The 115,343-nt window shown below is 53.4% G+C and carries 105 protein-coding genes, 1 pseudogene and 1 other annotated feature (2 of these 107 only partly in view); of the genes and pseudogenes, 39 read left to right on the forward strand and 67 right to left on the reverse strand.

Features of this window, described 5'->3' with window-relative positions; all coding sequences use genetic code 11:
* A protein-coding gene (gene ompC, locus KW829_RS01250) for a porin OmpC (RefSeq protein WP_089600128.1) crosses the window boundary here: on the forward strand, positions 1-288 show its 3' end. The gene continues 822 nt to the left of window position 1, outside the view; 288 of the gene's 1,110 nt are visible here — the last part of the coding sequence; its start codon lies beyond the left edge, outside the window; the stop codon is at positions 286-288.
* 39 nt (positions 289-327) lie between these two features.
* Here the strand turns inward: ompC and KW829_RS01255 are convergent, their stop codons facing one another.
* Positions 328-525, reverse strand: coding sequence for a hypothetical protein (locus KW829_RS01255; protein WP_010431559.1), 198 nt, complete (start codon positions 523-525; stop codon positions 328-330).
* Positions 526-598: 73 nt separating this feature from the next.
* Positions 599-934: a DUF1294 domain-containing protein gene (locus KW829_RS01260; protein WP_218307440.1), complete on the reverse strand. Its 336-nt coding sequence runs from the start codon at positions 932-934 to the stop codon at positions 599-601.
* An 82-nt stretch (positions 935-1,016) separates the two neighbouring features.
* Here KW829_RS01260 and KW829_RS22890 point away from each other — a divergent pair.
* Together KW829_RS22890 and ttcA are read left to right on the forward strand one after the other, a co-directional pair.
* Positions 1,017-1,130: pseudogene (locus KW829_RS22890) on the forward strand (hypothetical protein); the annotation flags it as partial.
* A 74-nt stretch (positions 1,131-1,204) separates the two neighbouring features.
* Complete coding sequence (gene ttcA / locus KW829_RS01265) at positions 1,205-2,140, forward strand: tRNA 2-thiocytidine(32) synthetase TtcA (RefSeq protein WP_010431562.1); 936 nt, start codon at positions 1,205-1,207, stop codon at positions 2,138-2,140.
* Positions 2,141-2,180: 40 nt separating this feature from the next.
* Here the strand turns inward: ttcA and dbpA are convergent, their stop codons facing one another.
* The 4 genes from dbpA to KW829_RS01285 all read right to left on the reverse strand — a co-directional run bounded on the left by dbpA (position 2,181) and on the right by KW829_RS01285 (position 6,303).
* The gene (dbpA, locus tag KW829_RS01270; protein ID WP_108417754.1) at positions 2,181-3,554 is read right to left on the reverse strand and encodes an ATP-dependent RNA helicase DbpA; all 1,374 of its coding nucleotides are present in this window, start codon (positions 3,552-3,554) and stop codon (positions 2,181-2,183) included.
* Positions 3,555-3,581: 27 nt separating this feature from the next.
* Positions 3,582-3,737, reverse strand: a complete 156-nt coding sequence (locus tag KW829_RS01275; RefSeq protein ID WP_269475491.1) for a hypothetical protein — start codon at positions 3,735-3,737, stop codon at positions 3,582-3,584.
* Between the two features lie 302 nt (positions 3,738-4,039).
* Positions 4,040-5,023, reverse strand: a complete 984-nt coding sequence (gene zntB / locus KW829_RS01280; protein ID WP_108417755.1) for a zinc transporter ZntB — start codon at positions 5,021-5,023, stop codon at positions 4,040-4,042.
* A 143-nt stretch (positions 5,024-5,166) separates the two neighbouring features.
* Complete coding sequence (locus KW829_RS01285) at positions 5,167-6,303, reverse strand: methyl-accepting chemotaxis protein (RefSeq protein ID WP_218307441.1); 1,137 nt, start codon at positions 6,301-6,303, stop codon at positions 5,167-5,169.
* A gap of 361 nt (positions 6,304-6,664) precedes the next feature.
* On the opposite strand from KW829_RS01285, the gene KW829_RS01290 reads away from it, so the two are divergent.
* The 3 genes from KW829_RS01290 to KW829_RS01300 all read left to right on the forward strand — a co-directional run bounded on the left by KW829_RS01290 (position 6,665) and on the right by KW829_RS01300 (position 10,335).
* Complete coding sequence (locus tag KW829_RS01290) at positions 6,665-8,794, forward strand: bifunctional diguanylate cyclase/phosphodiesterase (protein WP_218307442.1); 2,130 nt, start codon at positions 6,665-6,667, stop codon at positions 8,792-8,794.
* A 92-nt stretch (positions 8,795-8,886) separates the two neighbouring features.
* Positions 8,887-10,119, forward strand: coding sequence for a sensor domain-containing diguanylate cyclase (locus tag KW829_RS01295; RefSeq protein WP_218307443.1), 1,233 nt, complete (start codon positions 8,887-8,889; stop codon positions 10,117-10,119).
* A 75-nt stretch (positions 10,120-10,194) separates the two neighbouring features.
* Complete coding sequence (locus tag KW829_RS01300) at positions 10,195-10,335, forward strand: Ecr family regulatory small membrane protein (protein WP_010431575.1); 141 nt, start codon at positions 10,195-10,197, stop codon at positions 10,333-10,335.
* Positions 10,336-10,409: 74 nt separating this feature from the next.
* On the opposite strand, the gene KW829_RS01305 is transcribed toward KW829_RS01300, so the two are convergent.
* From KW829_RS01305 to KW829_RS01420, 24 genes are all read right to left on the reverse strand, one after another.
* Positions 10,410-10,889, reverse strand: coding sequence for a hypothetical protein (locus KW829_RS01305; protein ID WP_218307444.1), 480 nt, complete (start codon positions 10,887-10,889; stop codon positions 10,410-10,412).
* A gap of 117 nt (positions 10,890-11,006) precedes the next feature.
* Positions 11,007-12,320: a VasL domain-containing protein gene (locus KW829_RS01310; RefSeq protein ID WP_218307445.1), complete on the reverse strand. Its 1,314-nt coding sequence runs from the start codon at positions 12,318-12,320 to the stop codon at positions 11,007-11,009.
* 23 nt (positions 12,321-12,343) lie between these two features.
* Positions 12,344-12,796 (reverse strand): type VI secretion system baseplate subunit TssE, encoded by a 453-nt coding sequence (tssE, locus tag KW829_RS01315; RefSeq protein WP_218307798.1) that lies wholly within the window; start codon positions 12,794-12,796, stop codon positions 12,344-12,346.
* Complete coding sequence (gene tssJ, locus KW829_RS01320; protein WP_010431586.1) at positions 12,789-13,325, reverse strand: type VI secretion system lipoprotein TssJ; 537 nt, start codon at positions 13,323-13,325, stop codon at positions 12,789-12,791. The genes tssE and tssJ overlap by 8 nt, the downstream gene beginning before the upstream one ends.
* The gene (tssG, locus tag KW829_RS01325; protein ID WP_218307446.1) at positions 13,306-14,409 is read right to left on the reverse strand and encodes a type VI secretion system baseplate subunit TssG; all 1,104 of its coding nucleotides are present in this window, start codon (positions 14,407-14,409) and stop codon (positions 13,306-13,308) included. Before tssG ends, tssJ begins: the two co-directional genes overlap by 20 nt.
* Complete coding sequence (tssF, locus tag KW829_RS01330) at positions 14,364-16,127, reverse strand: type VI secretion system baseplate subunit TssF (RefSeq protein ID WP_218307447.1); 1,764 nt, start codon at positions 16,125-16,127, stop codon at positions 14,364-14,366. The genes tssG and tssF overlap by 46 nt, the downstream gene beginning before the upstream one ends.
* A 15-nt stretch (positions 16,128-16,142) precedes the next feature.
* A complete protein-coding gene (locus KW829_RS01335) occupies positions 16,143-16,886 on the reverse strand; it encodes a hypothetical protein (protein WP_218307448.1) in 744 nt (247 codons plus the stop codon).
* 50 nt (positions 16,887-16,936) lie between these two features.
* The gene (gene tssA, locus KW829_RS01340) at positions 16,937-18,532 is read right to left on the reverse strand and encodes a type VI secretion system protein TssA (protein ID WP_218307449.1); all 1,596 of its coding nucleotides are present in this window, start codon (positions 18,530-18,532) and stop codon (positions 16,937-16,939) included.
* Positions 18,532-21,978, reverse strand: coding sequence for an ImcF-related family protein (locus KW829_RS01345; protein WP_218307450.1), 3,447 nt, complete (start codon positions 21,976-21,978; stop codon positions 18,532-18,534). Before KW829_RS01345 ends, tssA begins: the two co-directional genes overlap by 1 nt.
* A 2-nt stretch (positions 21,979-21,980) precedes the next feature.
* On the reverse strand, positions 21,981-23,087 hold the full coding sequence (locus tag KW829_RS01350) for a hypothetical protein (RefSeq protein ID WP_218307451.1): 1,107 nt from the start codon (positions 23,085-23,087) through the stop codon (positions 21,981-21,983).
* 2 nt (positions 23,088-23,089) lie between these two features.
* Positions 23,090-23,356, reverse strand: a complete 267-nt coding sequence (locus KW829_RS01355) for a PAAR domain-containing protein (RefSeq protein WP_218307452.1) — start codon at positions 23,354-23,356, stop codon at positions 23,090-23,092.
* 624 nt (positions 23,357-23,980) lie between these two features.
* Positions 23,981-25,072 carry a T6SS immunity protein Tli4 family protein gene (locus KW829_RS01360; protein ID WP_218307453.1) on the reverse strand — a complete coding sequence of 364 codons (1,092 nt, stop codon included), beginning with the start codon at positions 25,070-25,072 and terminating at the stop codon, positions 23,981-23,983.
* The gene (locus tag KW829_RS01365) at positions 25,069-26,679 is read right to left on the reverse strand and encodes a triacylglycerol lipase (protein WP_218307454.1); all 1,611 of its coding nucleotides are present in this window, start codon (positions 26,677-26,679) and stop codon (positions 25,069-25,071) included. The genes KW829_RS01360 and KW829_RS01365 overlap by 4 nt, the downstream gene beginning before the upstream one ends.
* Positions 26,680-26,681: 2 nt before the next feature.
* Complete coding sequence (locus KW829_RS01370; protein ID WP_218307455.1) at positions 26,682-29,204, reverse strand: type VI secretion system Vgr family protein; 2,523 nt, start codon at positions 29,202-29,204, stop codon at positions 26,682-26,684.
* Positions 29,205-29,264: 60 nt separating this feature from the next.
* Entirely contained in the window at positions 29,265-29,492 is a 228-nt protein-coding gene (locus KW829_RS01375) for a hypothetical protein (RefSeq protein WP_089600806.1), read from the reverse strand.
* On the reverse strand, positions 29,489-30,094 hold the full coding sequence (locus KW829_RS01380) for a DUF2778 domain-containing protein (protein WP_218307456.1): 606 nt from the start codon (positions 30,092-30,094) through the stop codon (positions 29,489-29,491). Before KW829_RS01380 ends, KW829_RS01375 begins: the two co-directional genes overlap by 4 nt.
* Before the next feature lies 1 nt (position 30,095).
* Positions 30,096-32,744, reverse strand: coding sequence for a type VI secretion system ATPase TssH (gene tssH / locus KW829_RS01385; protein WP_218307457.1), 2,649 nt, complete (start codon positions 32,742-32,744; stop codon positions 30,096-30,098).
* A 174-nt stretch (positions 32,745-32,918) separates the two neighbouring features.
* Positions 32,919-33,410: a type VI secretion system effector Hcp gene (gene hcp, locus KW829_RS01390; protein ID WP_218307458.1), complete on the reverse strand. Its 492-nt coding sequence runs from the start codon at positions 33,408-33,410 to the stop codon at positions 32,919-32,921.
* Positions 33,411-33,414: 4 nt separating this feature from the next.
* Positions 33,415-35,139: an OmpA family protein gene (locus tag KW829_RS01395; RefSeq protein ID WP_218307459.1), complete on the reverse strand. Its 1,725-nt coding sequence runs from the start codon at positions 35,137-35,139 to the stop codon at positions 33,415-33,417.
* Positions 35,140-35,142: 3 nt separating this feature from the next.
* Complete coding sequence (gene tssL, locus KW829_RS01400) at positions 35,143-35,796, reverse strand: type VI secretion system protein TssL, short form (protein ID WP_218307460.1); 654 nt, start codon at positions 35,794-35,796, stop codon at positions 35,143-35,145.
* Entirely contained in the window at positions 35,793-37,130 is a 1,338-nt protein-coding gene (gene tssK / locus KW829_RS01405; RefSeq protein ID WP_010431638.1) for a type VI secretion system baseplate subunit TssK, read from the reverse strand. The genes tssL and tssK overlap by 4 nt, the downstream gene beginning before the upstream one ends.
* Positions 37,131-37,148: 18 nt before the next feature.
* On the reverse strand, positions 37,149-38,690 hold the full coding sequence (tssC, locus tag KW829_RS01410; RefSeq protein ID WP_371317562.1) for a type VI secretion system contractile sheath large subunit: 1,542 nt from the start codon (positions 38,688-38,690) through the stop codon (positions 37,149-37,151).
* A gap of 34 nt (positions 38,691-38,724) precedes the next feature.
* A complete protein-coding gene (gene tssB, locus KW829_RS01415; protein WP_010431643.1) occupies positions 38,725-39,216 on the reverse strand; it encodes a type VI secretion system contractile sheath small subunit in 492 nt (163 codons plus the stop codon).
* A gap of 712 nt (positions 39,217-39,928) precedes the next feature.
* Positions 39,929-41,545, reverse strand: a complete 1,617-nt coding sequence (locus KW829_RS01420; RefSeq protein WP_010431646.1) for an ABC transporter substrate-binding protein — start codon at positions 41,543-41,545, stop codon at positions 39,929-39,931.
* A 185-nt stretch (positions 41,546-41,730) separates the two neighbouring features.
* On the opposite strand from KW829_RS01420, the gene mpaA reads away from it, so the two are divergent.
* Positions 41,731-42,444 (forward strand): murein tripeptide amidase MpaA, encoded by a 714-nt coding sequence (gene mpaA, locus KW829_RS01425; RefSeq protein WP_010431649.1) that lies wholly within the window; start codon positions 41,731-41,733, stop codon positions 42,442-42,444.
* On the opposite strand, the gene ycjG is transcribed toward mpaA, so the two are convergent.
* Positions 42,435-43,400, reverse strand: coding sequence for an L-Ala-D/L-Glu epimerase (gene ycjG / locus KW829_RS01430; protein WP_010431653.1), 966 nt, complete (start codon positions 43,398-43,400; stop codon positions 42,435-42,437). The two genes, mpaA and ycjG, sit on opposite strands and share 10 nt — an antisense overlap.
* 107 nt (positions 43,401-43,507) lie before the next feature.
* Between ycjG and tpx the strand changes: the two genes are divergently transcribed.
* Positions 43,508-44,014, forward strand: coding sequence for a thiol peroxidase (gene tpx, locus KW829_RS01435; RefSeq protein WP_089600823.1), 507 nt, complete (start codon positions 43,508-43,510; stop codon positions 44,012-44,014).
* A gap of 283 nt (positions 44,015-44,297) precedes the next feature.
* Entirely contained in the window at positions 44,298-45,506 is a 1,209-nt protein-coding gene (locus tag KW829_RS01440; protein WP_218307462.1) for an aldose 1-epimerase family protein, read from the forward strand.
* 37 nt (positions 45,507-45,543) lie between these two features.
* Here KW829_RS01440 and tyrR read toward each other — a convergent pair whose 3' ends face one another.
* The 3 genes from tyrR to KW829_RS01455 form a co-directional block, all read right to left on the reverse strand.
* Positions 45,544-47,085, reverse strand: coding sequence for a transcriptional regulator TyrR (tyrR, locus tag KW829_RS01445; protein WP_218307463.1), 1,542 nt, complete (start codon positions 47,083-47,085; stop codon positions 45,544-45,546).
* A 113-nt stretch (positions 47,086-47,198) separates the two neighbouring features.
* On the reverse strand, positions 47,199-48,251 hold the full coding sequence (locus tag KW829_RS01450; protein ID WP_218307464.1) for a YcjF family protein: 1,053 nt from the start codon (positions 48,249-48,251) through the stop codon (positions 47,199-47,201).
* Complete coding sequence (locus tag KW829_RS01455) at positions 48,248-49,645, reverse strand: YcjX family protein (protein WP_218307465.1); 1,398 nt, start codon at positions 49,643-49,645, stop codon at positions 48,248-48,250. The genes KW829_RS01450 and KW829_RS01455 overlap by 4 nt, the downstream gene beginning before the upstream one ends.
* 153 nt (positions 49,646-49,798) lie before the next feature.
* On the opposite strand from KW829_RS01455, the gene KW829_RS01460 reads away from it, so the two are divergent.
* Entirely contained in the window at positions 49,799-50,809 is a 1,011-nt protein-coding gene (locus tag KW829_RS01460; RefSeq protein ID WP_218307466.1) for a LacI family DNA-binding transcriptional regulator, read from the forward strand.
* A 34-nt stretch (positions 50,810-50,843) separates the two neighbouring features.
* On the opposite strand, the gene KW829_RS01465 is transcribed toward KW829_RS01460, so the two are convergent.
* The 15 genes from KW829_RS01465 to pspA form a co-directional block, all read right to left on the reverse strand.
* Complete coding sequence (locus KW829_RS01465; RefSeq protein WP_218307467.1) at positions 50,844-51,758, reverse strand: OmpG family monomeric porin; 915 nt, start codon at positions 51,756-51,758, stop codon at positions 50,844-50,846.
* A 66-nt stretch (positions 51,759-51,824) separates the two neighbouring features.
* Entirely contained in the window at positions 51,825-52,907 is a 1,083-nt protein-coding gene (locus tag KW829_RS01470) for an ABC transporter ATP-binding protein (RefSeq protein WP_218307468.1), read from the reverse strand.
* A gap of 2 nt (positions 52,908-52,909) precedes the next feature.
* Positions 52,910-53,587 (reverse strand): beta-phosphoglucomutase, encoded by a 678-nt coding sequence (gene pgmB, locus KW829_RS01475; protein ID WP_218307469.1) that lies wholly within the window; start codon positions 53,585-53,587, stop codon positions 52,910-52,912.
* Complete coding sequence (locus KW829_RS01480) at positions 53,577-55,859, reverse strand: glycoside hydrolase family 65 protein (RefSeq protein WP_010431681.1); 2,283 nt, start codon at positions 55,857-55,859, stop codon at positions 53,577-53,579. The genes pgmB and KW829_RS01480 overlap by 11 nt, the downstream gene beginning before the upstream one ends.
* Positions 55,853-56,911, reverse strand: coding sequence for a Gfo/Idh/MocA family protein (locus KW829_RS01485; protein ID WP_029485095.1), 1,059 nt, complete (start codon positions 56,909-56,911; stop codon positions 55,853-55,855). The genes KW829_RS01480 and KW829_RS01485 overlap by 7 nt, the downstream gene beginning before the upstream one ends.
* An 11-nt stretch (positions 56,912-56,922) precedes the next feature.
* Positions 56,923-57,711 (reverse strand): sugar phosphate isomerase/epimerase, encoded by a 789-nt coding sequence (locus KW829_RS01490; RefSeq protein ID WP_010431684.1) that lies wholly within the window; start codon positions 57,709-57,711, stop codon positions 56,923-56,925.
* A gap of 17 nt (positions 57,712-57,728) precedes the next feature.
* Positions 57,729-58,781, reverse strand: a complete 1,053-nt coding sequence (locus KW829_RS01495) for a zinc-binding alcohol dehydrogenase (protein ID WP_010431686.1) — start codon at positions 58,779-58,781, stop codon at positions 57,729-57,731.
* A gap of 28 nt (positions 58,782-58,809) precedes the next feature.
* Entirely contained in the window at positions 58,810-59,652 is an 843-nt protein-coding gene (locus KW829_RS01500) for a carbohydrate ABC transporter permease (protein WP_010431688.1), read from the reverse strand.
* Complete coding sequence (locus KW829_RS01505; protein WP_089600651.1) at positions 59,639-60,520, reverse strand: carbohydrate ABC transporter permease; 882 nt, start codon at positions 60,518-60,520, stop codon at positions 59,639-59,641. Before KW829_RS01505 ends, KW829_RS01500 begins: the two co-directional genes overlap by 14 nt.
* A 21-nt stretch (positions 60,521-60,541) precedes the next feature.
* The gene (locus KW829_RS01510; RefSeq protein WP_100166160.1) at positions 60,542-61,834 is read right to left on the reverse strand and encodes an ABC transporter substrate-binding protein; all 1,293 of its coding nucleotides are present in this window, start codon (positions 61,832-61,834) and stop codon (positions 60,542-60,544) included.
* Positions 61,835-61,848: 14 nt separating this feature from the next.
* Complete coding sequence (locus KW829_RS01515) at positions 61,849-63,546, reverse strand: sugar phosphorylase (protein ID WP_029485096.1); 1,698 nt, start codon at positions 63,544-63,546, stop codon at positions 61,849-61,851.
* Positions 63,547-63,745: 199 nt separating this feature from the next.
* Positions 63,746-63,967 carry a phage shock protein PspD gene (gene pspD, locus KW829_RS01520; RefSeq protein WP_010431696.1) on the reverse strand — a complete coding sequence of 74 codons (222 nt, stop codon included), beginning with the start codon at positions 63,965-63,967 and terminating at the stop codon, positions 63,746-63,748.
* A 12-nt stretch (positions 63,968-63,979) separates the two neighbouring features.
* Complete coding sequence (pspC, locus tag KW829_RS01525) at positions 63,980-64,339, reverse strand: envelope stress response membrane protein PspC (RefSeq protein ID WP_010431697.1); 360 nt, start codon at positions 64,337-64,339, stop codon at positions 63,980-63,982.
* Positions 64,339-64,563: an envelope stress response membrane protein PspB gene (pspB, locus tag KW829_RS01530; protein ID WP_010431698.1), complete on the reverse strand. Its 225-nt coding sequence runs from the start codon at positions 64,561-64,563 to the stop codon at positions 64,339-64,341. The genes pspC and pspB overlap by 1 nt, the downstream gene beginning before the upstream one ends.
* 49 nt (positions 64,564-64,612) lie before the next feature.
* The gene (gene pspA / locus KW829_RS01535) at positions 64,613-65,281 is read right to left on the reverse strand and encodes a phage shock protein PspA (protein ID WP_010431699.1); all 669 of its coding nucleotides are present in this window, start codon (positions 65,279-65,281) and stop codon (positions 64,613-64,615) included.
* A gap of 166 nt (positions 65,282-65,447) precedes the next feature.
* Here pspA and pspF point away from each other — a divergent pair, with 166 nt between their 5' ends.
* From pspF to KW829_RS01570, 7 genes are all read left to right on the forward strand, one after another.
* Positions 65,448-66,425: a phage shock protein operon transcriptional activator gene (pspF, locus tag KW829_RS01540; RefSeq protein ID WP_010431700.1), complete on the forward strand. Its 978-nt coding sequence runs from the start codon at positions 65,448-65,450 to the stop codon at positions 66,423-66,425.
* A gap of 88 nt (positions 66,426-66,513) precedes the next feature.
* Complete coding sequence (gene sapA, locus KW829_RS01545; RefSeq protein WP_218307470.1) at positions 66,514-68,154, forward strand: ABC transporter substrate-binding protein SapA; 1,641 nt, start codon at positions 66,514-66,516, stop codon at positions 68,152-68,154.
* Complete coding sequence (gene sapB / locus KW829_RS01550) at positions 68,151-69,116, forward strand: putrescine export ABC transporter permease SapB (RefSeq protein WP_010431704.1); 966 nt, start codon at positions 68,151-68,153, stop codon at positions 69,114-69,116. The genes sapA and sapB overlap by 4 nt, the downstream gene beginning before the upstream one ends.
* Positions 69,103-69,993, forward strand: a complete 891-nt coding sequence (gene sapC, locus KW829_RS01555; protein WP_089600639.1) for a putrescine export ABC transporter permease SapC — start codon at positions 69,103-69,105, stop codon at positions 69,991-69,993. The genes sapB and sapC overlap by 14 nt, the downstream gene beginning before the upstream one ends.
* Positions 69,993-70,985 (forward strand): putrescine export ABC transporter ATP-binding protein SapD, encoded by a 993-nt coding sequence (gene sapD / locus KW829_RS01560; RefSeq protein WP_089600637.1) that lies wholly within the window; start codon positions 69,993-69,995, stop codon positions 70,983-70,985. Before sapC ends, sapD begins: the two co-directional genes overlap by 1 nt.
* A gap of 1 nt (position 70,986) precedes the next feature.
* Positions 70,987-71,793, forward strand: a complete 807-nt coding sequence (sapF, locus tag KW829_RS01565; RefSeq protein ID WP_089600634.1) for a putrescine export ABC transporter ATP-binding protein SapF — start codon at positions 70,987-70,989, stop codon at positions 71,791-71,793.
* 180 nt (positions 71,794-71,973) lie between these two features.
* The gene (locus tag KW829_RS01570) at positions 71,974-72,915 is read left to right on the forward strand and encodes an ATP-grasp fold amidoligase family protein (protein WP_089600632.1); all 942 of its coding nucleotides are present in this window, start codon (positions 71,974-71,976) and stop codon (positions 72,913-72,915) included.
* Here the strand turns inward: KW829_RS01570 and KW829_RS01575 are convergent.
* The gene (locus KW829_RS01575; RefSeq protein WP_010431712.1) at positions 72,896-73,960 is read right to left on the reverse strand and encodes an ATP-binding protein; all 1,065 of its coding nucleotides are present in this window, start codon (positions 73,958-73,960) and stop codon (positions 72,896-72,898) included. The two genes, KW829_RS01570 and KW829_RS01575, sit on opposite strands and share 20 nt — an antisense overlap.
* Positions 73,957-74,661 carry a response regulator gene (locus KW829_RS01580; protein WP_218307471.1) on the reverse strand — a complete coding sequence of 235 codons (705 nt, stop codon included), beginning with the start codon at positions 74,659-74,661 and terminating at the stop codon, positions 73,957-73,959. Before KW829_RS01580 ends, KW829_RS01575 begins: the two co-directional genes overlap by 4 nt.
* A gap of 273 nt (positions 74,662-74,934) precedes the next feature.
* Between KW829_RS01580 and KW829_RS01585 the strand changes: the two genes are divergently transcribed.
* The 7 genes from KW829_RS01585 to pdeR all read left to right on the forward strand — a co-directional run bounded on the left by KW829_RS01585 (position 74,935) and on the right by pdeR (position 85,989).
* Entirely contained in the window at positions 74,935-75,321 is a 387-nt protein-coding gene (locus tag KW829_RS01585) for a hypothetical protein (RefSeq protein WP_010431716.1), read from the forward strand.
* Between the two features lie 123 nt (positions 75,322-75,444).
* Positions 75,445-76,356, forward strand: coding sequence for an ABC transporter six-transmembrane domain-containing protein (locus KW829_RS01590; RefSeq protein WP_010431717.1), 912 nt, complete (start codon positions 75,445-75,447; stop codon positions 76,354-76,356).
* 4 nt (positions 76,357-76,360) lie between these two features.
* Positions 76,361-79,456: a multidrug efflux RND transporter permease subunit gene (locus KW829_RS01595; protein ID WP_010431720.1), complete on the forward strand. Its 3,096-nt coding sequence runs from the start codon at positions 76,361-76,363 to the stop codon at positions 79,454-79,456.
* 270 nt (positions 79,457-79,726) lie between these two features.
* The gene (gene fabI, locus KW829_RS01600) at positions 79,727-80,515 is read left to right on the forward strand and encodes an enoyl-ACP reductase FabI (protein ID WP_010431723.1); all 789 of its coding nucleotides are present in this window, start codon (positions 79,727-79,729) and stop codon (positions 80,513-80,515) included.
* A gap of 156 nt (positions 80,516-80,671) precedes the next feature.
* Entirely contained in the window at positions 80,672-81,658 is a 987-nt protein-coding gene (locus KW829_RS01605; protein WP_010431725.1) for a CMD domain-containing protein, read from the forward strand.
* A gap of 88 nt (positions 81,659-81,746) precedes the next feature.
* Positions 81,747-83,684 carry an exoribonuclease II gene (locus KW829_RS01610; protein WP_218307472.1) on the forward strand — a complete coding sequence of 646 codons (1,938 nt, stop codon included), beginning with the start codon at positions 81,747-81,749 and terminating at the stop codon, positions 83,682-83,684.
* 316 nt (positions 83,685-84,000) lie between these two features.
* Positions 84,001-85,989 carry a cyclic di-GMP phosphodiesterase gene (gene pdeR, locus KW829_RS01615; RefSeq protein ID WP_010431729.1) on the forward strand — a complete coding sequence of 663 codons (1,989 nt, stop codon included), beginning with the start codon at positions 84,001-84,003 and terminating at the stop codon, positions 85,987-85,989.
* Here the strand turns inward: pdeR and KW829_RS01620 are convergent.
* Positions 85,986-86,855, reverse strand: a complete 870-nt coding sequence (locus KW829_RS01620; RefSeq protein WP_010431731.1) for a crotonase/enoyl-CoA hydratase family protein — start codon at positions 86,853-86,855, stop codon at positions 85,986-85,988. The two genes, pdeR and KW829_RS01620, sit on opposite strands and share 4 nt — an antisense overlap.
* A gap of 193 nt (positions 86,856-87,048) precedes the next feature.
* Between KW829_RS01620 and KW829_RS01625 the strand changes: the two genes are divergently transcribed.
* The 3 genes from KW829_RS01625 to osmB all read left to right on the forward strand — a co-directional run bounded on the left by KW829_RS01625 (position 87,049) and on the right by osmB (position 88,509).
* On the forward strand, positions 87,049-87,231 hold the full coding sequence (locus KW829_RS01625) for a hypothetical protein (protein ID WP_010431733.1): 183 nt from the start codon (positions 87,049-87,051) through the stop codon (positions 87,229-87,231).
* A gap of 42 nt (positions 87,232-87,273) precedes the next feature.
* The gene (locus KW829_RS01630; RefSeq protein ID WP_010431736.1) at positions 87,274-88,026 is read left to right on the forward strand and encodes a DNA-binding transcriptional regulator YciT; all 753 of its coding nucleotides are present in this window, start codon (positions 87,274-87,276) and stop codon (positions 88,024-88,026) included.
* A 264-nt stretch (positions 88,027-88,290) separates the two neighbouring features.
* Positions 88,291-88,509, forward strand: coding sequence for an osmotically-inducible lipoprotein OsmB (gene osmB / locus KW829_RS01635; RefSeq protein ID WP_010431738.1), 219 nt, complete (start codon positions 88,291-88,293; stop codon positions 88,507-88,509).
* 102 nt (positions 88,510-88,611) lie between these two features.
* Here osmB and yciH read toward each other — a convergent pair whose 3' ends face one another.
* The 5 genes from yciH to pgpB all read right to left on the reverse strand — a co-directional run bounded on the left by yciH (position 88,612) and on the right by pgpB (position 92,262).
* Positions 88,612-88,938, reverse strand: coding sequence for a stress response translation initiation inhibitor YciH (gene yciH, locus KW829_RS01640; RefSeq protein ID WP_010431741.1), 327 nt, complete (start codon positions 88,936-88,938; stop codon positions 88,612-88,614).
* On the reverse strand, positions 88,938-89,675 hold the full coding sequence (pyrF, locus tag KW829_RS01645; RefSeq protein WP_089600668.1) for an orotidine-5'-phosphate decarboxylase: 738 nt from the start codon (positions 89,673-89,675) through the stop codon (positions 88,938-88,940). Before pyrF ends, yciH begins: the two co-directional genes overlap by 1 nt.
* A gap of 186 nt (positions 89,676-89,861) precedes the next feature.
* Positions 89,862-91,031 (reverse strand): lipopolysaccharide assembly protein LapB, encoded by a 1,170-nt coding sequence (gene lapB / locus KW829_RS01650; RefSeq protein WP_120158299.1) that lies wholly within the window; start codon positions 91,029-91,031, stop codon positions 89,862-89,864.
* Positions 91,032-91,037: 6 nt separating this feature from the next.
* A complete protein-coding gene (locus KW829_RS01655; RefSeq protein ID WP_010431755.1) occupies positions 91,038-91,346 on the reverse strand; it encodes a LapA family protein in 309 nt (102 codons plus the stop codon).
* Between the two features lie 148 nt (positions 91,347-91,494).
* Positions 91,495-92,262: a phosphatidylglycerophosphatase B gene (gene pgpB / locus KW829_RS01660; RefSeq protein ID WP_029485098.1), complete on the reverse strand. Its 768-nt coding sequence runs from the start codon at positions 92,260-92,262 to the stop codon at positions 91,495-91,497.
* A 197-nt stretch (positions 92,263-92,459) separates the two neighbouring features.
* Here pgpB and ribA point away from each other — a divergent pair, with 197 nt between their 5' ends.
* Positions 92,460-93,050: a GTP cyclohydrolase II gene (gene ribA, locus KW829_RS01665; protein ID WP_010431761.1), complete on the forward strand. Its 591-nt coding sequence runs from the start codon at positions 92,460-92,462 to the stop codon at positions 93,048-93,050.
* A gap of 36 nt (positions 93,051-93,086) precedes the next feature.
* Here ribA and acnA read toward each other — a convergent pair whose 3' ends face one another.
* The 5 genes from acnA to topA all read right to left on the reverse strand — a co-directional run bounded on the left by acnA (position 93,087) and on the right by topA (position 100,576).
* Complete coding sequence (gene acnA, locus KW829_RS01670) at positions 93,087-95,762, reverse strand: aconitate hydratase AcnA (protein ID WP_010431764.1); 2,676 nt, start codon at positions 95,760-95,762, stop codon at positions 93,087-93,089.
* Positions 95,763-95,926: 164 nt separating this feature from the next.
* Positions 95,927-96,025, reverse strand: coding sequence for a small membrane protein YmiC (gene ymiC / locus KW829_RS22895; protein WP_042713577.1), 99 nt, complete (start codon positions 96,023-96,025; stop codon positions 95,927-95,929).
* Positions 96,026-96,337: 312 nt separating this feature from the next.
* Complete coding sequence (locus KW829_RS01675) at positions 96,338-96,478, reverse strand: YmiA family putative membrane protein (protein ID WP_218307473.1); 141 nt, start codon at positions 96,476-96,478, stop codon at positions 96,338-96,340.
* 337 nt (positions 96,479-96,815) lie between these two features.
* The gene (gene cysB, locus KW829_RS01680) at positions 96,816-97,790 is read right to left on the reverse strand and encodes an HTH-type transcriptional regulator CysB (protein ID WP_010431770.1); all 975 of its coding nucleotides are present in this window, start codon (positions 97,788-97,790) and stop codon (positions 96,816-96,818) included.
* A 188-nt stretch (positions 97,791-97,978) separates the two neighbouring features.
* Complete coding sequence (gene topA, locus KW829_RS01685; RefSeq protein ID WP_218307474.1) at positions 97,979-100,576, reverse strand: type I DNA topoisomerase; 2,598 nt, start codon at positions 100,574-100,576, stop codon at positions 97,979-97,981.
* Positions 100,577-100,975: 399 nt separating this feature from the next.
* Here topA and KW829_RS01690 point away from each other — a divergent pair, with 399 nt between their 5' ends.
* Entirely contained in the window at positions 100,976-101,227 is a 252-nt protein-coding gene (locus KW829_RS01690; RefSeq protein ID WP_010431772.1) for a YciN family protein, read from the forward strand.
* A 34-nt stretch (positions 101,228-101,261) separates the two neighbouring features.
* Here KW829_RS01690 and sohB read toward each other — a convergent pair whose 3' ends face one another.
* Positions 101,262-102,308 carry a protease SohB gene (sohB, locus tag KW829_RS01695; RefSeq protein WP_218307475.1) on the reverse strand — a complete coding sequence of 349 codons (1,047 nt, stop codon included), beginning with the start codon at positions 102,306-102,308 and terminating at the stop codon, positions 101,262-101,264.
* 252 nt (positions 102,309-102,560) lie between these two features.
* On the opposite strand from sohB, the gene KW829_RS01700 reads away from it, so the two are divergent.
* Positions 102,561-103,322 (forward strand): YciK family oxidoreductase, encoded by a 762-nt coding sequence (locus tag KW829_RS01700; RefSeq protein WP_218307476.1) that lies wholly within the window; start codon positions 102,561-102,563, stop codon positions 103,320-103,322.
* Positions 103,319-103,909, forward strand: coding sequence for a cob(I)yrinic acid a,c-diamide adenosyltransferase (gene cobO / locus KW829_RS01705; RefSeq protein ID WP_010431775.1), 591 nt, complete (start codon positions 103,319-103,321; stop codon positions 103,907-103,909). Before KW829_RS01700 ends, cobO begins: the two co-directional genes overlap by 4 nt.
* Before the next feature lie 35 nt (positions 103,910-103,944).
* Here the strand turns inward: cobO and rluB are convergent, their stop codons facing one another.
* The 3 genes from rluB to rnm form a co-directional block, all read right to left on the reverse strand.
* Complete coding sequence (gene rluB, locus KW829_RS01710; RefSeq protein WP_008502809.1) at positions 103,945-104,820, reverse strand: 23S rRNA pseudouridine(2605) synthase RluB; 876 nt, start codon at positions 104,818-104,820, stop codon at positions 103,945-103,947.
* A 96-nt stretch (positions 104,821-104,916) separates the two neighbouring features.
* Positions 104,917-105,537, reverse strand: a complete 621-nt coding sequence (locus KW829_RS01715) for an L-threonylcarbamoyladenylate synthase (RefSeq protein WP_003856793.1) — start codon at positions 105,535-105,537, stop codon at positions 104,917-104,919.
* Positions 105,534-106,415, reverse strand: a complete 882-nt coding sequence (rnm, locus tag KW829_RS01720; RefSeq protein WP_218307477.1) for an RNase AM — start codon at positions 106,413-106,415, stop codon at positions 105,534-105,536. The genes KW829_RS01715 and rnm overlap by 4 nt, the downstream gene beginning before the upstream one ends.
* A 139-nt stretch (positions 106,416-106,554) precedes the next feature.
* On the opposite strand from rnm, the gene trpL reads away from it, so the two are divergent.
* From trpL to yedF, 8 genes are all read left to right on the forward strand, one after another.
* A complete protein-coding gene (gene trpL, locus KW829_RS22985) occupies positions 106,555-106,599 on the forward strand; it encodes a trp operon leader peptide (RefSeq protein ID WP_106993556.1) in 45 nt (14 codons plus the stop codon).
* Positions 106,576-106,670 (forward strand) — a sequence feature (Trp leader region). It overlaps the preceding gene by 24 nt.
* Positions 106,671-106,693: 23 nt before the next feature.
* A complete protein-coding gene (locus KW829_RS01730) occupies positions 106,694-108,256 on the forward strand; it encodes an anthranilate synthase component 1 (RefSeq protein ID WP_010431799.1) in 1,563 nt (520 codons plus the stop codon).
* Entirely contained in the window at positions 108,256-109,851 is a 1,596-nt protein-coding gene (trpD, locus tag KW829_RS01735) for a bifunctional anthranilate synthase glutamate amidotransferase component TrpG/anthranilate phosphoribosyltransferase TrpD (RefSeq protein WP_218307478.1), read from the forward strand. The genes KW829_RS01730 and trpD overlap by 1 nt, the downstream gene beginning before the upstream one ends.
* 3 nt (positions 109,852-109,854) lie before the next feature.
* Complete coding sequence (trpCF, locus tag KW829_RS01740; protein ID WP_218307479.1) at positions 109,855-111,213, forward strand: bifunctional indole-3-glycerol-phosphate synthase TrpC/phosphoribosylanthranilate isomerase TrpF; 1,359 nt, start codon at positions 109,855-109,857, stop codon at positions 111,211-111,213.
* A gap of 10 nt (positions 111,214-111,223) precedes the next feature.
* Entirely contained in the window at positions 111,224-112,417 is a 1,194-nt protein-coding gene (gene trpB, locus KW829_RS01745) for a tryptophan synthase subunit beta (protein WP_010431806.1), read from the forward strand.
* Positions 112,417-113,226, forward strand: a complete 810-nt coding sequence (gene trpA / locus KW829_RS01750) for a tryptophan synthase subunit alpha (protein WP_042719119.1) — start codon at positions 112,417-112,419, stop codon at positions 113,224-113,226. The genes trpB and trpA overlap by 1 nt, the downstream gene beginning before the upstream one ends.
* Before the next feature lie 169 nt (positions 113,227-113,395).
* Positions 113,396-114,607, forward strand: coding sequence for a selenium metabolism membrane protein YedE/FdhT (gene yedE, locus KW829_RS01755; protein ID WP_218307480.1), 1,212 nt, complete (start codon positions 113,396-113,398; stop codon positions 114,605-114,607).
* Positions 114,604-114,837 (forward strand): sulfurtransferase-like selenium metabolism protein YedF, encoded by a 234-nt coding sequence (gene yedF, locus KW829_RS01760; RefSeq protein WP_003856774.1) that lies wholly within the window; start codon positions 114,604-114,606, stop codon positions 114,835-114,837. The genes yedE and yedF overlap by 4 nt, the downstream gene beginning before the upstream one ends.
* Positions 114,838-114,880: 43 nt before the next feature.
* On the opposite strand, the gene ompW is transcribed toward yedF, so the two are convergent.
* Positions 114,881-115,343, reverse strand: partial view of an outer membrane protein OmpW gene (gene ompW, locus KW829_RS01765; protein WP_010433029.1) — the 3' portion only. Its footprint extends 170 nt past the window's final position; 463 of the gene's 633 nt are visible here — the last part of the coding sequence; the start codon falls outside the window, past its right edge; it ends in the stop codon at positions 114,881-114,883.

Here is a 115,343-nt window from a genome sequence, read left to right on the forward strand (position 1 = left end):
GCTAACAAAACTCAGAACTTTGAAGTCACCGCGCAATATCAGTTCGACTTTGGTCTGCGTCCGGCGATTTCTTACCTGCAGTCCAAAGGTAAAGATCTGGGCAACGGTCAGGGCGATCAGGACCTGGTTAAATATGCTGACGTAGGTGCCACCTACTATTTCAACAAAAACATGTCCACCTATGTTGATTATAAAATCAACCTGCTGGACGAAGACGACAGCTTCTACAAAAATAACGGCATCAGCACTGACGATGTTGTTGCATTAGGCCTGGTTTACCAGTTCTGATCCTACGAGCCCGCAGCTTTCTGCGGGCTCAAAACATCGCTATAAGCCTTTTCTGACCAGCTCAGCTGCTTTGACGAACACCTCGTCTTCAACGCCATCGCCCTTCTGTCTGCCGAGTCTGACCAGTTCATCAACGATACTTTCACGATTGATTGGCTTCTGCGCTGAAACCAGCCCAATAACGGCGGCCCCAATCGCCAGCCCAACCAATCCTGTTTGTTCTTCTTTGTTCTTCATGATCGCGCTCCCGTGTCCAACAGAAAAGCGTAGCAGGAATACAGTAAAGAGTGTTTGTTACGCCAACCGATGCTCATAACGCAGAGAAGTGATAAAGCGCCGCCATCGCTACGATGCTCAGGATGACACTTAGCATAAAGTAGATTTTAAAAGGCTGCTTTTGCGTTTTATGGCGAAAAAGTTGTTGACCCAGAATGGCGCCAGGCCAACCGCCTGTCACCCCAAACGCCAGCAAAGTGGCTTCCGGGACTCTGCGCATGCCCTTTCGCGCCGCCATTTTATCCGCGCCATATATCGCCATCGTCAGCACATTGATGAGCACGAACCACATGACAACAGGATTCGAAGTAAAAAGGCTGCCAGTCGCAGCGGAAAACAGAAGCAGATAACAAAAACGATTGAGCGTCATAGCAGTGACCACGGGAATGTTGAGCGTATTCAGATGCCGCATTATACGCGATAACGTGAATGTATCAGGTTGATGCTATTATTCCGTAAAACATGCTGGCATTCGTCGCAACAATCCGTACCATACACGGCACACTTTCGCATGCTGGTTTTTTACTGCAGGCACTAACCCGTCTTTTTTACCCGTCAGACGAGGCACAAAATTGCGCAAAGGGTAATCGTCATCGTTATACCCTACCGGTGTCCGACTTAAGATTCGAGTAACAGATAAATGCAACAAAATCAAGAAGTTAACAAAAAAGAACAATACAACCTGAACAAGCTGCAAAAGCGTTTGCGCCGTAACGTGGGCGAAGCCATTGCGGACTTCAACATGATTGAAGAAGGCGACCGCATCATGGTTTGTCTGTCAGGGGGTAAAGACAGCTACACCATGCTGGAGATCTTGCGTAATCTTCAGCAAAGCGCACCGGTGAATTTTTCCCTGGTGGCGGTGAATCTCGACCAGAAACAGCCAGGCTTCCCTGAGCACATTCTGCCAGAGTATCTGGAGAATCTGGGCGTTGAGTACAAAATCGTCGAAGAAAACACCTACGGTATTGTTAAAGAGAAGATCCCGGAAGGGAAAACGACCTGCTCGCTGTGCTCTCGCTTACGCCGCGGGATCCTCTACCGTACCGCGACGGAGCTGGGCGCGACCAAAATTGCGCTTGGACATCACCGCGACGATATCCTGCAAACGCTGTTCCTGAACATGTTCTACGGCGGCAAGATGAAAGGCATGCCACCTAAGCTAATGAGCGATGACGGCAAACACATTGTGATCCGTCCCCTCGCCTACTGCCGTGAAAAAGACATTGAGCGTTTTTCTCAGGCTAAAGGTTTCCCGATCATTCCATGTAATCTCTGCGGCTCGCAGCCGAACCTGCAGCGTCAGGTGATTGGTGACATGCTGCGCGACTGGGACAAACGTTATCCGGGTCGGATCGAAACCATGTTCAGCGCGATGCAGAACGTCGTCCCTTCCCATCTCGCGGATGTAGAGTTATTCGACTTCAAAGGGATAAACCACGAATCAGAAGTGGTTAACGGTGGCGATCTGGCGTTTGACCGGGAAGAGATCCCAATGCAGCCTGCGGGCTGGCAGCCGGAAGAAGATGACAGTCAGTTAGAAGAACTGCGTCTGAATGTGCTGGAAGTGAAATAAAACGAAGCGTCTCAGAGAGATATCTGAGACGCTTTTTTCATTACTTCAGCAGACGAACGCGGCAGGCTTTGCCTTTAATTTTACCGTTTTGCAGCTGCTTCCAGGCTTTATGCGCCACCGACTGGCGAACCGCCACGTAAACGTGCGCCGGATGAACCGCAATCTTTCCGATATCCGCCCCGTCCAGGCCGATATCTCCGGTCAGCGCCCCTAACACATCACCCGGACGCATCTTGGCTTTTTTGCCGCCGTCGATACACAGCGTCGCCATTTCAGCCTCCAGCGGGACAATGCTGATATTGCCCGGGGCATTCACCCAGTTCAGTTTAATCTGCAGCATTTCAGAAAGGATATTGGCGCGCTGCGCCTCTTCCGGCGCGCAGAAGCTGATCGCGAGACCGCTGTTGCCCGCGCGCGCGGTACGACCAATACGATGGACGTGTACCTCGGGATCCCAGGCCAGTTCGAAGTTAACCACCAGCTCGAGCGATTTAATATCCAGACCGCGGGCGGCAACATCGGTCGCGACCAAAACGCGCGCACTTCCGTTAGCAAAACGCACCAGCGTCTGATCGCGGTCGCGCTGCTCCAAATCCCCATGCAGCGACAGTGCGCTTTGACCAGCGGCGTTCAGGGCATCGCAGACCGACTGACAATCCTTTTTAGTGTTGCAAAACACCACGCAGGAAGCAGGCTGATGCTGGCTCAGCAGCTTTTGCAGCAGCGAGATTTTGCCGTGCTGCGACGTTTCAAAGAACTGCTGTTCGATGGCGGGCAGAGCATCAACGCTATCAATTTCAATGGTCAACGGATTCTTCTGCACACGACCACTGATTGCCGCGATGGCTTCAGGCCAGGTCGCGGAGAACAACAGCGTCTGACGATCCTGCGGCGCAAAGCGGATCACCTCATCAATAGCATCGCTAAAGCCCATGTCGAGCATACGATCGGCTTCATCCATCACCAGCGTCTGAAGGGCATCAAGCGAAACCGTCCCCTTTTGTAGGTGATCGAGCAGGCGTCCCGGCGTGGCAACAATAATGTGCGGCGCATGCTGCAGCGAATCACGCTGTGCGCCAAAAGGTTGCCCGCCACAGAGGGTTAAAATTTTGGTGTTCGGCAGAAAACGTGCCAGACGGCGCAACTCTCCGGCGACCTGGTCCGCCAGTTCGCGGGTCGGACACAGAATCAGCGACTGCGTCTGGAATAACGCCGCATCAATATGCTGCAACAGCCCGAGACCAAATGCAGCCGTTTTCCCACTGCCGGTTTTTGCCTGCACGCGTACGTCACGGCCTTCCAGGATGGCCGGCAGCGCAGCCGCCTGTACAGGGGTCATAGTGAGGTATCCCAACTCGTTAAGGTTATCAAGTTGGGCAGCAGGCAGAACGTTCAGGGTAGAAAAAGCGGTCACAGTATTCTCTCGTGGTCATCTTCGCAGTCAGATGGCGCGTATCCTCGCAGATATCAGGGTTGGATGCGACATTTTAATCGGTTCTTCATCTGGCGGCGGGTCCGGCATTGGCTGAGGACGCGGGATGGGATCGGGCATCGGCGTTGGGTCGGTAGGTACCGGGTCGGACTGGCGTGTATTCATGAATTGCAGCGCGAGTAGCATGCTCATCTCTTCCTCCAGGTTTTTTTTGTTGACCCTTTTAGGGTAGTCGCTGGGGAACGGCAGGCAAAAAAAAGCCGACTATTAAGTCGGCGTCGTACGAATCAATTGTGCTATGCAGTAATTCAAAAAAAGGAAGTAAGACAATATGGAGCGCAACGCCCATCGCTTGACGTTGCATTCACCTGCGGGAGTAATATTGCACCTTGCGGTGCCGATGTTTATTGACTTCGCTCAATTAAAATGTCGTTTTGAAGCAATCTACTGACCGAAAAAGTGCAAATTTACAACCATTTACTACGATGCAACCACCATGCAACACCGCCAATCAAAACCACTAACATGACGCAAAAGGTCGTAAAACCATAGTGGTATTCTCCGCCGGGTATTCCGCCAAGATTGACGCCAAACAGCCCCGTCAGAAAAGTGCTGGGCAAAAAGACCATCGCCATGAGCGACATCGTATAAGTTCGTCTCGAGAGTGACTCCTGCATCACCTGGGCAATTTCGTCCGCCATCACCGCCGTTCGGGCAATACAGGAGTCGATCTCGTCCAGTCCTCGTCCGAGCCTGTCAGCAATGTCTTGCATTCGTCTACGCTGGTCATCGTTCATCCAGCTCAGCCGCTCGCTGGCCAGTCGCGCGTACACATCGCGCTGTGGCGTCATGTAGCGACGCATTACGATCAGCTGTTTGCGCAAAAGCGCCAGAAAACCGCGTGGGGGGATCTGCTGATCGAGCAGATTGTCCTCCAGATCGATAATTTTATCGTGCAGCTCTTCGATAAACTCGCTGGCATGATCGGTCAGGGCATCGCAGACGTCCACCAGCCAGCTGCCGCAATCCGTCGGGCCCGTGCCCTCTTTCAGATCATTAACCACGTCATCCAGCGCCAGCACCTTACGCTGCCTGGTGGAGACAATCATCCGCTCATCCATATAGAGGCGCATGGCAACCAGTTGGTCGGGACGTTCATCCGTGCTGCCGTTAATGCAGCGCAGCGTAATTAATGTCCCCTCGCCCATTCTGCTGACGCGTGGCCTGAGACTCTCTCCGGCGAGCGCATCACGCACGTTATTGGGTAAGAGCGGCGTCGATGCCAGCCACTGGGCACTGTCTGGATGGGTGTAGTTCAAATGCAGCCAGCAGGGATGTTCACTATCAATATCATCGCTGTCTTCCAGCGGCCTCGCACCACCACGGCCATCGAACACCCACGCAAAAACTGCGTCAGGCACGTTAATTTCGGACCCTTTAATGCTCTCCACAGCGCCTCCCGCTTTTCATCTTTACGGTGTCAGTCTAGCTTTCGTCCAGGCTTAAGCAATAGATATGTTCAGCATCGCGCTGAATGCGCTCAGGAATTGTACTTTTCGCATTAAAGAAAAAGCCTGGCAAGCCAGGCTTTTTATCAGAGAGAGGGGATCGGGGAATGTTGACGCCGCGGTGAAGGCTCATCCGCGAGATGTCGCTGGTCAAGTCGGAAATTACGCGTACGGGTTTGCAGTTCAATCACCTGGTTACGCAGCACATCGGAGGATCCGTTGAGTTCCTCCACCATGGCGACATTGCTCTGCGTCACGCGTTCCAGTTCAGACAGCGCCTGCGTTATCTGCGAAATTCCCTTTTCCTGTTCTGACGTGGAGGCAGAAATATCGTCCATTAACCGGCTGACGTTGTTCGACCCCGCCACGATATCCTGCATATTTCTCTCCGCTTGCGAGACAACGTTAACGCCCTGCGTCACGTTATTGCTGGTCACGTCAATCAGCGACTTGATGTTTTTCGCCGCTTCTGCGCTTCGGTGAGCGAGATTACGAACTTCACCCGCCACAACGGAAAATCCTTTGCCATGATCGCCAGCGCGTGCCGCCTCTACCGCCGCGTTTAGCGCCAGAATATTGGTCTGGAAAGCGATACCATCGATAAGGGAAATAATTTCCGTCATTTGCAGGGCACATTCGGTTATCGACTGCATGTTGTTAGCAACCTGCCCCATTAATTGTCCGCCTTTTTGTGCCTGTAACGTCGCGGCATTCGCTTGCTCACTGGCTAAACGGGTATTGTCTGCATTGTTTCGGGTACTCGCAGCCATTTGTTCCATGCTGGCCGCCGTCTGGATCAATGACGCTGACTGCTGTTCGGTCTTTACCGACAGCTCTGCACTGCGGGACGAGAGTTGCTCCGCAAGCGTCATGGCCGTTTGTGAAGAGGATCTGATCTCGCTGACCAGCGTTGCGATGTTACTGGACAAGCTATTAATCCCTGGAATCAAACGCCCTGCGCAGTTGTTGCCAAATTCAGGGATAGAGACGCCAAGATTGCCCGACGTCACTTCTTCAATACTTTTCTTCACAGTATTGATCGGCGTCACAAGATATTTTGTCATGTACGCCCAAAGTAAAATCAGAGCGATGAGTTGTGTAGTATTCACGGCAATAAAAAGTGACACGCCATTAGCAAACAATGCAATCACTCCGTTATTAACCAAAAAGAGACACAAAAGGAAATAGACAATAAAAGTTCTGACACTAATATTTCTTAGCATACATTTTCCTGGGGCTTTATATTTTTATCGGCATTAAAATTTATAGCATTGCACGATAACTTTGTCCTCACGATCTGCGCGAGTTTGTTGTTTCGCAGTTTGATTAGCGTGATTTCACTTAAGAGAGAATAAAAGCGGGTTTTACAGGAAATGCAATGCTCGACATGCTGCCACTCTGGTTTATGCCACCCGGACGCGATACTCTGTTCTTACGCCACGCGATAGATATTCATACGTATTTAAGAGGCATTGCATTAAAAACGGGATGCTGTTTAGTCGCACTTAAAAGAGTAATTTGCTTAATATATTTTATATTCTTTATTAATTGATAACTCCGTAACTTTTGGCGTGGGATGACATAATGCTCAACGTATCGTGGGACCCTGTTTTAATAGCCATTTCTTATTTGGTGGCGTTTATCGCCTCATTTGTGGCTTTAGACAGCGCGGGTAAAATCCCCCTTGCCCCCCGTAAGGCAGCACTATTCTGGCGTATGGCCGGTGGCGTGACCTTAGGTATCGGGATCTGGTCCATGCATTTCATCGGCATGCTGTCGATGAAAATGCCGATGATCATGAGCTACCACCTCTGGCTCACCGTCGGCTCGCTGGGTATTGCCGTCGTTGCTTCTACGCTTGCCATTAATATCGCCGTTCCCGGGAAATCGCTCTCCCCTTATCGGCTGATCCTCGCCACGCTGATCCTCAGCGCGGGTGTCGTTTCCATGCACTATGTCGGCATGGCCGCATTAATGCTGAAGGGCAGCATTATCTGGGATCGACGCATTGTCCTCTTATCGGTGCTGATTGCCGTCATCGCATCCGGCGCGGCGCTGTGGTTAGCCTTCCATTTACGGGAAAAGCGTAAAGGCGTGTACATCAACCGCCTTGCGGCTGCGCTAGTGATGGCTGCAGCCATTTGCGCCATGCATTACACCGGAATGAACGCCGCGCATTTCCATGAAATGGAAAACACATTACCGGGCGGTATCAGTGAACTGGGATTATCAATTTGGGTATCCGTTACCACATTATGTTTGCTCGGTGTGATGTTGATTATCTCGCTGATGGATTCACACTGGCGGACTAACCGGCTGACGGATAATTTGCGCCAACTCAACCGACAACTGGAGTTGCAGGCACGTTTTGATGTGCTTACCGGACTTGCCAATCGTCACCAGATGGACGTGCGGATGCAGGACTGCCTGCACAGCGCACTGCTGAGCAAAAAGCCGTTTGCGGTGATATTTTTCGATATTGACCATTTCAAACGGATTAATGATATCTGGGGTCATCACGTTGGCGATGAACTGCTGATAAACGTGGCTCATCGCGTGACTGCACGGTTAACACGTGAAATGACGCTGGCACGCCTGGGTGGTGATGCTTTCATTTTGCTGGTCCCAGAATGCGATGGCGACAAGCTGAACGCGCTGCTTTCACCCCTGCTGAACGATATCCGCCGTCCACTTTCCCTTTGCGGGCATACGTTAACCATCACGCTCAGCGCAGGAGTAAGCCTCTATCCTCAACACGGTGAAACCCTGCATGAGCTAAAGCTTAAAGCCGATGCTGCGATGCATGACGTGAAAAAGCAAGGTCGTAACGGCTGGGCCATTTATCGCGCAGAGATGTCCACGACGGTTCCGGCTGAACCTGCCTTTTTGCAGGAGTTATCCCTGGCGCTGGAACGCGATCAGTTTGAAATGTGGTATCAGCCAACCTGGCTGGCAGAAGAGAACACCATTCACGGGTTTGAGGCACTGCTACGCTGGCGTCACCCGGAACAAGGTGTTTTACTGCCCAGTCTCTTTTTACCGTCGCTGGAACAAACCGGGTTGATCATTCCCGTTGGTAACTGGGCGATTGAAGCGGCCTGTAAACAGCTGAGTTTCTGGACTGAACAGGGGTTCAGCCAATGGACATTGTCATTCAACCTGTCGCCGATGCAATTTGAACAGCAGGATATCTTTCAGGTTATCTCGTCCATGCTGCAAAAATATAACCTGGCCCCCTCCCGGTTGATCCTTGAAGTGACGGAAAGCACGGCGCTAAATAACCTCGATCGCAGCATTGAATTGCTCACCGCGTTCAACCAGGCAGGGATTACCGTTTCGATAGATGATTTTGGTACGGGTTATTCGAATCTTCTCATGCTCAGCGTCTTACCGGCGAAAGAGCTGAAAATCGATAAAAGCTTCGTCAGTTCAATGCTTGAAAATGAGAAAAGCAGAAAGCTTGTAGAAACGATAATTACCATCGCCCGGACTCTGGAGATGAATGTCGTTGCAGAAGGAATTGAAACCGAAGCGCAGAGGACAATGCTGGCGAGTCTGGGTTGTGATTATCTCCAGGGGTTCCTGTACTCCCGCCCTTTACCTGCAGAACAGGTTCCGTGGCTGCTTCTGCAAAAAACATCTGAAAGACAGATTATACCAATCGGTAAAATTCAGGCGGAATCCCCTTTTATTTCACAAAAAAACCACGCCTGATGTGATTAAGTAAGGTATGTTTCAAAGGAGCCCACGCGAGTCAATTCCGGCGTGATCGTCAGGTATACCGTGCCGATGTACAGGAATTCCCTATGTCGCAATATTGCTTCGATGCGCTGAATGTTATTAAAAACCCGGTGTGGCTGATTTCACCCGTCGCAGAAAACATTCTATTTGCCAATACTGCGGCGACTAAACTTATGGGTGATAAAACGTTGACCGAGATGCGCACTGGGATCTATTCCGCTAATGCGCAAACCGCTCTCTCAATGTATGTACCCGAACTTAAAAGCGAACTGGATATCGTCGAAATACTCACCGTCTGGCGAGACAATCAAGAGAGTACGCTGAGCTGTCGTCTGACGCTGACGCATCTGGCACCATATGGTGATGTGATTGTGTTTGAGGGGCTTTCGCAGCAGGCGCCTTCCGGGCTTAAAGCCAGCCGTTCAGCAACCTATCAGCGAAAAAAACAGGGATTCTACGCGCGCTTTTTTCTTACTAACAGCGCACCAATGTTGTTAATCGATACGGCGCGTGATGGTCACATTGTTGACGCCAACCTGGCTGCGCTTAATTTTTATGGCTACACCCATGAGGAAATGTGCCGTAAACATACCTGGGAAATCAACACGCTTGGGCGCGACATCTTGCCTATTATGACGGAGATCGCCAGCCTGCCCGGAGGACATAAACCGCTAAATTTTGTCCACCGACTGGCGGATGGTTCGACCCGACACGTACAGACCTACGCCGGACCCATTGAGATCTACGGCGATAAGCTGATGTTGTGCATTATTCACGATATCACTGAACAAAAGCGGCTCGAGCAGGAGCTGGAACATGCAGCCCTGCGAGATTCAATGACCGGCCTGCTTAATCGCCGACAGTTTTACAACATCACAGAGCAAACCACGCTTTCTCACCTCCCGGCACAGCAGCAGTTTAGCCTGATGCTGGTAGATACTGACCATTTCAAAAACATCAATGACCTCTTCGGGCATCTTAAGGGTGACGAGGTACTCATTTCGCTTTCGCGCATGCTGGAAGCCTGCAGCCGTCCCGATGACTACGTTTTCCGCTGGGGTGGCGAGGAGTTCGTGCTCCTGCTGCCGCGAACATCACTTGAAACCGCGATGCAGATAGCGGAAACCATTCGTGCCGCAGTAGCACACATTACGATTCCTGGATTGCCCCGCTTCACCGTCAGCATCGGCGTTGCGCGACACAACCAGGGCGAAAGCATTGATGACCTCTTCAAACGTGTCGATGATGCGCTCTACCGCGCCAAGAATGACGGTCGCAACAAAGTGCTGGCCGCATGAAGCTGGAGTTGTGAAGAAAGCCCCGTTAGAATCCCAGCCAGGGCTGAAACAGACTTCAGGTGGGTAATCGCTTAGATGGGAAAAACAGAAATACTCCTCACCTTAATTATTCTCTGCCTTATTATATTGGGTTTGTGGTTTATTTTTAGTGGTGAGATTTGGGTGCTGGTCGCCTATTTTGAAAATAGCCTTTATCCCACCATTGAAGCGCCGTAAGTCTCGTTTAACGCCTTGCGCCAGTGAGGTCTTACATTATAGTGCTCAATGTGCCGGGTATCCGGCTGAGATATTCAGGCCAGACAGTCCACTGCCAGGAAAAAATGATTTTCCGTCATAATGGCATTCTCTTTTACGCCCTGCTGTTCACGCCGGATAAACCAGCCTTCCTCCGGTGCCATGCTCAGGTAAAACACCTGGTTGATGCCGGGCGCATCAACCCGCATTGTCACACAACCCCTCTCCGCGCTACGACAGAGTTGCTCCGGCATAATACTCACGCTGCGATCTCCGTTTACCAGCCGGATGGTGGTGATGTCATACCGGCATATGCCGCTGCTAAGGCTGTAACCAAGAGTACTCAGGTCATGAATATGCTTTGTCGACACAATGACCTCAATTCCACTTCCCTCAAACCACACACAAATCTGCTGTGCCAGCGCATTCATCCGCTGACGGAATGCCCTGATTTCACCCTCCGCTGATTCGTGATCGGTCGGGATACTGTCATTTTTCTGCTGCACTCTTTTGAAAAATCGGTCTCTGGCTGACACGTTGCCGCCCCTGTTAACATTTCGCACACTGTTGAGCCAGATTCAGCGTGATATACGCCGACCGGCCATTTTCTTTTTTTCTCAACCGCACCCTCACTTTCTTTACCGATAATCGGCTCATTCCTCCGTTTTTTGTTTCAGCATTGCATAGCGTGTAATCAGCTGTTGAAGATGCTGTTCCGTCTGGCTATGCAGCGCTGCAGGCCAGGACTGATTTTGCGGTAACACGGATAGCTGACGCAGTTGCTCCTCGACCGGCACAGCGCTGTTGAACGACTGCGACATGGCAAACACGGCCGATTTCAGCTCGCTGACCGTCATGTACTTCCCCTTCTGTTCATCAAGGGCATTCAGCCGCTTCGCCAGCTGCTCTAGCTGCGTCATTCCCTGATGCCAACCATTAAGATTGTCCTCAGCAAGAGCCGCGAGCGTGATCTGTTGCTGCCACTGCTGCACCAGCGGTTTCGCCTGTTCTGGCCACAGCGTCAGCGCCTGCTTCAGAAGTTCATCACCATAACTAATGGCCCAGTCCGGTTTTAACTGCACAAACCGCGTGAGCTGCTGCTGTGTCTGCCTGATGCCCGTATCAGGCGAAAGAGAGGATTTACGGAAAAACCGGATTTGTTCATCCGAAAGCACTGCGGGTAACGGGGCAAGCGTTGCCGCAAACTGCATCTGCGCTGGGTCAGGCTTATGTATTTTCTGCCATCCCAGGACCGTCGTGCCGGACAGTACCAGCATGCTCAGCATTCCGGCAATAAACGGCTTCCAGGGTTTTACGGGCGCTGGAGATTCCGTCTTCATTTGCACATGCGGCTGAGGGTCAGGTTCAATAACGTACACCCGCTTCACGCGATCTGCCTGCACAAGGGACACGGCCTCACCCGAGAGGCTCACGCCAGCGTTTTCTCTGTTTTCCAGCCGGACCGCTGCGTTATGGATCAGTATGCGCAGGTCATCAAGCTGGCTGGTATGCTTTAATTCCAAACGCTGTAACACGTTACCCAGCGCATTCAAATAAGCCTCTGCCTGGTACAGTTGGTTAAGGTCGGCATAGCTCAGCGTCAGGGTACGCATCACCTGCTGTAACCGCTTACTGAGGGAACTGAGAATTTCCATCCGGGCATGCACCGGCTGAGGCCACATGTTCCCCCACTGACGTGAGAGAAGCGCATCCAGAATCGCCAGTCCTTCATTCATGCCGTACAAACCGGACAAATGCGTGCGCGCAAGCGTATACCAGGCAGTGGTTTGCAGTTCCACCCCGTTGTGCTCAAACAGCGATAGGCAGAGCGTTTCCGCGTGCGGCCAGTTTACGTCCGGACGTGCCGGATGCGTCAGCTTGCTCATTTCATCGCGCAGGGATACATAATCGGCAAGCGTGCGCGAGTCACCGCCGGTTTTAAGGTGACGTTCAGGGTATATTGTCATGTTGGTTTCAGCCAAAATAAAAACTAGATTGCAGAGCGGGCATCCAGATACTGCTGCTGTTTGAGGTGGCGAATGAGCACGCGCCCTTCGGGCATAAACTCGGTGCCGTACCGTACCAGGCCGATGCCTTTGAGTTCGGCGTCAATGGCATAGCGCAGCTCGCCGGGGACGTTCTGCTCCAGCAGTACAACGTCTATCTTTTTCAGGCGTGGCTCATACTTGAGCAGGACAGCAGACAATGTGCCCATAAGCTCATGGGCCGTGCCCGGCATGCCCTGCAGGATTTTCGTCATATCGGGCAGCCCGTAATCAGGCAGATGTGCCAGCGTACCGGCGCGACAGTTTAGGACACGCTGCATGTTATCAAGTACCGAAAGGATGACCTGATTCTTCTCACTAACCTGATGCAGATCGTGGTCGCCCGTAAAGTTGCCATAGAGTATTTCATACAGTGAAGGATGGGATAACTCATTCATCATTCACCGCCAGCAGGGTCAACCAGTTATTGCCCGCTTCGATGACGCGTGCCTTATCTGGATCAAGGTCATCACGACTGAGCACCACGCGCCAGGTGTTGTTTGCCTGGTCCGGCGAAATAAACATCCCAGCCACCGCCACATACTGCGCATCTTTCTCCATTGGCATATCGACCATCACCGTTCCCCCCGGCTGCAGGCGGATATCTTTCTCAGCCACCAGATCTGATTTAATGGCCTGACTGTCAGCCTTAAACAGTGACGGATAGTCTGTACTGTCAAAGGTCTTGCGGTCCTTCAACTGGTAAATACGCACCACAGTGGACAATGCCACCCCACCGGCGTTGTGGTTCACCGCCTCGCGGGCGCGAATGTCGAGGTGCAGGGTTTTCACCTGTTTATAAAAGATTGATTTGGTGACGGCCACGGTGCCGTCTGTCACTTTTTGCGTCAGCCCGCAGCCCACCAGTATCAGTGTGATACCTGCGACCAGCGCAGCCAGAGGAAATTTACCAGCGGTACTCGCCATCTTCATCGGTCTCCCTGCGGTGAATATTTTCCTGTACCCGCTTATAGCGGCCAAGATTGATGGTTATGATTTTGGGGTGCGTGAAGGTATTCGCACTATTCAGCGGCCGCATTACGGCAGTGCGCCCCAGCTGCACAGCACCTGTTTTGGGTTTCGTGCTCATCGTCGCGTCCGGCAGCAGGCTGCGATCGACACACAGCTGCAGACGAACATCGAGGCGCGAGCCGAGCCAGACATGCAGCAGCGCCATTAAATCCGTGTGAAGCTCCCCGCCCGGCAACCAGCCCTGCACTTCTGCCGGGTCGGTGGTGGTGAGGCGCATCAGCACCTGGCTGTTCACGTCAGTGGCGTAGCTGCCCATCACCGGACGGTTTGTCAGGGTGACAGGCTGGCTGACGCTCATCGTCAGCGGCTTCTTCAGCGGAACCCGGCGTTTATCGTGGTGCCAGATTTTCGCCTGTGTGTTGGGTGCCAGCAGACGCACCAGCGAGTCCATGCCTTCAGAAGTGCGCCCAGGCAGCAACATCACCGGCAGCAGCGCCAGAAAACGTGAAGCAGGGGCCGAGATACTGTCCGTGCAGCCGTCAATCCCGAGCCCCACAAGTCCCAGCAGATACTGCGATATATTGTCCTTGCCGCCCTCTTCGAAGCTCGCCGGGTACGAGTATTTACGCCAGATGCGGTAGTACTGGGTAATAAGCCGATGGTTGAAGATATCGAGAAAATCCGCGGTGGCTTCGTACCCTTCCCGGCGCTGGGTGATGTCATCGATATAGTGCGTCGGCAGCGGAGACTCCACGCCATAGAGCCCCATAAAGGTGGTACGCACTGTCGGCGGAAGATGCGGGTGCTCCGCAGCTTCGAATGATTTGATTTCTGAAGCCGGGAAGCCCATTCCAGGGTGTGGCCGAAAACGTACCGGTTCATGACGTACCTGCCAGGTGCTTCCCGTAACCGGTTTATCCGGCTGGCTCTGTTCCAACAACTGGCAGAAGCGGTAAAAGTTGATATATGGCAGTCGGTCGCCCAGACGCTCCATCAGCCTGGCAGGCGCGGACTGTGATTCTCTTTCCACCGGATGCATTTTCCTTCTGGCTGAACGATGAGGGTAAGCTGGTTGAACTGGTTCATGTCGGCATAGAGCGCGAAGAAACGGTTGAGCATTTCGCCGAACAGATGAATATCGCCCTCCCCCGTAAATCCGTTACTGTCGAGTGTCACTTCGATATCCAGCCCGCGCAGCAGGAAGCCCTGCTCAAAACGCTGCAGGCGGTGATGCGCCACATGCTGTATCGCCTCCAGACGCCGGGTGTTCAGTTCATCTTCCTGCCAGTTGTAGAGTGCCAGCGTCCCGCGCAGCACTTCAGCGGTGCTCATCATGTTCAGGAACCCGGAGCCCAGGTGGCTCAGCACCCGCCAGTGGAAACGGTCTTCCGCAGGCGGATAGACAGGCAACGTGGGCTTGCAGAGGTTGCGTACCGTCAGTGGTGTACTGACCACCTGCTCACAGCGGTCAAGCAGCGTGCTCTGCAGCGCCCGGCGCGGTAACTGACCATTGGTACCGGTGATTTGCAGCGACACGGCCTCACGCTCAAACAAACGGTCTTCTTCCCACTGGTGACCACCGAGGATAAGCCAGGTGTCATACAGCCCGGTGACGCCCCGCTTAACGCGGGTGTGGTAATAGCGAGGCGGTGCGTGACGGCGCATCATCCCCCCCTTGTGGCGGAAGCTGCTGAACGGCACGTATTCGGCATCACTGGTGCGGTTTGAACCGGTGACCGAATCCACGGCATAAATCTCGGTGTGTCCGTCCTGCAGTCGCTTAGGCCGCAGCAGGTACTCACTTTCAAGGCCGGTGATGGTGAGCGGGTCCGCTTCCAGGGTGAACAGGTTAATCACCGGCACACAGTGCAGGCGAACCGCGTCATCGGTGACCGGCAAATCAGACGGCCACGACGTACTAAAGACCACTTCAATGTCGAAGTATTCGGTACCCGCTGGCGGTGTGATGCCGTCCAGGCCGTTGAGGTGGACAAACATAAACTTGTCGCGGAAGGTGAAGTACTCCAGCAGCAGCTGATAGCCGCTGAAGGCGGCATCACCCTTCGGCCACAGCCCGTCTTCCTCCGCAAATCCTCCCGGCGAGAACCAGCCGTCAAGCCGGATACGGTCGGTCTGACCGGGCAGGCGCATGTACAGCGCCGCCTGGCGTTTCGTCAGCATCAGGTGCAGCTGACTGCTGACCGGCGCATCCGCCCCGAGACAGAGGCTCAGACGGCTGAGGTCAGCATGCGACCAGTCGGCCTGGCTGCTGCAGGCCAGACGTATCCGTAGCAGCGAACGTCCGTCAGGCTCGGTGGTCATGGTTACCCCTGAGACACTCAGGGGATTGAGCATCACATCCTGGGTCGTACGGTAACGACAGAACGTATTCTTTGGCCCGATGGGGCGGGAGTACACCTCCAGCCCCGCAGGGACGACTTCGGCCATTTTCATGGCATGCAGCGCCGGGGTAAGAGCCACCACTGACAGCGACGGGATGGTGCGCAGATAGTGGGGCCAGAGCATGCTGACCAGCCCCTCGGTGAGTTCCGGCAGGTCGTCATCAATCTTTTCGCGCAGTCGCCCCATCGAGAAAGCAAAGCCTTCAAATAGGCGTTCGACGTACGGATCGGGAGTCCCGGCCTTATCCAGGTCTAGCATCGCTGCACGATCGGGATGGGTTTGCGCGAACTCTTTCGCGGCTTCACGCAGGTAGCGCATTTCTGCATCAAAATAGCGCAGGGTTAAATCTTCCATAAAACACCTGTTTGATTAATGTCCGAATGGTGAAGGGCCATTAATGAGCTGGAGCAGACTTAATGATATCGGGGAAAAAACAATATCAGCAGTGAGTGCTAACGGGGTAACGACAATATTGGTCGCCAGATTTACGGGGTGAAAATCGGTTCCAGACTCCAGCGAATAAAACTGAACGCTATACGTTCTCCCCAAAGATTCAGTCTTATCAAAAGTATAATTAAGGCTCACTTTGGGAATAATCACTCCCGTGATATATACGTCCCTGACATACCGGACACCGTTGCTCCGGAAGCCTGCATGCTGAATAGTCTTTAACTCTTCTGTTGAAAGCATCCTGGAGGATTTATTGACTTCGACAGGAAGAGCATCGCTGAACTGAAGCACGCTGTCGCTGCCTGATGGTTTGTTTATCCGAAACTTAAGGGTATTCTCTTCCCGACCTGATATCAGAGGAATTTGGGTTGCAAGTTTATTAAGGGACAGAAGTTCATCAGCCCCCCGGGTCAGAATGTATATATTTTTTTCACCGACAAAGGCAACACCTTCAGAAGGGATTTTAACAGGCGTTTTTTTCTTTTCCTGAACAACAGAAACAGCAAGGTTTTTATACTGAAATACACCGGTTACACTATCCTGGATCTGAATATGACTCTCTGTTTTTGGCTCGGCGACCTTATTCCCTCCCCACAGCAGTGCTGTACAACCTGAAAGCAAGAACATCACACCTAAACAAGTAAATATTCTAAGACGTTTCATTTTTTAATTTCCCTTGATTCTGATTTCTTTCCTGAAGGTATGACTAATTATCATCCGCAAAGCACGGCGGCACGGGCAGGATCAACTGCGATCAGCCCGGCAAGTAACTGGTCCATTACCGGTGTAAGGCGGGCCTTATCAGCCTCACTGCGACCAGCTTTCAGCCGCAGGAGTTTCAGATGACGGGCCTGTACTTCAAACAACAATTCAGGCTCCCAGTTCGTAAGGGTGAGCTCACCGGCCCGCTCGCCCAGTTGCGCAAAAAGATGCACCGCCAGGTCATTTTTGCCGTACTGCTCCGCGATACGCCCCATCAGCAGGCGCAGCAGCCACTGCTGTCGCGTAGTGGTAACACCCGGGCGATTCTGTAACCAGCCCAGCGCGACCTCCGGTCCGTCGCTGTCCGCCAGCGCCACCGCTTCCGGCTCCAGCGCCAGAATGTCATCGTTGCCAGGGGACATCTGTGCGGAAGGCGTGTCATTGCCCCACCCGCCTGTCGAATCCAGCACGCTCTGCTGGATCCAGTTCAGCGTCACGTCATCCGCAAATGGCGTGCCGTCGCTGAATGCCAGCGTTTCTAGGCCAGAAAGGCGTGTCAGCAGCCCTTTCAGGTCAGCGGCGACAATACCGGCCAGCGTATCCTGACCGGATTTCGTCAGCGCCTGATGGATATACCACTGCAAATCCAGCCACAGGTGATTAGCACCACGGGAAAACGTGCTGTCCGCCGTTTCCAGCATTTCAGCCCAGTTCTGCTGCAGGTACAGGCGTTTGAGCAGTGCCCGCTGGTCTGCCCTTGGCGGCTCAATGCGGGTACGCCCCTGCGCATCCGGGGCCGGTATAGCCCGCAGGGTGTCGTGACGCAGGCTTTTCATCAGATGGTGTGCTGACAGCCAGCCATCCGGCTGCTCGCGCAGGTATTCGGTCAGGGTGCGGGCCTGCGCCAGCAAATCCTGACCGGAGGTGATCCGCCCGATGGCCGGGGCGTCGCTGTGGCTGGTCATGGCAGGTGTGTCGCTGGTACTGGCGTTCTGCGGTACCACCGCATCCACGCCCCCCGCTTTCTGCAGACGGCTTTCCAGCGCACCGTACAGCGCGTTAAGTTCCGGACGGGTTTCATCCGACTCATTTTCGGTCAGTTGTGCTATCAGCAGCAGCGCGCCTGTGGTGCGCATCGCATCGTTCCTGACCACTTCCGGGTACAGGGAGAGTGAATCCGTCATACGCGACCCCGCCAGCCATTCCAGCGCCGCCTTACGGCTGCGGTCGCGCTGCGGGTGCAGCTGTGGTCCAAAGCGCTCCAGCAGACCGGCCAGCAGTTCAAGTCCTTCAGCCAGTCCCTGCTCGCCTTCGCGGTGTAGCTTCGCCCAGCAGTAGTACGTCGCGACGCGAATGTCTTTCGCGGTGGTGGTCAGCAGTTTCTCCGCCAGCCGGCAGATGAGTTCGGTATCCGCGCCGGAGAGTTTGTTGACCTCTTCGCGCATCTGCTGGAAGTCATCATCATAGCCCGGGTCTTCGCCAGCTGGCGATGAAACGGACAGCGGCTGCAGCCAGTTGTCCCACTGCGCCACGCGTTCACGGGTTGCCGCAAGCAGTGGCTCCTGCTCAGTCTGGCAGGCGCTGAGTAAGGCATTGAGCGTGCTCATCAGTATACATCCTCTGTATCATTGCCTGCACTGGCAACCTGGTCTGGTGATGTTGCACCGGAGGTGCTGAAGATGGTTTCCGGCAGACGGAAGTTGCGCAGTTTCAGCAGCGCCAGTGGCCCCTCGCCCGCCTCGGTACGCAGGGTGTAATTGAGCGTACGTCCGTCCTCTGCTTTCCAGCTCAGACTGTAACTGCTGTCAACGCCCGGGTAAGCACTGACCACAGCTTTATCGAGCAGACGTATCCAGCCCCAGGCGCCAGGGATATCGGCGTACTGACGGGTACCGGCCTGCGTGCTTATCCAGCTTAAGGCTGCACCGGGTGCTTCGGTATCCGCAGGCCAGGCGAAGCGCTTCCATGCCGGCAACTGGTTCACATAATTCAGCTTGTGGCTGTCGATAACCATGTCCGTCTGCATCACGCCATCAGCGGTGCCCGGACGCAGTTCGAAGTTCATTCCGGCATTGCCTTCGGTGAAGGCCACATCCGAGATATGGCTCAGGGTATTGATAGCATTAAGGAATGCCGGGTTAAAGACCAGCCCCTGCGAGTTGATGCTGTCCGGCACCCAGTGATTGCCCTCTTTGTGCAGCACACCTTTGAGGCGGGTCTGCAGGAACTGCACGATACGCCCGGAATCGGCATTGAGGTATTTAGCGAGCAATGGCAGAGACACATCACTGCTGGAGTTGTTAAACGGCCAGCGTCCACCGAAGGCACTGTTCCACTCAGCGACCACCGCCTGCTGCCACTGGACATTAAGGCTTTCCGCCGCCGGGGTGAGTACCTGCTGCCAGGCCTGCTCCATCGGCTGAACAAACACGGTACGGCCAAAGCCGCTCCACTCCTGTCCCAGACCTGCGGCAATCAGGCTGCCGTAGTCACGGGTTTCGGTCAGGTCCACGGCTTTGCCCTGGAATACGGTCTGGGCAATGGTCTGGGTCATTGCCTGCGGGTCGGCAGCATTTGTCACCTGCTGCAGGCGCAGACGCACCTGCGTCACACGGGTCAGGAACGACTGCAGGCTTTGCTCCTGTGCCCCCGTGCGGCTCTTATCCATCAGCGCCAGCACCGGGCCAAAGGTCGCATCCAGCGGGCCGTGAACACCTGCACTCTGGTCAATGGCATCCTGGCTATCACCGCCCAGCAGATTTTTCGCTGATTTCACCAGGGAGTCAGAAATCGCTTCGCCGGTCTGCCCGGTACGTCCCTGCATATTCAGGGTGTTCATCAGCGCCACCAGTGGTGACTGCCGTACGTCGGCCATCAGGGTCAACTGGTCAATGGAGTCCGACAGCGTGGTGGCCTGGTTCCAGCGCAGGCTGTTGAGAAACTCAAGCCAGGCACCACCGAAATCGGCGAAGTAACGCTCCGTCAGACGCTTTTTCAGGGCTTCCGGAGATGTCTCATCCTGCTTATTGACCGGACGCTTACTGTCAGTCAGTACCCAGTCGAGCTCGTCCCGGCGCGCCTTCACCACCTTCTCGATGGCAGGCTGCACGGCCTGCTCCCAGGCCTGACGGGTAAACATCCCGGGTACAATTTCGGTGGCGCTGAACAGACGGGCGGCGTCAGTATCGCCGGTCATGTCTTCGAGGCGCATATCGACATACAGGTGCGCCACCTGAGAGAGCATGTTTTGGTACAGGGTCGATTCGCTGTTACGTACCCCCATCAGCCGAACCAGCAGGGAGCGTGCCTGGCTGACCAGGTTCTCATCAGCGCGGAGTTTCCACTGCGGATGCGTCACCAGTTGCGCACCATAAAACGACAGCAGCGACGGCCCCATCCCCTGCCAGGCGCCATCTTTCACACCATCACGCTTTGGCCAGTCGCGCAACAGCGCAGCGCTGAACCAGGCGGCGTCCATATGTTCGGGACGGGCCAGCATCAGATAAAGTTTGAGCTGGTCATAAGTGTTTTTTGCCATCTGCTCACGCAGCGGGCTGCCCGGTGGCAACGCATTAAAGGCACTCAGTTGTGTCTGCAGATGCTCTGCGGCGGCATCCCGCAACAGCGGCAGTGCACTGTCCTGATAGCGCGGCCAGAGTGCGGCCAGCAGCGCATTGTTCTGGCTTAGTCCGGCCTGTTCGTACCACGGCACGCCATGCTCAGAACCGTACTGCAGGCGGGTCAGCGTTTTCTGCAGTTCAGACAGCGCGTGCAGTCGCTGAGCCAGGGGCTGATTCTGTCGGGCGGCAAGTGCAGCCTGGACATTAGCGCCGTCGATCTGGCTGCGGTTTGTTATATACGCAAGCCCCATCCACGCAGCCCAGCCCACCATCGACAGGGCGACAACCGACGCAAACACTTTGCGCCAGGGAATGCCGGGCTTGCACGGACGTAGTCCGGCAGGGAGTGTCCTGACAGACTCAGGCAGGACATCCCAGCGTTTATCCATGCCCCAGTGGTGCGGCACAGCTCGTTCGGCACCGGCTGAAGGCTGACTGAACACCACGCCGGCCAGTGGAAGCGGGCGGTACGGATTGAGCATCACCGCCAGCGGTGCGGTCACGCTCTCCGGCTCACGAATGAGCTGGTCGGCAAGCGTCAGCAGAAAGTTATGTTTCACTTCACCGCAGGTCTGCTGAAGACCCTGTGAAGTCAAATCTGGCGTCAGAGCGGACAGTTGCTCTGCCAGCCCTTCGGTACGGCAACCGGCAGGTAACAGACAACCGACAGCCTGAATAATGCGCCCTTCCGGTTTACCGGCTCGCGGGTGCAGGGACCAGATATACAGCGGGAGCTTCCAGCCAAGCGCTTCTATACGAGCGCTGATGGCATGAGACAGGGAGTCCATGCTGCTTTCAGACGGTACCGGCAGCGGCTGATCCAGCCCTGGTGCTGAGAGCTGGTCAAAAGCCGAGGTGACCCACACCAGCCCGTCCACCGGGCGGCGGCGCAGTTTGCGCAGCGCGGTCAGCCAGGCACTGTCCGCTGGCGTATTGAGGTCACCGCCCCACAGCAACAGTGTGCCGCGGTCTTCCTGCCAGAGCTGGCCTGTCAGGCCAGGGGTCAGTTGTTCCACCTCAGCGGCGGTGCCGGTTATCAGCAGGATGCGTGTTTTACGAAACCACAAAAATCCGTAAGTGGATCTAAGCTGCTGTCGCAAATCCCTGAGTGACAGAAAGCTGGAGGAAACAGCCTCTTTCTTGATAGACTGATTATCTTTACGAGCATTAATATTCTCAGGGCTGTAAATGATCTGTGCCTTCCTCTGTTTTCTCTGTAGCCAGAATGGTGAAACAATGGCACATAGCAATAACGCTGAAAATACGCTTCCCCAAATAAACCAGGCTTTGCGTATCGTGATGTCATTAGCAACAACTCGGTCCTGATTCAGAAACAACAACAATGCACATATCCCGGCAATACCAATAATCAATATGACATACCCAGTGATGCTGTAACGCGCTTCAACTCCCTGCGTGGGTTTTCCTTCCATAATTAAAATAGCTCCCGGGTAATGAGACAAAGTGAATATGCACCTTCCTTCTGTCGAAAAATAAGCAGTTGCATTTCACCTGTATGGACTGCTGCATCTACCATCAATGCGATATAGACGGAAAACGACAATGGCCCGTTAGGACCAAATGTATGATCGAGTGAATAAAATGGATTTTTTGGTGGCAGCTTCCACTGTTGCACGTCGGCATATTGGGCGATTTTAGCCCGACTTTCACCATCCATCCCTGCCAGCCATACATAATGAAACTCATTGTAATCTAACGAGTTATATTCAAACAAAACATCCAAAGCTTTAATTAAATTATTCGAAGGTAAGACCCTTCCAAGCCCGGAAAGTACCGTCAACTTATTTTTCTCAACCAATGAAGGAGAGGCAATCAATTGTCCGGAAATGAACTCACTATATTTACCTCCCTCCCCCTCCTGCCAATCCTGTAGACAAAGCAAAAGAATTATGCCGTCCGGTTGAGAACCAGATTGTATTTCCTCAATTGAGTCTGCATATTCGGGACACAGATCCCATTGTTCATAAACAGCCAGACTTATCTGTTCCGCAAGGTGTCGGTCTGTAAACAATATTTTCACTGAATACAGACTATTCCTGTAACCAGAACATTGTTTCTCTAGCTGATCGTCTACATATTGTAATCGGTTGGGTAAATCAGAGAACGCACTAGACAGCGGACGTGCTTTTTTTGGAAATGCGGGTATATCAGCATAACTTCCCAGGAAAACTCTCACCCCTTGTTCTTCGGGCGCCATCACAATATTACCCACAATGAGCCATTGTTTCATGCACCAACGCTTCCAGAGTGATTTTGTTCGTTCAGTTTCATTATTCCATAATAGAGCATTGTTAAGAGATTGTTCATAACGATGCCAAGCGACCCCAAAAAGACATAACCACAGAAAAAATGCAGGTAGCGCACCATAAAGAAAGACATGCACGTAACGGGTTTCTCTGCCAACAAACAGATTTAAGGCTATACCTGTCACCAGCATCATTAAAAATACCGCCCCCCATTTTTTTAAATCCGGGCGAGGAAGAGATTGTTTTTTTGGGATATCAGGAATAGGCCATGACATGATTATGACTCGATACTGTTTTCGATGTGAGAACTGATAACCCGACAACCACATTCACAAAGACAACCATCTACAACAATAGATATTCCTTCTTCGGTCGCCGTGGGATCGCCTTCAATAATACGGTTTAAGCCATGGCCCGGTATTGGGCAGGATATGAGATCATCGACAAGAGCCACCTGTACCCCATTGATAAACATCGTCGAAGAAGCCGAGATGACTTTACCGCCATGCGTGGTGGCATCTCCGAGGCAAACTAACGCTGGCATACTACACCTCTTGTATTTATTTTCAATTTCAGCCTCAAGATAGTAAAATGGACATTTCCGTGCAGGTCTGAATTACTGAATCTGATACGTTCTATTTTTACTATATTCAGCCAATCAAAAACACCCAGTTAATAGACAGAATACAGCAATCACAAAAACCAGAAATGCGGCAAAAAGTAAACAGAAACGAGCGGGTTTATAAGATACCCAACAATAGATTAAACACACAGATAAAAAAGAAAGAAAAAAAGCGATCCAGCCAATAGTCCTTAACAACTCAGCCATGCCAGCTTGCAATAAATAAACACTAGCCACACATATCCTCCATATAAAAAGACACCTTCATCAGAATCCCTCATAACCCGCAAGGATTGAAGCGAGATCTGTACTCACAAGGCATACAGTAGAACACTAGACTCCAGTGCTATTAGTTTTATTTTTGGTAGACACCGCCGAATAAGCAATAGCCAGGCAAGTCTATGTCTACCATAAATCTCACTACGATTTTTTTCGTTTTATGAACAAGCCAGAATCAGATTTGCATTTCGATTATCTCTATCAAGAAAATCACACCTAAGATAACCAGTTCTGGTAGATGTACTGTGATTATATCGAATGATGCTGTTAACTCCCGAATGCCCCGGGACGCAACCTCAGCGTACCTATAATTTTCCCCCAAGAGCTTATCGCTTCATTTTCTGACAACTGGTTATTACCCGACACCCCACGTTGTAGAAAACTGATATACATCCATGGTGAATTAGGCTTAGTCACATTCTCATTGGCATGAAATATAAAACGAAGCCCTTTTTCATCATTATCCATATCCCCGGTAACCAGCCACTCCTGCGTATAAAGGCTATTTATTTCACGCTTGCCTTTATGGATTGTTCGACCTACCGCTGCTGTTATGTTTTCATTCATTTCAGCACTTCTGTCCAGCATAGTGTCATTTGCCTTATTGAAATTGTCCGTCGAGAAGTCAAAATCAGCCTGAGGATATTGGTTTGCGGTGTATGTTATATCAAGCTCTTCTTTATTTATATCTTGCCCATCTGCAATAAAAACCTCCGGAAGGCAAAAACCCGCCTGCTGCGGTATTTCAGTATCTTTCTTACCTGAGATCCTTTTCAACAACTGTGTCAGCTCTGCCAGTTTATTAGGAACAGAGTTTCTATAAACATCTGGAGTTTGCTTTCGGAATTCATCATATCTTGACGACAAACCATTTTCGGCTTCCATAGCCACTTCTACAGCAACACCATTTGTATACAAATGGGCTTCCAATATGCGTCCAGCATCAGGTACTGAAACACTTTGGTTTCTTTCAAAAATGATCCCTTCCATCCCTACTGGTAATGAGTATACCTGTTTTAGATAAGGCATATCCTGTGGGTTAATGGTTTTTTCTTTCCTTAAGGCTTCTTCTCTGAGCCGGATTTTCTGCTCAAATGCAGGACGGTATTGCCTTTTCGTTTTTACTGGGGCCTCATTGATAAACGCCAGAATATTATCACTCGTTACCGAATATGCTTGCGGCATATCAATCAAATAGCGGCCTATACAGCGGGTCGTCATACCATCCAGAAAATTATTTACCACACCAGCCTCCAGTGCTGTTAATTTTAATTTTGGCGGATACCCACCGTATAAGTAATAGCCAGTTAAACCTACAGCCACCACAAATATTGCCACGAAGTGTTTTTTTAATTTCATGAATAAGCCAGCGTCGTTTGCTTCACATCCTGGATAATCTTCACCAACGCCCGCAGTGTGAACTGCTGAGCCAACGCGTTCTGGTAAGCGGGTTCGTGTTGCACGGAAACCGGAAAACGGGCCTGCAAATACTGCCCGGCAATTCTTCCGGAACGTTCCGGTACTGTACCATCGCCCGCCTCTTGCGGGGGTAACAGTTTCCAGGTCTGATAAATACCCTGCGCCCATCCCTTTCCGTCCAGCGGGGTTGAGACACTTCGACTGGTTGAGTTTTCGGTTTTATCCAGCGCCCTTCCCTCTTCCGGTCTTCTGCTGCGCCCCCGGTTCATCCACTGTTCTATCGTCGGCGTTTTTGACTGCCAGACAATATCACCGTATGACGGAAATAATTGCGCTGCACTGTAAAAGGCATACGTATTCGCATGGTATTTACCTGAAAGCCCTTCGATAAAGGGTCTTATGTCTCCCTGAATAATTTTCGTATAACTGAACCATTCCTTGTCATATCCCATATTCGATGATTTATATCCCGGATTAATAAACTGCTCTTCGCACAACCCCCACCACTTATCTCTCTGCAGATAAATTTCGCCATAAGGATCTTCCTTTGGATAGAAATGCACATCCCTCCCATCCATTATCTTCAGCCACCGCATACCATAATCACGGCCCGGCAGTAGCTGCATCGGACCGGGAGCCTGAGATAACACGGCAGTCATGGCTTCCGCATCGCCTCCCAGAACCTGCGAAGCAGCCCATCCCTCGAGGCTTCCTTCCGGATATTCCGTCCCTGCTTTCATCCTGCGGTAGGTTGCTGCGGCACCCAGCGCGGGCATGACTCCGTGCACTACGCCCAGCACTTTTGTTTCACCTATCAGGTTTTGGGTATAATGGCGGGCAACCAGCCCCCCCATTGAATGCGTAATCAGGATCACTTTTTCACATTTTCGCCCTTTCCCCTGGTAAAACGGAATTATCTCTTTGTCTATTTTGGTTGCAAGGTCTGTAGCTGAATCCGCATTCGACTGAAGCCAGTTATATCCCACCGCAAAAACCGGATAAAGATATCGATAGGTTAAATCAATTTCTTCTTGTTGCAGAGAAATATTTCCGGCATCCATAGATTGTATGCTGGTTAGAAGTTTGCTGCGTTCCCCCTGCGCTGAGGCCTCGAAATCATTTAATTCATCCTGCAGCCAGGAAAGAAAAGGGGCATAGCTGGTGTATGCCACACTCCCCCAACCTCGCTCCTGCCGATTTTTCAGCAGGAAGGTTTCCTCTTTTTCATCAACCTTACCGCTATCATCTACTTTGGTCATTGATGGATCGAGTTTCTTTTTCCGAATATCAGCATTTGCGCCAAACCAAGCGCCAGCAATACCGGCCATACTATCAAGATTCCAGATTTTCTTGCCATTTTTGCGATTGCTTTTAAGGTTACTCCCCATTACCCCAGGAATAAAAATAATCGGTATAACCCGTTCTGGATATACAACACACTGCGGAACAAGCTCACTTCCTTTCGGCTGGCTATGCAGATCGTAATGTGCATTTCCGGATTTATCATACGTTGGGTAAATTTTTACTATATTGTCAGCGTTCTTCATGGTTAACTCTCCTTATTCACGGTGAGACGAACTTTACTGACAGTATTAAAATTCTGAGTGGATGTATTACCAGCAGAAGTCGTATTTTCAGCCGTAGCCCCCATGTCACTGTTCAATACTGTCTGGCGATTAGCGACTGGCTCCCCAGAACCACTCCATACCAGAGTTGGCTGTAATTCATAATTACCCTGTTGATATTTATTCAACATTTTACTGGTGCTTTGCCCCGTAAATTTTTGCCACACGGCCGCTCGCTCAATAATCTTATCTGGTGCCCCACTTTCGACTACCCCATCACCAATCCTGATATAGGCTCCACCGCTACCACTCAAAACTATCTCCTGTTTTGCACTAATGAAAATTTTCCCTTCACTGCTGCTGATATGGATATCTTTCAGCGCATCCAGTGTCATTTCATCACCCTGAGCCTGAATTTCTACTTTACCTTTACTGGCTAATAATTTAATACCCAACTTTTGAGCATACATACTGATACGTTCCCCCGCAGCTACCGTCAGTTTCTTCAGGATACTAAAATCGGTATTACCACCACTGGTCGCAGTGATATTTTCTCCTGCAGATAATTGCAAGGTTTTCGGTGTTACCTGTGCAATACCTTCTGGGGCAGATAGTAGTAAAGCTGATTTTTTGAGATCCCTCAGCGATTCACTTAGCAAGGCTTTCTGCGTTTGTAAATCCGCCAGTTCTGCCTTTGCCGTCTCAGCTGCGCTATTTAATGACTCTGCCAGACTCTGAGCCCGTTCCAGCTGGCTCAGCGCTGCGGCCATATCCAGCATCATTCCATTAGCTGAAGACTGCGTATCCGCCGTAATAAACACCCCAGCCCCACCGCGAATGGAAACGTGTCGGTCAGTACGAAGCTCAGCACCTTTGCCGCGAAGTTTCCTGAAAGCGTCTACATTGTGACCTAAATTAAGCTGGGTTTTACCGCCATACTCAGTACTGAGCTTGACATGCTCTTCGCCGCGCTTGTCCTCCATCCGCAGTTTGTTCAGGCCTGCAGTCCTGACAACATTTCGGGTGCTGTTGGCTTCCGTGACGTGATCAACATGACGGGAATCGTGCAGTGCATGGGCAATATACGGACGATCCGGATCGCCCTCATGGAACGCAATGGCGACTTCAGTACCCTGTATCAGCGGGAAGTGGAAGCCGTACTTGTCGCCACCGTAAGGTTTGGCAAAACGCACCGGCATACTTTCCATGCCCTGACGCTTATCGTCGCGGTCAGCATCAAATTTCACCCGGTACATACCCGACGCATCCTGCCAGGCGTAGATATCGTTATCTTTGGCGCTGGTCACGCGCGCCATCAGCGTGCCGCTGACCACCGGGCGTTTTTTAGGCGCCGGTCGCCAGCACCGATTCTCGTAGTACGGCATGGCCGCCCATTCCACCTTCAGCGCGCTCTGACGACTGGCAGAGTAACCGGCACTGATAATCACGACGCCATTTTCCGTTTCCCGGGGCAGCGTAGGTGGTATGGCCGTTTCAGTAATCGTCAGCACCTGTGCCGGGCCGAGGGTATGGTCGGTACTGCTGCCGGTCACCGTGGTCTGGTTGGACAGAAAACGCTCATGCTCCAGACGTGCCCAGAAATTACCGGTTTCCGCTGTCGGATTAATTTTGTCGCCACGTTCAAGGTGACGCGGGCGGTAGTGATACACATCACCATAGGTAATCCCCTCACCATCGCCGCGGGTCATATCCGCCGGAACGGACGTCAGGATATTCTGGGCTTCGCGGTGGTTGTAATCACCGGCAGTGACCGAGCGTTCCACCACGTTATGCCAGACGTGCACGTCCCACACCGAGTCGGCCGCATTGTCATTCATCCCTGACGGGCTGTTCAGCGGCAGTTTCTTACCAAACGTCCAGGCACTCTGCTTGTCCGCAAAGTGCACCACTTCGGTCTGGGTATCAGGCTGCAGGGTGAAAAAGTAAAAAATCCCCACCTCCGCCAGCAGGCGTTCAATGAAGGCGAGGTCGTTTTCCTGATACTGGTTAATCTGCTCACGCTTTGGATAGACAGCTTTGAGGGTAAACTCATATTCCCAGCCTTTCAGGCCATGTTCCTGCAGCACCTCTGCAACCACTTCCGGCACTGACTTGTTGACGAAAAAGCGGTGAGTACGGAACTGATTACCCAACAGCGCCAGAAACGGCTCCAGTACAATGCAGTATTGCGCTTCATCAGCGGAGCCACCGGTACGCTCGAAACGGGTCACCACCCCGTGAACCACCTTGCGATCCGTCAGGGAAAGCAGGTTGCCCGCGCCCATGGTCAGGGTCGCCGGCTTGCTCAGCATCTGCCGGGCATCAATGTTCTTGTCGGCACTGGTGAAGTTGATGGTGTAGCAGTAAAGCTCGCTCATCGCTTCTGAGCCACTGAAGTCCTCCACGTCGATATCGGCCGTGCAGGAAGGGATATCGAGGCGGTAGCGGTTCAGGGCTTTTCCGGTGACGGTGGCCACCACCGTGTTCAGGGTATCCGTCAGGCTCATGGCGTTGACTCCATTATGTAATCGGTTATTCCATCAGGGCCGGTACGACCGGCGGTGGGCTTAATGTTTAGGGCTGTTTTGCCAACAGGAGAAGAGCTTCACCAGGAGATAAGCCCCAATAGCGCATAGTGTTGCTTTGATCACGATGACGTGCATTTCGAAGCTGTCCATCGCTTCTTCGCCATCACCGTTGATCGGGATATAGGCCTTTATAAAGTCGGCAACCCAGGCATCGGGAATGAAGTGAATCCCCGCCCAGAACAACGCAACAAACAGCAGGATTTTCATTCGGCATTCTCCGCTCGATTCTTCAGAGCCTGCTGCGTCCGGCGTTTCTCCGCCTCTTCCTTTTCCTTAATGTCCTTCTCACACTGGCTGAAATCGGGTGTCCCGCGCACATCTATGCGTGCATAGGCCATCAGGCCATTGCCGCCAGGCACCGGAAAGGTCCCCCGCTTCAACAACAGGCGGCGCAGATGCTGAAAATCACTGTAACGACGCAGGGTGATACATCCCCATGAAACACCGGTTCCGTCGCTGTTCAGAGGATGAAGACGAAAGCCCGTGCGGTTGAGACCGTTCACATTCAGGCTGTCTTTTTTGGTTTTATCGCTAAATAGCGCAAACCATTCAGAATGATGATTCCGGTAACCATGCCAGGCATCAATCGCTTCTGCACGCACCCGGTTGTAGAGACTGCCGGCAGGCCTGTCAGTGACCCAGTAGGTCCCGACAGGAATAGCGGCTTTTTCATGGTCGCCGCAGTCAGGGTTATTGATATAGCGCTCAATGCCCGACAGCACTTCAAACGTCCCGATGCCATAGCATTTCAGGTACGCCGTTTTGCCGTCCGCTGACAGGTTGCCGTAATCCATCATGCAAATCTGCATTTCAGCCTCCGTACGCCTCATTAAACGCCAGTACAATCCCCTCTTCATCATTCCAGCCGAGCGTCAGGGAGTGTGGTTTCTGCTTCGCAGCCATGTGGGTCAGCAGCTGCTGGCTCAGTACCGGCAGTATCTGCTGGTTCAGCAGGCTGTCGATATTGCGCGCGCCGGTGTCCGGCAGCAGGCAGGCGGCGGTCAGGGCGTCATACAGGCTTTCTTCAATATGCGTGGTCAGGCCGTAGTGACGGTGCAGACGCTGGCTGACCTGTGACAGCTTCATCTCCACGATGGTGCGCATGGCCGCTTCGGCCAGCGGGCGATAAATCACGGTCTGGAAGCGCGCCAGCAGCGCCGGCTGGAAGTGGTCACGCAGGATCGGACGCAGCAGCTCGTGCAGGTCGCCTTCGGTGGCGTCCGGCTGTTCATCCAGCAGTTGCATCAGATGGTCGCTGCCGAGATTGGAGGTCATCAGGATGACAGTATTGCGGAAGTCGATTTCGCGCCCTTCGCCGTCGCGCATAAAGCCGCGGTCGAAGACCTGATAGAACAGGTTCATGACGTCGCGGTGCGCCTTTTCCACTTCATCGAGCAGTACCACGCTGTACGGGCGCTTGCGCACGGCTTCGGTGAGGATGCCACCCTGACCGTAACCCACGTAACCCGGAGGCGAACCTTTTAACTGGGAAACGGTGTGCGGCTCCTGGTACTCGGACAGGTTGATGGTAATCAGCGATTTTTCACCGCCGTACAGCACGTCCGCCAGCGCCAGCGCGGTTTCGGTTTTCCCGACGCCACTCGGGCCGATCAGCAGGAACACGCCCTGCGGACCGTTTTCTGACGTCAGCCCGGTTTTGGCTGCCCGCAGGCGCCGGGCGATGGCGGTCAGCGCCACGTCCTGCCCAACCACACGCTTGCCGATTTCGTTTTCCAGGGTCAGCAGTTCGGTTTGCTCGTCTTTCATCAGGGAGGACAGCGGTACGCCGGTCCAGTCGGCAATCACGTTGGCGACGGTGCGTACGTCCACATCCACACAAAGCAGCGGGTTGCTGTGCTGAATGCCATTAAGCGCCTGCTGTAACTCAAGTGTCTCACTCTGACGGGAGATATCCTGGCGGCTTCCCAGCAGTTGTCCGGTGAGTTTCAGTTCCTGCCCGTACTGAGTTTCAAGCTCGTCGAGTGCAACGATAAGGTCGTTCTCTTCCTGCTCAATGACGGTCAGGCGTTCACCATGGTTCTGATTGCCGACAGCAATATCTTCCAGCAGCGCCTGCTTTTCCATTTCCAGCGAAGTGATATCCGAGCGGATGCGGGTCAGCTGTTCCGGCACTGTGTCGAGGCTCATACGCACACGCGCAGCGGCGGTGTCGAGCAAGTCAACCGCCTTATCAGGCAACTGGCGGCCAGTCAGGTAACGACGGGAGAGCGTGACTGCAGCGCGAACCGCATCGTCAGTAATATGCACATTGTGGTGCTCAGCGTAGCGGGATTTCAGACCACGCAGCATCAGACACGCCGTATTATCGTCCGGCTCGTCCACTTTGACCATCTGGAAGCGGCGCTCCAGAGCAGCATCGCGCTCAAAATATTGTTTGTACTCGGACCAGGTTGTCGCGGCGATGGTACGCAGTTCACCGCGGGCCAGCGCCGGTTTCAGTAGATTTGCTGCATCGGCACCGCCCGCCTGATTACCGGCACCAATAATGGTGTGGGCTTCATCGATAAACAACAATATCGGCACCGGTGACTGCTGCACCGCGTCAATCACGTTTTTCAGGCGCTGTTCGAACTCGCCTTTCACGCCCGCTCCCGCCTGCAACAGGCCGAGGTCGAGGGTGCGCAGCACCACTTGCTTGAGCGATTCCGGTACGTTGCCCCCGGCGATACGCAGCGCCAGGCCTTCGACCAGCGCCGTTTTGCCGACGCCAGGTTCGCCGACCAGGATCGGATTGTTTTTCCGGCGACGGGAGAGAATGTCCACCATCTGGCGAATTTCGGTGTCACGGCCAAACACCGGGTCGATTTTGCCCACTTTCGCTCTGGCGGTGACGTCGAGGGTAAATTTATCCAGTGCATTCTGTAGCGCCGGGTTCAGTTCACCGTCTTTTATCTCTGCGCCGATCGGACGTCCGACAAATTCCACTTCACCACCGTGATTTTGTGCCAGTTCTGCTTCTTGCTGTACATCTGGACGCTCATCAGACTGCGCGTCCAGAAGCCCGCGAAGACGATCAAGCTGGCTCTGGCCGAGCGTAAGCAAAGGCCACATACCGTCGCAGCGCGCCAGTTTAGGCTTACCAACCAGCACCATCAGCAGATGGACACTGCGGATGTGCTCTTCGCCGTTAAGGGAGGCAATCAGCCAGGCTTCCTGTATCAGTATCTGGATATCAGCGGACAACTGCGGGCGACTGCGTACCGAACGCGGTTGATTATCCAGCCAGCCGAGCAAATCCTGCCATAGCGCATCCATATCCCACTCGTAGCGACGCGCCAGCACCGTCAGGTCACCTTCCCCTTGCTCCAGCAGCTTCAGAAGCCAGTGCTCCGGCAAAATTTCCGCATGCGCGCGGGTCTGGCAGAGCGAGGCTGCCCCTTCCATCGCACGGGCACAGTAAGGGTTCAGACGTCGCAGCAGGATGGCTGGATTTTCCATGACTTTCTCTCTATATCGGTTCCTGGACACGCTACCGCCCATCGCTGTTTCCCGTGAAGGGGACCAAAGCGCATGAGGTCGGGCTGGCAGATTGTGGGTTTCTTTGCTCAACGCCCGTTTGAGACAGGCACTCAGCAAAAAACTGCGGACAGGAAAACCCTGCCCGCATCAGGATTACGCGGTGGCGCGTTCATTCCATGAGTCGGAATGAATGATGTTGCCGTCTTTGTAGGTCCAGGTGATTTTTTCGTAACGCAGTTCTACGCGCTCAAGATGGTTGTGCTTCTCTTTGGAAGGCTCCTTGATGTCGTACATTTCAGGATTCACTTTCACCACTTTTACGTTCTCGAGTTTGGTGTTGAAGTACTCAACTTCCTGGCCCGCGTCGTTGATTTTGTACCATTTGAATTCCGCAGACTTCAGGGTCTGACCGGTGGTCACGGCTTTGTACAGGTACGGGCTGGACGAATCGATTTCCTTGGTGAACAGGAACGGCGTGTGGATACGGGTACCGGTCAGCTTGCCGGTGTTGTTATCGGTCGGGATGTACAGGTTATGCTCCTGCGCCACCACTTCGATGCTGCCTTCACGGTCCTGAACGTCAACAGATCCTTTGATGTCCGCGCCGCCGTCGTCTTTCAGCCAAAGATAAACAGGAATTGCCATGAAATTACTCTCCATTGTGTAGTGAAGCGCCATCATCCTGCGATGACGCTGAGGTTTTGCCGGGTATCTGACAGGCATTCGCCTGCGGTACCAGACTGATTTCGACACGGCGGTTAAGCGCACGGCCTTCCGGGGTGTCATTGGTTGCGACAGGGCGGCTTTCGCCATAGCCCTGTACCGCAAAACAGCTTTCGGGCACGTCGCCGGTGTCACGCATCCAGTTGCGCACGGACTCCGCGCGCTTAAGCGACAGCACCTGGTTGGATTTGTCATCCCCCGTACTGTCGGTATGGCCCGCCACCACAATCAGCCAGCCTGGTTTCGCCTTAGCGCCTACCAGGGAGTTCACCAGCATTCTGGAGGAGCCAGACTTGAGGTCGTACTTGCCCGAGTCGAACAGCGACATGCTGTCGAGGCGAATGGTTTTCGGACCCCGAATAATTTTCTTAATGACCGGAGGAGGTGGTGACGGAGGTGCCCAGTCGCTGACGGCGGCCTCAACGGGCGGAACCAGACGCAACCCCTGATACAGTCCCAGACGATAACGCAGTGGCTCCCCGCGGCGCTGCCAGTCGTCCAACAATGCGCCATCGGCTCTCAGGCGCTGTTGCGCCCGCAGTTTCGGTGCAACCGGCGTGCCGGTGAGATGGTGGTATAACGCAAGATGATCGCCAACATTACGGATAAGACGCTGGTTGTTCACCCATGACGCCACCATCGCCAGCGCGAGAAAAATCCCGCCCAGTAATCCTGCGTAACGCCAGAACAGCATCCGGCGACTCACACCACGTCGTCGCGGTAACCCTGGCAGCAGCTGTTCAGGCAATGGCAGTGGCTCTGTAGTCAGGACGACATCCGGTGGCAGCTCGGTCACAGCGGTGATGTGCTGTTGCCAGAGATTGCACTTGGTACCGCTCACCGGAACCATGCACATGCCCTGCACGCAGGGTTTCATCGCCGGTAATTCCCCCCTCCTTACCGACAGCAGCTCATTGACCGCGCTGTTCTGCCAGGCAAGCAGACCGTCCAGCCACAGACCCTGACTCAGACGCGAAAGACGCCCGTCTGCACCGGTCTCTCGGATCCATTCAGTCAGTGACACATTGCCCTGACCAGGCTGATACACCTGAATACCGATCCGCTGGCTTACCGTGCTAAACCAGACGGGCTCAGCCTCCGCACAGGCCGCAGGTGGAGATACCCAAGTCACGGTCCACAGCGGAGGGATCATGCCGAATGCCGCACGGCACTGGACGACAGCCCGCTGCCATCCCCGCAGGGACTGGGTAAAATCATCATCGGATGTGTGCAGCTCGGGTACCACCGCCAGCATGACCGAGATTTGCGATACCAGGGCCGGGCGAGCAAGGCTCAGGTGCTGCGCAAAGAGTGGCAGCTGTTCCGCATCCTTTACCCACAGATACCAGCCCTGCCGGGTTTCCCGGAAACGGGCTCCGGACACAAACAGAGGAGTGTTGTCGCCAGAAACAAGGATCACCGCCCCCTGAAAATCTTCCGGCGGTAGGTTTTCATCCGCAATCTCGCGTAGTGCGCTCGCCCGCGCCTGAGAAGCCCGGCGCTGATGCCAGAACATCACCCCGGACACCAGAGCAACAAGCAGGGTGAGTGCCACACGGCTCACCGTTGACAGTGGCCAGAATCCGAGGATGAGCCACAGCGCCAGTACGGCACCCAAGGCAGTTAACAGACTTCGGTACACATCCCGCATCGCTTACCCCGGCCTGACAGTCTGGCTTACCAGCTCGGTAAGCGAGGACGAGAGGAAGAACCAGAGTGCCGCCAGAGCGACAGCAGCCACAGCCCAGGTCAGCCAGTACCCGCGTCGGCCGCTGCGCAAGCTTGATGCGCGGGCAATAATGGGGGCGTCCTGTGCCAGTGTGAAAGCCGGAACCCGTTCAGCGAGTGCGAGAACAACATCTTCCCGTCGCTCATCATCCTGGGCACGATACTGACCAACGAACCCCAGTTGCAGGGTCCGGTACATGCAGGTCAGGACGGAGGAATCAGGGGCGGTTTCTTTCAACAGATTGCGGATCCGTTCCCATAACTCCTCACCGGCATTGAGGGTGCCAAAGAAATGCGCCTGCAGCGGATCACGATGCCAGGCCAGGTAGCCATCATCGGTGGTTCCCCGGTTCATCACGCTCTCATCAAGCAGTGCACACAGGGCATACACCATATGGTCACGGCTGATGTTGCTGTAACCTGCCTCCGTGAGTGCAACCTTCGCATCCTGCACCAGACGACGGGCCCGACGATAGAGCCCTTCTCCGTCACGGACTTCCTGACCGCCCCGCAGCTGGCTAACCATAAGCCAGCCCGGGTAGAAGATACGTTCTGTCTGAATGAGTTCAGATTTTTTCATGTGCGCAGCACCGCAAAGAGTTCAAGTTTCACATCCCCCAGTGAGCGCGGGGTATAGAAGGTGCAACTACCCATTTCAAGCATCGTACGTGCCGCCTCAGTACTCAGATCCAGCGAGAAATACTGGTTCTCAAGACGTAACGGGATAGCAGCTGGAACATGCGTCAGAGGTTTGATAAGCATCCCGCTCAGTGCCACATTCACCACATCCGAAACATCATCAAAGCTGCCCGCTTTACACAGCTGCGGGAATTTCGTCTGAAGCTCATGGTTCGGCATGGATGAGCGTACGGAGAGGTAGAAGTCCGCCCCTTCGCGCAGGCGCGCATCGTGCAGGGCACCTTTCCAGATCTGGTCCTGATGCTCCAGGTGGATACTCACGACCCGCGACGGCAGGCTGGCTTCCAGCAGTTTATCGAGCAGCGTCAGCAACGGCGGGAATACCCGTTCCGGTTCATCGTGCAGATAGGCAGGAATGTCACTGACGTCATGCTCCAGTGAGAAGGTCAGCAGGCTGCCAGCCAGACGGGTCAGTTCGCGGTACAGCAGTTCCGGGTGACGATCCGGTGTCTGCAGTAGTTCCGCCAGCACCGGCTCGGCACTGTTCAGGGCATTGAGAAGCCAGAACAGGGAGACATCCGCGACAGCAAAGTCGGCCATCCTCTCATTGCTTTCGCGTCGCATGGCCATCAGGCGACGGCGACGAACCTGCAGGCGGATCAGCAGGTCACCCAGTTCTACGGTCAGCAACGGGCTTGCAGAAATGGAAAGCATCGGCGGAATGAAATCCGGGTCTCTGCTCCACTGTCCCTGTGCATTACGCACCAGACGGGCTACCGGACAGGTCAGGTAAGCCGTATTTTCCTGACTGGACAGACGCAAGGTCAGAGCATGACGCAGAATGGCGAGTTCTCCACTTTCATGGCCCGCAAGCTCCTGCACCACCACACGTTCGGCTTTCCAGCGACGCGGGCGTTCACTGTCCTGCCCGTTATCGAGATTGCCACCACTGGCGCTCATCAACGGCAGCGCGACAACCACGTCAACAGCCTCACTGCTGGCTGCAATAGACACATCGCAAACCGGAGGAAGATTGTCTGCCAGGTTCGTATCAACAAGAGTACCGTCCTGAAATCGCACCACCAGACGCGTGGCATTCAGGCGCGAGAGCGCCAGTGCAGCATCATCAAATTCCGCCGCAATCACGCCCCATGGATGAGAAATACCCATCCGGGCGACCATACTGGCTACGTGCTCACTCCATCGGGCCTGCTGCTGGAACTGTTGCGGGGCCAGAGCGGCCCCATCCTCCCAAAGCGGGCGGTAAATTTTCATCCCTGATTTCTCCCCGCCTTACGCTTTCGCTTTCGGCATCTGGCTCACCAGCGACAGGTTCACGTCCATGCCTTCCACCTGGAAGTGCGGCACCGCGAACAGCTTCACACAGAAGAAGCCCGGGTTGTCCTCAATGTCTTCCACCACCACCTTCGCGTCGCGCAGCGGGTGGGAGGCCTGCAGCTCGTCGCCCGGATCGGTCATTTCGGTCACCAGACTGCGTACCCACGTATTGAGTTCCAGCTCCAGCAGACGTCTGTCTTTGGTGGTGCCGATGTTTTCGCGCTGAATCAGCTTCAGGTAGTGCGCAATGCGCGACAACAGGAAGATGTACGGCAGGCGGGCATTGATGCGGCTGTTGGCGGTGGCGTCCGCAGTGTCGTACAGCGCCGGTTTCTGGGCGGAGTTCGCTGAGAAGAAACAGGCATAATCGCGGTTTTTGTAGTACGACAGCGGGATAAAGCCCAGGTTGGCGAATTCAAACTCGCGCGTTTCCGGGATCATCACCTCCGACGGGATTTTCACCTGGTTACCGGTGCCAAGGTCATACAGGTGGATCGGCAGATCTTTCACCGCGCCACCGGCCTGCGGGCCACGGATCTGCACGCACCAGCCATTATTGATGAAGCTCTTCACCATGTTCGAGGCGAAGGAGAATGACGCGCTGGTCCACAAATACTTATCGTGATCCGGGCCCTTCACCTGCTCGACATAGTTGAAGCTACGCACCGGCACGGTGTCCGGACCGTACGGCAGACGCCCCAGCACGCGCGGCATCACCAGGCCGATATAGCGTGAGTCGTCGGTGTCACGGAAGGATTTCCACTTAATATACTCAGCGCGATCGAAGTAGTTGCCGATATCTTTAATCGCTGCAACTTCTTCCATGGAGTCTTTCAGGAAGAATTTCGGACCGACGGCACCGATAAACGGCATATGTGCAGCAGCAGACACTTTAGAGATGTTGCGCAGCAGTGCCACGTCCTGCGGACTGGCATCGAACTCATAGGAGGAGATCACCGAGCCAATTGGCTCTCCGCCAGGGGTGTCATATTCGGCGGTATAAGTGTGCCAGTAGAGTCCGCTCTGGATCAGTTCCGGCGCATCTTCGAAGTCCTGACGCAGATCGTCTTTCGAGACGTTCAGAATTTCAGTCTTCACGTTCTGGCGGTAGTCAGTGCTGTCCACCAGCTGCTTCAGGCCGCGCCACAGTGATTCCACCTTCTGGAACTCTTGATGGTGCATTACTGCGTCCAACTGGCGACTGATCTGGAAATCCAGCTCAGCGATGTGGTGGTCAATCAGCGTCTTGTCGAGCTTTTCCACCTGTTGTCCGGACTTGCGGATGCAGTCCATAAACACCTGCATCGCGGCCGTCAGGCGCTCACCTGCCGGAGCGTCAGACAAAGCGGCATCGTCGAGGAAGTCGTTAATATCACCCAGGCTGGATGCCGGGGTCAGATGAATTTTTTCAAACAGGGAGGCGTAAACGCTCTCTTTTTCCAGTACGGTGGTCTGCCCCTGCGCGGAGGCGGTTTCAGAATTTACAGACATCAGCATATTCCCGGTTAATCCATTAAATAACGCACGCCGCTTATTTCGGGGCCAGTGCACTCATTTCGTCGCGTAATTCCTGAGACAGCGCCGGGTCTTTAAGAATTTTCTCGAGTTCTTTTCTGAAAGTAGCGTTATCAAGGAGATTAGATTTCAGATCGCGTAATAAATTACGCATCGCCAGCATGGCACGGAGTTGAGGGATCTGACGGGCCACCTGTTCCGGTTCGAAATCTTTAATATCGGAGAAACTCAGCTTCACGTTCTCTTCCGAACCATCCCCTGCCAGCGTATTCTGCACACTAAGGTTTACTTCCGGGTTAAATTCCGAAAGTACGCTATTAAAGTTATTTTTATTGACGTTGATTTTTTCTCTTTCAGATAATGGACGACTTTCTTTGCCATTACTGAAATCACCGACGGTGAGGAGTTTCAGCGGCAGTTCGACTTTCTTCTGTGCGCCACCAGTGTGCAGAGCCAACTTTAAATTTATGCGTGCCTTCGGCACCTCGTTCTGGAACGTATCGGCCATAGCGGTCCCTTTCCTTAAGGAATGTTTGTTGAAAATAACGACGTTTCTTTACAAATCCATAGTAGAACAAAACACCATTCAAGATCAACTAAACAGATCATAGATCTGACATAAGACTTTTATTAAGAATTTTAATCCATTAACAATTAGCACATAACGCCATTTAAACAAAAACAAAACACAGCATTAACTTTTTAATTACAGAAGGGTGAAATTAAAATCCACTCGCGATGAAAACATCCTCTTTATATCAAAGAACACGCATATTATTGATATAAATCAATGAATGAATACAGCGGCAGATACCCTCACGCTTGAGGGATTTCTGAATCCGCAAATAACAGCACGATATTTTTCTTAAAAGTATCAGCAATAAAAAAGTCCAATACTGGACAAGAAATAATTCCGAGAACGTAATAAAAATATATTTATCATTCGCGATGTGAATGTATTATTCAAACGAAGACCTTTCCAAATAGTAATCGTACCTCAGATACCTGATAGTAATAGCTCGTAAGAGTCAACGAAAGGTTTATTCCATTTGTGGCGCGATTGTCAATATAAAAACGTCATAATAAGATTCCCCAGGCTTAATTGCTGGGTACCATTCGTCGGATGTCGTTGCGGCGGGAGAGGGTCAAATAAAGAGACTGGCGCTGTAAGCGCGCCAGCTCAGGTTTAGCGGTAGTAGCCTTAGGCTAACAGGCAATGATCAGTGCTTTTCGATATACATCGTCCGGCTATAGGCTACGTCTTCGGGGTTATTAATCGGATAACCTTTCACCCACGGCTTGATCAAACGTCCATTGGTATACTGATAAATCGGGGCTATCGGGGCTTTCTCGGTCAGGATTTTTTCCGCCATGTTGTAATCTTCGTTACGCGCTTTCTCGGTGGTTTCAAGCGTCGCCTGGTTGATAATCTTGTCGTAAGCCGGGTCCTTGAAACGGGAAATATTGCCGCTGTGGGTTGAGGTCAGCAGCGAAAGGAACGTGGAGGGCTCGTTGTAATCCCCTACCCACGACGCGCGGATCACATCAAAATTACCGGTGTTGCGGCTGTCAATGTAGGTTTTCCACTCCTGGTTTTGCAATTTGACATCCACACCCAGGTTCTTCTTCCACATTGATGCCACGGCGATGGCAATTTTCTGGTGGTTTTCTGATGTGTTGTACAGCAGAGTTAGCTTCAGCGGACGCTGCGGACCGTAGCCTGCCGCCTGCAAAAGCGTCCTTGCTTGTGCGTTTAACTCCTGCTGCGACATCTGCTCAAAAGGCGATGTCTCCGGCGTAAAACCTGCCGTGACGTCAGGAGTGAAGTGCCAGGCTGGTTTTTCACCTGTACCCAGTACTTTTTCCGCCATAATACGCCTGTCGATTGTCATGCTCAGTGCCAGGCGCACGCGGGCATCAGCCGTTGGGCCTTTCTGCGTGTTGAACGCATAGTAATAGGTGCCCAGCTGCGGCGGCGTATACACCTGCCCCGGAATATCCTTCAGCAGCTTCTGATACATATTTTTTGGGAACGACTCGGTGATATCAATATCGCCAGCCAGATAACGTTTTGTGGCTGAAGACTCCTGGTTAATAGGCACAAAAGTGACTTTTTTCAGAACCGTTTTGGCGTTATCCCAGTAGTGTGCATTCGGCTCCACCACCAGCTTCTCGTTGACCACACGATCTTTCAGCACATACGCACCGTTCCCCACAAGGCTGCCCGGACGCGTCCACTCTTTACCACTCTCAACATTGGCTTTCTGGACTGGATAAAACGCAAAGTTAGCCGTCAGGTTGCTGAACCAGGGCAGCGGCTTATCCAACTGTACGCGCAACGTTTTGGCATCGACGGCCGTAACGCCAAGCGTATCAGGCGCGGCTTTACCATCGATAATCGCCTGCGCGTTGTTTATACCCGCCAGCGCCGCAAACCACGCAAACGGTGAGGTGGTTTTTGGGTCAACCAGACGCTGCCAGCTGTAGACAAAATCCTGCGCCGTCACGGGCGTGCCGTCAGACCATCGGGCGTTGTCTCGCAGCGTGAAGGTCCAGACACGGTTATCGTTGCTCTGCCAGCGCGTTGCCACGCCGGGGGTCAGTTCCCCTTTTTCATTCTGATTCACCAGACCTTCATAAAGGTCACGGATCACCTGAATTTCAGGCAAACCTACGGCCTTAGCCGGATCGAGCGAAGCCGGTTCGTCTTTAATGTGTCTCACCAGTTCCTGTTTTTGCGCCAGAACAGTGCCCTGCGGCACATTAGCAGCGTACGAAAGTGAAGAAAGTCCGCACAGCCAGAGTGCAGTACAGAGACGCGAAACAGGATGCTTCATAAGATCCCCTTGATTGAATTCAGATAACCAGCAGATGCGTAATTATTTGTTTCACAAATGAGAAAAGCAAATACCTTCATCCGGAAAGTTGATATCTGGCAATTTTCCGCTAACACGGAAACTATTTGATAAACAGCAAGTTTTGCACAACACTGCCAATAGAGACATTTTTATCAGGATTTCGTATGACAATCACCCGACCAAGAGCGCAACGTGGTGCTTTTCCGCCTGGCGCTGAGCAATATGGCCGTTCTTTTTTTGGTGCATCTTTGATCTGGTTTCCTGCCCCGGAGGCCGATCGTAACAGCGGTCTGATCATTGCCGGTACGCACGGCGATGAGCATTCATCCATTGTCACGCTGTCGTGCGCGCTGAGGACACTGACTCCCGAACTGCGGCGTCATCACGTGATTTTGACCGTCAATCCGGATGGCTGTCAGCTTGGGTTGCGTGCCAATGCGAGGGGGATTGACTTAAACCGCAATTTTCCGGCAGCAAACTGGCGCGCCGGTGAGACGGTGTATCGCTGGAACAGCTCCGCCGAAGAGCGCGATGTGGTCCTGCTGACGGGAGACACCCCCGGCTCGGAGCCGGAGACGCAGGCGTTATGCCAGCTCATTCATAAGATCCACCCGGCCTGGGTTGTCTCGTTCCACGATCCGCTGGCCTGTATCGAAGATCCGCGCCATACGGCGCTAGGTCAGTGGCTGGCTGAGGCATTTGCCCTTCCGCTTGTGACCAGCGTGGGTTACGAAACACCAGGCTCGTTCGGCAGCTGGTGCGCTGACCTGGGACTGCATTGTATCACCGCAGAATTCCCGCCTATCTCGTCTGATGAAGCCAGCGAAAAGTATCTCAAGGCGATGACAGAACTTCTGCGGTGGGAACCTCAGAGATGAAGCACGCCCGTGGTGAAATTCAGCGCGGGTGAGACGTCAACCGCCAGCCATGTCGGGCCATCGAGATCGGCAAAACGCACTTGATTTGCCAGCGGCAGCGCCGCGCCAATCGCCCGGGATGTGCACAACATGCATCCCAGCATGAGGGTAAATCCCTGCTCCTGCGCCGCTTTTGCCAGCGCAAGCGCTTCGGTTAATCCGCCCGTTTTGTCGAGCTTAATATTAACCATCTCATAGCGGCCTTTAAGGCTGTCCAGGCTGTCACGGGTGTGACAACTTTCATCTGCACAGACAGGAAGTGGATGAATGAAATTCGCCAGGGCGGCATCCTCATGCGCCGGTAAAGGCTGTTCGAGCATGGCAACGTCAAGATCGGCCAGCAGCTGACAGCGTGCGGCCAGTCCCTCGCTATGCCAGGATTCATTCGCATCCACAATCAGCGTTGCCTGCGGCACTGCCGCACGAATGGCAACCATCCGTTCACTGATTAATCGATCGTCGAGCTTAATCTTTAATAACGTCGCACCGGAGTCGTAGAGCGCTTTTGCGCTGGCCGCCATCTGTTCTGGTTCACCAATAACGACCGTCTGCGCGGTCACAACCGCCCCCGGCAACGTAATCCCCAGGTGCGAGGACAAGGTTGTCTGCCGCTGCGCGGCCTCCAGGCTCCACAGCGCGCAGTCAATCGCGTTGCGCGCTGCACCGGCGGGCAGTCGCTGTTGCAACGATTCGCGGGTAAGGCCCGTTTGAAGATCGGGAACCAGGGTCATGATCTGGGCCATCACCGAAGCAAGGCTCTCGCCGTAGCGAGGATAAGGTGTGCATTCACCGACCCCCTTAATGCCGTCCTCCTCTATTTCGACCACCACGACGCAGGCTTCACTGCGACTGCCGCGGGAGATCACAAACGGGGTATGCAATGGCCAGGCTTCTTCATAGACCTTTACGCTTCTCATCACTGACTCCTTGTAGCCCGGTAAGGCATAAAAATTGGTTTGCCGTGTTATCCGCGGATGGCATACACTAGCCCCGACGTTAACTATATGTAAACAGGAAGATATCTATGTCACAACTCGTTCATTTCCAGGGCAACCCGGTCACTGTTGCAGGTGCCATTCCGCAGGTGGGTAACAAGGCGCAGGCTTTTACGCTGGTGGCTAAAGATCTGTCTGACGTCACGTTGAGCCAGTTTGCTGGCAAGCGCAAAGTCCTGAACATTTTCCCAAGCATCGATACCGGCGTTTGTGCCGCATCCGTGCGTAAATTCAACCAACTGGCAACAGAAATGGACAACACCGTCGTGCTGTGCATTTCCGCTGACCTGCCGTTTGCCCAGTCTCGCTTCTGCGGCGCTGAAGGTCTGAGCAACGTCATCACCCTTTCTACCCTGCGCAGCCCTGATTTCCTGGAGAAATACGGCGTTGGCATTTCTGAAGGCGCCCTGAAAGGCCTGGCGGCACGTGCAGTTCTGGTCATCGACGAAAACGACAACGTTGTTTTCAGTGAACTGGTAAACGAAATCACCACCGAGCCGGATTACACTGCTGCGCTGGACGCCCTGAAAGCATAATGATTGCTTAGCATTCTATAAAGCTTAGCATTGTCCTGAAACCTCGCGTCGGCGGGGTTTTTTATTGCCAGATGAACTGAATCGTTAAGGCATAAATACTTTTACCTCACACTTTTCATGTAAATATTGTTTAGTAGATAAACAAACAGGAGAAATAAATCTCATTTTTCAGGTTAAAAAACCGTTATTTTCTCACCAGTGAACCCCATCACATTTCCCCTCCCCTCTAAACATTAGATTTGCTGACGTATTCAAATAATCGTTTCAGCAAAAAGGGATAAATATGAAAATTAAACTGGCGTTGACGGTGGTTGCAGTACTGATTTCGGGTCATGTCTCGGCAAAAACATGGGTGCTGACAAGCGCTGAAAGCGGTGTGGAAAAAGGAAACTGGCGAATTTCGAGTGATGAGCTGAACGCTAAAGGGCCGAACTTCAGCATTGAACAAAAAGTTCTCCAAGGCGGTAAGCAGGAAGGCAGTAAAATCATTGTCATTAGCAGTAAAAATGGCCTGACTATAACGTTGAGTCCAACCCGTGGTATGAATTTACTGCGCGTTGAGGGCTTTGGGTCAAAACTGGGCTGGGACTCTCCGGTTAAAGAGGTCGTTAACCCGGCATTTATCAATCTGGAAAGTCGAAATGGACTCGGCTGGCTGGAAGGTTTCAACGAAATGATGGTTCGCTGCGGCTATGAGTGGACAGGCCACCCGGTAACAACGGACGGGCAGATTTACACGCTGCACGGTAAGGCGGGGAATACGCCGGTATCTCAGGTTGAAGTCGAGGTCGCTGATGCTGCACCGCATGAAATCCGCATTCGCGGTCTGATTAAAGAGAGCACCTTCAAAAAAGCCGATCTGCAAACGATGACCGAACTGCGTTATGTTCCCGGAAGCAACCAGTTCAGCCTGCATGATGTTCTGACCAACCATGCTGACTACCCGCACGACTATCAAATCATCTACCACAGCAACTTTGGCACACCCATCCTTGAAGAAGGCGCTCGCTTCCTGGCTCCGGCCGCCAGCGTGAGTCCATTTAACGATTACGCCAAAGCGGGTCTGAACGACTGGCAAACCTATGCCGGTCCGACAAAAGGGTTCGATGAGATGGTCTTTAATATCACGCCGCTGGCTGACAAAGATCGCCAGACGCTTGCTGCGGTGGTCAACAAAGCGGGTGATAAAGGGGCATCAATTCAGTTTGATACTCGCCAGTTGCCGGTTCTGACGTTGTGGAAGAATACCGACACGTTGAAGCAAGGCTATGTCACGGGTATTGAACCCGGTACCAGCTACGCCTACCCGGTCACGATTGAACGCGAGCAGAAACGCGTTAAGCAGCTGGAACCTGGCGCAAGTACGCAGTTCGATCTCACCTATACCCTGCTTCATAACCAGGATCAGGTGAAAGAGGTGGAGAACAGGATCGCGGCGATTCAGGGTGAGACAAAACCAGACCTCGTTGCCACCCCAATCGCGAAGGAATAAGTGATATTCAAAAGCCTCCATCCGGAGGCTTTTACTTTTATTCGTCGCCTTTCTTATGGTTCAGCCCATACTCACGCAGCTTATTCGCAATCGCGGTATGTGACACCCCAAGCCGCTTGGCCAGCTTGCGTGTGCTTGGATAGCTACGATACAGCTGCGTCAGCACAGAGCGCTCAAAACGACTGGTGATATCGTCGAGCGAGCCTTCCATCGCCTCTTCACCTACCGACACCGTCCCGGCATCGTAATCCGGCAACAGGATATCCTGAGGCCGCAGCTCGTATCCTTCCAGTTGAGTCAACGCGCGATACACGGCGTTCTTCAACTGACGAATATTGCCCGGCCAGCCGTAGCGCGTCAGCACCGTGCCCAGATCGGCAGAAAGCTTCGGACGCGGCACCCCCTGCTCATCTGCAAAGCGGGCCACAAACAGTTCCGTCAGCGGGATGATGTCTTGCGGACAATCGCGCAGCGGCGGGATGTTAAGTGTCAGCACGTTCAGACGATAATAGAGATCTTCCCTGAACACCCCCTTTTGCACCAGCTCCACCAGGTTTTTCTGGGTGGCGCAAATGACGCGAACGTCGACGTGGACTTCATGGTCCTCACCCACGCGACGGAAGGTACCGTCGTTCAGGAAGCGCAGCAGCTTAGCCTGCATCCGAGCAGACATCTCGCCGATTTCGTCCAGCAGGACCGAACCGCCGTTGGCCTGTTCGAAGAATCCTTTTTTCCCTTCCGGCGCGTGGCCAAACAGTTCACTTTCAACGGCATCTTCAGGGATCGACGCGCAGTTCAGTGCCAGGTAAGGTTTTGCCGCCCGCGGGCTGGCCATATGTACGGCATGCGCGAGTAAATCTTTCCCGGTTCCCGTATCTCCTGTTATCAGCAAGGGTGCAGTCAAACTGGCGAGCTTACGTGCCTGATCGACTACATGGCGCATTTTTGGGCTGACGGCAATAATCTGGCTGAATGCGCCGACATCCTGGCTGGAAATGTTCTGCAGTTGACGTCCCATACGGACGGTGGAACGCAGCATGATCACGGCCCCCGTGAGGACACGACTGTCGTTTTCCCCTTTCAGGTAGACAGGCGTGATCTCCATCAGGAAATTTTGCCCGTTAATGACAACATGTTCGCTGTGGGTGCTTTGCGGGTTACTGTCCAGCCAGCGCTGGAAGTTAAAGCCGGGGATCAGCTGCGTAGCGTGATGATTGCTGAGTTTCTCCTGACTCTGCGCAAAAAGCTGGCAGCTGGCCAGATTCACGCGCTCAACTTTACTTTTCAAGTCGAGGGACAAGAAAGGTTCAGGCATGGCTTCCAGCAGCGCGCTCAGCGCCAGGTGCTCACGCTCTGACGGCATCCAGGGGATGGTACGGACATCCGTAACGCCAGCGATACGGCGGATTTCCCCCATCAGGCTACTGAAGGTGTTGAATTCAATTTCGGCAAAATTGAGGTAAATTCGCCCGACAGGATCGATCTCAATGCCACGTAAATCAATGCTACGTAAAACAAGAAGATCGAGTAACTCGCGGGTCAGACCGAGACGGTCCTCACAAAAGACTTCCAGACGCATGGGAAATTCACCGTTCTTAGCCATTAACGCTAAAATGATATGTCAGATCACGGTATTCTGGAAGGTGGCTGTCAACAAATATTGACAGCCAGCACGAATAGTAAGCAAGGCCTTTACGGGGTCGGTTTTTTATTGAGCGTTTCTTTCAGTTGCCCAATGAGCTCACGACGGAAATCGCCCAGACGAGGTTTGTCACCATCGATCCATGGCAGCGGACGGCACACTTCCATCGCTTTGATACCTAAACGGGCAGTCAGCAAACCGGCACCAATCCCCTGAGCAGCACGTGCGGACAGACGCGCCGCCAGATCTTGTGACATCCAGTCCATCCCCACTTCACGAACCAGCTCGCTGGCACCGGCAAACGCGATATTCAGCAGCACCAGCTTGAACAGGCGCAGACGGCTGTAATAGCCCAGTTCGATGCCGTACAGATTTGCAATACGGTTAATCAAACGCAGGTTACGCCAGGCGATAAATGCCATATCCACCAGCGCCAGAGGGCTGACAGCAATCATCAGCGTGGACTCCGCCGCCGAACGGCTGATTTCACGTCGCGCCTGCGCATCCAGCACCGGCTGCACCAGGTGGGAATAAAGCGTCACCACTTCACGATCGTTCTGAGTCTCATGAATGGCGGCATACCAGCGCTGAAGCGCCGGGTGCGACTTGTCTATACCGGCCTGTGCGGCCAGTTTCTCACAAAAGTCCCGGCCCTTCCCCGTGCCGTGGCTGTGAAGCAGATCCCGGGCGATATCTCGCTCGTGCGCGCGCTGTCGTAAACGCCACAGACGCCGCCACTCGGTAGCAACCGACCCGATCCCCGCCCCTACAATGAGCGCACCCGCAGCACATCCCCCCAGCGCCACCCAGTCCTGGGTTTGCCAGGCGTTGATCGTCCACTGAACGCCCTGACCCACCACGCTTACGCCAAATAACGCCAGCCCGGCAGTGACCATCTTCCGCCACAGGCTACGTTTCGGGCGTAAGGCCGCTTCAACCACCGCTTCAGCCGGACCGTCCTCGACGCTGGGCTCTTCAGTCAGCACTGGAGCAAAGTTATCAGCCTGCGCGCCGTTAAAGGTTTGCGACGTTTTAAACGCCTCCTGATGCTCTTTCTCAAGCGTCCCGGTAAAGTCAATGCGCGGTTTTAACGGTTCCGTCATCGCAATTTATCTCCAATCAAAAATTCCAGAGCCGCATCCAGACGAATGTGCGGTAACGGCCGATCGACGCTCATGGTTTGTGGCCGGAAGGCTTCGAACTGGAAGCCCTGATTTTGCCAAAATGCCTGCCCCGGCAGACGAGCCGGTACCTCCCCCGGATAGACGGTCAACGGTTCGCCGTCGCTGAGACGGTTGCCCCGCAGAGCAGGGATCTTTTCGCCATTAAGGTCTATCAACCCGCTCTGTGTCGCCTGTACCGAGGCCAGCCCGAGGCAGTCCATACCGATCCCTTCAAACGCAGCGTTCTGCCAGGCATCCTGCACCAGCTGCTGCAGCAGCGAGACCAAATTGGCATGCTGATCGACCGTCACGTGGTCGGCCTTGGTGGCGGCAAAGAGCAGTTTATCGATCACCGGCGAGAACAGACGGCGGAACAGCGTGCGCTGTCCATAATGAAAACTTTGCATCAGTTGCGTCAGCGCAAGGCGCATATCGTTAAACGCCTGCGGTCCGCTGTTGAGCGGCTGAAGGCAGTCCACCAGCACGATCTGGCGGTCGAAACGTAAAAAATGATTTTTGTAGAAACCTTTAACCACTTTTTCGCAGTAGTAATTGTAGCGCTCGCGCAGCATCCCGGCGTTGGTGTGCTTGTCCGCTTGCGCCAGCTTTGATTCCCCGTATGCATCCACATCCGGCCAGGGGAAAAACTGCAGTGCGGGTGCCCCCGCTAAGTCTCCCGGCAAAACAAAACGGCCTGGCTGGATGAAATGCAGCCCTTCCTGTTTGCACTGATGCAAATACGCCGTCCAGGCCTCAGCAATCGTTGCCAGCCGGTTTTCATCCGCAGGGGCCAGGGGATCTAACCCCTCGCACAGCTGCCGCCATTTTGCCGACCACCCGGCACGTTGCCCCTGCAATAATCCCGTCATCTGGCGGGACCACGTCAGATAATCCTGGGCCAGCATTGGCAAATCAAGCAGCCATTCACCAGGGTAATCCACAATTTCCAGATAGAGCGTCGACGTATCCTTGAAGTGGCGCATGAGGGATTCATTGGAGCGAAAACGGAGCGCAAGGCGAATTTCACTCACACCGCGCGTCGGCGTCGGCCATGTCGGCGGGTCGCCATAAAGCTGTGCCAGCCCTTCATCATAGGTAAAACGAGGAATGCCGAAGTCGCGCTGAGGCACGCGCTTAACGCCCAGCAAACGCTCTTCGCGCACAGCGCTTAGCAGCGGCAGCCGTGCACCGGCGTGCAGATTCAGCAGTTGGTTCACCATCGCCGTGATGAACGCCGTTTTGCCGCTGCGGCTGAGTCCCGTCACTGCCAGACGCAGATGGCGATCAACACCGCGGTTCACCAGAGAGTTGAGTTCGTTTTTAAGTCGCTTCATCGCCGTCCTTCATTGCGTGGAAACCTGAAATGCATGGCTTCAGAATACAATAAATGGGGGCAGATCGTTGATTATCAATTCTTATTTATTGCTATTGCCGTTTTCTCTCCAGTAAGATGAACGGCATTGCTGTTTGTCTGGAGTGAGAGGTGTATGTCACCCACTATCTATGATATCGCCCGGGTTGCTGGCGTTTCAAAATCAACCGTGTCGCGCGTTCTGAATAAACAAACGAATATTTCTCCTGAAGCGCGTGACAAAGTGTTGAAGGCGATTGACGAATTAAATTATCAGCCCAACAAACTTGCCCGCGCCCTGACGTCTTCTGGCTTCGACGCCATTATGGTAATTTCAACGCGTTCAACCAAAACGACTGCCGGTAACCCTTTCTTCTCTGATGTACTTCATACCATTACGGCAAAAGCGGAAGAAGAAGGTTTTGACGTTATTTTGCAGACCTCTAAAAGCAGTGAAGACGACCTGCTAAAATGTGTGAACAAAATAAAGCAGAAAATGATTAAAGGGATCATTATGCTGAGTTCACCGGCCGATGAATCTTTTTTTACTACCCTGGATGCGTATGGCGTACCGGTAGTTGTCATCGGTAAAGTGGAAGGCGATTTTACGAATATTTACTCCGTCGACACGGATAATTTTCATGACAGCGCCACGCTAACAGATAATTTTATTAAAAACGGACGGCATAAAATTGCCTGCCTGCATGCGCCGCTTGATTATCATGTTTCTATCGATCGTCTTTCAGGCTATAAAGCCAGTCTGGAAAAGAATAACATTGCTATTAATCCAGACTGGATAATCGATGGCGGGTATACACATGAGAGCGCGCTTACTGCGGCTATTCAATTATTGTCCTCGACCACGCCACCTGACGCAGTATTTGCGACTGACAGCATGAAGTTACTTGGTCTTTATCGCGCGGCGGATGAGTTAAACCTGATGATCCCAGCGCAGGTTGTGGTTGCGGGATACAGCGATCCGATGCTGTCACTCATTCTCACGCCTGCACCTGGAGGCTTTGATATTCCTACCCGCAAGCTGGGCGAAGAGAGTTGCGACCTGCTGTTTAAGCGTATCGCCGGTCATCCTGCGCCACAAAAGGTACTCGTTGATACCCATTTTTCACTTGCAGCCTCCCTACGGTAATACCAGGGGCGGTTAGCCCCTGGTATTGTGTCGATCAAAATGCGTAATTCACGCCAACGCCCGCATAGTGGAAGCGGTCGCTTTCACCTTCATCATGGTTTTCCCACTCATAGGCGTATTCCAGCGTCATGGATAAACCATTGTTGAAATCGTAAGCGTAGAGGAGACCGAGTCGGTTGAAATCGTGTCCTTCACGCTCAGGATCGTCCTGCCAGTCCCAGTTCGACCAGCGATCAAGCCCAAGGCGGGTATAAGGCGTAAGCGTCGTCTGGCCTAATGAAATGGGCAGATACGCACGAATTTCCTGCGTCGAAAACTCGCCGTTATCACGTGAACTGTCCATATTGAAACCGCGCTCTAAATAGTAATTCACTTTCGCCGCAAAGGTTTCGTTGATGGTCCAGGTAAAGCCCGTTTCGGTTTCGACACGGCTGTCAGAATATCCTGTTTTTTCCAGGTCATTGGCAAACTGATACATGGCAAACCAGCCGCCAAAACGCCAGTCATCGGTTAATTTAATATCCCAGTCAGGCTGAATTTTATAGCGCTGCATATTAGCACTGCCGTCTTTCGGCCCCTTTTCATCTTTGAAATGATATCCATAATTACGGAAACCACCCGTCAGGCCGAGCGTGAAATCATCCGTTCCAATAAAGCGATAGCGCAATTCTAATTCGGGACGGTCGAAATAGGTTCCACGGGTCATGCTGCTGTAATCAACCGGCCCTTCCTGATACATCGCCATCGAAATTGTCCACGCATCCCAGGTGGCGTTAAACCAGACGGAGGGTTCATACAGACCATCTTTATCGTCGCCCTGACCTTCGACGTTTTCAATTTCATACATTGCACCGATATTAAACGTCCAGTGCTTTGTTGTTTCTTCGGCTTGCGCGCAGCTAACCCCTGCGCACAGCACGAGCGCAGCACTTCGTAGTAGAGTACTCATTAAAATATTCCTTTATAATTAACAAACAAAAAAACCGGAAATTTGCATTTCCGGCAAACACCTTTCTTATCTAATAGCCGCTTCGGTATCCGCGTCGAAGAAATGGCACTTATTCATATCAAACTGGATGCCGATAGTGTCTCCGGCAACGTAGTCATTGGCCGCACCCGCCCGAACAACCAGTTCATGCCCGCCGACGGTGGCATAAAGCATAAACTCCGCCCCCGTCAACTCGGCTACACTTACTTTCGCGGCAATGTCTTCCCCCTGGCGCTGAAGCGTCAGAATATCTTCCGGTCGGATCCCAAACACCACGGCTTTACGCTGATAGCCCGCGGCGTTCAGTGCCGCAAGCTTCTCTTCCGGGATTTCCAGACGCAGCGTTTCCGTCACAAAATAACGGTCGTCTAACGCCCCGCGAATGAAGTTCATGGCGGGTGAACCAATGAACCCGGCGACAAACATATTCGCGGGCTCGTTATACACCTGCTTCGGTGCCCCCACCTGCTGAATAAAGCCGTCCTTCAAAATCACGATGCGTGTGGCCATCGTCATCGCTTCCGTCTGATCGTGGGTCACGTAAATCATCGTGGTATTGAGTTTCTGGTGCAGCTTGCTGATTTCAGCTCGCATCTGCACGCGAAGCTTGGCGTCGAGGTTAGAAAGCGGTTCATCCATCAGGAAGACACCGGCTTCGCGCACTATCGCCCTGCCTAATGCCACACGCTGCCGCTGGCCGCCGGACAACGCGCCAGGTTTACGCTTGAGATACTCACGCAATCCCAGGATTTGAGCCGCCCAGTTAACGCGCTCTTCGATAACTGCAGGCGGGATTTTCTGCATCTTCAGGCCAAACGCCATGTTGTCGTAGACCGTCATATGTGGATAAAGGGCATAGTTCTGGAAAACCATCGCGATGTCGCGAGACTTGGCGGGGACATCGTTCATGCAAACGCCGTCTATCACCAGTTCACCAGCGCTGATTTCTTCCAGTCCGGCGATCATGCGCAGCGTCGTCGATTTACCGCAGCCAGATGGCCCGACGAAGACGATGAACTCCTTGTCCTCAATTTCGAGGTTGAAATCCTTCACCACGTGGACCTGGTTATCGTAGATTTTCTGAATGTGTTTCAGAGACAGTTGAGCCATTATTAATTCCTTATCAATGCCGTCCGGGACGTCCAGAAATCCGTCAGGCATTTCCAGGTCAGTTCCCGCGTTGAATGAAGTTGTAATCCCGCATGGTTCAGGCCAGGTCCAATCCCAACCGACAACATCCCTGCCGCATTGATCGCTTCAACACCCGCCGCCGCATCTTCGATACCGATGGTCTCTTCAGGACGGACATTCAGCCCTGCGCAGGCAGCGAGGAAGATCTCCGGGTCAGGTTTTGAGCAGGTAATACGAGAAGCATCTGCACAAAAATCAAAAGCCTTATGAATGCCCAACGCCTGTAATATGCCGGGGGCGTTGAGGGAAACGGAGGCCAGCCCAATTTTGATTTTCGCCGCGCGAATATCCGCCAGCACTTCGCGGATACCCGGAAGCAGCGAATCGTGCGTCAACGACGCCAGGGACTGGACATAGAGATCGTTTTTCTTCCCGGCAAGCGCGAGGCATTGCTTGTCGTCAAACGCCCCCTCTTTTCCACCTTGCCGCAGGATCCGCTGCAGGGAATCCATGCGGCTAATTCCCTTTAGCTGCTCGTTGAACACCTCGTCGATGGTGATACCAATCTCCTGCGCCACGCTACGCCAGGCCAGAAAATGCAGATGAGCGGTATCGGTGATCACGCCATCCAGATCAAATACAACTGCATTAAGCGTCATAGCGCCCCTCCGTGGTAGCGGTCCCATTCATTGGCGTAAGAAAATCCGTCCGTGCAAAGACCTGCAGCCCCGAGACGTTAAGGGTTTTACCCCATAGCGTTAACGCGACAGGTGCAGAGGATTCAACGGTCAACGCATCATGTTCAAAAGAGAAACGCATTTGCGCGTTTCGCCACCGCAGCGGGAAGCTCAGTTTTCGCCAGTGGGCAGGCAATTTCGGCGCGAGATGAAGTTCCCCTTCCACAATCTGCACCCCGGCAAAACCCTGAATAACGCCCGACCAGATGGCACCGGTCGCGGCGGCGTGAATACCGTCATCGCTGCTGTGCGGATCGTCACCCAGGTCGATGGCGACACCGTCACGCCATAAAACATATGCTCCTTCAGTGTCGCCGCAACGCGCAGTCACGACCCCGTGAATGGCCTTGCTCAGCGACGAGTCATGGATGGTGCGTGGCTCGTAGAAAGCCAGGTTGGCAGCACACTGTTGCGGTGTAAACCTTTCCGGCAGCAGGTAGTTGAGCATCACCACATCGGCCTGTTTGAGGATCTGCATCTCATTCACTTCAGCGCGAGAGTAATCAAGCAGAATAGTTTGTTTACCCGCTTTTGCTTTATAGCGACTCAGATCGATAGCCGGTTTCGTCATGAAGGTATCATCCTGAGGAAGGACACCTTCGGCATTCGCCTCCGGGAGCCATAAACGCGTCAGAAAACGGGTGGCATTTGCCAGGAAAACGGCATCGTCACGACCAAACATCGACATAAACTGGCGGGCACAGGCGACGTTATGCCAGGCCAGATAGTTGGTGTAAGCGTTGTTGTTAACGTGTTCGGTGTATTCATCCGGCCCGATCACATCATGGATTTCCAGACGACCGTTGGCTTCGACGGCACGTCCCATCCAGAACGTCGCCGTCTCCGTCAGTAACGTCAAACCTTCATTGCGCATAAAAGCGTCATCCCGTGTCGCCTGCCAGTAAGCGACAACGGCCCACGCGATATCCGCCACAATGTGGTGTTCGGCCAGTGCAGAGGCCACTTTCTGACGTGTGCCCGTACGAATGTTGATTGCCGCAAATTCCGGCGTCTCTTCCTGACCGCTCGCGGCGCTTTCCCACGGGAACAATGCGCCAGGCCAACCGTGACGACGCGCCTTTTCGCGTGCGCCGGAGAGGTTAAGCCAGCGATAGCGCAGCAGGTTGCGGGCAATCTGTGGACGGGAGAACAGATGGAAAGGCAGGAGGAAAATTTCGGTATCCCAGAAGATGTGACCTTTGTACCCTTCCCCGGTCAAGCCTTTGGCGGCGATACTGCTTCGCTCGTCATGCGCTGGCGTCATGGTTGTCAGATGCCAGACAGCATAATCAAGCGCCATCTGATCCTGTTTGTCCGTGGATGTCACGTCAACCCGCGCGTCACGCCAGACGTTCTCCCAGGCACGCGCGGAGTTCTCCAGCAGCGATGCGTAACCTTTTGCCGCACACACTTTGAGATCGGCCAGCGCATTGCGCGCATAAGTTTCCTGCGAGAGCGTTTTGTCCTTGCGGTGAGTGATCCACACCAGTTTTTCAAGTGTGACAGTGTCACCGGCAGGAAGCGTCAGCGAATGATGTGCCATTACGCGACGATTTTTCGCGCTAAAGCAGCTATCGCTGCTGTCCGACGACAGACGGCAGCTTGTAGAGATTACCACCTCTGCAGCGCGATCCTGGGTTTCATAGACACCCTGCAGGTAATGCTGGTCAAAGACTCTGACAGAAACTTCATCCAGATGCTGTCTGCCGCTGTTGGTTTGGGTCGCATCAATACCTGTTTTCAACACCACCTGGGATGCAGCATCCAGCGGCGTGATCGACAGTTGCATTGCCGCCAAAGGTAGTTGATCGAGTGACACAAAGCGACGGCTATCCAGACGATAGCGATTCCCATCGGGCGCGCGCCAGAGAACCGTGCGACGCAGTTCGCCGTTGGCAAAATCCAGCTCGCGCTGCCAGCTCAGGATATCCCCTGACAGGAGGGTAAAATTCACACCGTCCAGTTCAACCTCGATGCCTGTAATATCCGGCAGGTTGATCAGTTCATTGGTCTCGTTCCGACCTGCGCGATGATACAGCCCCGCCAGATACATTCCTCTGGTTTGCTGGGTATAGTCTTCCTCATGCGCAGCGCGAATGCCCATATAGCCATTGCCGCAGGCCATAACAGAAGCGAATTTGTTCAGGCTGTGTGGACAAAAGCCCGGGTCGGTTAATACAGACACGTTCAGCATAACGTCACGCTTTCCCCTGTTTCTGCTGATTCATAAAGCGCGGCAACAAGCTGCTGGATAACCAGCCCCTGCTCCGCATCAGCAATCATGACCGGCTCTCCCTGCACATGACGAACAAAGGCGTCCATACTGCGCAAATGGCGTTGGTCGTCAGCCTCTTCGCGCTGCGTGAGGCTCCGTAATACCCCGGCCTCGTCAGTGTAAATGTGTGCCGGGAACAGCGTTGCCCCGGCCTTTTCACCGCAGAATGAGACATTCATGATCGACTGCTCGCGAATATTCAGGGCAAACGAGGTATCCAGACGCAGGATGCCGCCGTTGCAGAATTCAATTGTGCCGAACAGCGCATCTTCGACGGTAAACTGAGCCGGATCCCACTCGCCAAACTGGCCACTGTTTTTCCTGTTTCCCAGTCGCTGGAAGCTGTGCGCCGTGACCCGTTTTACTGCCGGGAACCCCAGTATATACATGGCGGCATCCAGCATATGAATGCCGATGTCGATCAACGGTCCGCCGCCCTGCAACGATTTGTTCGTAAAGACGCCCCAGCCCGGCACGCCGCATCGACGCAGCGCCTGCGCCGTCGTGAAGTAGATCTCGCCCAGGACGCCATTCAACACCGACTCACGCAGCAATTGCGTATCGCGTGCAAACCGGTGGTGAAAATCATACGCCAGCACTTTTCCCGCCTTACGGGCAGCGGTACGCATCTGTTCGGCCTGCTGTGCCGTCATGGCGGGCGGCTTTTCGCACATGACATGGCATCCGGCGTCGAGCGCCGCCATAACATGTTCAAAGTGAAACCGGTTAGGCGAACAAACGCTCACCACATCCGGCCTGACCGTCTCCAGCATGGTTCGTGTATCCTGCCATGAAGACGGGATCCCATGACGTTCCGCAAACGCCTGTGCCTGTTCAGGGCGGCTGTCCATGACAGCCACCATCTGAACATCACTGCGCGTGGCGTAATACGAGGCATGAACTTTGTCCGCGACCTGTCCGGCGCCAATGATGGCTACGCGCAGAGGCGAAGATGTTGAAGCACTCATCACGCATGTCATCCTTAGCACTCACGCAAATAGGTGAGCGAATCCAGATAAGCCTGCGCAGGATTGTCAGCGCGAACGCGGCACTCATAGACCACGTAGCCCTGATAATCGTCAGCACGCAGCCGATCGAACAGGCTAGCAAAATCGAGGCTGCCGCTGCCCGGCTGGTAGCGGTGGTTATCCGCAATGTGCACATGCCCCAGCAGATCGCGGTTCTGGTGCAGCGCATCCGCAAGCGAGTCTTCTTCGATGTTCATATGATAGAAATCACCGATGATCTGCACGTGTTTGAGCGCATTCTCTTCGATGTAACGACGCGCATCCGCCAGGGTGTTGATCATATGGTCCTGATAGCGGTTCAGCGGCTCCAGGTATACCGTCGTCCCGGTGCGTGCGGCCACTTCATCCAGCCAGCGCAGGGAGGCGCTGACTGCTTTGCGGTCACCGTCCAGGCTGCGTGGAGAGGTCATCGGCGGCAGACGGAAGGTAAACATCCCCCAGGCTGCAGGGACGATAATACCCTTCCCGCCCACCTCAGCCAGCGCTTCCAGAATACGTTCAATCTGCTGTAAACCGTTAAGACGGCGTTCCTCGATAAAGTCACCGATCCAGCCGTCGTATCCACCGCAGGCCGTCGTCACCGGCAGGCCAGTCGCGTTAATAGCCGCTTTCACCTCATCGAGATTATCTACAAGCAGTCGGCCATCAATTTCGTAGCCATCAAAACCCATCGCTTTGATGTACTCGAATTTTTCCATGATGTTGGTCGGGAAAAAGGCCTGATTTTGTGTTGCGATCTTCATTGCTTGCTCTCCTTAGCTTAAAAAGTGACGCCCATTTTGATGCTCAGTTCAGGGTGCCGATCGACATATTTCATATAGCTCTCGGGGCTAGTGATGAAGGTGACAACCGGGTCGATCAGATCCTCGCAATTGAGATAACCGTTCATCAGCAATTCCCAGCAGGTTTCTTCAATACGCTTGCGGCTCCAGCGCGGGAAATCCGGATTGGGTTCACTGCAGGCACGGGAGAAGACAATTTTCGCATTATTGAAATGCGCTTCACGACCAAGGTTGAATCCTGCTGCAAAGGGTTTGGCGAACGCCACGTAGGAGATCGTTCCGCCGTAAGCGAGACCGCGCAGAGCAGATTGCAGCGCATCGGCAAAACCACTGGTTTCGATGATGACATCCGCCCCCTGCTTATCGGTCAGTTTTTTAATTTCAAGACCGACATCGGTACCGATTGGGTTCAGGCAGTGGTCCGCGCCATGACGGCGAGCAATCTCACAGCGATGTTCAATAGGATCAACACCGATGACCACTGACGCGCCAGCTTTCTTCGCCAGCTGAATCGCGATCTGACCAATCGCCCCCAGCCCGACAACAACCACAAAATCACCTACACGGACATTGGCATCACGCACACCGCTCATGGCGAATTGCGCCGGATCGTAGCAAACGGCATTTTTCCAGGACGAACCCTGCGGCATTTTGCGCAGCTTGTAGTTGTTAACTGCGTTAACGATGACCGTTTCCTGCAATGGACCGTAGCAGCAGACGCTGTCGCCGATCTGGTATTCCGTCACGTCAGCCCCGCATTCGATAATGTCGCCGACAATCATGTTCCCCAGCTGGAATTTGCCGAACTCAATACCGCGGGCCGCGCCCTCTTCACGTGGCGTGAACATCTGCCACTCGGCGTTGAACTCTTCATCGATAAATGGGCTTGCCGCGCGGAAATCCACCACTTCTGTACCGTGCTTCGGGGCACCAAAGCGCGCGCGGATCTTCACTTCGTGAACGGCAACAGGACGATCTTCATATTCCACCAACGCCGCCACACGAGGCGCTGTCGCAACTAACTTTTTCATGACTTACTCCTTGTTAAAATTGGCCGCCTCAGCCCTTCACGCCACCGGCGGTCAAACCACTTTTAATAAAACGTTCAGACAGCGCGTACATGATGACCACAGGCAGTGCCGTCACCAGCGATGCCGCCATCATGCGACCCCAGATGTAATCTGGCGTGCTAAAGAGCGTGTTCAGCCCTACCGGCAGGGTGAAATTGCTGGCGCTGGACAGGAAAATGGAGGCAAACAGATAGTCGTTCCACGCCACCATGAAGCAGTAGACAAACACCGACACCAGACCGGAAATCGCCAGCGGCACGGTGATGCGGAAGATGATTTGCAGCCGGTTAAGGCCGTCCATCATCGCGGCTTCTTCTATCTCATCCGGAATGGTGTCGAAGTAACTGCGCAGCATGAATACCGCCGTCGGCAGCGTCTGGGTCACCATGGTGATAATCAGCGCCAGTGCGGTATCGTAGATCCCGAGTGCAGTGATGATTTTGAACAGCGGCACCACCAATAAAATCCCGGAGAACATGTAGACGGTGTAAAAACTCGCATTGATCGTCGTGCGTCCTTTAAAACGCAGTTTGGACAAGGCGTAGGCACCTAATGTACCGAGAAACACCGCAATCACTGATGAAGTCAGCGACACCACCATGCTGTTGCGAAAGTAATCCACAAACGGGAAAATCAGTGGGTTAAAGATGTCGACGTAATGCTGTAACGTCCACTCCTGCGGCAGAATCGTCGGATGCAGCGAGATCGCCTCTTTGGCGCTTTTAAACGACGTCATCAGCATCACGAAGAACGGGAACAGCGTGATGATGAGGAACATCGCCAGCCCCAGATAAAAACCGATACGGCCCAGCACGCGTTTATTTGTTGCCATTGAGGTTTACCCTTTTTCTGGTCAGCAGAATGACGGCGAAGATGATCACGAACAGGACCACGGAGATAGCGGCGGCTTTACCCAGATCGTTGAAGGCAAAGGCCGTTTTATAGAGATAGACGCCCAAAATATCGACCTTCGTTGTCAGCAGATAGACATCCGCAAACATGTAGAACATCCAGATGGTTCGCAGCGTAACCACCGTTGCCAGAACCGGCATGATCGCGGGCAACGTGACAATGCGAAAACGCTGCCAGGCATTCGCGCCATCCATTTCAGCCGCTTCATATAACGACTTATCAATGGTCTGCAAAATGGCCAGAAACGAGATGAACGCATAGGGGAAATAGCGCCAGATGGCAAACAGCACCACCAGCACAAAACTGCTGCCGGGGTTGTCAAACCACAGCGGTGCCTGGTCATACAGATGCAGCAGGTCAACGCCCAGATAGTTCACAATGCCGTAGCCGTTGTTGAACATGTACTTCCAGGCAAACACCAGCGAAATTGACGGCGTAACGTAGGATAAAATCACCAGTGAACGGGCCGTTTTGCGCAGGCGAAATTCACGGTTAAAGAAGATTGCGACGGCCAGCCCAAGGCCCGTACTGCCCATAACGACCAGCGCGGTGTACCAGAACGTCATCCACAGCGAGTGCCAGAACGCAGCATCGCTCAGAATGCGGATGTAGTTATCCAGCCCAACAAACACGGCATCGATGCGCGGGTTGAGCGGCAAGCGTAAGAAACTGATTTCAATGTTGGAAATCATCGGCCAGGCCACAAGGCCCCCCAGCAAAATCAGGCTGGGGGCCAACAGCAGCATGGCGAAAGGCATATCTGAACGACCCGAAAACAACGTCTTCATAATTCCCTTCGCAAAGCGCTCCTATCGTTGTGAAATCAAGTCAGTCAGTCGCTTCTGGCTGTTGCTTAACGTTGCACTGAGATCTTGTTGACCTACCGTGACGTTATGCACCATAGAACTGATAATGCCGGAACCCGTGACATCGCCCATGCGGGTGAAGTTTTTGTCACCCACGGCACCAAACACCTGCACGTTCGGGAACTGGGCGATCAGCTCGTAAGGCAGTTGCCCAAACGCTTTAATCACATCGTTGTTTTTCCAGGTTTCAGTGCCCACAACCCGTTTGTTCACGGGCAACGCTGCACCAGGCGACATCATGACCCAGTCTGTTGCGTTCTGAGCCTGCTCCATCCAGGTGACAAATTTCTCTGCCGCTTTGGTTTCCTCTTCGGTTTGACCTGTGGTGATCGTCAGTGATGTGATCATGCCGTAGACCGCAGAGGATTTTTCAGTAGGGACCACAAAGCCCAGGTTCGCGGGATTGCCGTCTTTGAAGACCGCCGGAAGGATGTAGGTGGAGTAAACGGCCATCGGCGCGGAGCCGTTCATAAAGGCGTCTTTGATCTCCATGACATCGTTTGATCCAGGCATGGTGGTTGCCGCCAGCGCTTTATAAAAGGCCAGCGCTTTCGTCATCTCTGGCGTATCAATCTCCACGTCACCTTTCGCATCAAAGACGTTTGCGCCACCCGAAAGGGCGAACTGGGAGAATGCCTGTTCCGTCATCACACTTTCTGCCGTTGGCAACGCAATGCCGTAGTGTTTCTTGCCCGGATCGTTGAGTTTCTGACTGGCTTGCAGCAACTGCTCCCAGTTATGCGGCTCTTCAATGCCCGCAGCCGCCAGGATGTCTTTGTGGTACCAGACGCCGGACAGCCAGGCACTGACAGGAACGCCGGTCCACGCCGTGCCGTCTTCAGTACGAACCACGCGAAGAATGCCGTCGTAGAAGGTGTCTTCCCCTACGGCTTTAATCGCTTCACCGATCGCGTCCCGATCCAGCAACTGCTCTTTGTCCATCACCTTTGCGTAGTCATGGCTGACTTCGATCACTTCCGGCAATGCGCCGGTACGGGCCAGAGTGATGACCTTGGTGTTGTAGGCATCCTCTTCCACCGGTACCTGTTTCACCGTGATGGTTGGGTTTTCCTTCTCGAATTTCTCAATCAGTTTCGTAATGACGGCCTGACGTTCCTGCTCCACCGACGAATGCATAAATTCAATGGTGACGTTCGATGGCTTGTCGTCCTTACATCCTGATATCAGGGCGCACGAAACCAGTGCTGACAGCAGCACAATTTTAGTCATCTTCATTTTTGAGGTCCTTTTTAGTTTTCTTTAATCCACATCACCTGCCATGGATTAAGGGTCAGAGTCGTACCGCTAATATTCTGTTTCGCAATCAGCTCCGTACCGGATATCCCTTCAGAATTCACGGTCTGAATATGTTGGCTAAAGTTAAATAATGCCGTTATTCGCTCACTCTTTTCGGTCACGCGAATAATTTTAAGAATATGTTCACCGGTTGTTTCGAAAAGTGCGTGACTGTCTGGATGAAATATCTGCTCCGCTCTGCGAATCGCAATCAATTCGCTTAGCTGTTTAAATATTTTATGGCGGATGCCTGTTTTGTTTGAGAGTTCTGAATCAATCTCACTGACAATGTATTTTTTGCGGTTAATTGCGCGATTATATCCTAGTCGCTCAACGCCTTCATAATCATTACGTGAGCCCAGCGCACTCTGAATATAAATGGCAGGTACGCCAGGAAAACTCAATAAGACCGCATGCGCCAGAATAAAGCGTGCAATACGTTCGTTATCAGGTGCATTTTTTGGGCTTAATGCGTCCAGATAGGTAACATTAATTTCATAAGGACTTCGGGTGCCATCAGGGTTATTTTTCCAGTTGACCAGAGCCCCTTCCTGCTGAAGTTTTTCCACCAGCGAAAGGATGTCGGATTCAGGTAAAATCCCGCGTAACGGATTCAGACCGATACCATCATGCGAAGCTAAAAAATTGAACCAGGTGGTTTTCGTGGAAGGGAGTTCCAGCGATGAGGCCCACTGGCTCAGGGTGCGGACATCCTGACGATGGATGGCATGCAACACCAGCGGCGGTAAAGAGAACTGATACACCATCTGCGCTTCATTTTCGCCGTTGCCGAAATAAGAGATGTTGTCTTTATGCGGTACGTTTGTTTCGGTGATGATGACCGTTCCCGGTGCCACAGCCTCGGTAATCGCGCGAAAGAGCTGGATGAGCTGGTGGGTTTGTTCCAGATGGATGCAGTGTGTTCCGGGGATTTTCCACATAAAACCCACGGCATCGAGACGGATGTAATTCGCCCCTTCCATCAGGTAATGAAGCAGTACATCCACCATCGCAATTAACACGTCCGGCGAAGCAAAGTTCAGATCGATCTGGTCTTCGCTAAAGGTGGTCCACAGGTGGCGGACGCTGCCGTCATGGAGCGTAAAAGGCGTCAGAAGCGGTAACGCTCGCGGGCGCGTCACGGCGGATAAGTCTGTTTCCGGATCGACAGAGATAAAGAAATCTTCATAGCCAGGCGTTTGCTGAAGATAGTTTGCAAACCATTGGCTTTTTGCCGACATATGATTGCACACGTAATCAAACATCAGGCTGGTGGACTGTTTTAATTCAGCAATATCACTCCAGGTTCCGGTTTCTGGTGCCACTTCATGATAATCGATAACAGAGAAACCATCGTCAGAGGACCACGGATAAAAAGGTAAAAGATGGACATGAGAAAAGGAATGAGAAAGCCACTTATTATAAAAACGGGTAAACACCGGCAGCGCTTTCTCCCCTGTTGCCGAAAACTGATCGGCATAGGTAATGAGGACGAGATCTTTTTCATCCCAGCCGGATTTACGTTTTTCCGTAATAAGAGAAGCGGCATTACCGATTTTTTCCAATAACACCTTGCGGTGTGTATCAGTAAAAGTTTCCCCGTAAATAAGATCAATGAGTTTATTAATTTTTGCGTTCACTTTGTTTTCCATGGTAGCGGTCCCACGGATCGCAATCTACTCCCATGGAAAATATCTGTCAACGGACCAGGAAGCATAAAATCGCCCTGACAAAGCAGCGCAGAGCAGTAATGTGAGCTACAGCAAAGAAAGAATAAAAAGACGGAGAGGAAGGCAGAAACGCCGCTAGCCCTTCTCTCGGGTGAGAAAGGGCTAACGTAATCGGGAAGGGTCAGGAAAAGTATCGACGAGAAACGCGTTTTGCCAGTTTCTGCAGCATCGGTTCCAGCGCCACGGCAAGCAGCATTCTGACCGGTTTACGGGCAACAGATTTTATCGCCCAGCCCGCCACACCGGCCGGACCGTAACGCAACGCTGTCAGCAGGACCAGTTTACCTGCGATTTTCAGGCCGGGTTTTACCTTCTGACCGGCCTGTTGCCAGTTTTGTTTCATTAATGTTCTCTCTTAAAGCTGATGAAAACGGCTTCTCAGCGTAAAGGTATCAGAGGTGATATAGCGTTCCATTTCCCGCAGCCGCTTTTCCCCTTCAGCCAGTTGATCATCAACGGCGTTGAGCAGATCGCTGCTGGTCGGGGCGCCTTCCGCCGCCAGTTCACCGTCAGGCATGGGATCGAGCACAAACGACAGAACGATATAGGCCACCAGAGTAATAAAAGCCAGACCAAAGAAAATCGACAATACCGTCACCACACGCACCAGTTTCACCGGTACATCGAGATAATGGGCCAATCCAGCACAAACGCCGCGTACCATGCCCTGCTGCGGGATGCGCCACAATTTTTTGTTCAGGTTCAGTCCAGACATTAACGCTCCCTCCAGTTCGGATGTTCTGCATCCAGGATAGCTTCCAGCGCCTGAATGCGATCGCGCATCTTATTCGCCTGATCGGTAAGCTGCACAAGGCGTTGTTGCTCACTCTGAGAAAGCTCTCCACGCGAAGAACGGTTACTGTAGTGCAGCCATAACCAAATCGGCAGAACGAACAGCACGAAGATGGTCAGGGGAATTGCCAGAAAAAGCGCGCTCATGTGTACTCCTTGTTTTATGATGCGGCACGCTCAGGTGCCGCACGAATTATTACTGGTTGTCTTGCTTCATTTTGGCTTTCAACGCCGCCAGCTGCTCGCTGATTTCGTCGTCGGCTTTCAAATCGGCAAACTGCTGATCCAGCGTTTTCTGCTTACCGATACTGTGACTTTCCGCTTCCGCTTCCATGTGGTCGATACGGCGTTCGAAAGATTCGAAACGGGCCATCGCTTCGTCCAGCTTACCGCTATCCAGCTGACGGCGAACGTCACGGGAAGAGCTTGCCGCCTGGTGGCGAAGCGTCAGCGCCTGTTGACGAGCGCGGGTTTCGCTGAGTTTATTCTCAAGCTCGCCGATCTCTTTCTTCATACGAGAGAGCGTGTCATCAACCAGCGTCACTTCGTGTTCGAGCGCGGTTACAACATCTGACAACTTCTGTTTTTCAATTAGCGCGGCACGAGCGAGGTCTTCTTTATCTTTACGTAACGCCAGTTCGGCTTTTTCCTGCCATTCGTTGAGCTGGGTGGTCGCCTGCTCAATGCGACGCGTGAGCTGCTTTTTCTCAGCCAGCGCACGAGCGGAGGTGGAACGCACTTCAACCAGCGTGTCTTCCATTTCCTGAATCATCAGACGCACCAGCTTCTGTGGATCTTCCGCTTTCTCAAGCAGTGAGTTGATATTGGCGTTCACGATGTCGGCAAAACGAGAAAAAATACCCATAATCAAATCCTCATATTTCTGTTATCGGGCGATGCCCTGCTACAGAGATAATACAAATCCCATGCCAACTTTTTATCTCATTGATATTATTAGATGTGATTGATATTTGCACATTATGGCACTATCCTCACCTGGTGAATATCACTAAGGAGTGGTTAATTTCATCATGACCGGATACAAAGACAACTTACTGGGTGAAGCGAACAGTTTTCTTGAAGTTCTTGAACAGGTTTCGCGCCTGGCGCCTCTCAATAAACCGGTACTCATTATCGGCGAGCGCGGTACGGGTAAGGAACTGATAGCCAACCGTCTCCACTATTTATCCGGGCGCTGGGATGGGCCATTTATTTCACTAAACTGCGCGGCGTTGAATGAGAATCTGCTCGACACTGAACTGTTTGGTCATGAAGCGGGTGCGTTTACCGGTGCACAAAAACGCCATCCCGGACGGTTCGAGCGTGCAGATGGCGGCACACTGTTCCTCGATGAACTGGCGACAGCCCCAATGCTGGTTCAGGAAAAGCTGCTGCGCGTCATTGAATATGGCGAGCTGGAGCGCGTCGGCGGAAGCCAGCCGCTGCAGGTTAACGTGCGTCTGGTCTGCGCGACCAACGCCAATCTGCCGGAAATGGTGGCGGAAGATACATTTCGCGCAGACCTGCTCGACAGGCTGGCGTTTGACGTCGTACAACTGCCGCCGCTGCGTGAAAGGCGCAGCGACATCATGCTGCTGGCAGAGCAGTTTGCCATCCAGATGTGCCGTGAGCTGGGTCTGCCTCTTTTCCCCGGCTTCAGCGATTACGCCACAGAAACCCTGCTCGGCTACCCGTGGCCGGGGAATATTCGTGAACTGAAAAACGTGGTAGAGCGTTCGGTTTATCGCCACGGCAGTAGCGAAACCGAACTGGACAACATTATTCTCGACCCGTTTAAGCGCAACGCTCGGCCCGCTGTTGTGCCTGTCGATAACACTGACGCGCCGTCTCTGCCGCTTGATTTGCGTCAATTTCAGCATAAACAGGAACAGCAGTTACTGGAACAGAGCCTCCAGCAGGCGAAATATAACCAGAAACAGGCGGCTGATTTGCTGGGTCTGACCTACCATCAATTAAGGGCATTGCTCAAAAAGCATCAAATGCGCTGACATTATCAGCACTTATCTGCAGACATTTTTACGAAGCAGGTGTAAGTGCGATACACTTTGCAGATCGAACCTAAAAACCTTAAAAATTATGCGTCTGGTTTTATCGTCCTTGTTGGCACTCGGTCTGTTCAGCAACCTGGCTGTTGCTGCGCCTGAGCGATCTGCGCTCCCTGATATTCGCGATAGCGGATTTGTCTATTGCGTCAGCGGGCAAGTTGATACCTTTAACCCGCAAAAAGCGGGTAGCGGCCTGATTGTCGATACGCTGGCCGCACAGCTGTACGATCGTCTGCTTGATGTTGATCCGTATACCTACCGCCTGGTGCCAGAGCTTGCTGAGAGCTGGGAAGTGCTGGATAACGGCGCAACCTACCGTTTCCATCTCCGCGATGATGTCGACTTCCAGCGCACGCCATGGTTTACCCCAACTCGCAAACTGAACGCGGATGACGTGGTGTTTACCTTCCAGCGCATCTTTGACCGTCACCATCCGTGGCATAACGTTAACGGCGAAAACTTCCCCTATTTCGACAGTCTGCAGTTTGCCGATACCGTCAAAAGCGTGCGCAAGCTGGATAACCGGACGGTGGAGTTCCGGCTGGTTCGCCCGGATGCCTCTTTCCTCTGGCATCTGGCAACGCACTATGCGTCAGTGATGTCGGCAGAATACGCGGCTACGTTGACGAAAAAAGATCGCCAGGAACTGCTCGACCGCCAGCCTGTCGGCACTGGCCCGTTCCAGCTGGCAGAGTATCGTGCCGGACAGTTTATTCGCCTGCAGCGTCACGAACATTTCTGGCGCGGCACGCCGCTGATGCCCCAGGTGGTTGTCGATCTGGGCTCTGGCGGTACAGGACGTCTTTCGAAGCTGTTAACCGGTGAGTGCGATGTGCTTGCCTGGCCAGCAGCCAGCCAGCTGACCATTCTGCGTGACGATCCGCGTCTGCGCCTGACATTGCGTCCGGGGATGAACATTGCCTATCTGGCGTTCAACACCGACAAACCGCCGCTGAACAATCCTGCCGTTCGCCACGCGCTGGCGTTAGCAATCAATAACCAGCGTCTGATGCAGTCGATTTACTACGGTACCGCAGAAACGGCGGCTTCTATTTTACCGAGAGCCTCCTGGGCCTACGACGGCGAAGCTAAAATTACGGAATACAATCCGGCGAAAGCGCGCGAACAGCTCAAGGCTCTGGGAGCGGAAAACCTGACGCTGCAACTCTGGGTGCCGACCAGTTCACAGGCGTGGAACCCAAGCCCGCTGAAAACAGCGGAACTGTTGCAGGCCGATATGGCGCAGGTGGGCGTTAAAGTGATCATCGTCCCTGTCGAAGGTCGTTTCCAGGAGGCTCGCCTGATGGATATGAACCATGATTTGACGCTGGCGGGCTGGTCTACCGACAGTAACGACCCGGACAGCTTCTTCCGCCCGTTGCTCAGCTGCGCCGCGATTAACTCGCAGACCAACTACGCGCACTGGTGTCATCGGGAATTTGATGCCGTGTTACAAAAAGCGCTCGCCTCACAACAGCTTGCGTCGCGGATAGAAGCCTACGACGAAGCTCAGAATATTTTGGCTCGGGAACTCCCGGTGCTCCCGCTGGCCTCATCCCTGCGCTTGCAGGCCTATCGGTACGATATTAAAGGGCTGGTACTGAGTCCGTTTGGCAACGCCTCCTTCGCAGGGGTCACTCGTGAAAAAGAGCAAGAGGTGAAGAAACCATGATCATATTTACCTTGCGCCGTCTGCTGTTGCTGTTGGTTACGCTGTTCTTTTTGACCTTCGTGGGCTTTAGCCTGAGCTATTTCACGCCCCACGCCCCGCTTCAGGGGTCGTCACTGTGGGATGCGTGGCTGTTCTGGTTTAACGGCGTACTGCACTGGGACTTCGGGGTTTCCAGCATTAACGGACAGCTGATCTCAGAACAGTTGAAAGAGGTTTTCCCGGCGACCATGGAACTGTGCATCCTGGCTTTTGGCTTTGCTTTGATGGTGGGCATTCCCGTGGGGATGCTGGCGGGCATTTATCGCAATAAATGGCAGGATAAATTTATCAGCGCCATTGCGCTGCTCGGCTTTTCAATCCCGGTATTTTGGCTGGCGCTGTTGCTCACCCTCTTCTTCTCTCTGACGCTGGGCTGGCTGCCGGTTTCCGGGCGATTCGATCTGCTTTATACGGTTAAAACGGTGAGCGGGTTTGCCATCATCGATGCATGGCTTTCGGATTCGGTCTGGCGCGATGAGATGATCATGAGTGCGCTGCGTCATATGGTGCTGCCGGTTCTGACTTTAGCCGTTGCGCCTACCACCGAAGTGATCCGCCTGATGCGCATCAGCACCATTGAGGTGTTCGATCAAAACTACGTCAAAGCGGCCGCCACGCGCGGGCTGTCGCGTCTGACTATTCTGCGTCGCCATGTGCTGCACAATGCGCTGCCGCCGGTTATTCCCCGCCTGGGATTACAATTCTCTACCATGCTCACGCTGGCGATGATCACGGAGATGGTCTTTAGCTGGCCGGGTCTGGGGCGCTGGATGATCAACGCCATTCGCCAGCAGGATTACGCAGCGATCTCCGCCGGTGTGATGGTGATTGGCTCACTGGTGATTATTGTGAACGTTCTTTCCGATATTTTGGGTGCCATGGCCAACCCTCTGAAGCATAAGGAATGGTATGCCTTACGATAGCGTATACAGTGAAAAGCGCACGCCCGGTGCGCTACGTACCGTGTGGCGTAAATTCTATGGTGACACCACGGCTATGATCGGCCTTTACGGCTGCGCTGGCCTGGCCTTGCTGTGCGTGTTGGGTTCGTGGTTTGCACCCTATGGCATCGATCAGCAGTTCCTTGGCTATCAACTTTTGCCGCCTTCGTGGTCCCGCTATGGTGAAGTCTCCTTCTTCCTCGGGACTGACGATCTTGGACGTGACGTGTTAAGCCGCCTTCTGAGCGGCGCGGCCCCGACGGTGGGCGGTGCGTTTGTGGTTACGCTGGCGGCCACGATCTGCGGCCTGGCACTGGGCATTTTTGCAGGCTCTACTCACGGCCTGCGTTCGGCGGTGCTGAACCACATTCTGGATACCCTGCTCTCTATTCCATCTTTGCTGCTTGCCATTATCGTCGTGGCGTTCGCTGGGCCACATCTGTCACACGCGATGTTTGCCGTCTGGCTGGCGATCCTGCCGCGTCTGGTTCGCTCGGTATACAGCCTGGTGCATGACGAGCTGGAAAAAGAGTACGTTGTCGCGGCCCGTCTGGACGGCGCGACCACGTTTAATATTTTGTGGTTTGCCGTATTGCCAAACATTGCTGCCGGACTGGTCACAGAGATCACCCGCGCCCTGTCGATGGCTATCCTGGACATCGCCGCGCTGGGTTTCCTCGATCTGGGGGCGCAACTGCCCTCCCCTGAATGGGGTGCAATGCTCGGTGATGCCCTGGAGCTTATCTATGTCGCACCGTGGACGGTCATGCTGCCAGGGGCAGCCATTATGGTGAGCGTACTGCTGGTTAACCTGCTGGGCGACGGCATTCGCCGTGCGATTAATGCGGGGGTGGAATAATGCCGTTACTTGATATCCGCAACCTGACAATCGAATTCAAGACCGGTGAAGGCTGGGTGAAGGCAGTGGACCGCATCAGCATCACGCTTGCTGAAGGCGAAATCCGCGGGCTGGTTGGAGAATCTGGCTCCGGTAAGAGCTTGATCGCCAAAGCCATCTGCGGCGTGGCGAAGGACAACTGGCGCGTCACCGCTGACCGCATGCGCTTTGATGATATCGACCTGCTGCGCCTCTCCCCTCGGGAACGCCGCAAGCTGGTGGGTCATAACGTGTCGATGATTTTCCAGGAGCCGCAATCCTGTCTTGACCCATCCGAGCGCGTGGGTAAACAGCTGATGCAGAACATCCCCGGCTGGACCTATAAAGGACGCTGGTGGCAGCGTTTTGGCTGGCGCAAGCGCCGTGCCATTGAGCTACTGCACCGTGTCGGGATTAAAGATCACAAAGACGCGATGCGTAGCTTCCCTTACGAACTGACCGACGGCGAATGTCAAAAAGTGATGATTGCCATCGCGCTGGCAAACCAGCCACGCCTGCTGATTGCTGATGAACCCACAAACGCGATGGAGCCCACCACGCAGGCGCAAATTTTCCGCCTGCTGACGCGTCTTAATCAGAACAATAACACCACCATTTTGCTGATCAGCCATGACCTGCAGATGCTGAGCAAATGGGCGGATAAAATTGACGTGATGTATTGCGGTCAGACGGTCGAAACTGCCGTCAGTGAAGATCTGGTAAATACACCGCATCATCCATACACCCAGGCACTGATCCGCGCGATACCGGATTTCGGTAGCGCGATGCCGCATAAAAGCCGTCTGAATACTTTGCCGGGTGCCATTCCCCTGCTGGAGTCGTTGCCTATTGGCTGCCGTCTGGGGCCACGTTGTCCCTACGCTCAGCGTAAATGCATTGAGACGCCGCGTCTCACAGGGGCGAAAAGCCACCTTTACGCCTGTCATTTCCCGCTGAACATGGAGAGAGAGTGAAATGGTCGAAACCTTACTGGAAGTTCGTAACCTGAGTAAGACATTTCGCTACCGCACAGGGCTCTTTCACCGCCAGACCGTAGAGGCGGTAAAGCCGTTGAGCTTCACGCTGCGCGAGAAACAGACGCTGGCGATCATTGGCGAGAACGGTTCCGGAAAATCCACGCTGGCGAAAATGCTGGCGGGCATGGTTGAGCCAACCGATGGCGAAGTGCTGATTGACGATCACCCGCTAAAATTTGGTGACTACTCTTTCCGCAGCCAGCGCATCCGCATGATCTTTCAGGATCCGTCTACTTCCCTCAATCCGCGCCAGCGAATTTCGCAGATCCTGGATTTCCCGCTGCGGTTGAATACCGACCTGGAGCCTGAAGCCCGACGTAAACGCATCGTCGAAACGCTGCGTTTAGTCGGACTGCTTCCCGATCATGTAAGCTACTACCCGCACATGCTTGCACCGGGTCAGAAACAACGTCTGGGGCTGGCACGCGCGTTGATTCTGCGTCCTAAGGTGATTATTGCCGATGAAGCCCTTGCCTCGCTGGATATGTCGATGCGTTCGCAGTTAATTAACCTGATGCTGGAATTACAGGAAAAACAGGGTATCTCTTATATCTACGTGACCCAGCATCTTGGCATGATGAAACACATCAGCGACCAGGTCATGGTGATGCACCAGGGTGAAGTTGTCGAACGAGGAAGTACGGCTGATGTGCTGGCCTCCCCGCTGCACGATTTGACAAAACGGCTCATCGCCGGGCATTTCGGTGAAGCATTGACCGCCGATGCGTGGAGAAAAGATCGATAAGCACGAGATAGACGCTCCTGACGCAGCACTGAACTAAATTACTCAGCTGAATTAAGGATTAAATAGTTTATATACGCTATTTAATCCTTTGCATTTTCGTCTCCACCCCCGCTCCATATTTCACACAAAATAAATCAATAGTTCCCCTCCAGAATATCCAGAAATTACGGAGGAGAAGAAATGAATAACGCCACTTACGTTCTCAAATACACTGAATATCTAATAAGAAAATGCCGCTCTTTTTTAATCACAGACCTGCATTTCCATACTACCAGGCTTAAAAAAGCCTCAGGAAGAATCCCAGACATTCAATCACCCACTACGTTGAGTGAAAAAATATGTCATCGTCTGGTCTATGATCATAATAACCTCTACACAATGCTCGCCGATAAACTCGCCGTTCGGGCATACGTATCCTCCAGAACAAAACGAGTGAAAACGGTGCCCCTAATTGGCGTTTATTCCCGGGCGTCTCAGATTGATTTTTCAGCACTCCCTGACAAGTTCGTCCTTAAGTGCAACCATGACAGTGGCAGCACAATAATATGTACAAACAAAGCGCAATTTAACTATAGGGAAGCGTGTATAAAACTGAGTCTCGCGCTAAAGAAAAATTTGTATTACACCACGCGCGAATGGCAATACAAAAACATTGCGCCGAGTATACTTTGTGAGCCACTCATCGATCTCTTCGATGATGCTGACAGGGATATAACGCCCGAAATGCTCAGGATCCATTGCTTTCATGGCGTTGCCCACTATATTGAAGCGGATTTTACGGATGATAACGGCAAAGGTTTTATCAACGTTTATGACAGGCACTGGAACTTACAACCCTTTCAGATGGAATATCCGAATACTTCAGCAGATCCAGGCGAACCGGTCTTGTTCCGACAGGCATTGTTGGCATCCCAGGAGCTGGCGGCTGGAATTGACTACTGCCGCGTTGACCTTATGCTAAAGAAAGATGAAATCTATTTCAGTGAAATAACCTTAAGCCCAAGACGCGGTAAACTGACGATTACCCCGCAGGAATGGGATGCTAAGTTAGGAAAAATATGGCATTTATCGCGGGCAGGAACATTTGACCTGCCGCTGAATCTCACGAGTCGGGCCAGGTGAGTTTAAATATCGAATGGTTTTGCGTCGATAAGGTATAGGTAACATCGCCATCATGAGCCAGCATGATGGCTTTTACCACCGACAGGCCCAAACCACAGCCTTCCGGGTTCAAATGTCTGGTGCCATTATCGCGCTGAAAGGGCTGAAATAAAAAATCATGAAACTCCCTGGGGATGCCCGGTCCCCCGTCCTGAATAAGGATATAATTGCCTTTATCAGAAACGCCATTTTTCACGATGAGTTTGCGCGAGGTTGAATAGTGTAAGGCATTGTCAAATAAAACGGTCAGACACTGATTGATGCGTAATGGATCGAATACGCATTGCTGATCTCTCAGTTCAGTATTGACGGTAAATGCCTTACGGTTGAACTCGGGCATGAATGTATCGAGTGCATCCTGTATTGTCCCTTTTAGATCCGTTCTGGACTGATATAAGGTGTATCCCGCCCCGCCACCCGAACTGATAACCCGGAGATCTTCAATCAGACGGGTTAACCCTTCCGTCTGCTTGAGAAGATTATTAAACAGAACCGGCTCCGGGGTAAAAACACCGTCAACCAACCCCTGAAGCCGTCCGCGTAAGATCGTGACCGGGGTTCTCAGCTCGTGTGCAATAGCGGCATTCCAGGATTTCCTCTGAATATCCAGCGTCTGTAATTTTTCCGCCATTTCATTGAAATCCGTCACAAGGTGATTGATCTCACCAAGCCGGGAACTGGTACAAAATGCCCGGGCGTCCAAATCGCCCTGAGAAATCTTTTTCAGGCTGGACGCTACTGCGTTAAGCGGGGTGAGTATTCGCGATGAAAGTTTGACCGTGAAAAAGAGTGCAATAATCAGACTAACCGTTGTCACGGTCCCAATCCATACCCAGTCCCACATCGTCATCTGCTCGTCATCGCCCGCAGCAGCGCCACCCGGGAGATGATCCAGAATAAAGGAGTAAAAAAACCAGGAGCCCAGTATGGCGATGGCAATTATCGTAAACGTCAGCAACAGCATATACGTTAAGATCTGACGGCTCAGGACAGACTCTTTGTTCATTTCTTTTCCCCAAGCCGATAGCCCATACCTCTGATGCTCTCGGGAACACCGTAAAGGCCAGCAAGCTCCAGTTTTTTACGCAACTTGCTCATATGGCTGTCAACCGTTCTGTCGAGAGTATCACCTTCCGGCAGACACGCGTTGAGTAACTCTTCGCGCGAGCAGACCCTTCGCGGATATCTCACCAGCCAGGTAAGTAATTTAAATTCGGTCGTCGTTAATACCGGGGAGATAACCTCTTCGCCCACGGTGACTTCCACGTAGAAGTCATCCGGATAGACCGTAATAAATGGCGTTCTGAGCGGCAGGGAACCCGCATGCTGTAGCGTGGGTTTCGTCCTGCGCAGCACCGCCTCAACCCGTGCGACAACTTCTGAAGGATTGAAGGGTTTGATCACGTAATCATCCGCGCCCAGTCTCAGCCCCATGAGTTTATCGACATCCTGATCAAGAGCAGAAACCATAATAACGGGGACAGAACTTTCCTGACGAAGCGTGGTAAGTACGCTCCAGCCGTCACATAGGGGCAGATGAATGTCCAGCAAGATGAGATCCGGTTTATGGAGGCGATTAAGCGTTATTGCCTGCTCGCCCTGGCTGGCCCTAAGCGTTTTCATTCCCGAGCGTTCTAAGTAGCTCATGAGTATATCGGCGATTTCATCTTCATCTTCAACGACAAGGATCAGTGTATTTTTGTACATTTTATCTCCGTGGGTGAAATCCCTTTGAGCACGCTATCAGACATCTTTAGCACAATAAGACACAGTCTTCGGGAAAAAGTGCCGTGGTCACAAAATTTTCCGGGGTGGATTTAAATTCCCTGTTATTTCTCCACACAGCATACACATTCAGGCAATAAAGACTCGACAATGCCTGTTCAAAATAGCTGTGCAGGCATATGCCGTCTTTTCATCGATCGTAACTAATTAATCCTGTCCCTTAAAGACATTCTGAAGTTGGCTGAGATAATGAACATGGAACTCTCTAAATATTTTCACCCTAAAAAAATCGGCATATATTCCCTGTTCCTGATGCTGTCCTGGGGATTATTATATATTTGGCTAGTGCTGATACACAGACTGGACGAAAAAGTCGCCTCGACACTACCCTCTTCCCCCATCATGTATGGCTGCATCGCATTGTCGGTTGTCTCTTTGACAATCCAAAATAAAGCTGGCGCGCTGACTGAACTACTTGTCATCGCCTTCTGGTTAATGGTGATTTTTGTTTATCTCATTATTACGTTCACCGTGCTGTTAAACGTGATGCCCGACATCGAAGATCTGATTTTTTATTACGAGTGTTATTTGATCATTTTTTTTGGCGGAACACCGCTGTACCTCATTATGAGAATGATTTGAATCTGAGCTCCACACGTCCTCCACAAACCACCCATATCCTCTAAACAGGCACGCGGTAGTCTCTCTACCTCATTTTTTTCACAAAAATAATACACTGAAAAAGTCTGACACGACTTACCCATAATGATGAATCGTAATAATAATCTCCGTTCTTCGGAATCTGTCGGTGTGATGCACTCGCTTAAAAAACTCGCGATACGGCACCGAAAAAAATTGGTTGTCACTTTCTTGCTGGTGGTGGCCGAAAACGTCACTTTTTTACTTTATCCCGTTCTGGCAGGTATCACGATAAATGCCATCCTCGCAGGTGAGACGCTTAACGCCGCGCTGTATGGCCTGATGGTACTTTGTATGTGGTTCATCGGCGCGGCCAGACGGAGCGTAGACACCCGCACGTTTGCACGCATTTATGCCGGACTCGCGGTATCCGTCGTCCTGGCACAGCGCAAATATCAGCTAAACCATTCGGCAATCGCCGCCAGGGTAACGCTCTCGCGCGAATATGTGGATTTCTTTGAAATGCACCTTCCCCTGCTTATTACATCGCTGAGTTCACTTTTTGGTGCTGCAATCATGTTGCTGTTTCTTGAATTTTGGGCCGGCGTCATGTGCTTTGCGATTGTACTTATCCTCCTGGGATTTGTTTCCGGATATGCCCGTAAAAATGAATGGCTTTTCATGCGCCTGAATAATCGGCTGGAAAAAGAAGTGGATTATGTTCATCAGGCGGGTACGGCCACCCTTCACCGACATTACTCCACGCTTGCGCGTTTACGTATCGCATTATCTGACCGCGAGGCGTGGGGTTATTTGTGGGTTGGCGTACTTGTTGCCGCACTTTTTACGCTGACTATCGTCTGGATGACGCGCTCAACCGGCATCACCGCCGGACATATCTATTCCGTGATGACCTACATGTGGATGTTCGCGACGAGTCTCGATGACGCACCGCAGCTTCTTGAGAAGTTTTCGCAACTCAGGGACATCGGTAAACGCGTTTCCACTGATGATGAAATTCACGTAACTGGACGTTAATTTAATGCCTCATTTTTTTATTGAACGCCCCGTTTTTGCCTGGGTAGTGGCGCTTTTTATCGTTCTGGCGGGACTTCTTTCTATTCCCCGTTTACCGATTTCGCAGTATCCGGCGGTGGCACCACCGGGAATCATTATTTCCGTCAGTTACCCGGGGGCCAGCCCCGATATCATGAATACGTCGGTGGTGTCGTTAATAGAACGCGAAATCTCTGGAGTCGATAACTTGCTCTATTTCGAATCATCCAGTGACACAACCGGTTCAGCATCAATTACCGTCACCTTTAAACCAGGCACGGACATCAAGCTGGCGCAGATGGACCTGCAGAATCAGATTAAGATCGTTGAGCCTCGTTTACCTCAGGCGGTAAGACAAAACGGCATTAACGTAGAGGCCGCTAATTCTGGATTCTTAATGATGGTGGGGCTGAAGTCCGCGACAGGTCAATTTGAGGAAGCCGATTTAAGCGACTACTTTGCCAGAAACGTCAGTGACGAGCTTCGTCGCGTGCCCGGCGTAGGGAAAGTTCAGCTATTTGGCGGCGAAAAAGCGCTGCGCATATGGTTGGATCCAACGAAGCTCCACAGCTATGGGCTTTCGGTAAGTGATGTTCTTACCGCTGTTGGCCAGCAAAATGCCCTGGTTTCGCCCGGTAAAACGGGAGATGAGCCAGCATCTGAAGGACAAGGTGTAACGTATCCCATCACCGTAAAGGGACAGCTCTCTTCGGTCGAGGCGTTCAGGAATATCACCCTGAAATCTGACGCATCCGGCGCCCGCCTGAAACTGTCCGACATTGCGCGGATTGAATCTGGCCTGCAAAGCTACGCCTTTGGTATCCGCGAAAATGGCGTGCCCGCAACGGCGGCGGCAATCCAGCTGTCGCCTGGCGCGAATGCAATGAGTACGGCTTCAGGCGTACGGGCGCGCATCGACGAGCTTTCCCGGGTGTTACCCGACGGAATGGCGTTTACGATCCCCTTCGATACCGCGCCGTTTGTAAAACTTTCTATCATGAAAGTTGTTCAGACATTTGTGGAAGCGATGATCCTCGTCTTCCTGGTTATGCTGCTGTTTCTGCACAAGATACGCTGTACGCTTATCCCGGCGATCGTTGCTCCCGTCGCACTTCTTGGCACCTTCACGGTGATGCTGTTGAGCGGCTACTCCATCAATATTCTGACGATGTTCGGCATGGTGCTGGCGATAGGGATTATTGTTGATGATGCCATTGTGGTCGTAGAAAGCGTTGAACGACTGATGGAGGAAAAAAGCCTGTCCCCGCGTGACGCCACGCGGCAAGCCATGCAGGAAATCACCCCGGCGATTATAGGCATCACGCTGGTGCTAACCGCCGTCTTTATCCCCATGGGGTTTGCTGAAGGTTCCGTCGGGATTATCTACCGACAATTTTGTATTTCCATGGCGGTCTCCATACTGCTGTCCGCGTTTCTTGCCCTGACACTGACACCTGCCCTGTGCGCAACGTTACTCAAGCCGCATAGGGCAGGAAAGAGCGGAGGTGGAGGGTTCGCGGCAGGGTTTAACGCACGCTTCCGTTCGCTCACGGTCTGTTACGAAGCCGGGCTGGGTGCCGTTCTGAAGCGAAGCGGACGTATGCTGTTGCTGTACGTTGCGCTTTGCGCTGCGCTGTTTTTAGGAATATCTACGTTACCGTCGTCCTTTCTGCCGGACGAAGATCAAGGCTACTTTATGTCCTCAATCCAGCTGCCTTCTGATGCCACGATGCAGCGCACCCTCAACGTGGTTAAAAAGTTTGAAGAGAAAATTGCGGCCCGGCCGGATATTGAAAGCAACATAATGATCCTGGGGTTTGGGTTTTCAGGTTCGGGACCGAATTCGGCTATGGCCTTCACCACGCTGAAGGACTGGAAAAATCGGCAGGGTTCGACGGCTCAGGAAGAAGCCGACCATATACAGGCCAGCATGGCGAACGTCTCGGATGCCGTCACGATGAGCCTGCTCCCGCCGGCCATTTCGGATATGGGCACCTCTTCGGGGTTCACCTGGTACGTGCAGGACAGAGCAGGACTGGGCTACGAGACGTTAAAGCGTGCTGCCGACGCGCTGGTCCTGCACGCTAATCAGCGCCCTGAACTGAGTGACGTCTACATAGACGGTCTGCCGGAAGGAACAAGCCTCGCGCTCCAGGTTGACAGAGAAAAGGCGGAAGCGATGGGCGTCTCATTTGATGAAATCAACCAGACGCTCTCCGTCACCCAAGGCTCAAATTACGTCAATGACTATACGAATAACGGCCGCGTTCAGCAGGTGATTATTCAGGCCGATGCGCCCTACCGAATGCAACCTGAACAGATACTGACATTATCAGTGAAAAACCGGTTGGGGCAGATGGTACCGGTATCTACGTTTGCCACGCTTTCCTGGAACGTTGCGCCGCAGCAGTTGACGCGTTACCAGGGATATTCTGCTATTCGCATTACCGGAAATGCGGCTTCGGGAGAGTCCAGCGGCACCGCAATGAAAATTATGGAGAGTTTGTCCAGAGATTTACCTCAGGGCATGGCGGGCGAGTGGGCCGGAAGTTCATTACAGGAGCGAAAATCGGAGTCTCAGCTTCCGGGCCTTATCGTCCTGTCGATCCTGGTCGTATTTATGGTACTCGCCGCCCTGTATGAGAGCTGGTCTATTCCTTTTGCGGTCATGCTGGTCGTTCCGCTGGGTCTTATCGGCGCGGTGATAGCTGTGTCTGTTGCCGGCATGACGAATGACGTTTTCTTCAAGGTCGGCCTGATTACGCTTATCGGCCTGTCAGCCAAGAACGCCATTTTAATTGTTGAATTTGCCAGGCAACTCCATCGCCAGGGGCAGCCCCTGCTGGCGGCAACCATTCATGCCGCCAGCCAGCGCCTGCGCCCTATTCTGATGACCTCGTTAGCCTTTACTTTAGGGGTTGTTCCCTTGATGCTGGCCAGGGGGGCGAGCGACAGTACGCAGCATGCCATCGGTACCGGCGTATTTGGAGGCATGATCAGCGGTACGCTTCTCGCGATCTTCTTCGTACCCGTTTTCTTTATCGTCATTGCGCGTTTCGTCGACAACATCAGGAAAGCGTGAATACCCTGGTGGGATCACCCTTCCTCTCTGGTTGGATGAGGCGAAGCTGTTGCCGGGTGATATACTGGACGAATGCTGAAATTTTGAGCCCCCGCGAGTCCGCGGTGCATTCTTCGGGGCAGGCGTCTTCGGAGAAGTGCGAGAAATATCGTGACACAAGGGGCTGTGAGTGGGCTATAATTTCGAGCTAATTTCGAATGATTTTGAAATACTGCCTGTAACGCTATGAATTACAAGGCAAAATTAGCAATGAATATAAGGATTAAAGCTATGGGTTTTCTTTCCGGTAAGCGCATTCTGGTGACTGGCGTTGCCAGCAAACTGTCCATCGCATACGGCATCGCACAGGCAATGCATCGCGAAGGCGCTGAGCTGGCGTTCACCTACCAGAACGACAAGCTGAAAGGCCGTGTTGAAGAGTTTGCCGCGCAGCTGGGTTCCAGCATTGTTCTGGAATGTGACGTTGCACAAGACGAAAGCATCGATGGCATGTTTGCTGAACTGGCTAAAACGTGGGAGAAATTCGACGGTTTCGTTCACTCCATCGGTTTCGCGCCTGGCGATCAGCTGGACGGCGACTACGTGAACGCGGTTACCCGTGATGGCTTCAAAATCGCTCACGACATCAGCTCCTACAGCTTCGTTGCGATGGCAAAATCCTGCCGCGCGATGTTGAACCCGGGCGCAGCCCTGCTGACCCTGTCCTACCTGGGCGCAGAGCGTGCTATCCCTAACTACAACGTGATGGGTCTGGCTAAAGCCTCTCTGGAAGCCAACGTTCGCTACATGGCGAATGCAATGGGTCCTGAAGGCGTGCGCGTTAACGCCATCTCTGCAGGTCCTATCCGCACCCTGGCCGCTTCCGGTATTAAAGATTTCCGTAAAATGCTGGCACACTGCGAAGCGGTTACCCCGATTCGTCGTACTGTGACCATTGAAGATGTGGGTAACTCTGCAGCTTTCCTGTGCTCTGACCTTTCTGCGGGTATCTCCGGCGAAGTGGTTCACGTTGACGGCGGTTTCAACATCGCTGCCATGAACGAGCTGGAAATCAAATAAGCGCGTGACTCTCTTCCCGTCCGGGAAGAGAGTTTCTCTCCCCCTGCAGCGCTCTTCGTTATTCCCTTCTGTTATTTGTTATCACCTAACAATATTTTTCCCCTCATCCGCCTTACGCCAGGATATTGATCGCCATTTTGAGATCAAGGAACGCCCATGGAACAACGCCGCTTTTCCGGCAAAGGCCACTGGTATCATGAAACCCAGTCCAACCACTCGCAAACGGATGTCCTGCCTTTGGTGCCCGAAGCCGCTAACGTCGACGATCGTTTTTTGCTCGATTTAGAACTCCCTGAAAAGATTGTCACCGCCTGCCATGGCTGGCTCGCTCCCGCCAGGGCCTTGTGCCACCTTCTGTTCCCGCTCAATATTGAGGTTAACCGACTGCACACACTCAGTGCGTACGACAGACTCAGCACGGCGTTGACGGTCGCTCAGGCGTGTGGTGTTCAGCGACTTTGTAACCACTACGCTGCCCTGCTCGCCCCCCTCCCTGGTCCTGACTCCTCACGCGAAAGCAATCGCCGCCTGGCACAAATCACGCAATATGCCCGCCAACTTGCCAGCTCACCAGACGTCATTGACCACAAAGCGCAGCTACAGCTCGATGAAGTGGGCCTGACAACCTATGACATTGTGCTGATCAACCAGATTATCGGCTTTATTGGCTTTCAGGCGCGTGTTGTGGCGGTGTTTCAGGCGTTGCTGGGGCATCCTGTACGCTGGTTGCCCGGACACCATATTCCGCCGCATTCCTTACCGGTGACTATTCGTGTCTGGACCCCTGTACTGCCCGTCGTCGAACTGCGCTACGCGACCCCATTCCAGCTTGAGTCGCTTTCACGCTGGCAAGCAGAGCCAGAACTTCAGGCGCTCACGCCGGTGCTGAGCCACGAGCCTGCGCTACTCAACCTGACGGGCGAGATTCTGATCAATCACCGTCAAAGCGAGCCACAAACGCACGGGGCGCTTACTGCGGCAGTAGAGCTACTGACCCGTTCACCGGATCGTTTTAGCGCGGCACAATTCACGCCGCTGATTGATGCTGGGATCCCTGATATCCGCGCCATCAATCTGCTTACTCAAAGTGCATTTACTGGCTGGCTCGACCGCCTGCGAGTGGCGCTTGGCAAAGCGGAATAACCGTATTTTTTACCCAAAGAGCGCTTGCTGAAGCAGTAAGATTCGCGTAAAACTGTCAGCCGCTCAATGGCTACGAAAATAGAACATTATGTTTCAGGACAACCCGCTGCTAGCGCAGCTTAAACAGCAACTGCATTCCCAGACGCCGCGTGCAGAAGGGGTCGTAAAAGCCACGGAAAAGGGCTTTGGCTTCCTTGAAGTTGACGGGCAAAAGAGCTATTTCATCCCGCCTCCGCAGATGAAAAAAGTGATGCACGGCGATCGTGTCACAGCGGTTATTCATACGGAAAAGGAACGCGAGTCCGCCGAGCCAGAAGAACTGATTGAACCCTTCCTGACTCGCTTCGTGGGCAAGGTACACAGAAAAGATGACCGTCTTTCCATCGTGCCGGACCATCCCCTCCTGAAAGATGCTATTCAGTGCCGTGCTGCACGTGGCGTTGAGCATGATTTTAAAGAGGGTGACTGGGCCGTTGCTGAAATGCGCCGCCACCCTCTCAAAGGCGACCGTGGTTTCTATGCTGAGCTGACGCAATTTATCACCTTCGGCGACGACCACTTCGTCCCGTGGTGGGTAACGCTGGCGCGTCACAATCTTGAAAAAGAGGCGCCAGACGGCGTCGCGACAGAAATGCAGGACGAAGGTCTGTCACGCCGTGACCTGACCAGTCTGGACTTTGTCACCATCGACAGTGCCAGCACCGAAGACATGGACGATGCGCTGTTTGCAGAAGAGACTGCGGATGGCAAAGTGCATCTCACCGTCGCGATTGCCGATCCTACCGCCTGGATTGTCGAAGGCAGTAAACTGGACGATATGGCAAAAGTGCGTTCGTTCACCAACTACCTGCCGGGCTTCAATATCCCGATGCTGCCGCGTGAACTCTCTGACGATCTCTGCTCGCTGCGCCCGAATGAAGTGCGCCCGGTACTCGCCTGCCGCATGACTATCGCCGCCGACGGCACGATTGAAGACGATATCGAATTTTTTGCTGCGACCATCGAGTCCAAAGCCAAGCTGGCCTATGACGACGTGTCCGACTGGCTGGAAAACACCGGCACCTGGCAACCTGAAAACGACGCCATTGCCGCGCAAATTCGACTGTTGCATCGCGTGTGTCTGAACCGCAGTGAATGGCGTAAAACCCATGCGCTGGTCTTTAAGGATCGTCCGGACTACCGTTTCGTGTTGGGTGAAAAAGGCGAAGTGCTGGATATCGTTGCTGAACCACGCCGTATCGCTAACCGTATTGTTGAAGAAGCCATGATTTCGGCCAACATTTGTGCCGCCCGCGTATTGCGCGACAAGTTAGGCTTCGGCATCTATAACGTGCATACCGGATTCGATCCGGCTAACACTGAGGCGCTGGCTGCCCTGCTGAAAACGCATGACGTGCATGTCGATCCTGAAGAAGTGCTGACGCTGCAAGGCTTCTGCAAACTTCGTCGCGAACTCGATGCGCAACCATCCGGTTTCCTCGACAGCCGTATTCGCCGCTTCCAGTCCTTTGCCGAAATCAGCATCGAACCGGGCCCGCATTTCGGTCTGGGGCTTGAAGCCTATGCTACCTGGACCTCTCCGATTCGTAAGTACGGCGACATGGTAAACCATCGCCTGCTGAAAGCGATTATCAAAGGGGAATCGGTCGCACGTCCTCAGGATGATTCCACCGTGCAAATGGCCGAGCGCCGCCGCCTGAACCGTATGGCTGAACGCGATGTCGGTGACTGGCTGTACGCGCGCTTCCTGAATGATAAAGCTGGAACGGATGCCCGCTTCCCGGCAGAAATCATTGATATCAGCCGCGGCGGTATGCGCGTACGTCTGGTGGACAACGGTGCCGTTGCTTTCATTCCTGCGCCATTCCTGCATGCTGTACGCGACGAACTGGTGTGTAGCCAGGAAAACGGAACCGTGCAAATCAAAGGCGAAACGGTTTACAAAGTCACTGAGGTGATTGATGTGAATATCGCTGAAGTTCGCATGGAAACGCGCAGCATTATTGCGCGCCCGGTCGCCTTATAAGCTGTTAAATTGTCGACCCTTTCCTTCATGGGTGGGTCGACAAATTCTTCTCTCATCACAAACCACAAAATCACTGACTATTTTCAGTCTCCTCCCGCCCAAAATCGCCATAATTATCTACATTAAAAGAATCCCTTGATATTCGGTTACGTGAATTTTTATCTGCTGAGTATCCTTTTTAACCTGACTCGTTTTATTATAAGAAATCAGGGAAAAAACAATAAGTTCACTTCGGTTTTGCCGCTGTATCACAACGGAAAAGTCGACAACAAATGAATGATTTGTGCGCTAATGAGTAGCTGCGGGAGAAAACAGGATGGACGATTTGGAGCAGAATTTGCTGTTTCGTTACATGGGAACCCACAGCCCCTGGTGGCGACTGACCGCTGACAGCAATGCTCTGCATCTCTCCACCAGTGAAAATGCCGATGTGACGCAAGTGATCGCGCTGAATGATGAACAGGCCGCGCTCATCCGCCAGTTAACCGTTATCACTTCCAGTATCTCGATGACCCTCTCTTTGTACGGTGAAGATGTTCCTGTCCATCTGGTCGGGCGCAAAATTACCCGAAACGAGTGGGCCGGTACAGCCTCTGCCTGGCACGATACCCCTTCCGTTGCGCGCGATCTGGCGCAGGGCCTCTCTTTTGCAGAACAGGTTGTCTCAGAAGCCAATTCAGTTATCGTTATCCTGGACCAGAACGGCAATATCCAGCGCTTTAACCGCCTGAGTGAAGAGTACACCGGGCTGAAAGAGCACGAGGTGATCGGGCAAAACGTCTTCAAACTGTTTATGACCCGCAGCGAAGCCGCTGCTTCAAGACGTAATATCGCCGGTTTTTTTCGTAACGGCAGTTCCTACGAAGTTGAACGCTGGGTCAAGACCCGCAAAGGGCAGCGATTGTTTCTGTTCAGAAACAAATTTGTTCACAGCGGCAGCGGTAAAAATGAAATTTATCTTATCTGTTCCGGTACCGATATCACGGAGGAGCGGCGTGCTCAGGAACGCCTGCGCGTGCTGGCTAATACGGATACCATCACCGGACTGCCAAACCGAAACGCGATCCACGAGCTGATTTCCGATGCCATCGCCACCCGGGGAGACACTCAGGTCGGCGTGGTCTATCTCGACCTGGATAATTTTAAAAAGGTTAACGATGCCTATGGGCACATGTTTGGCGACCAATTATTGCAGGCCGTCGCCCTTGCCATTCTGAGTTGTCTGGATGAAGGTCAGGTGCTGGCGAGACTCGGCGGTGATGAGTTTATTGTGATGGCAACCGATACTTCGCAAGGCTCACTGGAAGCCATGGCATCGCGTATTTTGAGCCGGTTACGGCAACCCTTCCGCATCGGCTTAATTGAAATTTATACCGGCTGCTCTCTGGGCGTCGCCCTTGCCCCGCAGCATGGCAACGACCGCGAGAGCGTCATTCGCAACGCGGATACCGCGATGTATACCGCGAAAGAGAACGGGCGAGGCAAGTTCTGCGTTTTCTCTCCAGAGATGAACCAGCGCGTGTTCGAATATCTTTGGCTGGATACCAACCTGCGCAAAGCGCTGGATAACGACCAGCTCTTGATCCACTATCAGCCGAAAATGACCTGGCGCGGTGAAGTCAGAAGCCTGGAAGCGCTGGTGCGCTGGCAATCGCCAGAGCGCGGACTTATTCCTCCGCTGGAATTTATCTCTTACGCTGAGGAGTCCGGATTGATTGTGCCGCTCGGTCGCTGGGTTATGCTGGACGTGGTGCGTCAGGTGGCTAAATGGCGCGATAAAGGCATTAACCTGCGGGTGGCGGTCAACGTATCAGCGCGTCAACTGGCAGACCAGACCATATTCAGTGACCTGAAACAGGCGCTGAAGGATCTGAATTTTGAATATTGCCCTATCGATGTTGAACTGACCGAGAGCTGTCTTATCGAAAACGAAGAGCTGGCCCTTTCGGTCATCCAGCAGTTCAGCCAGCTTGGAGCGCAAATTCATCTGGACGATTTCGGTACAGGCTATTCATCCCTGTCACAGCTGGCGCGTTTTCCTATCGATGCCATCAAGCTCGATCAGTCGTTTGTGCGGGATATCCATAAACAATCCATTTCGCAGTCGTTGGTCCGTGCGATTGTGGCCGTCGCTCAGGCACTGAATCTGCAGGTCATTGCGGAAGGCGTGGAGAGCGCAAAAGAAGACGCCTTTCTGACTAAGAACGGCGTCAACGAACGGCAAGGTTTTCTGTTTGCTAAGCCGATGCCCGCTGCCGTTTTCGAGCGATGGCTAAAGCGCTATCAGTCACGAAAGATGCGTTAACTGGCCTGGCGCAACCCCGCCGCCTGATGGCGGTTTTGCAGCATAACCAGACGTTCCATATAAGCGATATCTTTCGGTTCAAGGCAAAACGCGGCATCGACCCAGTCTTCTGTAATATCCATCAGTTCACTGCGTGGCAGCTGCAAAACGCGGGTGCGCGCGCGCAGCATTGCCCTTACACCGTTCAGTTTAGGCTGCAGCGTGTCGATAAATGTTCGGACGGTGACATAGCTTTGTCCCGGTTCAAACAGCACATCCACCAGTCCGTGCTGTTCGTACCACTCAGCCGTATGGGATTCCCCTTTGTAGATGAGCTCCTCTGCCAGCTTCATGCCTGAGCGGCGTGCAACGAGCGAATAGCCCCCCATCCCGGGGAAAAGATTAAAGGCGATCTCCGGGAACCCTAACCGGGTATCGCGCTGAGCCAGGAGAAAATGGTGCGCCAGCGCAGCCTCGAAGCCGCCTCCTAAGGCGCTCCCTTCGACCATCGCCAGCGTAATTGCCCCGGTATCAAAACCCCGTGATGCGGCGTGTACGCAATCAACACAGGCACGCGCATATGCACGTAATGCTTCCCGGCGCCCGTTTTGAATACAGTCTACGAAGAACTGCAAGTCCCCACCGGCGTTATACATATCGGGTACCAGCGATCCGGTAACCCAAAAATCGACCGCAAAACCGGACTGGCGAACCAGCCAGGAAAGATTCATGATCTCCTCTATTAATGCGTGGTTGAAGCAAGGGCGCGGTTGCGACCGCAACATCATCCAGACAGTGCGACGCTCCGCCTCATAATAGCCCGCTAGCTGAGTGAAACGTTCAGTATCGGTAAACAGTGTGCAGGTTGCTTGATTGATAACGGTCATAGTCTAATTCCTCTTAAAAAAAAGCGCCTTGCGCGCAGTTTTAGACTAATCCACTCATTAACCCTGCAGCATGAGAGGGAATAAAATTATCACTTTCATTTATGTACTTTAGTTATTGCATTTTTTCCCTTCTCTTTTGTTCCCCTTTTCTGCATCATTGAAAATATTAACTTTTCGCTCCTGGGGTGAGATTATGTCTGACATTGATGCACTGGCTGTGGCACGACGTATTGATACGGTGCTGGATATCCTGGTTGCAGGTGATTATCACTCTGCGATCCGTAATCTTGAGATCCTTAAATCAGAGTTACTGGCTCACAAAGATTCCGATTCTGCGCCAGAAAGCGCCCAGCCAAAAGCCCCGTGGGAAGTTTGACTCCACCGTTTCCGACCTCGTTTTGCTTTTTAAATGGATGCTATGAATTCCCGACAACAAATCATTTTGCAGATGGTCATCGATCAGGGGCGCGTAAGCGTGGTCGATCTCGCTAAAACGACCGGCGTTTCTGAAGTCACAATCCGTCAGGATCTTAACCTTCTGGAAAAACAGAGCTACCTGCGTCGCGCGCATGGTTATGCCGTCCCACTGGACAGTGAAGACGTTGAAACCCGCATGATGAACAATTATGCCCTCAAACGAGAACTGGCAGAATTTGCTGCGTCCTTAGTGAACAATGGTGAAACGGTCTTTATTGAGAATGGCAGCAGTAATGCCCTTCTGGCACGCACACTGGCCGATCAAAAAGACGTAACCATTATTACCGTCAGCAGCTATATTGCGCATCTGCTGAAAGAGACGCGCTGTGAGGTCATTCTGCTGGGCGGTATTTACCAGAAGAAAAGTGAAAGCATGGTGGGACCACTCACTCGCCAGTATGTCCAGCAGGTTCATTTCAGCAAAGCGTTCATTGGTATTGATGGCTGGCAACCTGACACCGGGTTCACCGGCCGGGATATGATGCGTTCTGACGTAGTAAATGCCGTGCTGGAAAAAGAGTGTGAAGCAATTGTCCTTACCGACAGTTCTAAATTCGGTTCCGTACATCCTTATATGATGGGCCCGATAAACCGATTTAGCCGCGTGATCACCGATGAACGACTGAGTGATGAACATCGCCAGCAGCTTGAGCATGACGGCCTGACCGTCGATATTGTGAGAAAACCTGCCTGACTCTCCTCTGCGCCTGAATAACGGGCGCAAATCTCTCCCTCTCTCTGAGATGATTCCGAAGCCTGCTTTAAGAGTTTTTACCTGTTTAACCTGGGCTAAAGAGGTAAAATTATTATTAGCGATATAACAGGAAGTGACTATCACTTGCGTGATTACGTAACACCTGCGCGACTAGCTTTCATGGAAAACAGAATTTAAGTATGACTATTGTCTATACTTAAAGTGCACTTCTTTCCGTGAATCGATAATTCAGGAGAAAGTATTATGACCTTTACCAGCAAAAAAATCGCTGCCGCTGTTCTGGCAATTACAGTAGCTATGTCCCTGAGCGCCTGCTCTAACTGGTCTAAACGTGACCGTAACACCGCGATTGGTGCGGGTGCCGGTGCTCTTGGTGGTGCGGTATTAACGGATGGTAGTACGCTGGGTACATTAGGTGGTGCTGCTGTCGGCGGCATTATCGGTCACCAGGTGGGCAAATAATCACCATAACGGCTCTCACCGGTCTAATAATATATTCAGTATTTTTCAGGTCTGACTTACACACGTATAAAGAGCCACGGTTAACGCCGTGGCTCTTTTAATTTAGCCACCCGCCAGTTTAACTTTCATTCCTTTGGCTTCGAGCAGCGTTTTAATTAAATCGCGTTTGTCGCCCTGAATTTCGATCACGCCATCTTTCACGGCACCGCCGCAGCCGCATTTCTTTTTTAATTCTGCGGCCAGTTTAGCCAGCTCCGCATCATCCAGATCGATACCGGTAATCAGGCACACTCCCTTGCCCTTGCGACCACTGGTCTGACGCTGGATGCGCACGATGCCATCACCTTTAGGACGTTCAGCTTTCTCTTTTGGCTCATCGATACGCCCGGTGCCGGTGGAGTAGACCAGGCGGCTGTTGGAATCGCTCATCAGGCACCCTTTTTCAATGACGCGTTGATCGCTTTTAGCGTCTGCGCCGGATCCGCAGATTGCGTAACGGGACGGCCGATCACCATATAATCTACACCTGCAGCCAACGCTTGCTCTGGCGTCATAATGCGGCGCTGATCGCCAACCTCACTGCCCGCGGGACGAATACCCGGCGTGATAAGCTTAAATTGTTGGCCCAGTTCGGATTTGAAGCGCACCGCCTCCTGGGCTGAACAGACTACCCCATCGAGACCACAGTTTTGCGTCAGACGAGCCAGACGTTCAGCTTGCTCAGCAGGTGACAACGTCACGCCAAGATCGCGCAGGTCAGATTCATCCATGCTGGTCAGCACGGTGACCGCAATCAGGAGCGGTGCATCTTTGCCGAAGGGCACCAGCGCCTCGCGCGCGGCGGTCATCATACGCGCCCCACCCGATGCATGGACGTTGACCATCCACACACCAAGCTCGGCTGCTGCAGCGACGGCATGCGCAGTGGTGTTGGGAATATCATGGAATTTCAGGTCCAGGAAAACGTCAAACCCACGCTGCTGAAGATCGCGGACAATTTGCGGACCAAACAGCGTAAACATCTCTTTGCCAACTTTCAGACGGCAATCTCGCGGATCGATACCATCAACAAAGGCCAGCGCGGTGTCGCGGTTATTATAATCAAGCGCAACAACAACAGGAGAATCAGTAATTACGCGGGAAGCGGAGGAAGTAACAGACGTCATGACCAGCCCTTTTCGTCTATGGGCGCGCAGCGGCGCGGAACAGATAAACGGCCAGCATTCTACCTGCCAGCGGTGGAAATTGACAGAATCGATTTCCTTTCCTGCCTGACCGAAAAATTGCACGGTGCTGACTCAGTGACAAAAACCCAACAGTATGTTGTAACTAAAATGAGGCGTTTTAAAAAATTACTGCCCGTCAAGACCACGAATCGGCTTGATGGTTGACCAGGCGCGGCACGAAGGACAGTGCCAGTACAGCGTATAGGCAGTAAAACCGCACTTCTGGCAGCGGTAGCGCGGCTTACTGCGTACCTGCTCGCCGACCATATCGCGCAGCACCATCAGGCTCTCTTTGGCACGCCCTTCTTCTGCGTCGTTCAGGTGGTAATCCATCAGCTTATGGAACACCCGCATGGTCGGATGACGCTGCAGCTGACGCGTAATATAAACCTGCGCGGTGTCGCTTCCCTCATACTGCTCAACAACGTCTGAGAGCATCAGTTCAGCGGTGGCGCCAGTATTTTCTTCCACGCAACGACGCAGGAATGCTACCCACTCATCCTGCTTGTCGAGCTGTTGATAGCAGGTTTGCAGCATTTCCAGCGTTTCACTGACCAACTCTTTATCCTGGTCGATAACCCGCAACAGGCTTTCAACGGCTTTGGCGTAGTCGCCATTCGCCATAAAGACGCGCCCCATCATGATGGAGATTCGTGCGCTGTTGCGATCCGCAGCGGCGCCTTTCTTCAGCAGTGCCATGGCTTTATCCATGTCGTCGTTGCCCATTTGCTGAAGCGCCAGTTCGCAATAGAAGTGAGCAATTTCTACGCGTTGCTTATCTTTGCCAAGCTTCACCAGACGTTCGGCTGTATCTATGGCTTTTTGCCATTCGCTGGTCGCCTGGTAAATCTGCAGTAACTGCTGGAGCGCACTGATACGGAAGTCGGTCTCATCAACCAATTGGGTGAACATATCTTCGGCACGGTCGTACAGCCCCGCCGCCATGTAATCACGTCCCAGCTGTTGAACGGCCAGCAAGCGTTGATCGTAGGTTAACGACGCGCTTTCCATCAGCGTCTGGTGAATACGAATAGCGCGATCAACCTCACCGCGCGAGCGGAACAGGTTGCCCAGGGTGAGATGCGCTTCTACGGTGCCCGTATCCTCTTTCAACATATCAAGGAACAGATCAACCGCTTTATCCTGTTGATTGCTCAGGAGGAAGTTCACCCCCGCTACATAGTCGCGGGAGAGTCGGTTGGCCTCATCCTGTTTTGTTTGTTGCGCACTTCTGCGGCCCATATACCAGCCATAGGCTGCGGCTACAGGCAAAAGCAGAAACAACAACTCCAGCATATTCGATTATTCCTTGGCTACCGGCACACCAGAACTCTCCGGAATGTCAGTCGCGGGCGCAATTTGATGTTCAAGGCGTTTGATTTTACGTTCAGCGCGCACAAGCGAAACACGAACTTTAAGCCAGAAGAGACCACACACCAGCCAGCCGATGATAAAACCGGCGGCGAAAAGGACCGCGAGCAGGCTCGATACCCGGTACTCGCCCTGTGCAAGCAGATAGTTAAAGGTCACCTGCTGATCGTTTTGCGCACCTAAGGTGACGGAAATAACAAAAATCGCCAACACCAGTAAGAAAATGAGTAAATATTTCACATGACTTCCCGTTATGTGGTTCAAGCGAATAAAGTCTGTTCAACTCACCGCAATCAGCCTTATAAACTACCATTTTAGTGACGGGGGCGAAACGGAAAAAGTTGCGCGCCCGTCATGGATTTATGGGCAAAATACGGAAAATCAACCTTCAGACACCGCTTTGCTCGCGCTCGGCGATTTCTTCCTTCTCTTCCGGTGGCGGCGTCAGCGGCCCACAGAATCGTTCGGCAAGCCAGGTGGCTAACGTTACCAGCAGCCAGGAAATCAGCGTGGCCACGACTAAATCACGCGGCCAGTGCATCCCCAGCAGTAAACGGCTCCCCATCACGCCGGTTGCCCAGACTAACAGAATCGCAATAGTGACCGTCCGGCGCCGCGGCCACAATAACCCGACGCCGAGTAACGCCCAGCTTGCGGCAAACATCGTGTGCCCGGAAGGAAACGCGAAACCGGTCTCTTTTTGCCAGTGTTTACGCAAAAATGCCGGAATATCCTCTTGTTCTGCAAGCTGCTCTTTTACCAGCGCACCGCGATCTTTACGTTTTAAAGTGTAGAACTCATCTACTGGCACATGGTGCGTTTTTTCCATCCAGATGACGAAAGGACGCGGCTCCTGTACACGATCTTTAACCCAGGATTTTACGCCCTGCCCCACCAGAATGGCCCCGCCGAGGATAGCAAATAACACCAGCGCTGCGCGAAGACGAAAACGCAGGCACCACAGGAACCAGGCGCAGAGAAGAACATGCGTGATGATCCCCCACGGCTGTGTCACCGTTTCCGTGATCCAGTATAACGTTTTCAGCCACATGGCGTTTTGGCCCGGCTGCCACATCCAGCCGGAGCACCATACAACCAAAGGCATCACAAGTAGTACGGCCGCACCCGCTGCCGTTCGTCTGGCGATTGAAAGCATGTCTTCTCCTTTTATGCTAAGCACCACAATCATAACTGAAATTCATCGATGTGGTGGATATGTCGGATCGTGCGTTTAACGCGCGTATAGCATGGTGGTGATTAGGCGAACTTGAGGAGCTTGTGGCAAAATGAACAGATAGAGAAAGCCAAACAGGCAGACGGCACGAAACGTGTCAGCCGATTCTGGAGAATCACATGCAGCTTAAACGTGTGGCAGAAGCCAAACTGCCAACCCCATGGGGCGATTTCCTGATGGTGGGTTTTGAAGAACTGGCAACCGGACAAGATCACGTCGCGCTGGTCTATGGCGACATTGCAGGGCAGACGCCGGTGCTGTCCCGCGTACATTCAGAGTGTTTGACCGGCGATGCGCTGTTCAGCTTGCGCTGTGACTGCGGTTTCCAGCTCGAAGCCGCCCTCTCGCACATTGCGGAAGAAGGCCGTGGCGTGCTGCTGTATCACCGTCAGGAGGGGCGTAATATTGGTCTGCTGAATAAAATCCGCGCTTATGCGCTACAGGACCAGGGTTACGACACGGTAGAAGCCAACCACCAGCTGGGCTTTGCCGCTGACGAACGCGATTTCACCCTGTGTGCAGATATGTTCAAGCTGCTGGGCGTGGATGAAGTGCGTCTGTTGACCAATAACCCTAAAAAGGTCGAAATTCTGACCGAGGCGGGGATCAACATCGTCGAACGCGTGCCGCTGATTGTAGGACGTAACCCGAAAAACGCGCACTACCTCGACACCAAAGCCGCGAAAATGGGCCATCTGCTCAGCGAGTAATCCTGAAAGCCCGGCCGTAAAGCCGGGCGTTTTCTTTCAATCCAGCATCTTACGGATCACATAGTGCAAAATGCCGTCGTTCTGGTAATAGGTCAGCTCTGTTGCCGTATCGATGCGGCAACGGCATTCCAGCACCTCAATCTTCCCATCTGCCCGCGTTAACTTCACGGGAACCGTTTTACCCGGCTGCAGATTTTGCAGACCGCTAATGTCAATCTGCTCCTCCCCGGTCAGGCCCAGCGTTTTACGGGTGACGCCCTGTGGAAATTCGAGTGGCAGGATCCCCATCCCGATCAGATTCGAGCGGTGAATACGTTCGAACGATTCGGCGATGACCACCCGAACCCCGAGCAGGCGCGGCCCTTTTGCTGCCCAGTCGCGGCTTGAGCCAGATCCGTACTCCTTCCCGGCAATGACCGCCAGCGGCGTGCCTTCCTGCTGGTATTTGACGGCCGCATCATAAATGGAAACGACCTCCGTTCCCGGCAGATGACGCGTCATGCCGCCTTCCACACCCGGCACCATTTCATTACGGATACGAATGTTGGCAAACGTCCCGCGCATCATCACTTCATGGTTGCCCCGGCGAGAACCATAGGAGTTAAAATCACGGCGTTCTACACCCCGGCTTTGCAGATAGCGTCCAGCCGGGCTATCGGCTTTGATGCTTCCCGCCGGTGAGATATGGTCCGTGGTGACAGAATCCCCCAGCATCGCGAGAATGCGCGCGCCGTGGATATCCTGAAGCGGCGCAGGCTCAGCCAGCATTTCATCGAAGAATGGCGACAGGCGGATATAGGTTGAATCATCCTGCCAGTCATAGGTATCCGAGCCGACGATGTTGATGGCTTTCCATTCCGGCGTGCCTTCAAACACCTCCGCATACTCTTTGCGGAACATTTCGGTCGACACTTTTTCTACCGCACGGGCAATTTCTCGCGACGACGGCCAGATATCTTTCAGATAGACCGGCTCGTTCCTGCGATCGTGACCAATCGGATCGGTAACCAGGTTGATGTTCATATTCCCGGCCAGCGCGTAAGCCACGACCAGCGGCGGTGACGCCAGCCAGTTGGTTTTGACCAGCGGATGAATACGACCTTCAAAGTTTCGGTTGCCCGAAAGCACTGCGCCAACGGTCAAATCGCCCTGCTTGATAGCCACTTCAATCGGTTCCGGTAGCGGACCGGAGTTACCGATACAGGTGGTACAGCCATAGCCAACCAGGTTAAAACCCAGTTCATCCAGATACGGGGTCAACCTGGCCTGCGCAAGATAATCGGAAACCACTTTGGAGCCCGGCGCGAGAGAGGCTTTCACCCATGGCTGAGGCTTGAGGCCCAGCTCCACCGCTTTTTTCGCCAGCAGCCCGGCGGCCATCAGTACGCTTGGGTTGGAGGTATTGGTGCAGGATGTAATTGCGGCGATGACCACAGCACCATCAGGGAGCTGATACTGATGCCCGTTCATGACATAGTCGACCGGACGGTGATCCTTTTGTGCCGTATTCACTTCCAGCTCATTGCTGGCCGCAAACGCCTTTGGCACATCGTTCAGGGCAACGCGATCCTGAGGCCGTTTTGGCCCCGCCAGACTCGCTTCAACCGCGCCCATATCCAGCGCCAGCGTGCTGGTAAAGACCGGTTCATCCCCGGGATTGCGCCACATGCCCTGCGCTTTGGTGTAGGCCTCGACCAGCGCCACCTGTTCTTCGCTGCGACCACTCAGACGCATATATTCCAGCGTGACATTATCGATTGGGAAAAAGCCGCAGGTTGCGCCATATTCCGGCGCCATATTGGCGATAGTGGCGCGATCCGCCAGCGGCAATGAATCAAGTCCGTCGCCGTAGAATTCAACAAACTTGCCAACCACGCCATGCTTACGCAGCATCTGGGTAACCGTCAACACCAGGTCCGTGGCGGTAATCCCTTCTGAGAGCTTACCTGTTAGTTTGAAACCGACGACATCAGGAATGAGCATGGAGACAGGTTGCCCAAGCATCGCCGCTTCCGCTTCGATGCCGCCGACACCCCAGCCCAAAACGCCCAGGCCGTTGATCATGGTGGTATGGGAATCCGTACCAACCAGCGTATCCGGGTAAGCGACCCATTCCTTATCCTGTAATTCGCTCCAGACGGCTTTGCCAAGATATTCGAGATTCACCTGGTGACAGATGCCGGTGCCCGGTGGAACAACGCTGAAGCGGCTGAAAGCCTGCTGTCCCCACTTCAGGAAAACATAGCGTTCATGATTACGCTCCATCTCCAGACGCACGTTCTCACCAAACGCATCATCATCGCCAAAATGGTCAACGGTCACCGAGTGGTCAATAACCAGATCGACGGGGGAAAGTGGATTCACTTTTGCCGTATCGCCACCCAGACGTTTTACCGCTTCACGCATGGCGGCTAAATCAACGACGGCAGGTACGCCGGTGAAATCCTGCATCAGGACCCTTGCCGGGCGATAGGCTATTTCTCTGTCAGCATGGGCATCCTTGAGCCATCCTGCCAGAGCGTGAATGTCCTCGGCGGTGACAGAATCTTCATCCTGCCAGCGCAGGAGGTTTTCCAGTAAAACTTTCAACGACTTGGGTAACCGCGAAATGTCTCCAAGCGTGTTGGCTGCCAGCGGCAAGCTATAGTAATGCCAGGTTTTATTTTCTGCCTGCAACGTATCCTTACTGGCTTCGCGTAGGGTTAACGACATAAGCTCCTCCTTAATCACAGGGAAACCCTGACAATCATCAGGGCCGTAATTAAAGATAACACAAAGATGTCGTAACGTTTTGATAACAACCCAAATTGATAAATCCAGGAAGGTTCTGGTGAAGCATAAAAACAAAAAACCCCGCCGCAGCGAGGTTTTAGCATTTAGTGGATAGCCAGCCAGATAAGCTGACACCAGAAGAGAATCGACACGGAAAAAACGCCGATCCATGACCAGTATTTGAGAGTTGTCATGTTATTCATCATAGGGGCACCAGGCTTTAATTATTAAAGATTCCGAGGTCAGCCCTCAGGTCTATATTGCTGATGTGTATTTATTAAAGAGTACAAAAGCACAGAGTCTTTATTCAGACTATTTGCATCATTACGCAAAAAAACTAAATTATTGTTTTTTGGGTTCGTCTTCCGCGAACACATCAATAAATGCTTGCTGCTGTGCTGTCAGCTTCCAGGACGCAGGTACGGTAGTCGCAGGTGCTTTGCGAGCTTTGTGCCCGTTGTCACGGTGTTGACACATTGGTTTTAGCGTTTCAGAACGTACCGTCACTGCCATATTCAACCCCAATATCTCCAGGCCAGGAGAGCAACCACCACCCAAAACAGGGTAGAGACGAGAAAGACCGCCAGCCAGGCTTTACGCTTGAGCGCAGGATCCCTTTGCGGTTCTTCACTTCCTGAAGGCATTGCTAACCTCATACAATCGACATCGCTTATCATTTTAGGACCAAACAATTGGTACAATTAATCATCTGATGAGATAAATCCTAAAGAAACTTTAGCCGAAAAGCCAGTGAATTTACGTATCTCTTCCCGCGAATATTCAATCTTTTGACCAGAAATAAATAATTGAAAAGAAATATTTGCGAAGGCGTAAAATACTTTCTACTTTTGTCGCCAATTCGCGACATTAAAACCACACAGTCTTAATGGATACTGACATTATATGGCACTAAAGTGCAGATGATGATAATTCTGATTTAGGTTTGAGAGGTTATTTCGGTATCTCTCCGCAGGGGAAAGATACCGGGAGTGATTATTTGGCAGGAAGTTTGATGTCTTTAAACATCTCTTCGATATCTTCGTTTGAGCGCAAAGCAACGGCGGTATCAACCACGTCGCGGGTTAAATGCGGGGCGAAGCGTTGAATAAAATCATACATATAGCTGCGCAGGAAAGTACTGCGGCGGAAGCCAATCTTGGTCGTGCTATGGCTGAAGACATCATGCGCATCAAGGCGTACCAGATCCGGGTCGGAAACCGGGTCAACCGCCATACTGGCAATCACCCCTACCCCCAGTCCCAGACGTACATAGGTTTTAATCACATCGGCGTCGGTTGCGGTAAAGACGATTCGCGGCGTTAAGCCCGCGCGGTTGAATGCCGTATCAAGCTCAGAACGCCCGGTAAAGCCGAACGTGTATGTCACGAGCGGATATTGCGCCAGCTCTTCGATCGTCACCGAACCTTTCCCCGCCAGCGGGTGGTCGGGCGTCACGACAATGGAGCGGTTCCAGTGGTAGCACGGCAACATCACCAGATCGTCATAAAGATGAAGAGCTTCCGTCGCGATGGCAAAGTCCGCATTGCCCTTGGAGACCGCTTCAGCAATTTGCGTCGGAGAGCCCTGGTGCATATGCAAAGAGACGCGGGGATAACGCTCGATAAAGCCTTTAATGACGCCTGGCAGCGCATAACGCGCCTGCGTGTGGGTGGTTGCGATGTAGAGCGAGCCTTTGTCTGGCCAGGTATGCTCCCCCGCCACAGATTTAATCGCATCGACTTTGGAAAGCACTTCCCGCGCAATCCGAATAATTTCCTGCCCGGCTGGCGTCACCTGTGTGAGGTGCTTACCGCTACGGGCGAAAATCTGGATGCCTAACTCATCCTCCAGCATGCGAACCTGTTTGCTGATGCCTGGCTGCGAGGTATAAAGCCCCTCAGCGGTAGAAGAGACATTAAGGTTGTGATTCACCACCTCAACAATATAACGAAGCTGCTGTAATTTCATGCCAGACCATCCGATTTAGCGCACGCGGGTCAATCGCTTAAGACGATTTGATAATAAGAAAAGGGTTAACTATAACCACTATATCATTTATAGCCTGACTGTATAGTACGTAACAAAAAATAATAACAACGTAATAAAAAAGGGCCGGAAATCCGGCCCTTTCACAGGTAAGTTACGGTAAGTGAAGATTATTTCTTGCCTTCAACCCACTTGCCGTCAACAAAGAACGCCGACCAGCCGGTCGCTTTACCCTCTTTCTCCGCAGCCACGTACTGCTGCTTCGTTTTACGGCTAAAACGCACTACGGTCTTGTTGCCTTCTGGATCCTGCTGTGGCGCGTCGGCCAGATAGCGCAGTTTTTCCGGCAGGCGATCGCGGAAGCGATACAGCTCTTCCACCAGCGGCGCACGCGTTTCACGTGATTTCGGGAAGGTGTTGGCCGCCAGGAACACGCCGGCAGCACCGTCACGCAGCACAAAGTAAGCATCTGACTTCTCACACGGCAGCTCTGGTAGCGGAACCGGATCTTCCTTCGGAGGAGCCACTTCACCGTTACGCAGAATTTTACGCGTGTTTTTACAGTCGTCGTTAGTGCACGCCATGTACTTACCGAAGCGCCCCATTTTCAGGTGCATTTCAGAACCGCACTTCTCGCACTCAACGATCGGGCCGTCATAGCCCTTAATGCGGAACTCACCTTCTTCGATCTCATATCCGTCGCAGGTCGGGTTATTACCGCAGACGTGCAGTTTACGTTTAGGATCGATCAGGTAGCTGTCCATCGCTGTGCCGCATTTCTGACAGCGACGCTTGGCGCGCAGGGCGTTGGTTTCTGCATCGTCACCTTCCAGCACGTTGAGCACTTCGTTCTCAGGTACCAGGTTGATAGTGGTTTTGCAGCGCTCTTTCGGCGACAGCGCGTAACCGGAGCAGCCCAGGAACACACCCGTGGTTGCGGTACGGATACCCATCTTGCGGCCACAGGTTGGACAGTCAATGCTGGTCAGGACCATCTGGTTAGGCAGCATGCCGCCCTCTTCAGGGTCTTTCTCGGCTTTCTCAAGCTGGTCGGTAAAGTCGCTGAAGAAGCTGTCGAGAACCTTCTTCCACTCCGCCTTGTGGCTGGCAACCTCATCGAGGCTGTCTTCCATCTGCGCGGTGAAGTCGTAGTTCATCAACTCGCGGAAGTTGGCTTCCAGACGGTCGGTGACAATCTCACCCATTTTTTCAGCGTAGAAGCGACGGTTTTCAACACGGACGTAGCCACGATCCTGAATGGTCGAAATGATCGACGCATAGGTCGACGGACGACCGATCCCGCGTTTTTCCAGCTCTTTAACCAGCGAGGCCTCACTGAAGCGTGCAGGCGGCTTGGTGAAGTGCTGCGCCGGAACCAGATCGACAAGCGACAACTCGTCACCTTTATTAACCGCAGGCAGCGTTCTGTCTTCATCGCCTTTACGCAGCGCAGGCATCACTTTGGTCCAGCCATCGAAGCGCAGAATACGACCGCGCGCCTTCAGGCGGAAATCACCCGCGCCGACGGTCAGCGTTGTGGAGTCGTATTTCGCAGGCGTCATCTGACAGGCGACAAACTGGCGCCAGATCAGCTGATACAGCTTCTGCGCATCCGCTTCCATATCTTTTAACGATTCCGCGAGGACGGAGACGTCAGAAGGACGAATTGCTTCGTGCGCTTCCTGGGAATTCTCTTTGCTGGCGTACTGATTCGCACTTTCCGGCAGGTATTTTATGCCGAAATTGTCACTGATATAGCCGCGGACCATATTAACAGCGTCCTGGCTCAGGTTGGTGGAGTCAGTACGCATGTAAGTGATGTAACCCGCTTCATACAAGCGCTGCGCCATCATCATGGTTTTCTTCACGCCGTAACCCAGACGCGTGCTCGCCGCCTGCTGCAGCGTTGAGGTGATAAACGGCGCACCAGGCTTGCTGCTGGTCGGTTTATCTTCGCGATCCAGCACCTGATAACGTGCTTTTTCCAGCAGCGCCACCGCAGCCATAGTCTGGTCACGGTTCTCAGGACGGAAAGGTTTGTCGTTGTGATGACTGACCTGCAGCGGCAGAGCGTCACCGCCCGGCGTAGTCACATTGGCGTCAACTTCCCAGAACTCTTCCGGGACGAAGGCTTTAATTTCGCGTTCGCGCTCGACGACAAGACGTACGGCTACGGACTGCACACGACCGGCGGACAGACCACGCGCAACCTTTTTCCACAGCAGTGGCGAAACCATGTAGCCCACGACACGGTCCATAAAGCGACGTGCCTGCTGCGCGTTTACACGGTCAATGTTCAGTTCGCCCGGCTTCTCAAACGCCTGACGAATCGCATTCTTAGTAATTTCGTTAAACACTACACGGCTGTAGCGTTTGTCGTCACCCCCGATCACTTCCCGCAGGTGCCAGGCAATGGCTTCCCCTTCGCGGTCAAGGTCGGTTGCGAGATAGATGTGGTCTGCTTTTTCAGCAAGCTGCTTCAGCTCGTTAACGACTTTTTCTTTACCTGGCAGCACTTCATATTGTGCATCCCAGTTATGCCATGGGTTAACACCCATGCGGTTGACAAGCGCGCTACGTTCATCCTTTTTAGGCTTTTTAGCCCCTTTGGTGGAGGTAGAGTCTGCGCTCTTTTTGCTGGCTGAGCCACTGGTCGGCAAATCGCGGATATGACCGACGCTGGACTTAACCACGTAGTCATTACCCAGATACTTATTGATCGTTTTGGCTTTTGCCGGGGACTCAACGATGACGAGAGCTTTACCCATATTCACCTTTACCTAATTTAATTCTTCCAGGAATACGCCGCACGTTGATTTCCCTTCCGCTGACGACGAGCCATTGATATTGCGACTGCGCCAGGGGATATCAACCCCTTTGTCTTACCGGACGTCAGAAAGATAACATCCAGGTTATTGACTTATCGGGTATTTTTCTCGCACTTAATATAATTCGTGACGAATTCCCGGTCGAATGTCAAGCAATTCTGTTGCCAGAATGACGAAAGCGCACACTGTACCTGATAAAATTCGTTACGCAACTTTATTAGCATGCAAAAGCAAATCATGCCAGCCAGACCCCTTCACCTTACCCTCTCAGATTACAGGGAAAATTTGCCCCCAACGCGCCCCGGGCGTAAACTACTGTCATTGTTTAAGGAGTGGATTATGCACAGTACGACCCAACCTATTGACCGAGCGTCTCTGCTTATTGAAGCAAATAAACTCATTCGCGATCATGAAGACACCCTGGCGGGCATTGAGGCCACTGGCGTGGAACAGCGTAACGGCGTGCTTGTTTTCAGCGGTGAATATTTCCTTGATGAACAGGGTTTACCCACCCCGAAAAGCACCGCGGTATTCAACATGTTTAAATACCTGGCGCATACGCTCTCAGAGAAATATCACCTGATCGATTAATGCAAAACGCGAGGCAACTGCCTCGCGTTTTTGTTTACAGCAGCGGTTTTTGACCGCGCTGTAGCCAGCGTAGCAGCAAGCGATCTGCACTTTCTGCGGCACTATTGGTAAAGCGGTCCAGCAGACGCTTACGCTGTGTGAAGCGCACGCCAACCAGTTCGCGCCCTTCCATCAGGTTCAGGAGCAGATCGTCACTGGTCCCCACCTCGTCCACCAGCCCTTTATCCTGGGCCTGCGTGCCATACCAGTGTTCACCGGTTGCGACATGTTCGATATCAAGCGAGGGGCGCATACGGTGCACAAAATCTTTAAACAAGTGGTGGGTTTCGTTCAGGTCTTCGCGGAATTTTTGACGCCCTTCTTCCGTGTTCTCTCCCAGCAGCGTCAGGGTACGTTTATACTGCCCCGCGGTGTGAAGTTCGATATCAATCTCTTTATTTTTCAGGAAGCGGTTAAAGTTCGGGATCTGCGCGACCACGCCAATTGAGCCAATGATAGAGAACGGCGCCGCGACAATTTTGTCCGCCACGCAGGCCATCATATATCCCCCGCTTGCGGCCACTTTGTCCACGGCTACGGTCAGCGGGATCTGTTTTTCACGCAGGCGCTGCAGCTGCGAAGCCGCCAGTCCGTAACCGTGGACCACCCCGCCAGGACTCTCAAGACGGACCACCACCTGATCCTGTGGTTTCGCTACCGCTAATACTGCCGTCACTTCTTCGCGCAGGGAGGAGACTTCATGCGCATCCATGCTGCCTTTAAAATCGAGCACATAGACGCGAGGTTTTGCCTCATCCTGCGGCGCGGCAAGCTTCGCTTTTGCCTTAGCCGCTTTGGCTTCCTGTTTATGCTTTTTCTTCTGCGCTTTAAGCCAGAGTTTCTGTTGATGGCTATCAAGCAGCGCCAGAGACATCTCTTCCTGCATTTCTTTATACTGCTCGCTCAGGCGAGTGATGCGTAACTCCCCACGCTGACGCTTGCGCTGCGTCAGGTTGACGATCAGAACGGCAACCACCGCAATGGCAATCACCACCGTCGCGATTTTGGCCAAAAACAACCCATATTGAGAAAGTAATTCCACGCGTTCCACCTTGATTTAACCACGAATCTTTCACGGCAGTGTACAACAGCCCTGCCCATGCGTCTCGCTCGTGACATTACCTCTGCGAGCCGCCTTCAGGAATCCCCGGTCTGGAGTTTAAATATTTGCAAATTGTTAATTTTACAGTAATCCGTCCTGTAGACTGATTGAATTATTAGGCTAATTCGGGCATAAAGCCGAAAAGTCATAAAAGAAGGCGCCATCAAGCTCCAGTGCGCCAGAGGAGTCACCGTGCATTATCAACCGCAAAAAAATCTGCTCCAGAACCGGATCATACTTGTCACTGGTGCCAGCGACGGCATTGGTCGTGAAGCCGCCCTGACGTACGCTGAATATGGTGCCAGCGTCATCCTGACGGGTCGTAATGAAGAAAAACTCAGGAGAGTCGCTCAGGAGATTGAATCTGCTGGCGGCATCGCTGCGTCCTGGTACACCCTCGATTTACTTACCTGCACGCCCACTAGCTGTCAGGAACTTGCCCAGCGTATCAGCACTCATTATCCCCGTCTGGACGGCGTGTTGCACAACGCAGGCTTATTGGGCGAAGTACGCCCAATGGATGAACAAGATCCTGAGATTTGGCAGCAGGTAATGCAGGTAAACATTAATGGAACCTTTTTCCTCACCCAGGCTTTGCTTCCTTTATTGCTCAATTCTGAGTCTGGTTCGCTGGTCTTCACCTCTTCCAGCGTAGGCCGTGAGGGACGCGCCAACTGGGGGGCTTATGCCGTCTCGAAATTTGCGACCGAAGGCATGATGCAGGTGCTGGCGGAGGAGTATCAAAACCGTCATCTGCGCGTAAACTGCATTAACCCTGGCGGAACGCGGACAAAAATGCGCGCCAGCGCTTTCCCTACGGAAGATCCGCAAAAGCTGAAAATGCCGGCAGACATTATGCCGCTCTATCTCTGGCTGATGGGTGATGACAGTCGCCGTAAAACCGGGATGACTTTTGATGCCCAACCCAACCGCAAACCGGGGATTTCGCAATGAGTGATGAACGCCATCAGCAGCGCCAGCAGCGTCTGAAAGAACAGGTTGATGCACGCGTTGCCGCAGCCCAGGACGAGCGTGGGATCCTCATCGTATTTACCGGCAACGGTAAAGGGAAAACCACCGCCGCGTTTGGCACGGCGACGCGTGCCGTCGGACACGGGCAGAAAGTGGGCGTGATCCAGTTTATCAAAGGCGAATGGCCCAATGGCGAGCGCAATTTACTTGAGACTCACGGTGTTGAATTTCAGGTGATGGCCACCGGATTTACCTGGGACACGCAGAACCGGGAAACCGATACAGCCGCATGCCTCGCCGTATGGGAGCATGCAACGCGAATGCTGGCCGATCCCTCGCTGAATATGGTTCTGCTGGATGAGATAACCTACATGGTCGCCTACGACTATCTGCCGCTGAACGCCCTGCTGGATGCACTGAAGAACCGCCCTGCGCACCAGACGGTTATCATCACGGGACGCGGGTGTCATCGGGATATTATTGAGCTGGCAGATACCGTCAGCGAACTGCGTCCGGTCAAGCATGCGTTTGATGCAGGTATCAAAGCGCAAATTGGGATTGATTACTAAAGAAAAAAGCCCGGTGCGTTCACCGGGCTTTTAGATTAACCGTTGTTATTCCGGCTGCCAGAGCGACGATTGCTGCTGACCTGGCTGTGACGCTTCACAGCACGGCGGATCTGATTCGCCTTCATGCGACGACGATCTTTTTCAACCGCCACTTTAGAGGTGGTTTCCGGGGTCAGACCGACCAGCTCGCGCAGGTAGTTGGTTTGAGTCAGATCCAGTTCGGTATACCCACCGCGTGGCAGTCCTTTAGGCAGCAGAATGTCACCGTAACGGACACGGATCAGACGGCTCACCTGGACGCCTACCGCTTCCCAGAGACGACGCACCTCGCGGTTACGGCCTTCGGTCAGGGTCACGTTGTACCACTGGTTAATGCCTTCCCCACCGGTAAACTTGATGGTTTTGAACGCCGCAGGGCCGTCTTCCAGTTGAACGCCACGCGACAAGTCGCGCAGTTTATTTTCGTCAACCTGGCCGAAGACGCGCACCGCGTATTCCCGTTCCACTTCGCGGCTTGGGTGCATCAGACGGTTTGCCAGTTCACCATCGGTGGTAAACAGCAGCAGGCCGCAGGTGTTCACGTCCAGACGGCCTACGGCGATCCAGCGAGCGCCACGCAGCTTAGGCAGACGGTCGAACACCGTCGGGCGACCTTCCGGGTCGTTGCGGGTACACAGCTCGCCTTCCGGCTTGTAGTAAGCCAGCACGCGGCAGATCTGTTCGGCGGACTCTTTCACGGAGATAAGGTGACCGTCGATGCGGATCTTCAGCCCCGGGACGATTTCTACGCGGTCACCCAGCGTGGCGATTTTACCGTCCACACTCACGCGACCCGCTTCAATAATGGCTTCGATTTCACGGCGCGAACCGTGGCCAGCACGCGCCAGCACTTTCTGTAACTTCTCGCTCATTGAGCTTCCTCAGGTGTCGCCTTCACAGGCGTCGAATCAGGTCAAAAGAGGGTCGGGCCCTGCTTTGATGGCCGCGTAGTATATCTGCTTACACCTTTACAAGAAAGGCTTAACATCACCCACGCCTTCACGAATCACTTCCGGCGCATCTTCGGTTAAGTCGACCACGGTGGTCGGCTGCTGGCCAAGATAGCCACCGTGAATAATCAGCTCAACCACCTTCTCCAGACGATCTTTGATCTCTTCCGGGTCGGACTCAGTAAACTCACTTCCCGGCAGCATCAGCGAGGTGGAGAGCATCGGTTCGCCGAGTGTTTCCAGCAGCGCCTGCGCAATCGGATTCGATGGCACGCGCATCCCGATGGTTTTGCGTTTTTCCTGCAGCAGACGACGCGGTACTTCCTTCGTGCCCTTCAGAATGAAGGTGTAGTTACCCGGCGTGTTGTTCTTGATCAGGCGAAACGCCACGTTATCAACATACGCGTAGGTCGACAGCTCAGAGAGATCGCGGCACATGAGGGTAAAATTATGACCGTCCGGCAACTGGCGAATACGGCAAATACGCTCCATCGCCCCTTTATCTTCAATTTTGCAGCCCAGCGCGTAGCCTGAATCGGTCGGGTAGACAATGACGCCGCCTTTGCGGACGATCTCCACGGCCTGGTTAATCAGACGTGGCTGCGGGTTATCAGGATGGATATAGAAAAACTGACTCATACTTCCCTCTCTTCGATTTGCTGCGGCTGTTCCCAGAGCTGCCAGACCGGCTCAACGCCTGCGGGTAGCCAGAGCTTGCGCCCCAGTTCGATCCAGGCACAGGGCTGATGGAAATCAGAACCCTGTGACCCAAGCAGGCCGAACTGACGAGCATAGGTGGCAAGCTGTGCACGCTCATTGGGTGCCTGCTGACACTGGGCAACTTCCATTGCCTCGCCACCGCATTCGGCAAAGTGTGCCAGCAGTCTTTTCAGCCATTTAGCAGAAAGATTATACCGTCCCGGATGGGCCAGCACAGCCTTACCGCCAGAATGATGAATCACATCAATAGCTTGTTTTATTGTACACCACTGTGGCGGAACGTATCCGGTTTTCCCGCGCGCCAGATACCGTTTAAAGACGTCCGCCATGGTCGTCGCTTTACCTGCCTCAACCAGAAAACGGGCGAAATGACCGCGCGTCACGGCCCCACCGTTCGCCAGCTTTTGCGCCCCTTCGAGTGCGCCAGGAATGTGGGCCTTCTCCAGACGTTCGCCAATCATCTCTGCACGCTGGTTGCGGCGTGTTTTTTGTTCTTGCAAAAACGCACACATTGCCGGATGGTCTATATCAATGTTGAGGCCAACAATATGAATTTCATGGTTTTCCCAGACGGTCGAGATCTCAACGCCGGCGATCAGGTTCAGCGCCAGCCCGCTGCGGGCGATCTCAGCGCGCCCCGCCGGAATGGCATCTGTCGTATCGTGATCGGTTATCGCCAGCGTGCCGACACGCATTTCAACGGCACGATGAACCAGGGCTTCGGGCGTCAGAAGGCCATCAGAGGCCTGAGTATGGCTGTGTAAATCATAAATAATGGCGTAGGTGGTATCGCTCAAAGCACTTCCCATAACAGGTTGGAGACATCCGAAAACACCATGATACCGACTTAACGCGAAATTCTGAAATCAAGGGTTGACAACCAGCCACCGAACCAGTTAACTAGTACGCAAGTTCACACGAGAAAGGTATCTGAAAATGACAGCACATTTCACTTTGCACGGTTGGTGGCGCACTTCCTGATCTTCGGGCAGTGTCACGCGTCTGCGAAATGCAAACAGATACCCAGCCCGCTACCCAGCGGGCTTTTTTTTGAACAGAAAATGAGAACAATATAATGCAAACAGCCAAACCACACCTCGAACTGCTGACCTGCGAGGCGGCCTATCGTCACAACCCCACCGCACTGTTTCATCAGGTTTGCGGAGCGCGTCCGGCTACCCTACTGCTGGAATCTGCGGATATCGACAGTAAAGACGATCTCAAAAGCCTGCTGCTGGTCGACAGTGCGCTGCGAATTACCGCTTTAGGTGACACTGTCACTATCAAGGCGTTATCAGAGAATGGTGCATCGCTGCTGCCACTGCTGGACGCCGCACTGCCTTCTGGCATAGAAAACGAGCGCCATCCGGACATGCGCATTCTGCATTTCCCGGCGGTCAGCCAGCTGCTGGACGAAGACGCGCGGCTCTGCTCTCTTTCCGTTTTCGATGCCTTCCGCCTGCTGCAGAATCTTGTCACCGTGCCGGCAGAGGAACGGGAAGCGATGTTCTTTGGCGGGCTGTTTGCTTACGACCTGGTTGCCGGTTTCGAAGATTTGCCGGAAACGGAACAGGGTAACCGCTGCCCGGATTACTGCTTCTATCTGGCTGAAACCCTGCTGGTGATCGACCATCAGAAAAAGTACACCCGCATTCAGGCTAGCCTGTTCACTCCATCGACCGCTGAGAAAAATCGTCTTGAGCACCGCATCGCTCAGCTTCAGCAGCAGATGACGGAAGAGCCACCGGCGCTGCCTGTGCAGCGGGTGGAGAAAATGACGTGCGACGTTAACCAGACCGACGATCAGTACGGCGCCGTGGTTCGCCAGATGCAAAAAGCGATTCGCGCCGGGGAAATTTTCCAGGTGGTGCCTTCACGCCGCTTCTCACTGCCCTGTCCGTCGCCGCTCGCAGCCTACGACGTGCTGAAAAAGAGCAATCCAAGCCCGTACATGTTCTTCATGCAGGACAATGATTTCACGCTGTTCGGCGCATCCCCGGAAAGCTCGCTGAAGTACGACGCCACCAGCCGTCAGATTGAGATCTACCCGATTGCCGGTACTCGTCCACGTGGACGCCGCGCCGACGGCTCGCTGGATCGCGATTTGGACAGCCGTATCGAACTCGAAATGCGGACTGACCATAAAGAGTTGTCAGAGCACCTGATGCTGGTTGACCTTGCGCGTAACGATCTGGCTCGCATTTGTACCCCTGGTAGCCGCTACGTGGCGGATCTGACCAAAGTTGACCGCTATTCGTTCGTCATGCACCTGGTCTCCCGCGTGGTGGGTGAGTTGCGCCACGACCTTGACGTTCTGCACGCCTACCGCGCCTGCATGAACATGGGCACCCTGAGCGGTGCGCCGAAAGTGCGCGCCATGCAGTTGATTGCCGCCGCCGAAGGACGCCGACGCGGCAGCTACGGCGGCGCGGTGGGCTACTTCACGGCTCACGGTGACCTCGACACCTGCATTGTTATCCGCTCCGCTTATGTTGAAGACGGTATTGCCACCGTCCAGGCGGGTGCCGGGATTGTTCTTGATTCTGTTCCGCAGTCTGAAGCTGACGAAACGCGCAGTAAAGCGCGTGCGGTCCTTCGCGCCATTGCGACTGCACACCACGCACAGGAGATTTTCTGATGGCTGACATTCTGCTGCTCGATAATATCGACTCTTTTACCTATAACCTGGCAGATCAGCTGCGTGCTAATGGTCACAACGTCGTTATCTACCGCAACCACGTACCGGCGCAGACCCTGATTGACCGTCTGGCAACCATGCAAAACCCGGTGCTGATGCTCTCCCCGGGGCCTGGCGCACCGAGCGAAGCGGGCTGTATGCCGGAGCTGCTGACCCGTATGCGCGGCAAGCTGCCGATCGTCGGCATCTGTCTGGGACATCAGGCGATTGTTGAAGCCTACGGCGGCTACGTTGGCCAGGCGGGTGAGATCCTGCACGGCAAAGCCTCCAGTATTGAACATGACGGCCAGGCAATGTTTGCCGGGCTGCCGAATCCGCTCCCGGTTGCGCGCTACCACTCGCTGGTGGGCAGCAATATTCCTGCGGGGCTGACCATTAATGCCTCGTTTGAAGGCATGGTGATGGCGGTGCGTCATGATGCGGATCGCGTCTGCGGTATGCAGTTCCACCCGGAATCGATCCTGACCTCCAACGGCGCGCGTCTGCTGGAACAGACGCTCGACTGGGCGTTACAGAAGCTGGAGCAGACCAACACCCTGCAGCCGATTCTGGAAAAACTGTATCAGGCGCAGACCCTGAGCCAGCAGGAGAGCCACCAGCTCTTCTCCGCCGTGGTTCGCGGCGAGCTGAAGCCTGAACAACTGGCGGCTGCGCTGGTGAGCATGAAAGTGCGCGGCGAAAGCCCGCAGGAGATCGCCGGTGCCGCCACGGCCCTGCTGGAAAATGCCGCCCCGTTCCCGCGCCCGGACTATCAGTTTGCCGATATTGTCGGCACCGGCGGTGACGGCAGTAACAGCATCAATATCTCCACCGCCAGCGCATTCGTGGCGGCAGCGTGTGGTTTGAAGGTCGCGAAACACGGTAACCGAAGCGTTTCCAGCCGGTCAGGCTCGTCTGATTTGCTCGCCGCATTCGGTATTAATCTCGATATGAACGCCGAGCGTTCCCGTGAAGCGCTGGATGACCTGGGCGTCTGCTTCCTGTTTGCACCGAAGTATCACACCGGTTTCCGCCACGCGATGCCAGTGCGACAGCAGCTTAAAACTCGCACGCTGTTTAACGTGCTCGGCCCGCTGATCAACCCGGCCCATCCACCGCTGGCGCTGATTGGCGTTTATAGCCCGGAACTGGTTCTGCCGATTGCTGAAACACTGCGCGTGCTGGGCTACAAACGTGCCGCCGTGGTACACAGCGGCGGTATGGATGAAGTATCGCTGCATGCCCCGACGCTGGTTGCCGAACTGAACAACGGTGAAATTATGAGTTACCAGCTTGAGGCTGCTGACTTCGGCTTAGCGCCGTATCGCCAGGAAGCGCTGGCAGGCGGTACGCCGGAAGAAAACCGTGACATTCTCACGCGCTTATTACAAGGTAAAGGAGAGGTTGCCCACGAGGCCGCCGTGGCTGCCAACGTCGCTATGCTGATGCGTTTGTACGGTGAGGAAGACCTGAAGGCCAACGTTCAAAAAGTTTTGGATGTACTGCGCTCCGGTGCAGCTTACGATCGCGTTACCGCACTTGCGGCAAGAGGGTAAAGAATGCAAACCGTTTTAGCGAAAATCGTTGCCGATAAGGCCATCTGGGTAGAAGCCCGCAAGCAACAGCAGCCGCTTGCCAGCTTCCAGAATGACGTCGTACCAAGCCAACGACGTTTCTATGATGCCCTGCAGGGTGCGCGCACCGCGTTTATTCTTGAGTGCAAAAAAGCGTCCCCGTCGAAAGGCGTTATTCGTGACGATTTTGACCCGGCGCGTATTGCCGGTATTTATAAGCATCATGCGTCCGCCATCTCCGTGCTGACGGATGAAAAATATTTCCAGGGCAGCTTCGATTTTCTGCCGATCGTCAGCGGCATCGCGCCGCAGCCGATCCTGTGCAAAGACTTTATTATCGATCCGTATCAGATCTGGCTGGCGCGTTTCTACCAGGCCGATGCCTGCCTGCTGATGCTCTCGGTGCTCGACGACGAGCAGTATCGCCAACTCTCCGCCGTCGCGCACAGCCTGAACATGGGCGTGCTGACCGAAGTGAGCAACGAAGAAGAGCTTGAGCGCGCCATAGCGCTGGAAGCCAAAGTGGTCGGCATTAACAACCGCGATCTGCGCGACCTGTCCATTGACCTGAACCGCACGCGCCAGCTGGCACCGCGTCTCGGATCTGGCGTCACGGTTATCAGCGAATCCGGCATTAACAGCTACGCCCAGGTGCGCGAGCTGAGCCACTTCGCCAACGGTTTCCTGATTGGCTCCGCCATGATGGAGCATGACGATCTCAACGCGGCTGTGCGTCGCGTGCTGCTGGGTGAAAACAAAGTCTGCGGCTTAACCCGCGAACAGGATGCCCAGGCCGCGTACGAAGCCGGGGCGATTTATGGCGGGCTGATCTTTGTTGATTCGTCCCCTCGCGCGGTCAGCGAAGAGCAGGCGCGTAAGATCATTGCAGCGGCTCCGCTCAGCTACGTGGGCGTTTTCCGCAATGCAGATATTGAAGACGTTGCGGCAAAAGCCGAGGCGTTATCCCTGAGCGCGGTGCAGCTTCACGGCAGCGAAGATCAGGCGTATATCGATGCCCTGCACGCCGCACTGGCGCCTCAGGTTCAGATTTGGAAAGCGCAAAGCGTCGGCGAGACCCTGCCCGCACGTAACCTTAACCATGTGGATAAATACGTGCTCGATAACGGCCAGGGCGGCACCGGCCAGCGTTTTGACTGGTCACTGCTGAGCGGCGAAAAGCTGGACAACGTCCTGCTGGCGGGCGGATTAAGCCCGGATAACTGCGTAGAAGCCGCCAAAACCGGCTGCGCAGGCCTCGATTTCAATTCAGGCGTAGAGTCCCAACCGGGTATTAAAGATGCCAACAAACTGGCCTCGGTTTTTAAAACTCTGCGTGCATATTAAGGAAGAGAAGATGACGACATTACTAAACCCGTATTTTGGTGAGTTCGGCGGGATGTACGTCCCGCAAATCCTGATGCCCGCGCTGCGCCAGCTGGAAGAAGCCTTTGTCAGCGCGCAGAAGGATCCGGCGTTTCAGGCGGAATTTACCGACCTGCTGAAGAATTACGCCGGTCGTCCGACCGCGCTGACCAAATGCCGCAACCTGACGGAAGGCACCAAAACCACGCTTTATCTGAAGCGTGAAGATCTGCTGCACGGCGGTGCGCATAAAACTAACCAGGTGCTGGGCCAGGCGCTGCTCGCGAAGCGTATGGGCAAAACCGAAATCATCGCTGAAACCGGCGCAGGTCAGCACGGCGTGGCCTCTGCACTTGCCAGCGCCCTGCTCGGCCTGAAATGCCGAATCTATATGGGGGCGAAAGATGTTGAGCGTCAGTCTCCGAACGTCTTCCGTATGCGCCTGATGGGGGCAGAAGTGATCCCGGTACACAGCGGTTCCGCCACGCTGAAAGATGCCTGTAACGAAGCGCTGCGCGACTGGTCTGGCAGCTACGACACCGCGCACTACATGCTCGGCACAGCCGCAGGTCCGCACCCGTTCCCGACTATCGTACGCGAATTCCAGCGTATGATCGGTGAAGAGACCAAAGCACAAATCCTCGAGAAAGAGGGTCGCCTGCCGGATGCGGTGATCGCCTGCGTTGGCGGCGGGTCTAACGCCATCGGCATGTTTGCTGATTTCATTGACGACACCAGCGTCGGTCTGATTGGCGTCGAGCCTGCTGGTCACGGGATTGAATCCGGTGAGCACGGCGCGCCGCTGAAGCATGGTCGCGTAGGGATCTACTTCGGGATGAAATCCCCGATGATGCAAACCGATGAGGGCCAGATTGAAGAGTCTTACTCTATTTCTGCCGGCCTCGACTTCCCGTCCGTTGGCCCACAGCATGCGTATCTGAACAGCACAGGCCGCGCGGACTATGTCTCCATTACCGATGACGAAGCGCTGGAAGCCTTTAAAACATTGTGCCGGAGCGAAGGGATCATCCCGGCGCTGGAGTCTTCACATGCCCTGGCGCACGCGCTGAAAATGATTAAAGAGAACCCGGAAAAAGAACAGCTGCTGGTGGTGAACCTTTCCGGTCGCGGTGACAAAGACATCTTCACCGTTCACGATATTCTGAAAGCACGAGGGGAAATCTGATGGAACGCTACGATAACGTATTTGCAGAGCTGAAGTCCCGCCAGGAAGGCGCGTTCGTTCCCTTCGTCACCCTGGGCGACCCGGGCCCGGAACAGTCACTGAAGATTATCGACACCCTGATTGAAGCCGGTGCCGACGCGCTGGAGCTGGGTATTCCGTTCTCTGACCCGCTGGCAGATGGCCCGACCATCCAGAACGCGACGCTGCGCGCTTTTGCCTCCGGCGTGACACCAACCCAATGTTTCGAGATGCTGGCAGCGATCCGTCAGAAGCACCCGACCATTCCGATCGGCCTGCTGATGTACGCCAACCTTGTCTTTAACCGCGGTATTGATGAATTCTATGCCGAGTGCGCACGCGTGGGCGTCGACTCCGTGCTGGTAGCAGACGTGCCGGTTGAGGAGTCTGCTCCATTCCGCCAGGCGGCGATGCGCCATAACGTTGCGCCGATTTTCATCTGCCCGCCTAACGCAGACGACGAACTGCTGCGCCAGATTGCTTCTTACGGACGCGGGTATACCTACCTGCTCTCCCGCGCGGGCGTGACCGGTGCCGAGAATAAAGCGGCGTTGCCTCTGCATCATCTGGTGGAGAAGCTGGCTGAATACCACGCCGCGCCTCCGCTGCAGGGCTTTGGTATTTCATCCCCGGATCAGGTTGCTGCAGCAATCGATGCGAAGGCCGCCGGGGCGATTTCCGGTTCCGCCATCGTAAAAATCATCGAGAAAAACGTGGATAAGCCAGAGCAGATGCTGGCCGAGCTCAAAACCTTCGTGACCGAGATGAAAGCGGCAACGCGCAAAGCATGATGCACTCCCCGTCTGGCGCGACTGCCAGACGGTTCCCCTTTTACCCCTGTCGAGTTACGTCAAAATTGATCGCGTCGATATTCTCGGTGCGAATAACTTTTCAAACCCTGCCGTAAGCGTATGATTCGGTTTCTTTCTGTTTATACCTTCTGAGTTCAGAGGCTTACACATGTCATGGCAACATTTCAAACAGGCTTACCTGGTTAAGTTCTGGTCACCTGTACCGGCCGTTATCGCGGCAGGTATTCTCTCTACTTATTATTTTGGCATTACCGGCACCTTCTGGGCCGTTACCGGGGAATTTACCCGCTGGGGCGGACAGCTGCTGCAGCTGGCGGGCATCCACGCTGAAGAGTGGGGCTATTTTAAGCTCATCCACCTGGACGGTACTCCGCTCACCCGCATTGACGGGATGATGATCATCGGGATGTTCGGCGGCTGCTTCGCGGCGGCGTTGTGGGCTAACAACGTGAAGCTGCGCATGCCAAAAAGCCGTATCCGCATCCTGCAGGCGGTAGCCGGTGGGATTATCGCAGGGTTTGGCGCGCGTCTGGCGATGGGCTGTAATCTGGCGGCGTTTTTCACCGGGATCCCACAGTTTTCGCTGCACGCCTGGTTTTTTGCCGTGGCAACCGCAATTGGCTCTTACTTAGGCGCAAAATTCACGCTTCTGCCGTTTTTCCGCATTCCGGTAAAAATGACCAAAGTTAGCGCCGCATCGCCATTAACGCAAAAACCCACTCAGGCCCGCCGCCGTTTTCGTCTGGGTATGCTGGTCTTTTTCGCCATGATCGCCTGGGCGCTGTGTACTGCGCTGAATCAGCCAAAACTGGGGCTGGCAATGCTGTTCGGCGTTGGCTTTGGTTTGCTGATTGAGCGCGCGCAAATCTGCTTTACCTCGGCGTTTCGCGACATGTGGATCACCGGACGCACCATGATGGCCAAAGCCATTATTGCCGGGATGGCCGTGAGCGCGATCGGCATCTTCAGCTATGTTCAGCTTGGCGTCGAGCCGAAAATCATGTGGGCTGGCCCTAACGCGGTCATCGGCGGGCTGTTGTTTGGCTTTGGCATTGTGCTGGCGGGCGGCTGTGAGACCGGCTGGATGTATCGTGCCGTCGAAGGTCAGGTGCATTACTGGTGGGTGGGACTCGGGAATGTGATTGGCTCCACCCTCCTGGCCTATTACTGGGATGACGTGTCACCCGTACTGGCGACGAACTGGCACAAGGTTAATCTGCTGAACACCTTTGGCCCGCTCGGTGGGCTCCTGGTGACCTATGCCCTGCTGCTGCTCGCCTTTTTACTGGTTATTGCACAGGAGAAACGTTTCTTCCGTCGAGCCACCGTCAAAACTGCAACGCAGGAGAATACCGCATGAAAGAGATCGTGCCTGACTATCGCCTCGATATGGTGGGCGAACCTTGTCCTTACCCGGCTGTCGCCACGCTTGAGGCACTGCCGCAGCTTAAGAAAGGTGAAATTCTGGAAGTGGTGAGCGATTGCCCGCAGTCGATCAATAACATTCCGCTGGATGCCAAAAACCACGGCTATACCGTGCTGGATATTCAGCAGGATGGACCAACGATTCGTTATTTGATTCAGAAATAATCGATGACATGCGCCCTGAACAGGGCGCATTGAAGAGCACGCGTTAGAAACGATAGCCTGCTGAGAACATAAATACCCACGGATCCAGACGGGTATTGATGCTTTGCTGCTGGCCACCAGCTTTGAAACGAACGTCAGTATCAATGTCCATGTACCAGACTGAGGCGTTGATTAACCAGTCACGGTTAATCAGATAATCAAGACCTACCTGCCCCGCCATACCCCATGAGTCTTTCAGGCTGAGATCGGTAAGCCCGGCTTCTTTGCCTGTATCGTTAAACTTCTCATCGAAGAAGGTCGTGTAGTTCACACCCGCGCCAATGTACGGGCGCACCTTGCTGCTGGCATCACCAAAGTACCACTGCGCCATCAACGTCGGCGGCAGATGGTGCACCGTGGCGATATCGCCGGTCGGCCCAAGGCCAACGCGGTGACGGAACGGCGTTGCAGCCAAAAGCTCAACGCCGATGTTTTCTGTCGCCATATAGGTAAAGGTCAAACCTAAC

The sequence above is a fragment of the Enterobacter sp. ENT02 genome, from assembly GCF_019219165.1.
Lineage (GTDB): Bacteria > Pseudomonadota > Gammaproteobacteria > Enterobacterales > Enterobacteriaceae > Enterobacter > Enterobacter mori.

Coding starts and splice junctions, on each gene's coding strand:
- trpA (WP_042719119.1), top strand. CDS start 112,417: ATGGAACGCTACGATAACGTATTTGCAGAGCTGAAGTCCCGCCAGGAA.
- mpaA (WP_010431649.1), top strand. CDS start 41,731: ATGACAATCACCCGACCAAGAGCGCAACGTGGTGCTTTTCCGCCTGGC.
- sapF (WP_089600634.1), top strand. CDS start 70,987: ATGGTCGAAACCTTACTGGAAGTTCGTAACCTGAGTAAGACATTTCGC.
- KW829_RS01300 (WP_010431575.1), top strand. CDS start 10,195: ATGGGAAAAACAGAAATACTCCTCACCTTAATTATTCTCTGCCTTATT.
- KW829_RS01260 (WP_218307440.1), bottom strand. CDS start 934: ATGACGCTCAATCGTTTTTGTTATCTGCTTCTGTTTTCCGCTGCGACT.
- cysB (WP_010431770.1), bottom strand. CDS start 97,790: ATGAAATTACAGCAGCTTCGTTATATTGTTGAGGTGGTGAATCACAAC.
- KW829_RS01355 (WP_218307452.1), bottom strand. CDS start 23,356: ATGCCAGCGTTAGTTTGCCTCGGAGATGCCACCACGCATGGCGGTAAA.
- pspD (WP_010431696.1), bottom strand. CDS start 63,967: ATGAAACAAAACTGGCAACAGGCCGGTCAGAAGGTAAAACCCGGCCTG.
- pspC (WP_010431697.1), bottom strand. CDS start 64,339: ATGTCTGGACTGAACCTGAACAAAAAATTGTGGCGCATCCCGCAGCAG.
- tssB (WP_010431643.1), bottom strand. CDS start 39,216: ATGGCCGATACGTTCCAGAACGAGGTGCCGAAGGCACGCATAAATTTA.
- tssL (WP_218307460.1), bottom strand. CDS start 35,796: ATGAAAAAATCTGAACTCATTCAGACAGAACGTATCTTCTACCCGGGC.
- KW829_RS01350 (WP_218307451.1), bottom strand. CDS start 23,087: ATGTCATGGCCTATTCCTGATATCCCAAAAAAACAATCTCTTCCTCGC.
- KW829_RS01580 (WP_218307471.1), bottom strand. CDS start 74,661: ATGTACAAAAATACACTGATCCTTGTCGTTGAAGATGAAGATGAAATC.
- ymiC (WP_042713577.1), bottom strand. CDS start 96,025: ATGAATAACATGACAACTCTCAAATACTGGTCATGGATCGGCGTTTTT.
- KW829_RS01420 (WP_010431646.1), bottom strand. CDS start 41,545: ATGAAGCATCCTGTTTCGCGTCTCTGTACTGCACTCTGGCTGTGCGGA.
- tssG (WP_218307446.1), bottom strand. CDS start 14,409: ATGCATCCGGTGGAAAGAGAATCACAGTCCGCGCCTGCCAGGCTGATG.
- KW829_RS01610 (WP_218307472.1), top strand. CDS start 81,747: ATGTTTCAGGACAACCCGCTGCTAGCGCAGCTTAAACAGCAACTGCAT.
- KW829_RS01310 (WP_218307445.1), bottom strand. CDS start 12,320: ATGACAATATACCCTGAACGTCACCTTAAAACCGGCGGTGACTCGCGC.
- fabI (WP_010431723.1), top strand. CDS start 79,727: ATGGGTTTTCTTTCCGGTAAGCGCATTCTGGTGACTGGCGTTGCCAGC.
- KW829_RS01605 (WP_010431725.1), top strand. CDS start 80,672: ATGGAACAACGCCGCTTTTCCGGCAAAGGCCACTGGTATCATGAAACC.
- KW829_RS01595 (WP_010431720.1), top strand. CDS start 76,361: ATGCCTCATTTTTTTATTGAACGCCCCGTTTTTGCCTGGGTAGTGGCG.
- KW829_RS01295 (WP_218307443.1), top strand. CDS start 8,887: ATGTCGCAATATTGCTTCGATGCGCTGAATGTTATTAAAAACCCGGTG.
- yedE (WP_218307480.1), top strand. CDS start 113,396: ATGTCATGGCAACATTTCAAACAGGCTTACCTGGTTAAGTTCTGGTCA.
- hcp (WP_218307458.1), bottom strand. CDS start 33,410: ATGGCAATTCCTGTTTATCTTTGGCTGAAAGACGACGGCGGCGCGGAC.
- osmB (WP_010431738.1), top strand. CDS start 88,291: ATGACCTTTACCAGCAAAAAAATCGCTGCCGCTGTTCTGGCAATTACA.
- KW829_RS01590 (WP_010431717.1), top strand. CDS start 75,445: ATGATGAATCGTAATAATAATCTCCGTTCTTCGGAATCTGTCGGTGTG.
- trpCF (WP_218307479.1), top strand. CDS start 109,855: ATGCAAACCGTTTTAGCGAAAATCGTTGCCGATAAGGCCATCTGGGTA.
- KW829_RS01460 (WP_218307466.1), top strand. CDS start 49,799: ATGTCACCCACTATCTATGATATCGCCCGGGTTGCTGGCGTTTCAAAA.
- rluB (WP_008502809.1), bottom strand. CDS start 104,820: ATGAGCGAGAAGTTACAGAAAGTGCTGGCGCGTGCTGGCCACGGTTCG.
- ttcA (WP_010431562.1), top strand. CDS start 1,205: ATGCAACAAAATCAAGAAGTTAACAAAAAAGAACAATACAACCTGAAC.
- yedF (WP_003856774.1), top strand. CDS start 114,604: ATGAAAGAGATCGTGCCTGACTATCGCCTCGATATGGTGGGCGAACCT.
- tssE (WP_218307798.1), bottom strand. CDS start 12,796: ATGAATGAGTTATCCCATCCTTCACTGTATGAAATACTCTATGGCAAC.
- KW829_RS01480 (WP_010431681.1), bottom strand. CDS start 55,859: ATGCTGAACGTGTCTGTATTAACCGACCCGGGCTTTTGTCCACACAGC.
- pspA (WP_010431699.1), bottom strand. CDS start 65,281: ATGGGTATTTTTTCTCGTTTTGCCGACATCGTGAACGCCAATATCAAC.
- pgpB (WP_029485098.1), bottom strand. CDS start 92,262: ATGCTTTCAATCGCCAGACGAACGGCAGCGGGTGCGGCCGTACTACTT.
- KW829_RS01455 (WP_218307465.1), bottom strand. CDS start 49,645: ATGAAGCGACTTAAAAACGAACTCAACTCTCTGGTGAACCGCGGTGTT.
- KW829_RS01335 (WP_218307448.1), bottom strand. CDS start 16,886: ATGAAACGTCTTAGAATATTTACTTGTTTAGGTGTGATGTTCTTGCTT.
- sapA (WP_218307470.1), top strand. CDS start 66,514: ATGCGTCTGGTTTTATCGTCCTTGTTGGCACTCGGTCTGTTCAGCAAC.
- KW829_RS01625 (WP_010431733.1), top strand. CDS start 87,049: ATGTCTGACATTGATGCACTGGCTGTGGCACGACGTATTGATACGGTG.
- KW829_RS01365 (WP_218307454.1), bottom strand. CDS start 26,679: ATGAAGAACGCTGACAATATAGTAAAAATTTACCCAACGTATGATAAA.
- sapD (WP_089600637.1), top strand. CDS start 69,993: ATGCCGTTACTTGATATCCGCAACCTGACAATCGAATTCAAGACCGGT.
- tssK (WP_010431638.1), bottom strand. CDS start 37,130: ATGAAAATTTACCGCCCGCTTTGGGAGGATGGGGCCGCTCTGGCCCCG.
- KW829_RS01465 (WP_218307467.1), bottom strand. CDS start 51,758: ATGAGTACTCTACTACGAAGTGCTGCGCTCGTGCTGTGCGCAGGGGTT.
- KW829_RS01370 (WP_218307455.1), bottom strand. CDS start 29,204: ATGAGCCTGACGGATACCCTGAACACGGTGGTGGCCACCGTCACCGGA.
- KW829_RS01715 (WP_003856793.1), bottom strand. CDS start 105,537: ATGAGTCAGTTTTTCTATATCCATCCTGATAACCCGCAGCCACGTCTG.
- tssF (WP_218307447.1), bottom strand. CDS start 16,127: ATGGAAGATTTAACCCTGCGCTATTTTGATGCAGAAATGCGCTACCTG.
- KW829_RS01575 (WP_010431712.1), bottom strand. CDS start 73,960: ATGAACAAAGAGTCTGTCCTGAGCCGTCAGATCTTAACGTATATGCTG.
- pyrF (WP_089600668.1), bottom strand. CDS start 89,675: ATGACGTCTGTTACTTCCTCCGCTTCCCGCGTAATTACTGATTCTCCT.
- KW829_RS01515 (WP_029485096.1), bottom strand. CDS start 63,546: ATGGAAAACAAAGTGAACGCAAAAATTAATAAACTCATTGATCTTATT.
- KW829_RS01505 (WP_089600651.1), bottom strand. CDS start 60,520: ATGAAGACGTTGTTTTCGGGTCGTTCAGATATGCCTTTCGCCATGCTG.
- KW829_RS01275 (WP_269475491.1), bottom strand. CDS start 3,737: ATGAATACACGCCAGTCCGACCCGGTACCTACCGACCCAACGCCGATG.
- tssA (WP_218307449.1), bottom strand. CDS start 18,532: ATGAGCACGCTCAATGCCTTACTCAGCGCCTGCCAGACTGAGCAGGAG.
- pdeR (WP_010431729.1), top strand. CDS start 84,001: ATGGACGATTTGGAGCAGAATTTGCTGTTTCGTTACATGGGAACCCAC.
- KW829_RS01440 (WP_218307462.1), top strand. CDS start 44,298: ATGAAAATTAAACTGGCGTTGACGGTGGTTGCAGTACTGATTTCGGGT.
- KW829_RS01345 (WP_218307450.1), bottom strand. CDS start 21,978: ATGGAAGGAAAACCCACGCAGGGAGTTGAAGCGCGTTACAGCATCACT.
- tssH (WP_218307457.1), bottom strand. CDS start 32,744: ATGGAAAATCCAGCCATCCTGCTGCGACGTCTGAACCCTTACTGTGCC.
- KW829_RS01490 (WP_010431684.1), bottom strand. CDS start 57,711: ATGAAGATCGCAACACAAAATCAGGCCTTTTTCCCGACCAACATCATG.
- tssJ (WP_010431586.1), bottom strand. CDS start 13,325: ATGGCGAGTACCGCTGGTAAATTTCCTCTGGCTGCGCTGGTCGCAGGT.
- KW829_RS01510 (WP_100166160.1), bottom strand. CDS start 61,834: ATGAAGATGACTAAAATTGTGCTGCTGTCAGCACTGGTTTCGTGCGCC.
- KW829_RS01495 (WP_010431686.1), bottom strand. CDS start 58,781: ATGAAAAAGTTAGTTGCGACAGCGCCTCGTGTGGCGGCGTTGGTGGAA.
- cobO (WP_010431775.1), top strand. CDS start 103,319: ATGAGTGATGAACGCCATCAGCAGCGCCAGCAGCGTCTGAAAGAACAG.
- KW829_RS01690 (WP_010431772.1), top strand. CDS start 100,976: ATGCACAGTACGACCCAACCTATTGACCGAGCGTCTCTGCTTATTGAA.
- trpB (WP_010431806.1), top strand. CDS start 111,224: ATGACGACATTACTAAACCCGTATTTTGGTGAGTTCGGCGGGATGTAC.
- ribA (WP_010431761.1), top strand. CDS start 92,460: ATGCAGCTTAAACGTGTGGCAGAAGCCAAACTGCCAACCCCATGGGGC.
- KW829_RS01470 (WP_218307468.1), bottom strand. CDS start 52,907: ATGGCTCAACTGTCTCTGAAACACATTCAGAAAATCTACGATAACCAG.
- sapC (WP_089600639.1), top strand. CDS start 69,103: ATGCCTTACGATAGCGTATACAGTGAAAAGCGCACGCCCGGTGCGCTA.
- tpx (WP_089600823.1), top strand. CDS start 43,508: ATGTCACAACTCGTTCATTTCCAGGGCAACCCGGTCACTGTTGCAGGT.
- KW829_RS01620 (WP_010431731.1), bottom strand. CDS start 86,855: ATGACCGTTATCAATCAAGCAACCTGCACACTGTTTACCGATACTGAA.
- KW829_RS01255 (WP_010431559.1), bottom strand. CDS start 525: ATGAAGAACAAAGAAGAACAAACAGGATTGGTTGGGCTGGCGATTGGG.
- KW829_RS01380 (WP_218307456.1), bottom strand. CDS start 30,094: ATGCAGATTTGCATGATGGATTACGGCAACCTGTCAGCGGACGGCAAA.
- KW829_RS01360 (WP_218307453.1), bottom strand. CDS start 25,072: ATGAAATTAAAAAAACACTTCGTGGCAATATTTGTGGTGGCTGTAGGT.
- KW829_RS01395 (WP_218307459.1), bottom strand. CDS start 35,139: ATGCGGGATGTGTACCGAAGTCTGTTAACTGCCTTGGGTGCCGTACTG.
- KW829_RS01375 (WP_089600806.1), bottom strand. CDS start 29,492: ATGAAAATCCTGCTGTTTGTTGCGTTGTTCTGGGCGGGGATTCACTTC.
- KW829_RS01500 (WP_010431688.1), bottom strand. CDS start 59,652: ATGGCAACAAATAAACGCGTGCTGGGCCGTATCGGTTTTTATCTGGGG.
- KW829_RS01630 (WP_010431736.1), top strand. CDS start 87,274: ATGAATTCCCGACAACAAATCATTTTGCAGATGGTCATCGATCAGGGG.
- pgmB (WP_218307469.1), bottom strand. CDS start 53,587: ATGACGCTTAATGCAGTTGTATTTGATCTGGATGGCGTGATCACCGAT.
- yciH (WP_010431741.1), bottom strand. CDS start 88,938: ATGAGCGATTCCAACAGCCGCCTGGTCTACTCCACCGGCACCGGGCGT.
- tssC (WP_371317562.1), bottom strand. CDS start 38,690: ATGCTGATGTCTGTAAATTCTGAAACCGCCTCCGCGCAGGGGCAGACC.
- KW829_RS01675 (WP_218307473.1), bottom strand. CDS start 96,478: ATGAGGTTAGCAATGCCTTCAGGAAGTGAAGAACCGCAAAGGGATCCT.
- KW829_RS01585 (WP_010431716.1), top strand. CDS start 74,935: ATGGAACTCTCTAAATATTTTCACCCTAAAAAAATCGGCATATATTCC.
- pspB (WP_010431698.1), bottom strand. CDS start 64,563: ATGAGCGCGCTTTTTCTGGCAATTCCCCTGACCATCTTCGTGCTGTTC.
- trpD (WP_218307478.1), top strand. CDS start 108,256: ATGGCTGACATTCTGCTGCTCGATAATATCGACTCTTTTACCTATAAC.
- tyrR (WP_218307463.1), bottom strand. CDS start 47,085: ATGCGTCTGGAAGTCTTTTGTGAGGACCGTCTCGGTCTGACCCGCGAG.
- topA (WP_218307474.1), bottom strand. CDS start 100,576: ATGGGTAAAGCTCTCGTCATCGTTGAGTCCCCGGCAAAAGCCAAAACG.
- sapB (WP_010431704.1), top strand. CDS start 68,151: ATGATCATATTTACCTTGCGCCGTCTGCTGTTGCTGTTGGTTACGCTG.
- KW829_RS01730 (WP_010431799.1), top strand. CDS start 106,694: ATGCAAACAGCCAAACCACACCTCGAACTGCTGACCTGCGAGGCGGCC.
- KW829_RS01450 (WP_218307464.1), bottom strand. CDS start 48,251: ATGACGGAACCGTTAAAACCGCGCATTGACTTTACCGGGACGCTTGAG.
- KW829_RS01570 (WP_089600632.1), top strand. CDS start 71,974: ATGAATAACGCCACTTACGTTCTCAAATACACTGAATATCTAATAAGA.
- lapB (WP_120158299.1), bottom strand. CDS start 91,031: ATGCTGGAGTTGTTGTTTCTGCTTTTGCCTGTAGCCGCAGCCTATGGC.
- KW829_RS01290 (WP_218307442.1), top strand. CDS start 6,665: ATGCTCAACGTATCGTGGGACCCTGTTTTAATAGCCATTTCTTATTTG.
- pspF (WP_010431700.1), top strand. CDS start 65,448: ATGACCGGATACAAAGACAACTTACTGGGTGAAGCGAACAGTTTTCTT.
- KW829_RS01285 (WP_218307441.1), bottom strand. CDS start 6,303: ATGCTAAGAAATATTAGTGTCAGAACTTTTATTGTCTATTTCCTTTTG.
- ycjG (WP_010431653.1), bottom strand. CDS start 43,400: ATGAGAAGCGTAAAGGTCTATGAAGAAGCCTGGCCATTGCATACCCCG.
- acnA (WP_010431764.1), bottom strand. CDS start 95,762: ATGTCGTTAACCCTACGCGAAGCCAGTAAGGATACGTTGCAGGCAGAA.